This is a genomic window from Sphaerisporangium sp. NPDC051017 (assembly GCF_040683095.1).
Classification (GTDB): domain Bacteria; phylum Actinomycetota; class Actinomycetes; order Streptosporangiales; family Streptosporangiaceae; genus Sphaerisporangium.
This window is the reverse complement of the sequence record NZ_JBFBCI010000012.1, coordinates 55779-156356: the sequence shown is the minus strand read 5'-3', so window position 1 is coordinate 156356 and position 100578 is coordinate 55779. Positions and strand designations below refer to the sequence as shown.

At 68.9% G+C, this 100578-nt stretch carries 89 protein-coding genes, 1 tRNA gene and 1 pseudogene; 56 read left to right on the top strand and 35 right to left on the bottom strand.

Annotation, left to right across the window (positions count from 1 at the left end):
- Nucleotides 1–175 precede the first annotated feature (175 nt).
- From AB0M95_RS13715 to AB0M95_RS13695, 5 genes are all read right to left on the bottom strand, one after another.
- Nucleotides 176–796, bottom strand: a complete 621-nt coding sequence (locus AB0M95_RS13715; RefSeq protein ID WP_363763294.1) for a hypothetical protein — start codon at nt 794–796, stop codon at nt 176–178.
- Between the two features lie 314 nt (nt 797–1110).
- A complete protein-coding gene (locus AB0M95_RS13710; protein WP_363763315.1) occupies nt 1111–1986 on the bottom strand; it encodes a PD-(D/E)XK nuclease family protein in 876 nt (291 codons plus the stop codon).
- Nucleotides 1987–2125: 139 nt separating this feature from the next.
- Complete coding sequence (locus AB0M95_RS13705; RefSeq protein ID WP_363763291.1) at nt 2126–3988, bottom strand: ATP-dependent helicase; 1863 nt, start codon at nt 3986–3988, stop codon at nt 2126–2128.
- 66 nt (nt 3989–4054) lie between these two features.
- Entirely contained in the window at nt 4055–6724 is a 2670-nt protein-coding gene (locus AB0M95_RS13700) for a site-specific DNA-methyltransferase (protein WP_363763288.1), read from the bottom strand.
- Between the two features lie 2 nt (nt 6725–6726).
- Nucleotides 6727–9837, bottom strand: coding sequence for a BPTD_3080 family restriction endonuclease (locus tag AB0M95_RS13695; RefSeq protein ID WP_363763312.1), 3111 nt, complete (start codon nt 9835–9837; stop codon nt 6727–6729).
- A gap of 441 nt (nt 9838–10278) precedes the next feature.
- On the opposite strand from AB0M95_RS13695, the gene AB0M95_RS13690 reads away from it, so the two are divergent.
- The 4 genes from AB0M95_RS13690 (at nt 10279) to AB0M95_RS13675 (ending at nt 13447) form a co-directional block, all read left to right on the top strand.
- A complete protein-coding gene (locus AB0M95_RS13690; RefSeq protein ID WP_363763285.1) occupies nt 10279–11121 on the top strand; it encodes a helix-turn-helix transcriptional regulator in 843 nt (280 codons plus the stop codon).
- A gap of 108 nt (nt 11122–11229) precedes the next feature.
- Nucleotides 11230–11655, top strand: a complete 426-nt coding sequence (locus AB0M95_RS13685) for an ATP-binding protein (protein ID WP_363763282.1) — start codon at nt 11230–11232, stop codon at nt 11653–11655.
- A 216-nt stretch (nt 11656–11871) separates the two neighbouring features.
- Nucleotides 11872–12714, top strand: a complete 843-nt coding sequence (locus AB0M95_RS13680; RefSeq protein WP_363763279.1) for a sigma-70 family RNA polymerase sigma factor — start codon at nt 11872–11874, stop codon at nt 12712–12714.
- Nucleotides 12715–13000: 286 nt separating this feature from the next.
- Complete coding sequence (locus AB0M95_RS13675) at nt 13001–13447, top strand: hypothetical protein (protein ID WP_363763276.1); 447 nt, start codon at nt 13001–13003, stop codon at nt 13445–13447.
- A 181-nt stretch (nt 13448–13628) separates the two neighbouring features.
- Here AB0M95_RS13675 and ubiA read toward each other — a convergent pair whose 3' ends face one another.
- Nucleotides 13629–14501: a 4-hydroxybenzoate octaprenyltransferase gene (ubiA, locus tag AB0M95_RS13670; protein ID WP_363763309.1), complete on the bottom strand. Its 873-nt coding sequence runs from the start codon at nt 14499–14501 to the stop codon at nt 13629–13631.
- Nucleotides 14502–14562: 61 nt separating this feature from the next.
- Here ubiA and AB0M95_RS13665 point away from each other — a divergent pair, with 61 nt between their 5' ends.
- From AB0M95_RS13665 to AB0M95_RS13645, 5 genes and pseudogenes are all read left to right on the top strand, one after another.
- Nucleotides 14563–15411 carry an oxygenase MpaB family protein gene (locus tag AB0M95_RS13665; RefSeq protein WP_363763273.1) on the top strand — a complete coding sequence of 283 codons (849 nt, stop codon included), beginning with the start codon at nt 14563–14565 and terminating at the stop codon, nt 15409–15411.
- 278 nt (nt 15412–15689) lie between these two features.
- Complete coding sequence (locus AB0M95_RS13660; RefSeq protein ID WP_363763270.1) at nt 15690–16196, top strand: hypothetical protein; 507 nt, start codon at nt 15690–15692, stop codon at nt 16194–16196.
- Nucleotides 16196–17134: a DUF4097 family beta strand repeat-containing protein gene (locus AB0M95_RS13655; protein WP_363763267.1), complete on the top strand. Its 939-nt coding sequence runs from the start codon at nt 16196–16198 to the stop codon at nt 17132–17134. Before AB0M95_RS13660 ends, AB0M95_RS13655 begins: the two co-directional genes overlap by 1 nt.
- 18 nt (nt 17135–17152) lie before the next feature.
- Nucleotides 17153–17392: pseudogene (locus tag AB0M95_RS13650) on the top strand (ATP-binding cassette domain-containing protein); the annotation flags it as partial.
- Nucleotides 17393–17406: 14 nt separating this feature from the next.
- On the top strand, nt 17407–17943 hold the full coding sequence (locus AB0M95_RS13645) for a DUF1707 domain-containing protein (RefSeq protein ID WP_363763264.1): 537 nt from the start codon (nt 17407–17409) through the stop codon (nt 17941–17943).
- Nucleotides 17944–18309: 366 nt separating this feature from the next.
- On the opposite strand, the gene AB0M95_RS13640 is transcribed toward AB0M95_RS13645, so the two are convergent.
- Entirely contained in the window at nt 18310–18729 is a 420-nt protein-coding gene (locus AB0M95_RS13640) for a hypothetical protein (protein ID WP_363763261.1), read from the bottom strand.
- 314 nt (nt 18730–19043) lie between these two features.
- Nucleotides 19044–20591: a plasmid pRiA4b ORF-3 family protein gene (locus tag AB0M95_RS13635; protein ID WP_363763258.1), complete on the bottom strand. Its 1548-nt coding sequence runs from the start codon at nt 20589–20591 to the stop codon at nt 19044–19046.
- Nucleotides 20592–20848: 257 nt separating this feature from the next.
- Between AB0M95_RS13635 and AB0M95_RS13630 the strand changes: the two genes are divergently transcribed.
- The 3 genes from AB0M95_RS13630 to AB0M95_RS13620 all read left to right on the top strand — a co-directional run bounded on the left by AB0M95_RS13630 (nt 20849) and on the right by AB0M95_RS13620 (nt 24513).
- A complete protein-coding gene (locus AB0M95_RS13630) occupies nt 20849–22048 on the top strand; it encodes an RNA ligase RtcB family protein (RefSeq protein WP_363763255.1) in 1200 nt (399 codons plus the stop codon).
- A complete protein-coding gene (gene prfH, locus AB0M95_RS13625; RefSeq protein ID WP_363763252.1) occupies nt 22045–22782 on the top strand; it encodes a peptide chain release factor H in 738 nt (245 codons plus the stop codon). Before AB0M95_RS13630 ends, prfH begins: the two co-directional genes overlap by 4 nt.
- 309 nt (nt 22783–23091) lie before the next feature.
- Entirely contained in the window at nt 23092–24513 is a 1422-nt protein-coding gene (locus AB0M95_RS13620) for an ATP-binding protein (RefSeq protein WP_363763249.1), read from the top strand.
- Between the two features lie 599 nt (nt 24514–25112).
- On the opposite strand, the gene AB0M95_RS13615 is transcribed toward AB0M95_RS13620, so the two are convergent.
- The 3 genes from AB0M95_RS13615 to AB0M95_RS13605 all read right to left on the bottom strand — a co-directional run bounded on the left by AB0M95_RS13615 (nt 25113) and on the right by AB0M95_RS13605 (nt 27655).
- Nucleotides 25113–25186: transfer RNA gene (locus AB0M95_RS13615), tRNA-Arg, on the bottom strand.
- A 587-nt stretch (nt 25187–25773) separates the two neighbouring features.
- Entirely contained in the window at nt 25774–26379 is a 606-nt protein-coding gene (locus AB0M95_RS13610; protein WP_363763246.1) for a thermonuclease family protein, read from the bottom strand.
- 298 nt (nt 26380–26677) lie between these two features.
- The gene (locus tag AB0M95_RS13605) at nt 26678–27655 is read right to left on the bottom strand and encodes a Gfo/Idh/MocA family oxidoreductase (protein WP_363763243.1); all 978 of its coding nucleotides are present in this window, start codon (nt 27653–27655) and stop codon (nt 26678–26680) included.
- Between the two features lie 221 nt (nt 27656–27876).
- Here AB0M95_RS13605 and AB0M95_RS13600 point away from each other — a divergent pair, with 221 nt between their 5' ends.
- Both AB0M95_RS13600 and AB0M95_RS13595 read left to right on the top strand, forming a co-directional pair.
- Nucleotides 27877–28629 (top strand): aminoglycoside phosphotransferase family protein, encoded by a 753-nt coding sequence (locus AB0M95_RS13600; protein WP_363763240.1) that lies wholly within the window; start codon nt 27877–27879, stop codon nt 28627–28629.
- A gap of 246 nt (nt 28630–28875) precedes the next feature.
- Nucleotides 28876–29841, top strand: coding sequence for a cobalamin biosynthesis protein (locus tag AB0M95_RS13595; protein ID WP_363763237.1), 966 nt, complete (start codon nt 28876–28878; stop codon nt 29839–29841).
- Between the two features lie 328 nt (nt 29842–30169).
- On the opposite strand, the gene AB0M95_RS13590 is transcribed toward AB0M95_RS13595, so the two are convergent.
- A complete protein-coding gene (locus AB0M95_RS13590; protein WP_363763234.1) occupies nt 30170–30841 on the bottom strand; it encodes an AAA family ATPase in 672 nt (223 codons plus the stop codon).
- A gap of 68 nt (nt 30842–30909) precedes the next feature.
- Nucleotides 30910–31764: an aminoglycoside phosphotransferase gene (locus tag AB0M95_RS13585; protein ID WP_363763231.1), complete on the bottom strand. Its 855-nt coding sequence runs from the start codon at nt 31762–31764 to the stop codon at nt 30910–30912.
- A gap of 447 nt (nt 31765–32211) precedes the next feature.
- On the opposite strand from AB0M95_RS13585, the gene AB0M95_RS13580 reads away from it, so the two are divergent.
- From AB0M95_RS13580 to AB0M95_RS13550, 7 genes are all read left to right on the top strand, one after another.
- Nucleotides 32212–33705: a cobyric acid synthase gene (locus AB0M95_RS13580; RefSeq protein WP_363763306.1), complete on the top strand. Its 1494-nt coding sequence runs from the start codon at nt 32212–32214 to the stop codon at nt 33703–33705.
- A 123-nt stretch (nt 33706–33828) separates the two neighbouring features.
- Entirely contained in the window at nt 33829–34068 is a 240-nt protein-coding gene (locus AB0M95_RS13575; protein WP_363763228.1) for a hypothetical protein, read from the top strand.
- A gap of 218 nt (nt 34069–34286) precedes the next feature.
- Nucleotides 34287–34649: a DCC1-like thiol-disulfide oxidoreductase family protein gene (locus AB0M95_RS13570; protein WP_363763225.1), complete on the top strand. Its 363-nt coding sequence runs from the start codon at nt 34287–34289 to the stop codon at nt 34647–34649.
- 325 nt (nt 34650–34974) lie between these two features.
- Nucleotides 34975–35880: an ABC transporter ATP-binding protein gene (locus AB0M95_RS13565; RefSeq protein ID WP_363763222.1), complete on the top strand. Its 906-nt coding sequence runs from the start codon at nt 34975–34977 to the stop codon at nt 35878–35880.
- A complete protein-coding gene (locus AB0M95_RS13560) occupies nt 35861–36661 on the top strand; it encodes an ABC transporter permease subunit (RefSeq protein ID WP_363763219.1) in 801 nt (266 codons plus the stop codon). Before AB0M95_RS13565 ends, AB0M95_RS13560 begins: the two co-directional genes overlap by 20 nt.
- Nucleotides 36661–37725, top strand: a complete 1065-nt coding sequence (locus AB0M95_RS13555; protein ID WP_363763216.1) for a helix-turn-helix domain-containing protein — start codon at nt 36661–36663, stop codon at nt 37723–37725. The genes AB0M95_RS13560 and AB0M95_RS13555 overlap by 1 nt, the downstream gene beginning before the upstream one ends.
- A 113-nt stretch (nt 37726–37838) precedes the next feature.
- Nucleotides 37839–38597: a hypothetical protein gene (locus AB0M95_RS13550; RefSeq protein ID WP_363763213.1), complete on the top strand. Its 759-nt coding sequence runs from the start codon at nt 37839–37841 to the stop codon at nt 38595–38597.
- 254 nt (nt 38598–38851) lie between these two features.
- On the opposite strand, the gene AB0M95_RS13545 is transcribed toward AB0M95_RS13550, so the two are convergent.
- A complete protein-coding gene (locus tag AB0M95_RS13545; protein WP_363763210.1) occupies nt 38852–39814 on the bottom strand; it encodes a quinone oxidoreductase in 963 nt (320 codons plus the stop codon).
- Nucleotides 39815–40062: 248 nt separating this feature from the next.
- Here AB0M95_RS13545 and AB0M95_RS13540 point away from each other — a divergent pair, with 248 nt between their 5' ends.
- Nucleotides 40063–42525, top strand: coding sequence for a GH1 family beta-glucosidase (locus AB0M95_RS13540; protein ID WP_363763207.1), 2463 nt, complete (start codon nt 40063–40065; stop codon nt 42523–42525).
- A 110-nt stretch (nt 42526–42635) separates the two neighbouring features.
- The gene (locus AB0M95_RS13535; protein WP_363763204.1) at nt 42636–43370 is read left to right on the top strand and encodes a Mut7-C RNAse domain-containing protein; all 735 of its coding nucleotides are present in this window, start codon (nt 42636–42638) and stop codon (nt 43368–43370) included.
- Here the strand turns inward: AB0M95_RS13535 and AB0M95_RS13530 are convergent.
- On the bottom strand, nt 43348–43857 hold the full coding sequence (locus tag AB0M95_RS13530; protein WP_363763303.1) for an ATP-binding protein: 510 nt from the start codon (nt 43855–43857) through the stop codon (nt 43348–43350). The genes AB0M95_RS13535 and AB0M95_RS13530 overlap by 23 nt on opposite strands.
- A gap of 396 nt (nt 43858–44253) precedes the next feature.
- Between AB0M95_RS13530 and AB0M95_RS13525 the strand changes: the two genes are divergently transcribed.
- The 3 genes from AB0M95_RS13525 (at nt 44254) to AB0M95_RS13515 (ending at nt 46372) form a co-directional block, all read left to right on the top strand.
- The gene (locus tag AB0M95_RS13525; protein WP_363763201.1) at nt 44254–45138 is read left to right on the top strand and encodes a helix-turn-helix transcriptional regulator; all 885 of its coding nucleotides are present in this window, start codon (nt 44254–44256) and stop codon (nt 45136–45138) included.
- Nucleotides 45135–45377: a DUF397 domain-containing protein gene (locus AB0M95_RS13520; protein WP_363763198.1), complete on the top strand. Its 243-nt coding sequence runs from the start codon at nt 45135–45137 to the stop codon at nt 45375–45377. The genes AB0M95_RS13525 and AB0M95_RS13520 overlap by 4 nt, the downstream gene beginning before the upstream one ends.
- 377 nt (nt 45378–45754) lie before the next feature.
- Nucleotides 45755–46372 carry a phosphotransferase gene (locus AB0M95_RS13515; protein WP_363763195.1) on the top strand — a complete coding sequence of 206 codons (618 nt, stop codon included), beginning with the start codon at nt 45755–45757 and terminating at the stop codon, nt 46370–46372.
- 328 nt (nt 46373–46700) lie between these two features.
- On the opposite strand, the gene AB0M95_RS13510 is transcribed toward AB0M95_RS13515, so the two are convergent.
- The 5 genes from AB0M95_RS13510 to AB0M95_RS13490 form a co-directional block, all read right to left on the bottom strand.
- Nucleotides 46701–47120: a hypothetical protein gene (locus tag AB0M95_RS13510; protein ID WP_363763192.1), complete on the bottom strand. Its 420-nt coding sequence runs from the start codon at nt 47118–47120 to the stop codon at nt 46701–46703.
- 98 nt (nt 47121–47218) lie between these two features.
- Nucleotides 47219–48292, bottom strand: a complete 1074-nt coding sequence (locus AB0M95_RS13505; protein ID WP_363763189.1) for an ABC transporter ATP-binding protein — start codon at nt 48290–48292, stop codon at nt 47219–47221.
- Entirely contained in the window at nt 48289–49161 is an 873-nt protein-coding gene (locus AB0M95_RS13500; protein WP_363763186.1) for an ABC transporter permease subunit, read from the bottom strand. Before AB0M95_RS13500 ends, AB0M95_RS13505 begins: the two co-directional genes overlap by 4 nt.
- Entirely contained in the window at nt 49149–50045 is an 897-nt protein-coding gene (locus AB0M95_RS13495) for an ABC transporter permease (protein WP_358523932.1), read from the bottom strand. The genes AB0M95_RS13500 and AB0M95_RS13495 overlap by 13 nt, the downstream gene beginning before the upstream one ends.
- A 21-nt stretch (nt 50046–50066) precedes the next feature.
- Nucleotides 50067–51236 carry an ABC transporter substrate-binding protein gene (locus AB0M95_RS13490; protein ID WP_363763183.1) on the bottom strand — a complete coding sequence of 390 codons (1170 nt, stop codon included), beginning with the start codon at nt 51234–51236 and terminating at the stop codon, nt 50067–50069.
- A gap of 279 nt (nt 51237–51515) precedes the next feature.
- On the opposite strand from AB0M95_RS13490, the gene AB0M95_RS13485 reads away from it, so the two are divergent.
- Nucleotides 51516–51782, top strand: a complete 267-nt coding sequence (locus AB0M95_RS13485) for a DUF6504 family protein (protein WP_358523928.1) — start codon at nt 51516–51518, stop codon at nt 51780–51782.
- The gene (gene dnaE / locus AB0M95_RS13480) at nt 51782–55423 is read left to right on the top strand and encodes a DNA polymerase III subunit alpha (RefSeq protein ID WP_363763300.1); all 3642 of its coding nucleotides are present in this window, start codon (nt 51782–51784) and stop codon (nt 55421–55423) included. Before AB0M95_RS13485 ends, dnaE begins: the two co-directional genes overlap by 1 nt.
- A 4-nt stretch (nt 55424–55427) precedes the next feature.
- On the opposite strand, the gene AB0M95_RS13475 is transcribed toward dnaE, so the two are convergent.
- From AB0M95_RS13475 to AB0M95_RS13465, 3 genes are all read right to left on the bottom strand, one after another.
- On the bottom strand, nt 55428–56105 hold the full coding sequence (locus AB0M95_RS13475; RefSeq protein WP_363763180.1) for a hypothetical protein: 678 nt from the start codon (nt 56103–56105) through the stop codon (nt 55428–55430).
- Nucleotides 56106–56574: 469 nt separating this feature from the next.
- On the bottom strand, nt 56575–57507 hold the full coding sequence (locus AB0M95_RS13470) for a methyltransferase domain-containing protein (RefSeq protein WP_363763177.1): 933 nt from the start codon (nt 57505–57507) through the stop codon (nt 56575–56577).
- A 185-nt stretch (nt 57508–57692) separates the two neighbouring features.
- A complete protein-coding gene (locus AB0M95_RS13465) occupies nt 57693–57824 on the bottom strand; it encodes a hypothetical protein (protein ID WP_363763174.1) in 132 nt (43 codons plus the stop codon).
- 295 nt (nt 57825–58119) lie between these two features.
- Here AB0M95_RS13465 and AB0M95_RS13460 point away from each other — a divergent pair, with 295 nt between their 5' ends.
- The 3 genes from AB0M95_RS13460 to AB0M95_RS13450 are packed head-to-tail and all read left to right on the top strand — an operon-like array spanning nt 58120 to nt 59672.
- Entirely contained in the window at nt 58120–58341 is a 222-nt protein-coding gene (locus AB0M95_RS13460) for a hypothetical protein (RefSeq protein WP_363763171.1), read from the top strand.
- Complete coding sequence (locus AB0M95_RS13455; RefSeq protein WP_363763168.1) at nt 58322–58840, top strand: DUF6879 family protein; 519 nt, start codon at nt 58322–58324, stop codon at nt 58838–58840. The genes AB0M95_RS13460 and AB0M95_RS13455 overlap by 20 nt, the downstream gene beginning before the upstream one ends.
- The gene (locus AB0M95_RS13450) at nt 58821–59672 is read left to right on the top strand and encodes a helix-turn-helix transcriptional regulator (protein WP_363763165.1); all 852 of its coding nucleotides are present in this window, start codon (nt 58821–58823) and stop codon (nt 59670–59672) included. Before AB0M95_RS13455 ends, AB0M95_RS13450 begins: the two co-directional genes overlap by 20 nt.
- Before the next feature lie 588 nt (nt 59673–60260).
- Here the strand turns inward: AB0M95_RS13450 and AB0M95_RS13445 are convergent.
- A complete protein-coding gene (locus AB0M95_RS13445; protein WP_363763162.1) occupies nt 60261–61160 on the bottom strand; it encodes a TIGR04141 family sporadically distributed protein in 900 nt (299 codons plus the stop codon).
- Between AB0M95_RS13445 and AB0M95_RS13440 the strand changes: the two genes are divergently transcribed.
- Nucleotides 61148–62596, top strand: coding sequence for an HsdR family type I site-specific deoxyribonuclease (locus AB0M95_RS13440; RefSeq protein ID WP_363763159.1), 1449 nt, complete (start codon nt 61148–61150; stop codon nt 62594–62596). The two genes, AB0M95_RS13445 and AB0M95_RS13440, sit on opposite strands and share 13 nt — an antisense overlap.
- 64 nt (nt 62597–62660) lie before the next feature.
- Nucleotides 62661–64130, top strand: a complete 1470-nt coding sequence (locus AB0M95_RS13435) for a hypothetical protein (protein ID WP_363763157.1) — start codon at nt 62661–62663, stop codon at nt 64128–64130.
- Here the strand turns inward: AB0M95_RS13435 and AB0M95_RS13430 are convergent.
- Together AB0M95_RS13430 and AB0M95_RS13425 are read right to left on the bottom strand one after the other, a co-directional pair.
- A complete protein-coding gene (locus AB0M95_RS13430) occupies nt 64127–64831 on the bottom strand; it encodes a response regulator transcription factor (protein ID WP_363763154.1) in 705 nt (234 codons plus the stop codon). The genes AB0M95_RS13435 and AB0M95_RS13430 overlap by 4 nt on opposite strands.
- Before the next feature lie 17 nt (nt 64832–64848).
- A complete protein-coding gene (locus AB0M95_RS13425) occupies nt 64849–65778 on the bottom strand; it encodes an MvdC/MvdD family ATP grasp protein (protein WP_363763151.1) in 930 nt (309 codons plus the stop codon).
- A 211-nt stretch (nt 65779–65989) separates the two neighbouring features.
- Here AB0M95_RS13425 and AB0M95_RS13420 point away from each other — a divergent pair, with 211 nt between their 5' ends.
- From AB0M95_RS13420 to AB0M95_RS13410, 3 genes are all read left to right on the top strand, one after another.
- Nucleotides 65990–66163, top strand: coding sequence for a putative leader peptide (locus AB0M95_RS13420; RefSeq protein WP_363763148.1), 174 nt, complete (start codon nt 65990–65992; stop codon nt 66161–66163).
- Entirely contained in the window at nt 66105–67118 is a 1014-nt protein-coding gene (locus AB0M95_RS13415) for an ABC transporter substrate-binding protein (RefSeq protein ID WP_363763145.1), read from the top strand. The genes AB0M95_RS13420 and AB0M95_RS13415 overlap by 59 nt, the downstream gene beginning before the upstream one ends.
- A 214-nt stretch (nt 67119–67332) precedes the next feature.
- Entirely contained in the window at nt 67333–68331 is a 999-nt protein-coding gene (locus AB0M95_RS13410; RefSeq protein WP_363763142.1) for an ABC transporter substrate-binding protein, read from the top strand.
- On the opposite strand, the gene AB0M95_RS13405 is transcribed toward AB0M95_RS13410, so the two are convergent.
- On the bottom strand, nt 68319–69140 hold the full coding sequence (locus AB0M95_RS13405; RefSeq protein WP_363763139.1) for an SRPBCC domain-containing protein: 822 nt from the start codon (nt 69138–69140) through the stop codon (nt 68319–68321). The genes AB0M95_RS13410 and AB0M95_RS13405 overlap by 13 nt on opposite strands.
- 201 nt (nt 69141–69341) lie before the next feature.
- Nucleotides 69342–69512 (bottom strand): hypothetical protein, encoded by a 171-nt coding sequence (locus tag AB0M95_RS13400; protein WP_363763136.1) that lies wholly within the window; start codon nt 69510–69512, stop codon nt 69342–69344.
- Nucleotides 69513–69763: 251 nt separating this feature from the next.
- On the opposite strand from AB0M95_RS13400, the gene AB0M95_RS13395 reads away from it, so the two are divergent.
- The 14 genes from AB0M95_RS13395 to ettA all read left to right on the top strand — a co-directional run bounded on the left by AB0M95_RS13395 (nt 69764) and on the right by ettA (nt 87740).
- Nucleotides 69764–70585, top strand: coding sequence for a (Fe-S)-binding protein (locus AB0M95_RS13395; protein ID WP_363763133.1), 822 nt, complete (start codon nt 69764–69766; stop codon nt 70583–70585).
- Complete coding sequence (locus AB0M95_RS13390) at nt 70582–72000, top strand: lactate utilization protein B (RefSeq protein WP_363763130.1); 1419 nt, start codon at nt 70582–70584, stop codon at nt 71998–72000. Before AB0M95_RS13395 ends, AB0M95_RS13390 begins: the two co-directional genes overlap by 4 nt.
- Nucleotides 71997–72611 carry a lactate utilization protein C gene (locus tag AB0M95_RS13385; RefSeq protein WP_363763127.1) on the top strand — a complete coding sequence of 205 codons (615 nt, stop codon included), beginning with the start codon at nt 71997–71999 and terminating at the stop codon, nt 72609–72611. Before AB0M95_RS13390 ends, AB0M95_RS13385 begins: the two co-directional genes overlap by 4 nt.
- Before the next feature lie 184 nt (nt 72612–72795).
- Nucleotides 72796–73698: an ATP-binding cassette domain-containing protein gene (locus AB0M95_RS13380; protein ID WP_363763124.1), complete on the top strand. Its 903-nt coding sequence runs from the start codon at nt 72796–72798 to the stop codon at nt 73696–73698.
- The gene (locus AB0M95_RS13375; RefSeq protein ID WP_363763122.1) at nt 73695–74867 is read left to right on the top strand and encodes an ABC transporter permease; all 1173 of its coding nucleotides are present in this window, start codon (nt 73695–73697) and stop codon (nt 74865–74867) included. Before AB0M95_RS13380 ends, AB0M95_RS13375 begins: the two co-directional genes overlap by 4 nt.
- A gap of 57 nt (nt 74868–74924) precedes the next feature.
- Nucleotides 74925–76034: a GNAT family N-acetyltransferase gene (locus tag AB0M95_RS13370; protein WP_363763119.1), complete on the top strand. Its 1110-nt coding sequence runs from the start codon at nt 74925–74927 to the stop codon at nt 76032–76034.
- Between the two features lie 219 nt (nt 76035–76253).
- Nucleotides 76254–77183 (top strand): sirohydrochlorin chelatase, encoded by a 930-nt coding sequence (locus AB0M95_RS13365; protein ID WP_363763117.1) that lies wholly within the window; start codon nt 76254–76256, stop codon nt 77181–77183.
- Between the two features lie 33 nt (nt 77184–77216).
- A complete protein-coding gene (speB, locus tag AB0M95_RS13360) occupies nt 77217–78296 on the top strand; it encodes an agmatinase (protein WP_363763115.1) in 1080 nt (359 codons plus the stop codon).
- Nucleotides 78297–78351: 55 nt separating this feature from the next.
- Nucleotides 78352–79587 carry a uroporphyrinogen-III C-methyltransferase gene (cobA, locus tag AB0M95_RS13355; RefSeq protein WP_363763112.1) on the top strand — a complete coding sequence of 412 codons (1236 nt, stop codon included), beginning with the start codon at nt 78352–78354 and terminating at the stop codon, nt 79585–79587.
- Nucleotides 79584–81938, top strand: coding sequence for a dynamin family protein (locus AB0M95_RS13350; protein ID WP_363763109.1), 2355 nt, complete (start codon nt 79584–79586; stop codon nt 81936–81938). Before cobA ends, AB0M95_RS13350 begins: the two co-directional genes overlap by 4 nt.
- Nucleotides 81935–83584, top strand: a complete 1650-nt coding sequence (locus AB0M95_RS13345) for a GTPase (RefSeq protein ID WP_363763106.1) — start codon at nt 81935–81937, stop codon at nt 83582–83584. The genes AB0M95_RS13350 and AB0M95_RS13345 overlap by 4 nt, the downstream gene beginning before the upstream one ends.
- 147 nt (nt 83585–83731) lie before the next feature.
- Nucleotides 83732–84346, top strand: a complete 615-nt coding sequence (locus AB0M95_RS13340; RefSeq protein ID WP_363763103.1) for a single-stranded DNA-binding protein — start codon at nt 83732–83734, stop codon at nt 84344–84346.
- Nucleotides 84347–84802: 456 nt separating this feature from the next.
- On the top strand, nt 84803–86065 hold the full coding sequence (locus AB0M95_RS13335; protein WP_363763100.1) for a GGDEF domain-containing protein: 1263 nt from the start codon (nt 84803–84805) through the stop codon (nt 86063–86065).
- Between the two features lie 10 nt (nt 86066–86075).
- Complete coding sequence (gene ettA / locus AB0M95_RS13330; protein WP_363763098.1) at nt 86076–87740, top strand: energy-dependent translational throttle protein EttA; 1665 nt, start codon at nt 86076–86078, stop codon at nt 87738–87740.
- 313 nt (nt 87741–88053) lie between these two features.
- Here ettA and AB0M95_RS13325 read toward each other — a convergent pair whose 3' ends face one another.
- The 3 genes from AB0M95_RS13325 to AB0M95_RS13315 all read right to left on the bottom strand — a co-directional run bounded on the left by AB0M95_RS13325 (nt 88054) and on the right by AB0M95_RS13315 (nt 90222).
- A complete protein-coding gene (locus tag AB0M95_RS13325) occupies nt 88054–88446 on the bottom strand; it encodes a globin (RefSeq protein ID WP_358523854.1) in 393 nt (130 codons plus the stop codon).
- A 10-nt stretch (nt 88447–88456) separates the two neighbouring features.
- Nucleotides 88457–89464: a mechanosensitive ion channel family protein gene (locus AB0M95_RS13320; protein WP_363763095.1), complete on the bottom strand. Its 1008-nt coding sequence runs from the start codon at nt 89462–89464 to the stop codon at nt 88457–88459.
- 488 nt (nt 89465–89952) lie between these two features.
- The gene (locus AB0M95_RS13315) at nt 89953–90222 is read right to left on the bottom strand and encodes a hypothetical protein (RefSeq protein WP_363763093.1); all 270 of its coding nucleotides are present in this window, start codon (nt 90220–90222) and stop codon (nt 89953–89955) included.
- A 600-nt stretch (nt 90223–90822) separates the two neighbouring features.
- Between AB0M95_RS13315 and AB0M95_RS13310 the strand changes: the two genes are divergently transcribed.
- The 3 genes from AB0M95_RS13310 (at nt 90823) to AB0M95_RS13300 (ending at nt 94827) form a co-directional block, all read left to right on the top strand.
- Complete coding sequence (locus tag AB0M95_RS13310) at nt 90823–92121, top strand: XRE family transcriptional regulator (RefSeq protein ID WP_363763091.1); 1299 nt, start codon at nt 90823–90825, stop codon at nt 92119–92121.
- The gene (locus AB0M95_RS13305) at nt 92118–92615 is read left to right on the top strand and encodes a GNAT family N-acetyltransferase (RefSeq protein WP_363763089.1); all 498 of its coding nucleotides are present in this window, start codon (nt 92118–92120) and stop codon (nt 92613–92615) included. The genes AB0M95_RS13310 and AB0M95_RS13305 overlap by 4 nt, the downstream gene beginning before the upstream one ends.
- A gap of 178 nt (nt 92616–92793) precedes the next feature.
- Nucleotides 92794–94827 carry a tetratricopeptide repeat protein gene (locus AB0M95_RS13300; RefSeq protein ID WP_363763087.1) on the top strand — a complete coding sequence of 678 codons (2034 nt, stop codon included), beginning with the start codon at nt 92794–92796 and terminating at the stop codon, nt 94825–94827.
- 22 nt (nt 94828–94849) lie between these two features.
- Here AB0M95_RS13300 and AB0M95_RS13295 read toward each other — a convergent pair whose 3' ends face one another.
- From AB0M95_RS13295 to AB0M95_RS13285, 3 genes are all read right to left on the bottom strand, one after another.
- On the bottom strand, nt 94850–95395 hold the full coding sequence (locus AB0M95_RS13295; protein ID WP_363763085.1) for an NUDIX domain-containing protein: 546 nt from the start codon (nt 95393–95395) through the stop codon (nt 94850–94852).
- 42 nt (nt 95396–95437) lie between these two features.
- The gene (locus tag AB0M95_RS13290) at nt 95438–95893 is read right to left on the bottom strand and encodes a hypothetical protein (RefSeq protein WP_363763083.1); all 456 of its coding nucleotides are present in this window, start codon (nt 95891–95893) and stop codon (nt 95438–95440) included.
- A gap of 101 nt (nt 95894–95994) precedes the next feature.
- Nucleotides 95995–96156, bottom strand: coding sequence for a hypothetical protein (locus AB0M95_RS13285; RefSeq protein ID WP_363763081.1), 162 nt, complete (start codon nt 96154–96156; stop codon nt 95995–95997).
- A gap of 216 nt (nt 96157–96372) precedes the next feature.
- Here AB0M95_RS13285 and purU point away from each other — a divergent pair, with 216 nt between their 5' ends.
- Nucleotides 96373–97221 carry a formyltetrahydrofolate deformylase gene (gene purU / locus AB0M95_RS13280; protein WP_363763079.1) on the top strand — a complete coding sequence of 283 codons (849 nt, stop codon included), beginning with the start codon at nt 96373–96375 and terminating at the stop codon, nt 97219–97221.
- A 19-nt stretch (nt 97222–97240) separates the two neighbouring features.
- Here purU and AB0M95_RS13275 read toward each other — a convergent pair whose 3' ends face one another.
- On the bottom strand, nt 97241–99313 hold the full coding sequence (locus AB0M95_RS13275) for a prolyl oligopeptidase family serine peptidase (protein ID WP_363763077.1): 2073 nt from the start codon (nt 99311–99313) through the stop codon (nt 97241–97243).
- 367 nt (nt 99314–99680) lie between these two features.
- On the opposite strand from AB0M95_RS13275, the gene AB0M95_RS13270 reads away from it, so the two are divergent.
- Together AB0M95_RS13270 and AB0M95_RS13265 are read left to right on the top strand one after the other, a co-directional pair.
- Complete coding sequence (locus tag AB0M95_RS13270) at nt 99681–100190, top strand: HNH endonuclease (RefSeq protein WP_358523825.1); 510 nt, start codon at nt 99681–99683, stop codon at nt 100188–100190.
- 111 nt (nt 100191–100301) lie between these two features.
- A complete protein-coding gene (locus tag AB0M95_RS13265; RefSeq protein WP_358523822.1) occupies nt 100302–100508 on the top strand; it encodes a zinc ribbon domain-containing protein in 207 nt (68 codons plus the stop codon).
- Nucleotides 100509–100578 lie beyond the last annotated feature (70 nt).

Below are 100578 nucleotides of genomic sequence, written 5' to 3'. Positions count from 1 at the left end.
TCGCTTTGGGGGAGTCCGCGACCATCGGTCTCTCGCACGAAGTGATCATTCCACAAGATTCACAGATCGTCTAGATCAAAGATTTCTGCTTAATAACGTGGAGGTAAAGGCTACGCGGGTTGTGAGACCAATATCGTCGACTAGCCATCGTATTTTAGGGACCTGACGAGCTATCTCATCGGCGGCGACGATGATCGCATCTGCAGTCGCGTTGGCCACAGTCGGCTCTATAGGCGGGTTCATATGATTTGTCCGCCAGAGGGTTCTTTGCGATTCTGACGAGGTTATGTGTTTCGGAGAAATGTGCTCCTTGGTTTGCTACGAAAACCGTCATTCCTCCAAAACTAGGGTGAACCGCATCGCATAGCCACTCGTAGATTTCTTTAATGTTTTCGTTAGGGCGTTGCTTCGCAAGCTTGTTCACGTAAGTCATAACGTTGGTGCTCTGGAGCGGCGGCTTGACATCTACTGACTCCGCAAGGCGAGTTCCGAACTGACCACGTGAAATTCGTTTTTCCAAGGGAGCTGCGAATCGGCTGATTGAGTCAGAGGTCGGCACACCCATTTGCTTGAGCTCATCCCATTCAGCCATCATTGCGTCGGTCTCGGCAGAGAAGGCTGCAGCGCCTTCGAGCAGGGATCGGGAGCAGGCAGCAGCCGTAATGATCTGCCATATATGGAGAGCGCTGCTTGAGGACTCTGCAAGCTGTTGGGCACGCCAAACATGCGTGAGCCACCAAGCGCCTAGCCGACAGTGAAGATCAAGAAAGATGATCTGACCGACGATGGCGTCCATGGATAGGGGCTCTGGAAGGCGAAGGTATGGTGTCGCGATTCCGCTGCGACGTCCCTGGCTGTCATACCGAACGGTGTAGAACCAGGAACCTGCATTAGGAAGCCTTTGAGTCATCTCAAGATCCGCTTGCAAGGTACCAGTTGCCCGGAGCGGGACAGGTCTGTGGAGGACCCAGCCTGCGTGATCGGGAATGTCGGCCGTCATTGCCTTGAGCGTTGTGATGGTCTCTCTGAGGCGGCTGACACGCTTAACGCCTAATGCTCTTGTGACGGATGCGTCGGTCATTTAAATCTCCGCGATGTGCCGCAGTTGCATCATAGGGAATGTTGCCTATCCCGGCATACGCCGACGAGGTCGCAACGGTCGCAGGCCGTGCACCAGGCAGAGTGGCGCGGCATGTTATTTTCTCGGAGCGCGTTTCCCGCGTCGCGGATCTTATTGCGGATGTCGCCGAGGAGCTGGGCGTTCACGACCTCCCGCTTGCTATCGGCGCGATCGTCGAGGTTTAGTACCTCGATCAGATCGGCGCGCTTCCCGGTCAGCTCCTCATAGCCGGCGGCGTATACATGAAGTTGGTCTCGGGTGATGTCCTCGGTCTGTGCGCGCTGTGTCGACTTGAAGTCGACGATGGAGGTTTCGTCGGTGTCGAGACGCCTGATGAGGTCGATCCGCCCGTCGACCGTCACGCCTGAGGCGACGTGAACCCGGATCGGCTGCTCCGAGTAGAGCGTCTTCGAGAGCTGGTCGCCATTCTCCCGCAGGTAACGCCGGACGGCGCCAAGCGCGGCGTTGCGGAGCTGCCCCTTGAGCACGTCGCCAGCGAACGGGGCGTGGAGGTGACGGTCAACGAGGTCCTCGACTTCGACGTCGTCAACGAGATCCCCGTCGATGGCCCGCTTGTGGATCTCGGCCATCACGTCGTGCAGGGACTTGCCGTAGCCGAGCTCCTCACGGATCGGGACGTCGAAGCCGTAGAGGAACCGCAGCTTGAACTGGTAAGGGCACTCGAAGAGGTACTTCAGCTCGCTGAAGCTCAGCGTGACCTCGGGGACCTCGTGACGAGCACGAGGCTCCAGACGCTCGTCTGGCAGGGGCGTCTCCGCGGTGAGGACGTAGGCGTTGCGGGTAGTGAAGGTGTAGAAGTCCGATTGGTTTCGGTACATCTGGCTGTTGCCCGGCGAGTACGTCACCGCCAAATACTTCTGGGCACGGGTCACCGCGACGTAGAACAGTCGCACCTCATCGTCTTCGGTCCCCCGGTAGCGGTCGGCGTCAGGAACGGCCTCGGCGGGGATGACGTGAAAGGCGTTGAGCCCGCCCTGACGCTTACTAATGAGAAACTATGCTACTGGACAATTTCGAAGCCCTGACCTGCGGCGATGCCATTTCCGTGGTCCAGTAACCACGTTTCCCTTTAGTACCGGGGAACCGGTTCTTCCGCATGGCGGGGACGAAGACGGCCGGCCACTGCATGCCCTTGGCTTGGTGCACGGTCGCGATGGTGACCGCGTCAGGCGTGGCGTAGCCAACGTCGGCATCACTCTCGGCGTAGTAGCCCGGGGCCTGGTGGGTGAGCCAGTTCACGAAGTTGCCGTACAGCGACTCGAACGAGCTGCGGTAGTTGATCTGCTCGAAGGTCGAGATGACCTTGCTGAACTTGCCCAGGTTGTAGAAGACCAGCTCGCCCCGGGTCACGTCACCGGGGATCTGCTCCTCCCGGATCTGAATCTCGCTAAGGAAGTCGACGTAGATCTGCTGCAGCGTAAAGGTGCGCTTGGGGTGACGCTTCAGGTTGAGTGCTTTCGCCCGGTCGAGCACGTCCAGCCCTCTGTCGAGTCGGGGGTAGTCAAGACCGAGCCGCGCATCCAGCCAGGCGTCACACAGATCCTCCTCGGTCACCGGTGTCCCATTGGCTGTCTGGCCGGTCAGGTACTCGAAGAGCTTGACGCACGCCTGGACCTCGGGGGCCTCGAATAGCCGGGCAAGGCCCTTGATGACGTAGGGGATGTCACGACGCTTCAGCTCCTCGACCAGCGACCCGGCATCCTTGCTCACGCTGCGGAACAGGACGGCGAAGTCCGAGTAGGACAGCCCGCGAGGCTCGGCATCGGGGGCGTCTTGGAAGGGCAGGCCACGCATATGCTGGATGCGGTCGCAGATCCACTGCGCTTCGGCTTCGGCGTCGTCGAAGGCTAAGGCGAGGAGGTCGCCTCGCTCGAACCGCTGGTGGCCGGAGGCGACCATCTTCTTTGGTAGCCTGCGGCCGGCGTTGCGCTCGGCGATGCTCCGGCCGAGCGAGACGACGCCGACGCTGGAACGGAAGTTGTCGTCCAAGGTGACCTTGCGCACTCCCGGCATCCGGTTGGCGAACGTCAGGATTCCGGAAACCGCGCTACCCCGCCACTGGTAGATCGTCTGGTCGTCGTCGCCGACCACGCAGAGGTTCGCGCCCCAGCGGGTGAGCCGCTGGATGAGCTGCTCCTGGATGGGGTTGGTGTCCTGGTACTCGTCCACAACGAGGTAACGGAGGTTGTCCCGGACATGGCGGACCAGCGCGCCAGCCATCGGGTCGGCCGGGTCCTCGCCAAGCAGGTCGACGATCGTGCGGAGCTGTTCGGTGTAGTCGAAGTAGCGGTGCGCGTGCAGCAGCTGCCGGTAACCCTCCAGATTCTCGACCAGATCCGGCGGGAGCACAGACTGGTCGACGTCGTCTTCGCGAAGGATGCCGAGCACCTGCATGTAGAGGCCGGAGTTCACGTAGCGCTTCAGCAGCCTGGGGTTGCCCTGGACCAGTGCGGTGGTGCGAGTGAGCTCGCTCTTGGAGCTGTTGCGGTCGATGAACAGCCGGGTCTGGATGTCATCCAGCACGCCATACTTAAACGTCTCAGGCACGTGCTGTTGCATGGCGTCGAGCGCGTAGGCGTGCATGGTGCCGATGAACATCTCCGCTAAGCCGGGCAGGAAGCCCAGCTCGTCATTGACGAGATCGGTGACCCGCTCCTGCAGCTCGGCAGCCGCCTTCTTGGTGAAAGTGAAGGCGACGATGTTACGCGGCTGAACCTGGGGCCGGCGCAGGATCTCGACGATCCGCTGCGAGATCACCTGGGTCTTGCCCGAGCCGGCGCATGCCACGATCAGCAGCGGATCGTCGAGGGTGGCGAGGGCTTCCCGTTGAGCATCCGTGTACTTCATGCGCCTACCTTGACCCCCACCACCGACAATTTTGGATTCGTACGGCTACCGCGCCGGGACACTCGGTCATACGTCGTAGACTTGGAGCACCTCGTCGCCGTAGTGGTTGATGACCTTCACCGCGATCTTGCCGGTGTCCGGTGGGCGGAACGGTAGAGACCGCGTGGTGTACAGCGATGCCCAGGCCGCCTCGTTGATCTCGGCCTTGAGCGCCTTTTTCAGCCTCGTGTACGGATCGCTGCCGCCGGTGAAGTAACAGTGCCGGACGAAGAACGACTCGCCGTCGTAGTTGGTGTCGATCATCCAGAGCGCGATCTCTCCCGTGTCGCTAGAGCGGATCGCGCCTCGGGTCGGGTCATAGACGTCGATGCCGCGGATCTCCACGAGCACGCCCTCATCCATCGATTGGATGTCGATGTCAGGCTCGCCGAACACCATGAAGAGGTTGCCGGTGCCGGTCCTCTTCAGCACATCAGCCATGACCAGGTCGGAGTTCATCCGGACCAGCAGGATCGGCAGCCTTCCAAGCTTGCGCTCCTCCTGCACCGAAGCGAAGTCCTCGGCGCTTGGCTTGAACTCCTCGGTGGTTTTTACCGCCTGCGGGTCGAACGCGAAGGCGCAGATAATGAGCAGGTCGAAGCCCATGCCCCGGATCGACTCGCGGGCGGCCCGGCGGATCCAGCCTGGGTCGACGGTGCCATACTGCGGGCCGATGCTGACCGCGATCCGCTGCGGGGTGCCGTCCTGGCCATTCTTGCGAATGCCCTCGGCCTGGATCAGCGTCCCGGCGAAAGGGGTCAGTGATTCGAACTCCAGCCGCTCGTTTTTCCGCCCATTCTGCACCCCGGCTTTGGCCAGGTTGTCGAGGATGGACTGCTCGAAGTTCGAGGATTCCTCCTGCTCGGCCGCATGCTCCGTCCCAGTCTGCGCGGCGGTCGGGACCGTCTTGTGCGGTGACAGGCTCTCAACGGTGAACGGGCCGGCTACCCGGATCTTCTTCTTGTCCTCATATGGCTGGTCATAAAGCAGCTCCTGTTCTGAATGCCGCTTGATCGCCGCGTCGATCTCCTCGCGAGTCATCCCTTCCTTGATGTCAGGGTTATTCGCGATGGACTTGAGTGTGACGTGAGGCACTCTCTTATAAACAAAGCCTCTACGTATATCGCCCTTGGGTAATTCATTCGTCGGAGATTGCCCGGTTAGCTTGGCCTCCTGAAGTCTTCCTTCGTTAGAATCTGCCAAGAGATAAAGCGGATACTTCGCCGCCATTATTCGTTGGCGCGCAAGCGCTAAGGCTACACGCGATGTATCCAATGTGATCCAGCGCCGCCCCCACTCTTCCGCTACGTAAGCGGTAGTACCCGAGCCGCACGTGGGGTCGAGAACGAGGTCCCCTGGGTCCGTTGTCATGAGCATGCATCGCTCAACAACCTTAGTGTTTGTCTGAACGACGTAAACTTTGGGATCACCAAACCCTGCCGTGGTGGTATCGTCCCAAAAGTTGTTATACGGAAAGGCGGGAAAGTCGTCGAAGTACCGGACATAATATAAAGTACGGGCGGCTCCGGTTAGCCGATTAGATAACTGAAGTTTGTCCATTCCACTCCGATTTGTCTTCCATCCGCCTTTGGTTGGTGTGAAAACACCTTCCGGAATTTCTACGGGAAATACGGTTGTCTGTCCAATCCGTGTAGTCTGAGATGTGGTCTGATCCTTGCGGAAGACGCGACCTATCACATCTCCGGTCTTTGATTCTGCGGCGGTCATCCGGCGGCGCGTTCCGTCGGGTTCCTCCACGAACGTGTACGCCGTTCCTTCAACTCCAGCGAACTGTTTCTGGCGATAAAGAGTTCGGTACTTGATAAGGTTCACATCTCGCGCGTACCAGAGAACGTAACTGCTGACAGCGGACAGCACATTAGTGCCGCCCGCGAAGCTTCCAGCGCCGGATGTCGTCTTGAAAGTGATCAAAGAGCAAAAATTGTCGCTACCGAACACTTCATCCATAAGTGCCCGGACTAGATGAACGTTTTCGTCCCCTATCTGCACAAATGTCGAGCCGGATGGAGTGAGGAGGTCGCGCGCTAGTATCAGACGATGTCGCAGGTAGCCCAGATAAGAGTGAATTCCCAGTTGCCATGTGTCACGAAAGGCTTTGATCTGTTCTGCTTCACGAGTTACATCTTCAAGTTTGCCGTCTCTCACGTCTCGCTTGCCGGTGGAAGCTTGAAAGTTGGACCCGAACTTGATGCCGTATGGCGGGTCGATGTAGATCATCTGGACCTTGCCGCGGAGGTTCTCCTTCTCCGCGAGTGAGCCCATGACCTGCAGTGAGTCGCCGAGGATCATGCGGTTCGACCAGTTGGCCTCGTGCTGGTAGAACTCGATCAGGTCCATGCCGTCGAGCCCGTCGAAGGTGTCGAAGAGCGTGAGCTCCGGCTTCTCGTCGGGCCGCTCGGCGGTGCGGCGGAGGTTCTCGATGAGCACCCGTGGGTCGATCTTTTCCTGGATGTAGATCGGCGGCGCGTCGACCACGAAATCGTCCGCATCCTGCTCGTCCTTGCCCTTCCAGACCAGCTGAGGGTCGAGTTCCGGGTTGCGCGGATACAACAGCATGGCTGGCTGCGCCGCCTCCTCGTCGAGCAGGTCGTGGGAGTCCGCGGTGGGGATGTTGACCCGCTTGTCCTCGTGCTTGATCGCCTCGACCGGAGTGGGTCCGGAGTTCTTCACTGCCACGCTTATGCTCCTTCTCCCGTGTTGACCAGCAACGTGTCGTCCTCGGTGTCCCAGGCAGCCCCGTCCCAGTCGGGTCCGGCCTCGGCGCTTGCTCCGGTCCTCCCATACAGACCCCGGACCGCGGATTCGAGATCTGACCGGAACCGGTCGGGGTCCTTCAGCACGCAGTAGCTCCACCGGCCGAAGCCGCCGTGGTTATTGACCGCTGGCACCCAACGGTTGCGGGCGGTCGCGGCCTTCTCCTTGGTGGGCTCGGCCGGCTTGTGGCTCCCCGACACCTCGACGATCAGGGTGTGCACCAAGTCGTCACCATTGCGGGGCGCGAGTCGAACCAGAAAGTCCGGGAAGTACTGGTGGCTTCGTCCCTTGATTGCGTACGGGACTGCGAAGCCGAGGTGGTCGTTCTTCACGTAGGCCGCGACCTCCGGCATCGCCTCCAGGGTCCTTGCGACCTTCTCCTCCCAGGTGTTGCCCTGCGGCCCGTCCAACACGACGAAGTTGACGTGGCTCTTCTCCTCAGCCGTCGCGTACACGTACTTGGAGGTGAAGAAGTCGACGTCCTCTGTGGAGCCCACATGGTCGAACGGCCGGAAGATCGGCAGCACCTTCGGCCGACGGCTGCCCTTCTGGGTGAGGATCGACTCCTTGATGCGCCGCGCGGCCTGGTCCGTGAGCTCCGACAGGCAAAGCATGCCGAGGAAGGCATCCCCTTCGAGGTCGACGCACTCATCCAACCACTGCTTGGTGATGTCGAGCACCGGAGGGAAAAGCCAGGGCTTCCGGTCGCCAGGGTCCGCGAGGTAGTTCTCGGTGGTGCGCTTGGCGACCTCGAAGGCAACCTCCTGCTTCCGTTTCGCGCGCAACTTGTCCAGAAGGTCGGTTCGTTTCTCACCGACGATGCCAGCCACCTCGGTGAGAGTCGGGATCACGTCGGTGTTGAGCGCCATCCGGCTCTCGGCGTCAAAGCTAGGGATCATCTCCTCGTCGGGCAACTCGATGCGGTACCCAACCAGTCGTGGAAAGATGATCTCCGCACGCCCCCGGTCGGGTAGGGCGTGCACCCGGCGGGTCTGCTTAATCTTTAGGTCTCTGGTCTTGCCGACCGTGGGGATGAACTGGAACGGAACGCCGTACACGTCGGCGTACTCGGGCGTGAAGAATCCGTTCTCGTCGACTGCGTAGGAGCGGCGGCGCAGCCCTCGCCCGACCACCTGCTCGCAGAGAAGCTGGGTGCCGAAAGCCCGGACGCCCAAGATGTGGGTAACGGTGTTGGCATCCCAGCCCTCGGTCAGCATTGAGACGCTGACCACGCAACGGACGTGCTCGCCCAGCTTGCCCTTCTTGCCGACGGTGTTCATCACCTCACGCAGAATCTCAGCGTCGTCCACCTTGTCGGCGCTGCGCCCGGTGAAACGGCGGGCGTACTCCTGCTTAAACTCATCGATCTCGTGCGCGAGCGCCTGGTGAAACTCCTTGGTCAGTTCGCCTCTTTCGAACTGCTCGGAGTCGACAAGGATGGTGGGCGGGCGATGCCGCCAATCATGGTCGTCGTCGACGTTGGAGAACAGCGGGAGGTTGCCGCGCACCGCGACGGTGGTCTCATCGTCCACCTGCCTGTCCCAGCCGGCGATCCAGTCGAACACCATCTTGGAGACCGTGGTGTTGTTGCACACCACGATGAACACCGGGGGCGGGTCGCCGTTCTTCGACGCCTCGGACTCCCTCCACGACCGGTACGCCTTTTCGTACGAGCCGTAGAGGCTGTGCAGGGCGCCTTCGAGGGCCGGCGGCAGATGCTCGGCGGAGACGGTCGCGTCCTTGCGGCCTTTCTTCGGGAGTTCGTTGCTGATGTTCTGCCACAAATGGAGGTAGGTCACGTCGTCGGACGAGCGGTTGTCGTCCACCGGAACACGGGGGATCTTTACGATGCCCGACTCGATGGCGTCGACCAGAGAGAAGTCGCTGACCACCCAGGGGAAGAGCGTGCCCTCCTTGTAGCCGGAGCCGGACAAGAAGAACGGGGTGGCGGAGAGGTCGTAAACGGTTTTCACGCCGAGCTTCGCCTTGACGGCCCGCAGGCCGTGGAACCAGACCCGGGCCTTCTCGTTGCGAGAATCGGCCTCCTTCTTATCCTCCCCCTTCAGCGCTTCCTTGGCATCTTCGTCCGGGTTGTCGATGCGGTCGCGGTAGCAGTGGTGGGCCTCGTCGTTGAGGACGACGATTTCCGAGCTGCCTCCCAGCTCCCGGCAGACCCGGGTGACCATCTGGCCCACGCTCTCCCGGAACGGGCTCGGTGCACCGGAGTAGCCGGCCAGAAGCTCCTTGGTGGTCTTGGCGACCCCTTGGCCGAGCTTGGTCTCCCTACGCTGGAAGGCGTGAAAGTTTGTGATCGCGATCTTCGCCTGAGCGAGCCTGCCGTACAGGTCAGGGGGAACCAGGTCGCGCATCCGGAAGTAGTTGTCGTCGTCCTCGGGGAGCAGCACGCGGAGCCGATCGCGAATGGTGATGCCGGGAGCGACGACGAGGAATCGCTTGGCGAACCGCTTGTCGTTCGGGGACTCGACTTTGTTGAGTGTCTGCCAGGCGATGAGCATCGCCATCACGACGGTCTTGCCCGCGCCAGTAGCCATCTTCAGTGCGACCCGGCTGAGATCGTCGTTGTACTCCTTGTTGAGCTCGGCCAGCTTGTTTGGGATCGAGGCGTCCCCGTCCTTGTGCACGGCCTCGGCGAGATAGATCGCCGTCTCGGCGGCCTCGCGCTGGCAGAACAGGATCGGATTGTTGCGCTCTGGATCGCTCCAGTACTCCAGCAGACGGCGCGATGTCGCGGTGACGTGCGGGTATCCGATGGCCCGCCAGCGGTCGACCCGGCCCCGGACGGAGTTGACGAAGTGGTTCTGCTCGATCTGGTCTCCGGTCAGCCCGAGCTCAGGGAGGTCAAGCTCGACCTGCACGCTGCTTTTGCGTGCCCTCGGCACCGGGACGAAGTAGGAGCTTGGCCGGCGGCCCTTGAGGATTTCCTCGGTGATGCCGTTGTTGTCGAACTTGAAGTGTCTTGTCGGTGGAAGGTATGGCGAGTTGATGATGGGATTGTCGATGACACGATCGGCCACTCGCCGCCTCCAAGGAAAGTTTCCACAAGTCGAACAAAATCTTATAGACAGGGTCTGCAAATGACTAGAAAGAAGCAAAGCTGTGATCTTGTCTGCCACGTATGAGCGATAAGAGCCTTAGGGCGACGAACGGCGATACATCAACGTTTTCGGGTGATTCATCCTGTCTATCCGGATTGCTGTGTGTTGCTATGGTGTGGACGGTGAGCGCATAGAGTCGTCCTCGCAGGTCATCCTTATTGTCCAAGTTGGCGAAAAGCTGATGCGGCGGTCCGTGAGTCGACCGGGTTTTGGCTGTGGAACTCGTTGGCTATTTCGGTCCGGCCAAAATCCAAATATCGAGCCTGTTCGCGCCCTACGTGGGTCCCCCTTGGCAGGTGCAACCTTGGGAAAGACCGGTCGTCAGTAAGCGAGCTGGGTGAGCGTGGTAGAACGCTGGGTGTGGAGGAGCGGCGGGATCGGTTGCGGGGGTTGGGGGAGCTGTTTCGGCGGCTGCGTCGGGATGCTGGGCTGACCGGGAAGGAGTTGGCTCAGCGGGCGCAGGTGGGGCAGCCGACGATCTCGCGGATGGAGACGGGGCAGCTTCTTCCTACGCCGGAGACTGTTGAGCGGGTTTCGGCTGCTCTGGGGCTCGGAGATAGGGATCGTGCCGAGCTGGACGCGCTGCTGACGCGGTTGCGGGATGAGGTGTCGCGGTTACGGGGTGGGCTGGCCGGCCGGGAGGCGGCGAATGCTGCCCGGGTTCGTTCTGCTCAGTGGATGGCGGTGTTCTCGTCGGCGATGATCCCGGCGCTTTTGCAGACGGCCGAGTACGCGCGACTGGCGTTGGCGGTCGGCAGGGATGTGGATGAGGACGACGCGGTCAGGGCGGCGGCGGTGCGTGTTGAGGCGCAGGCGGTGCTGTTTGAGGAGGGCCGGAAGTTCGCGTACGTGCTGACGGAGGGGGCGGTGCGGACATGGCCGGGGTCGCCGTCGTTGATGCTGGCGCAGCTTGATCGGTTGGTTCAGGTGTCGACGTTGCCGCATGTTCGGCTGGGCGTGGTGCCCTGGAGGACGGAGGCGCCGGCGTTTCCGCTGCATGGGTTCACGATCTTTGATGGGGCGGTGAGCGTGGTGGAGAGCCTGACGGGTGATCTCACGTTGACCGAACCGGGTGAGATTGGAATGCATGAGGACGCTTTCGAGGCGTTTGCGGCTTCGGCGGTGTACGGCGATGACCTGCGGGATTTTCTGGGCGAAATCGGGGCGGACTTTCGGAAGTTGGCAGCCCAGCTAGAGAAGTGACGCATTTATGCGTCGAATTCCTTGAGGAGGATCAAGTTCAGGTCATACGCTCGCGTCGTGGGTGTATAGCCCTCTAGACGTTGGAGCGTATCTATGGGCGCATGGCGCATGTCTCGGTCATTCCTCGGCACTTCCCTCTCGGTCAGGGAAGCCCGCCGGTTCGTCACTACCTACCTCGCAGGCTGGCCGATCGTGGAGTCGGCCGAGCTCATCGTCAGCGAACTCGCCGCGAACGCCGTCCGGCACACCGCCAGCGGCAGGTACGGTGGCCAGTTCCAAGTACTCATCCACGCTCAGCACGATCGGGTCTGGCTGGGTGTCGTGGACGCCGGTGCGGCACATGGCCCGAGCGTCTTCTCGCCGGAGGACGATGAGGAGGGCGGCCGGGGTCTGATGATCGTCGGCGCTCTGGCCGACAGCTACGGGGTCCGCGGGGACGAGCGGGGGCGCATCGTATGGGCGCTGCTGCTGGTCAACGCCGGCAAGAACGCCCCGGCCGCGCCTGTGCCCGGTTCCGAGGCGTCGCGTGCTTGATCTGCTGCCCTCGTGCTGCGAGCGTGGCCCTTGTTCGCTGTGGAGCGGTCGGCGGGGTCTGTAGTGAGCCCGCGGGGCGTGCCTAATCGCAGGTGGAACATAAGGGCGGTAAGCCTTCAAGCCGGTGAACAGCTCAAACGCGTACTGTCTAGGGGAATGGACGACAAAGCGTCTAGGGGCCTAGACTCGGTGGAGTATCACCGAGAGGAACCGGCCGTGCCATCCAGCGAGCTTGAGCGTATCGCCGCGATCGAGGACCCGTTCGTCCTGTTGCGCGCGGCCACCGAGCGGCTCAACGCCGCCCAGCAGGAGGTGACCGAGCTGGCCCGGCTGCGCCGGAGGGTGATCCAGGACCTGCATGCCCAAGGCATGTCCTATGCCCAGATCGCCGAGGCCGCCGGCCTCACCCGGGGCCGTATTCACCAGATCCGGCATACCGGACCTGCGCCGGAAGGGGCGTTCTTCGGTACGAGTGCGGTCACCGTGGTCACTCCGCTGCGGTTTGATCCTGCGACCGGGCGCTCGGTGGTGGCGTTGGATGACATGCGGGCCGGAAGTCGCCTGGAGAACCTCGTTCGCGGCTATGGGCTCAGTGTCGGCTCCGACAATGTGTCGGTGGACGGGGACATCGACCTCAACCGTCCCGGGCTGCTGGTCATCTGCGGTCCCCGCATGTCCGCGGCCGTGCGTGAGTGCTACGACAAGGATCCGGTGATCCGGTGGGACCGCGATGACAAGGGATGGTTGCTGCGCGATACCCGCACGCGGACCGTGTATCGGTCTGGCACGCAGACCGACCCACCTCGCCCGACCGATTCGGCTTACCTGGGGCGGCTGCCTCGGCCGGACGGTGCGGGCACGCTTTTGATCATCGCGGGGATCCATCCGAATGGGTCGCTGGGGGTGATTCACTTGCTCGCGAACGAGACGGCGACGCTGTGGGGGCAGGTGGGGGACCAGCGGTTCTCCACGGTGGTGGGGGTGGAGTACGACCCCGACAACGGGGAGCCGGTGAAGGCTGAGCTGATCAGTCCGCTGTACCGCCACGACGAGGACTAGGGGTTACGCGACGTGCGTCTGACCTTCGCGACCGAGCCAGCGTATCCCGGCCGCCTGAACGAGGACTTCATCGCGACCTCACCGAATGCGGTGGCGTTGCTGGATGGCGCTGGAACGCCGCCGGGAGTGGAGTGCGGTTGCCGTCACGGCGTGGCCTGGTACTCCCACACGCTCGGCTCCACTCTCATTGCGTCGATGACCCAAAGCGCCGGCACGCTGGGGGAGATTCTGGCTGATGGGATCAAGACGGTGGCCGGTCTGCATGCGTTGAGCTGTGATCTGACCCATGCCGGGTTCGCCTTCGGCGACCGTGGTCATGCTGCGCCGGACGGGCGAGATGCTGGAGTGGCTGGTGTTGGCGGACTCCGTCCTGGTCCTGGACGTTGCCGGGTCGCCCGAGCCGGTGGTCGTCTGTGACGATCGGGAAGCCCAGGTGGGTGCGCGCTATCGAACCCGCATGGACGCGCTGCCCGGCGGCAGTCCCGAACATCAGCAGGCGCATGCCCAGTACGTCGAGGCCATGCGCCGACATCGTAACCGCGACGACGGTTTCTGGGTCGCCTCGGTCGACCCGCTGGCCGCAGAGCAGGCCCAGACCGGCGCCATGCCTGCCGGCGAGGTTCGCGCGGCGGCGTACTCAGCGATGGAGCTTCTCGCTTGGTCGACCGGTTCGGGTTGGCCACGTGGCGGCAGTTGCTGGATCTGCCCGACGTCTCCGGTCCTAGTGAGTTGATCGGCCGGGTGCGGCAGGCCGAGCGTTCTGACCTGGAGGGGCGCCGCTGGCCTCGTGGCAAGACCTTTGATGACGCTACCGCCGCATATGTCTCGGCTCTCGACGATGGCGAGTAAGCGACACGCCGCATCCTCCGTGAGCAGATCGACGGCGCCACCGGCCGATGACGACGCTCCCGCCGTCAGCTCCGGAAGAGGTACTCGAGCGCGATACCGGCGAAGATCACCATGCCGACGTAGTTGTTGTTCGCAAACGCTTTCATACATTCCGTACGACCGCGCCGGCGAATGAGGAACTGCTGGTGCAACGCGAACAGGGCTGCGGCTGTCACGCCACCCGCATGCCACGCTCCGAGGTGCAGTTCCCGTCCGGCCAGCCAGATGGTGATCAGCATCGCCGCCTGCATGATGCCGACGACGAGGCGATCAGCGTCGCCGAACAGGATCGCGGTCGAACGGATGCCGAGGGCGCGGTCGTCGTCGCGGTCGACCATCGCGTACATGGTGTCGTACGCCACCGTCCACAGCAGCCCGGCGGCGAACAGGAGCCAGGCCGCCCGTGGCATTCCGCCGTTGTGCGCCGCGAAGGCCATGGGAACCGACCAGGTGAAGGCAGCGCCGAGGTACAGTTGCGGCGCCGGGAAGAAGCGTTTCATGAGCGGATAGGTCAGCAGCAGCACGCCGCCGGCCAGCGCCAGCACCTGCGTCTGCCGATTCAGCGTGGATACGAGTCCGAGCGCTGCGACGCCCAGGACGCAACACAGCCCGACCGCCTCGGCCGGCCTCACCTCGCCGGTGACCAGGGGACGGCCCTTGGTGCGCGCCACGTGCCCGTCGTACTGACGATCCGCGAAGTCGTTGATCGCACAGCCCGCCGAACGTGTCAGCACCGTCCCGGCAACGAACACGAGGAACACGCGCTCGTCCGGGTCGCCGTTGGACGACAGCCATAGCGCCCACATTGCCGGCCACATCAACAGCCAGATACCGATGGGCCTGTCCAGCCGGACCAAGCGCGCGTAGGCGCCGAGCCGGACGATCGCTCGATGTATCATCGCCACCAATGAATGATCCCGTTGCCCACCATGGCGCCTCGGCAAGGATTGCCTATTTGTCATGAACCGTGACATAGGTGTGTTCGGGCCCGACTCGGTGAGCTGGAAGGTCTTCGGCGAGCCGATCGTCGCGCTGGGCGGCTTGCGCAGCCTGTACCTGCAGGCGCTGCATCCGCGTGCGGTCGCGGGGGTCGCGCAGAACTCCTCGTATCAGACCGACCCGTGGCGCCGGCTCATTCGCACCTGGGTCTACCTGCGAACCATCCTGTACGGCACGACCGCCGAGGCGGAGGCCGCCGCGAGCCGGGTCCGGCGCCTGCACGCCGAGATGCGGGCAACGGACCCGCGTACCGGCGAGGTGTTCCATATCGACGAGCCCGACCTGCTGCGCTGGGTCCACGTGACCGAGGTCGAGTCGTTCGTGACCACGGTTCGCCGCGCCGGCCTCCGGCTGACCGACGCCGAGGTCGACCGTTACTACACCGAACAGCGCCGGAGCGCCGCGCTGATCGGCCTCGACCCCGCCTCGGTCCCCGGCACCGCGGCGGATGTGGCGGCCTACTATGAGGCCGTTCGTTCGCAACTGAGCCTGACGACGGAAGCAGCCGACATCGCGGCCTTCCTGGCCACCTGCCCGTCCGTGCCCGCGGAATGGAACAGACCGGCTCTTCGGCGCGCGCTCGCCAGCGGTCCATCGCGCGGGCTCTACCGGGTCCTGGCCGCGACCGCCGCCGGCCTCCTACCGCCGTGGGCCCGCCGACTCTACGGCGGTCGGGGCGGTCCGGCGACCGACGTCATCGCCGGACTGTCGGCCCGGGGAACCCGGCTTCTGGTCCGGGCGGCTCTACCGCCGAAATATCGCGTCCCACCCATGCGTCGAGCGGCGCTGGAACGAGCCGGCCGCAGCTGACGGCCGCGGACACAGCACCGGCTCCACGACCTCCGCCACGGCGCCGCCTCACTGAGCATCCGGCCCCGCCCTCGCCGCCTTCGCGTGCTCCGTCCGCCAGGCTCCGCCTCCACCGGCACGTCCTCGAAGAGGCGTCCAGCGGGATCCCGAACGTGTGGACGACTCCTGCGGATCGACGAGCACCGCCACCAGGCAGAACGTGCGTGGCACCTAAGTGACGTCAAGGATACGACCGATTTCCGCTTGTTGTGACGCCACGATGATGCCATATTGGCGTCATGGACCTTGCGTCGTATGTCGATCACCTTCGCCGCGAGCTCGCGATCGCCGCGGGCGCGGGCGGCGAAGAAGCTCGCGCGCTGGCGGAGCGACTTGCCGCGACGCTTGAGTCGGCCACCCGGCTCGTGCTGCTCGAAGCCCTGTCGGCCGCCGCCGACGAGATCACCCAGGACCTCGCACCGGGCTCGGTCGAGGTGCGCCTGCGCGGCCGCGACCCCGCCTTCGTCGTGACCCCGCCACCGACCGCCCAGACGTACGAGGAGCAAAGGCCGTCCGCGCCGCCGCCCCCGGACGTCGACGACGGAGGCACGTCCCGCATCTCCCTGCGAGTTCCCGAGCACCTCAAGCCGCGCATCGACGAGGCGGCCGCCCGCGATGGGCTGTCGGTCAACGCCTGGCTGGTGCGCGCCGTCTCGGCCGCGCTAGACCCCGGCGACGCCGCCCGCCGCTCCGGCAGGCGTCCACCTCAGCAGACCGGCAACCGTTACAGCGGCTGGGTGCGCTGATGTCCACGCCAACCCACGACAAGGGAAGCGGAATGCCGACCTTCGACACTCCCGAACCGATCTCCGCCATTTTCGCCATGGCGCACGCCACCATCCAGGTCGAGGCGAGCGCCCGCGCCGACACCGTCGTCGAGATCCGTCCGACCGACGAGCACAATGACGCCGACGTGCGGACCGCCGAGCGCACCGAGGTCGAGTACGCCGACGGCAGGCTCGTGGTGCGGGGCGAGAACGAGCAGCCCGGTTCGACCGCCGGCTGGGGGCTGTCGCTTGGCAGGCTCGTGGAGTCGCCCGCGAGCTGGGCGCGTTCGCTGCTGCTCGGCCCGGGCTCGGTCGAGGTGACGGTCGGCCTGCCGGCGGGTTCCCGCGTCGACGTCACGTCGGCGGGGAGCCTGCGCTGCCGGGGTCCGCTCGGCGAGGTGGCGTGTACCACGTCCTACGGCGCCATTCGCGTCGAGCAGGCCGGCATGCTGCGGCTGAAGAGCACCCACGGCGACATCTCGGTCACCCGCGCGTCCGGTCACGCCGAGGTGACCACGACGCACGGCGGCATCCTCATCGGCCGGATCGACGGCACCGCCGCCGTCAAGACCGCCCACGGGAGCGTCCGCATCCGCGAGGTGACCGGCGAGCTGCGGCTGAACAGCGCGCACGGCGACCTCACCGTGGACCGCGCCCTGGCCGGCGTCACCGCCAAGACCGCGTACGCAAGCCTGCAGATCGGCGAGGTGACCTGCGGCTCGGTCGTCCTGGAGACCAACGGCGGCGGGCTGGACGTCGGCATCCGCGAAGGCACCGCCGCCTGGCTGGACGTGAGCTCCACGTACGGCACCGTGGATGTCTCCCTCGACCCCAGCGACGTCCCCGGTGGAAGAGATCGGACCGTCGAGGTGCGGGCCCACACCACCCACGGCGACATCCTCGTCCACCGTTCCTGACCACCAAGGAGATTTCTCATGCCAGATGCGATCGTGGCCGAGGGCCTGGTCAAGAAGTACGGCGCCGTCACCGCCCTCGACGGCATGGAGTTACGCGTCCCCGAGGGGACGGTGCTGGGGCTGCTCGGCCCGAACGGCGCCGGAAAGACAACCACCGTGCGCATCCTCACCACGCTGCTCGTACCGGACGCCGGGCACGCCAGCGTCGCCGGGTTCGACGTCGTCCGGGACCCGAGCCGGCTACGCGCCCACATCGGCGAGGCGGTGAGCCGATGAACCAGGCACCGGTCTGCGACCGCGATCGGGACAGGGCGGTGGAGCTGGTCCAGCAGGCATACGCGGACGGTCGGCTCAGCTCCACCGAGCTGGAACTTCGGCTCGAACGGGCGCTCACCGCCACCTCCGCGCACGAACTGCAGCCGGTCGTCGCCGACCTGCCGGACGAGACGGTCCGGCTGTGGTCCATCGGCGGGCGCCTCACCCGGACGGGCGACTGGCAGGTCCCGCGCCGGCTGCGGGTCGACTCCGAGTACGGCAGGGTGCGGCTCGACCTGTCCCGCGCCCACATCCCGCACGCGCGGGTCGACATCGAGCTCTGGCTCACCTACGGTCACGCCACGATCATCCTGCCCGCCGGCGCGAGTGCGAACACCAACGGAGTACACGCCGACTGGGGCCGCGTGACCTGCAAGGCCGCGGCCCGGCCACGTCCGGGCGGGCTGCACATCCACATCACCGGCGAACTGCCCTACGGCCATCTGACCATCCGCAACACCCGCAAGTGCCACTCGGTGATGATCACCTTCTAGCCCGGATCAGGCCGGCGGTCCTGCACGGGGATCCGGCCCTTCGTCCGCCCGGAAACCGTTCTACGCCGGCAACGCGACATGGCCGGTGCCCACGGTTGCGGCACTTGAGCGGTGGTCGACCGCGGCACGTCGCACCTCGTTGAGAGGCTGGCCGCGATACGCTCTGAGCCGTGCCCGAGCAGACCCCCGCGCTCTTCCGCCGCGTTGATCGGTCGTCCTGACAAGAGGACGGCGACCAAGGCCCGCAACAAGCTGATCAAGTCGACGAGTCTGCAGCGGTACGCGGTGACCCAGCCGATGCGCGACCTGCCGTCCTCACGGCTGACCCGCCGGGCCATGTCGGGCTGGTGGGAGAGGTTCCCCGTCTCACCGGACCCGGTCTACCGGCTTCTTGACGCCGCTGTCGATGTAGCCGCCTGGCGGTATGCCGAGGACGGTTGGCTTGCGGGCGATCTGGCCGACGACATCGTCACCCTCGCCGCAAAGCAGGAGCGCGACGACCTGGCGGTGACGATCGCGGCACGACGGGCCGCGCTCACGCTCCTTCACGAGGCGCAGGCCAACTGCGACGACTCCTACGGCCGCGTCAGCATGATCGTGGAAGGTGCGCTGGACAAGTATGCGGGTACGCCGTGGCCCCAGACAGGCCTGGATCCGGAGACGTTCTGGCGCGACTTCGCCGAGATCACGTGCCTGATGTCCAATTACGGAGTACCCGACGCCGAGCTCATGATCGAGCTGCTGCGCCGCGCCGACGTCGCTCTGGACGCGGGCCTGGTCGACCATGTGCTGCGTGAGGTGCAGTCCGACTACCGCGCCGCCCGGATGTCCTGGTACGCCGATACCGCAGGCGTGGCGGGCGTGTGCCGCCCTGGCCGCCGGAAGGCTCACCCATTTCCCCGAGCTCGGCGCGCAGGCGCCCTGGCATGTCGTCCAGATACTGCTCACGTCCGCCACAAGCGGGAAGCGTCCCGACATCGCCCGAGACCTCCTGAATTCGGTGATCGAGCAGACGGGCGACGAACTCGTGCGGACCCGAGCGCAAGAGGCGTTGCAGGGCCTACCGGAAGCCTGAGCCGAGCGTCTGGGTCAGTGCCTCGTCACTCGTCATCGCCCTCACCCGCCAGAGTCCGTCTTGCCAGCGCCCGATTGATGGCATCCCGGTCGAAGGGCACCGGCTCTTCGGGGTACTCCGGGTTGTAGTCCTCGATCGGGTTGTCGCCGCGGCCGCCCACACAGACCGGGGCAGCGAGTTCCTCGGCGACCACCCTCTCCAGGAGAATCTCGTGCTCCCAGCAATCACCGAGATCGTAGGTGTACCGCAGCACCGATCGAGGTGCGGGCAGCACCCGGTTCAACCGGCATAGGTCTTCATCCCCGCACTCCTCCAACGGCCGGAAGGGGTCGCTGAAGCGGCGCTTGCCGACCCTGAACACATGTAGGTGGTCATCCGACCAGCCGAACAGCCTCCGGATGATCTGGTGCAGATCACCCAGCGAGTAGTTCTCCGGAACCAGGACCCGTCGCCACACCCCGGCGACGGAGATCTTCAGCTGGTAGCCAGGAATCGCCGGTGCCGTCCGTGGCAGGACGGCCAGGAGCCGACCCGCTTCTGGGTGCCTGCTGCCCCCGACTCCTTCATGGAGGTCGCCGCCCATCATGTCCAGCAGGACATACCGAGCGTCAATCACCCCATAGCGATCAAGCGCCGCAAGCGCGTAGTCGACCGCCCGCCACGCCCGATCCCCTTCAATCTCCGCATCCAGCCACCAGCGGGCATGCGGCCCCAGCAGAGGCAGGTCATGCACCGCCTGCCACAACACCTCGGCATCACCGCGCTCAGCCATGGCCTCGACAACACTAAGCCGTCCGGCAGGGGCCGCCTCAGCCGCGGCCCGCAACAGTTCGGGGAGCCGATCAGACACCCTGCGTGAGCCCGGTTCGGGATCCTCGATCCGCCACCGCCACAGCAGGTCCGGCACCTCCTCCGGCGGGGCGGTAGCGATCCGGTGCAGTACCTCCGCCGCGCTCAGGTCCGCGGTGATCGGCAGCGGCAACCGTTCCGCCAGCTCTTTGCGAGCGTGTTCGCCCAACTCCGTGACCATCAACCGGTCGTCGACCGCACCAAGTGCGACCAGGATCGTCAGCAGGTGGTCGACGGGATGCCGGTCGGCCAGCCTGATGAAGCGCCAGTCCCAATCACCACGCTGCCGCATCTCATGCTCCACCGCCTCGCGCAGCGCCTGGCCCAGCGGCCGTGCCTCCTCCGCCAACAGGTCCAGCGTGACCAGGCAGCAGATCCGCGGGTCCACCTCGCAGGGGTCAGTGACCTGCGCTGCGACCACCTGCTCCAAGGCCGCATACCAGGCGTCAGCGCCAGGCGCCGACGCGGGTTCGGCCCGTACGGCACGCGAGCCCTCGATCGTGACCAACCCTGCCGCCACCGCGGTCAGCCAAGCCCGCTGCACCTCCGGCACATCGCTGAGGCGTCGGACCTTGGCCGGACACGCCACCCCGAGCGCCAGTGCGGCGTCGGGCACCAGCGCCGGTTTGATCGCCATCGATGGCGTGACCGCCCGTCCGGCCCCTACCCAGGAGGCCAGGGCGTGGGCGGCTGTGAACGCAGGGCTCTTGGCGACGGAGGGCATGGCGGCGAGCTTATCGCCTCGCCGATCTCAAGGTGCGGACCGCGGAACACCCCGCAGCGCGTCGCACGTCGTTGAGTGAGGGCGCGTACAGACATACAGGCCCGCACGGCCGAAAACCGATTGCCTCGCATGGCGGGCTCAGGGAAATGTGGCATCCATGATGCGCTGACGGACAGCACCCGCTACTCCAAGATGCCACGGCGCCGACTCGCGCCGTAATGCCACCCACCCAGACCTGTTCAGCAAAGAGAGCATCTTTGTCCCAGCAACACTCCCGGCAGGAGCTCCTGCCACCGTCCACCCCGGCCACTGGGTCGGCCGGCGTCACCGTGTTCGCCTCCCCCACAAGCTGGATCGAGTCCGATGCCGTCGCGCAGTGCCACCAGGTGGCCGCCCTCGACGGCATGGTGCACGTCGCCGCCATGCCGGACCTGCACCCCGGCAAGGGCGCCCCCATCGGCGCGGCCATGGCGTCGACCATCTTGTACCCGTTCCTGGTGGGTTCCGACATTGGCTGCGGCATCGCGGTGTTCCCCGTCAAGCTCAAGCGCGCCATACCCGAGAAGCTCGCCGCCCGGTTCCCCGATCTCGATCGCGCACTCGACCCCGAGCAGGATGCCGACGATCCCGCCTGGGCCGCTGTGAAGGGCGACATTCCTGCGGGCCACGTCGAGGGTCTCGGGACGGTCGGCCGGGGCAACCACTTCGTCGAGTTGGCGCGAATCGGGACCGTCTTCGAGCCGGACCACGCGAGCCGTCTCGAACTCGCCGCCGGCGACCTCGTTCTCATCGTCCACAGCGGTTCCCGAGGACTGGGCGAGCGAATCCTGAGGGCACACACCGAGGTCCACGGCGCGGGCCCCGCCCCTGATCCCGGCGCCTACCTGGCCATGCATGACGACGCCGTACGCTGGGGATCACTCAACCGGCGGCTGCTGGCCGCCCGGGTCGCCCACGCGCTGGGGACCGAACCCACCGAGCCGATCGTCGACCAGTGCCACAACCTGGTCGAGATCCGCGACGGGATCTACCTGCACCGCAAGGGGGCGGCGCCGGGTGACGGCCGCGACGTGCTCATCGCCGGTACGCGAGGCACCCCTTCCTACCTCGTGGCCGCCCACGCCGGGCCGCACGCCAACCACTCCGTGGCGCACGGCGCGGGCCGCAAGATGTCGCGCGCGGACGCCCTGCGCCGGGGCCGGGCCAAGCACACGGTCGAAGAGCTGCGCCGCACACCGATGGGATCACTGGTGGTGTGCGGCGACCGCCAGCTCCTCTTCGAGGAGGCGCCAACGGCCTACAAGCGCATCGAGCAAGTCATCGCCGACCTCGTCGACCATGACCTGGCCACGCCCGTGGCCACCACCATCCCGCTGGTCACCTACAAGACGCCCGACCTCGGGTCCACGCCCCAAGGGGACCACCGGGACCACCGCCGCAAGCGAGGCCGGCCGTGAGCGTCCACCTGCTCCTGTCGGCCGGGCGCGGCCCGCAGGAGTGTGCCTGGGCCTTGGCCCAGCTGCTGCGCCGCCTGGAAGCCGACGCCACCCGGCAGAACCTGGACACCCACCGGATCCACAACGTTCCCGGTGACCGGCCTGGCACCTACCGATCGGTCCTGATCCGAATCACCGGAGCCGGCGCCGAGACGTTCGCCGCCTCGTGGACCGGAACCCTGTGCTGGCAAGCCTCCAGCCCATACCGGACCAGCGCCGGCCGAAAGAACTGGTACGTCATCGCCCAACCGTGCCAGGTCGACACCCCGCGCACGACGTTCGCGGAAGCAGACGTCGACATCGTCGCCTGCCGCACCGGCGGCCCCGGCGGTCAACATCGAAACAAGGCCAGCACGGCGGTACGGGCGACCCACCGGCCCACGGGGATCGTCGTCGTGGTCGACACCGAGCGGCAGTTCAGCCTCAACCGCCGCATCGCCATGCGGCTGCTGCGACAGCGCATCGAGCACGGCGACGAGGCGGCAGAGCGCGCCGTCACCACCGCCCGCTGGCGCATTCACGACGAGCTCGTACGCGGCAACCCCACCCGCATCGAACGTCCGGCAACGTCGAATCAGGACCTGGCCCCGCAGAAGCAGACGCGCCGACGATGGCGGCAGTCGACGCGACCCCACCCACCGCAGGAGGAGACTCTCGTCCGGCAACGGCCGCCGGGGAGAGAACGACCTGCCTGAGGTACGCCGATCATGCGGGTTCGCCCGAAAGACTGATCGCGCGTCGGAAGATGTTCGGTGCATTGGTCGACGAGCATTCCTGGGCCACGTGGCTCATCCGGCGAACGACCAGGTCATGCCTTACGTGACGAGTTTGAAGCGGTATGGGCCCCCACTCGACCCGCCCTACCTCGAAGCCTGGCGCCACCTACGGGACGCCGAACGCGTTTCACCCTCTCCCGCATCCACAGCGTCACGCCCGGGCAGGGGTAAGACAGTATCGATAGCGATAGTATCTCTATTGATACTGTCGGCTACGGGGGTGTGCCCATGCGTCGTTTCATCGGGCGGGAGCGGGAGCTGAACGTGCTCCGCAACGCCTTCCAAGCAGTTCACGATGCCGCCGGGTCGGCCAGACCAGGTCAATGCATCCTCATGCGGGGAAGGCGGCGGGTCGGCAAGTCGAGCCTCGTTGAGGAGTTCCTCCGGCGCACAGAGACGCCGAACCTCTTCTTCACCGCGGCGGGCGGCACGGCGGAGGACGAACTGACGGAGCTGCTCGATGCCGTCGCCAGATCCACGCTGCCGGAGCGAGGACTGTTCTCGGAGGAGACCCCGGAGCAGTGGAATGCGGCATTCAGGCTGCTTGCGGACATCCTGCCCGATGGCAGCCCGAGCGTGGTCGTCATCGATGAGGTTCCGTATCTCATGGACCGCATCGACGCCTTCGAGGGCATGCTCCAGCGGGCATGGGACCGCCTACTCAGCCGCAAGCCGGTACTTCTCCTCCTGGTCGGATCCGACCTGTCGATGATGGAGGCGCTGAACAGCTACGACCGCCCCTTCCATCAGCGGGGCCGGGAAATGGTCGTGGGGCCGCTGAACCCGGCCGACATCGGCGAGATGCTCGGCCTTCCGCCGGCGGCCGCCTTCGACGCAGCCCTGATCACGGGCGGTCTCCCGCTGATCTGCGCGGAGTGGCAGGCCGGAGCGGACGTCTGGGAGTTCCTCCGCGACTCGCTGGACAACCCCATCTCGGCGCTGCTGGTCTCCGCCGAGCGCTCACTGGCCGCGGAGTTTCCACCGCAGGCGATGAGCAGGGAAGTCCTCCGGGCCATTGGATCCGGGGAGCGCACCTTTACCAACATCGCGCGCGCCGCCGGCGGCATCGCCCACACCACTCTCACTCGAGCTACGGATGTCCTGACCGAGAAACGGGTGGTGGCAGCCGAGTTGCCATTCTCACTGCGGCCGTCGAAGGAACGCCGCTACCGTGTGGCCGATCCTTACCTGCGGTTCTGGCTCGCGTTTCTGGATCCGCACATGGCGGAGATCGAGCGGATGCGGGGAGATCTCACTCTGAGCCGGATCAAGGAGCAGTGGACGAGCTGGCGGGGCCGCGCGATCGAGCCCCTCGTCCGGGAATCCCTCGCCCGCCTCCTGCCGGACGGGCTCCTGCCCGCCACCCCGGCGATCGGCGGGTACTGGACCCGTAGCAATGACGTCGAAATCGACTTGGTGGGTGCCGACCGGCAACCGGTGGCCAAGCAGTTGCTCTTCCTCGGCTCGATCAAGTGGCTGGAGAATTCCGCGTTCGACGGCCACGACCTGGCCGCGCTGCAGAAGCACCGGGCGGCGATCACCGACGAGCCGGTACCGCTCGTGGCGGTCTGCCGCAACGGGACCAGCTGTTCCGGGCTCCAGGCGGCGTACGGCCCCGAGGAACTGCTCAGCGCCTGGCGCAGGGTGTGAGCATGGGCAGGGCTCCTGTGGTTGCAGTTCTGGTTGCATTCACCTCCGTCCGGCGCGATCCGAGCGGAGAGAGCCCGAATGCTCAGCTGCAGGTCAGGTCGCCCACGGCCGGTAGCGCTTCAAAACTGGTCGCATAGGGTCTGACCTGGCGCGTCACGGTCGCGGATGCGGATGAAGAAGCGGAACGAGGGGACCCGGTCACCGAGGTCCATGATCTCGCCCTCACCGCCTGATCACGAATAAGCCACCAGGGTCACTCTGGGGTACCGGCGCCGGACATCGCTGAGCGGGCCGGACACAGTATGGACGTGCTGCTCCGGGTGTACGCGAAGTGCATCGACGGGCAGCGCGACATGGCGAACAAGCGGACAGCCGAGGCGCTGTCGGCGTGAAGACGATCTACCACCGGAGGGTCGCGGTCATCCCGTGGCCCTCCGATTTTGTGCCTCTGAGCTGGGAAAACGGCCTCGGATCCATCCCGCGTACATCCCGTGGTCACCGACTAGGGGCTGCTTCTGGTGGCATTCGGCTGCTGCTGGTGTCACTCGCCGATCAACGTAAAAGACCAGGTCAGGCGGTGGGTGGCCTGGTCTGGCGGGCGCGCCCTGCAGGATTCGAACCTGCGACCGTCGGATTAGAAGTCCGGTGCTCTGTCCAGCTGAGCTAAGGGCGCTCTCGGACAATTGTGCCTGATGCTGGGGTGTCTGCGTACCGCTCGGGGGTGAGTCGACTGGGGCATGTGATCTCGTGACACCAGATGGGAGGTGAGAGGGTGGTTGGGGCATGCGCGAAAGGGGGATAGCGGAGGGCAAGCAGCAGACCCCTCCGCCGGATGCGACGAGTTTGCCGCGATGGCCTGCCCTACGCTGCGGTCGAGATGTACACGCGCCATCGTCTCTTTTGAGCGTGACCCCGGGGTTGAGCGTGACCCGGGCGGGGCCCGCCCTAGTCTCCAGGGGCGCACTGAGCGCGTCGCCCCACTGCGCGACGATCTGCACGTGCCGGGAGAGGTTCTGTGGGACCGGGGTCGCCCTGCCACCAGGTGCCAGGGCAGCGGTGGCAGGCAGGGGGAGCCGGGCGCGTAGTCCGGGTGACGGCGCGGCGGTGAACCGATTCAGGCGGGGAGAATTAGAAGTCCGGTGCTCTATCCGGCTGAGCTGAGGGTGCTCTTGGACGGTGCGCAGGTGGTTGGAAGGGTCAGGCGGTCGGGACACGGTGTAGCGGCCACCTCGTCGGAGGAGGCCGCTTTGTGCCCGAGAGCTACCTTTCGCAGACGATGCCGTCGCCGTCGCGGTCCCGGTACCAGTAGTACTCGGGGTCGCGGTCGCGGTAGTACGGTCCGTAGCCGTTCCTGTTGGCTTCCGCGCAGGTGCTGAACCGGGGGTCGTTCCCGGACGGTGGGTCGGACTGCGAAGGCGTCGGCTTGGGAGTGGGTTTCGGCGTCGGGGTCGGCTTGGGGGTCGGCTTGGGGGTGGGCTTGAGAGTCGGGCGGGAACCGCTGTCGCAGCGGCCTGACCAGATGCGCAGCCGTGCGGCCTTGGCTGCGGCCTGGTCGTCAAGCAACTCCTTGATGTACGCGGCGTTCGCCCCCACCTGGACCGCCCTGGCGTACCCGTATCGGACCAGATTGCGGTTCACGAACACCCCGGCGCTGTTCCAGGCGTAGAAGAGGTAGCGGCCGGCGGAGTCCCGCGCGGTCTTGTCGCGAAGCAGCTTGACGGTCTTCCCGGCGGCGAGCAGCGTCGCTGTGCGCGTGGTCGCGGCAGCCGCCCAGCACTGGCCCTTGTCCGGGGCGTTCACATCCAGCAGGCGGACACGGAGCGTCTTTCCCTTGTAGGCGACGTCTACGGTGTCCCCATCGACCACCTTACTCACCTTCGCGGCGATGGCCCCTTGGGGAACGGGGGCGGCGTCGGCGGGTAAGGAGGGAACGACAAGGCCGCCGGCCAACAGGGTTCCGGCGGCTAAGAGGCGGGTGCGCAAGGAGGCTCCTCTTGTGAGTGAAGTGACGCAAGGGGAGACGGGAAGTGGAGTCCACGGGTTGTCGTCGTGTCCGGATCCGGACACCCCACGCTGACGAACGCACAGGGCGACCAGGAACATGCAGGGCGATCAGCCGGGGATGGGACGCCTGCCGTTGAGAGGAATCGGGCGGGCATTCGGGTCAGAGGATGCCGCGGAGGGGGAGGCCGGCCTTTTCGTAGATTGCGTCGATTACGGACATGTTGGCGATGGCGTCTTCGGGTGGGGTGAGGGGTGTGGTGCCGTTGTGGATGGCCGTGCGGAAGGCGCGGAGCTGGTAGGCGTACGTCGGCTCGCCCGGCACGCGTTCGCGGCGGCGGACGCCGTCGACCGTCACGGTGAGGCGGTGGAAGTAGTGCGGGGCGACGAAGTTGGTGATGTGCAGCGTGCCGTACTCGCCCTCCACCCGCGCGGCGATCTTGAGCAGGTGCCCGCCGGACCACATCGAGGCGTTGATACGGCCCGTGGCGCCCGTCGGGAAGCGCAGGTCGGCGGCCATGGCGCGGTCGACGCCGGGGGATCGCAGCAGGGCGGCGGCGGAGACCACAGACGGTTCGCCGGGCCCGAGGGCGCGCAGGCAGTGGACGGCGTAGCAGCCCGCGTCCATGAGCGCCCCGCCGCCGAGCTCCAGGGAGTACCGGATGTCGGAGAAGCGGGGGAGCGGGAAGCACATCCAGGTCTCGACGTGCCGGACCTCGCCCAGCTCGGTGTGCACGATCTCCAGAGCGCGTTCCATCAGCGGGTGGTAGCGGTAGTGGAACGCCTCCATGACGACGAGACGGGAACGCCGTGCGGCCTCCGCCACGCTGGTCGCCTCGTCGGCGTTGGAGGTGAAGGGCTTCTCGCACAGGACGTGCTTGCCCGCCTCGATCGCGCGCAGCGTCCACGCCGCGTGCAGGGCGTTCGGCAGCGGGTTGTAGATCGCGTCGATCGAGGGGTCGGAGATGAGGGCCTCGTACGACCGGTGGACAACGGGGATGCGGTGCTTCGCGGCGAACCGTTCCGCACGGGAGCGGTCACGCGCGGCGACGGCCACGACGTCCACTCCGGGGATGGACCGGGCGGGCCTGACGAGCGCGGTGGGGGTGATGCGTGCCGCGCCGAGAGTGCCGATACGCATGATCAAATCATGCCAGAGGGTGTCGGGTGGTTGGCGCGGGGGAGTGCGGCCAACCGCCGGCTTCGGCGTTGTTCCGGGTTCGGGTGCTCGGGGGCGCTTGGGCTTCTGGGAAAGTGCTGGGGTTTTGGGGAAGCCTCCCGTGGATCGTGGGGGCGCGACTAAACTGTTACGTCATGTTCGTCAGCGCGGCCTTTCCTGAAATATCGCTGGATGGCGGTGATGTGACGGAGGGAGTCGTCCGCGTCGGCGACACGGTGCGCCGGCCGATGCGTCCGTACAGCCTCTCCGTTCACGCGTTGCTCCGCCACTTGGAAGCGGTGGGTTTCGACGGCGCGCCGCGGGCGCTCGGGGTCGACGAGCGTGGCAGGGAGATCCTGTCGTACGTCCCCGGCCGGGCGGCGATGTTCCCGCTGGCCCCGCACGTCATGACCGACGAGACGCTGGCCGCGCTGGCCCGGCTCGTGAGGCGCTTTCATGACGCGGTCGCCGGGTTCGTCCCGCCCGCTGGCGCCGTCTGGGAGGGTGGCTCGTGGGACGACGCCGAGCCCGAGCTGGTGGGTCATTGCGACATCACCCCTCAAAACGTGATTTTTCGCGACAACGTGCCCTGTGCGCTCATCGACTTCGACACGGCCCGCCCGACGACCCGGCTGTTCGACATCGTCACGACCCTGCGCCACTGGGTGCCGATCGCCGACCCCGTCGACCGGGAGCCCGCGCAGCGGATGTGCGACGTCGGCGCGCGGATCCGCCTCTTCTGCGACGCTTACGGCCTGTCCGCGCGCGAGCGTCGCCGGCTGCTCGACCTGACCAGGCTGCGCTTCGACCGTTCGTACGTCGCCATGCGCACGCGGGCGCTGGAGGACGGTGGCGGCTGGGCACGCATGTGGGAGGACGGCGCGGGCGAGCGCATCCGCAGAGCCGCCGCGTGGCTCGACGACAACTGGGACGAGTTGGACGCCCACCTGCATTAGCCGATTCACCGGCACTCCTGGACAATCTCGAATTCGGTGGGTCGTGGAGCCGGAGTCGTGGTCCATCATGCGTCTGGGATGTCCGGAAACCGGGAGTGGGGTCGAGTGAAGCGGGCGGGTACGAGGCCGGCGTACGAGAGCGGGCAGGCGTCGCGTGCGGGGCGGGAGATGGCGGCACGCGGGACGCGGGCCCCGGGAACGGCGGCTCAGAGAACGGCGGCGGGGGGAACGCTAGGGCAGGGGACAGTGGGGCGGGCGCGGGCTCTTGGGCTGGCCGCCGGGGTCGTCCTGGATTCGGTCTTCGCCGATCCGCGCAACTCGGCGCATCCCGTGGCGCTGTTCGGCCGTGCGGCCGGTCTGCTGGAGCGCCGCTTGTACGGACGATCGCGTGCGCGAGGTGCCGTGTACGTCGCCGCGTGCGTCGGTTCGGCGGCGGCCTTGGGGGTGGTGGCCGAGCGGCTCACCCGGCGCAGTCCTGCGGCTCGTACGGCCGTCACCGCCGTCGCCACCTGGGCGGTGCTGGGCGGGACGAGCCTGGGCCGTGAGGGGGCGTACATGTCGGCCGCGCTCGAACGAGGGGACGTGACGGCGGCGCGGGCGCGGCTGCCGCACCTGTGCGGGCGGGATCCGTCGGCTTTGTCCTCGGGGGAGCTGGCGCGGGCGACGGTGGAGTCCATCGCGGAGAACACCTCGGACGCCGTGGTCGCGCCGCTGGTCTGGGGCGCGGTGGCGGGCGTGCCGGGGCTGCTGGCGTACCGGGCGGTCAACACCCTGGACGCGATGGTCGGCCACCGGTCGGCGCGGTACGAGACGTTCGGCTGGGCCGCGGCGCGACTGGACGACGTGGCGAACTTCGTGCCCGCGCGGATCACCGGCGTTCTGGCGTCGCTGCTCGCCCCTCTCGTCGGCGGGTCGTCCCGGCAGGCGGCGGCCGTACTGCGCAGGGACGGTCACCGGCATCCGAGCCCCAACTCCGGCCGGTGCGAGGCGGCGTTCGCGGGGGCGCTCGGCGTGCGGCTGGGAGGTCGTAACGACTATGGCGGCAGGATCGAGCACCGGCCCGAGATGGGCGACGGCGACCCGCCCGCGGTGACGGATATTTCGCGATCTGTACGCCTGGCGCGCGCCGTGAACCTCGCGGCCGCCGCGCTCGCCTCCGCCGGGGCCTGGGCCGTACACAGGCGGCGGCGCTCGAATACCTCGCAGTGGTAAACATCCAAGAGAACAGTTAAGACGTCCAACAGATGCCGCAGAGGATCAGCTCGCGGATCATGCGGATCATTGCCGACGGCAGGGGTCTGGAAGGCAAGAACCCGAAAACTACCGTGTCGCCGCTCGCGAGGCGACGACCGAGCCTCCGGCCTGGCTGAGCGACATCATCCTCAAGGTCATGTCGCTCTGTCCTGAAGCCCTGAAGGTGCGTTGACAGCACAGGCCCGGGGCTGTCCTGCCGTCGCTGGCCGGAACGAGAGGGGTGGGCAACTCTCCGTGGGCGCATCCGCCCCTCTCTGGCTGATCGGCAGGAACGGAGCAGGGAGCCTCACTCAATCGAGCCCGGCGATGTCTCATCCAGGACGTGATGCAGATAGAAGTTCGGTTTAACGAGGAAGCGTCGCCAGTGGTCGACCAGTTCGAGCCGGTCCCAATCGGTGGGGCGGACGCCGTGGTCGCCGAGTTCCAGGATCTGCGCCCCGGGGAGACCGGCGAGAATCGGCGAATGGGTCGCGCAGATGATCTGCCCGCCTTGAGCCGCAACCTGGTCCATAAGCCCGACCAAGCGCAGGCACGAGTGGAATGACAGGGCGGCTTCGGGCTCGTCCATCAAATACAGGCCGGGGCCGGACACCATTCGGTCCAGCACGGTGAAGAATCCTTCCCCGTGGGACTGCTCGGTGAGGTCCTCCTCCCAGAAGCCGTATCGGCCGGAAACATTCCGTCCGAGGTTGAAGAGTGTCTCGGCGCGGAAGAAGAACGCCCGCCGTTTGAGGCGGGGACCGCGGATGAGCCGCAGCCCCTTGACCGTCAACTCGGCGTCGAGGATCTCTCCGAGAGGGGTGGCGGCGCCGGTGCTGGCGTACCGGGTGCCGGCCTTGCCGCCTTCCGCGTTGATGCCGCACACGTCCGCGATCGCCTCGACGATCGTCGACTTCCCCGAGCCGTTCTCCCCGACAAGGAAGGTCACCGGGGCGGTCAGGTCCACACCACGGGTCAAGCCTCTGACGGCCGGAAGGGAGAACGGCCACCGTGACGTCGGCTGGGCAGGTGCGGACAGCCGGCTGATCAGCACGATCCGAGTCTCTCGACGGCGGCAAGGAGCCGCATGGCGTGCTCGCGAACCGGCGTCTGCAGTTCGGGGTAGTCACCGAGGCGCTCAGCGCGATCGAGAATGTGGGCGGCGGCGGACAACTGGGCCAGACGACCGGTTGGGGTGTTCAAGAGATCGGCGAAGACCTCGTGTACCCGCGCGGCCGTGTCGGGAACGAGAAGGCTGTGGCAGTACAGGAGCGCCGCGCCGTAGCCGGCGGGAGCGACTCCCCAGTACTCCCAATCCAGCAGCCACAGCCTGGGCTGGGTGAGGTTGGCCCAGTGCAGGTCGGTGTGCTCGGTTCTCAAGGCCGGAACGAGCGGGCGGAGCGGCCGACCGTAATAGTCCTCCACCCCGCGGACGAACGAACCTGGGTCATGACAGCCTCGGTCGGTCCGCTGCACGGCGAGCGTGTCGAGCGCCTGGCGCAGCCCAGCCCACCAAACACCGGGAAGCGTCAGCGGCACGGTGAGTTCGGGGGTGGACGAGCATGGGGTGTCGGGCACGTGCGTCATCAACTCGCCGTACAGGCGGACCGGCGGTTCGTCCCATTCGACGCGGGACACGACCTCGGGCCTGGGAACACCGGTGATCCGGTTCGCATCCTGATTCCCGGTCCAGGCGTCACCACCGGCCCATTCGCGGTGTTCCGCCGTGGCGCGCAACCAGAATCGGCCACCTTGAGCGTCAAGGGCGGCCGACCCGATTGTGCGGTCGTGCCAGCCGAACACCGCTTCCCCGGTCAAGGACACCTGAAGCCGAGTGGCGCCTTCCGCCAGGATTCGGTGGAGAAAGGCCCTCTGCCTGTGATCATGGCGGCGGTCGGTCATGTCAGTCATCACTTGGTAGGACGGCACTTGTTCGGCTCACAGTTCCTTACCGGGTCGCAGGTCTGATCCTTCGGCGCGCACGGCCCACAGGAGTAGTTCGGCGCGCAGTTGTCGACCGGGCGGCAGTTGTTCTGCGGCTTGCAGGACGGGCTGCAGTCCGGACTGCACGGATCGGGCTTGCACGGCCTGGCCAGTCTTCGTGCGGCGAATCGCTCACGTAGATCCCGGGCGATCCCAATGAAGTTCTCCCCGGTGAGGATATCCGCCAGAGACGTCTCCAGGATGTTTCCCACCGGCAACCACCGAGATGAGGTGCGGCCGAGTGGCGCCCGCCGCCCCACCGAGTCGCACCCTCCGAGTCGGCGCGGCTGTTCGTCGTGGGTTGTGGCCGTATGCGGGATTGGGGGATTCCGGGGGGTCTGGCATCTTTGGGGGGTGCCTACAGGGATGTTGCTCGTGGCGGGGACCACCTCGGACGCGGGGAAGAGCGTCGTCACGGCGGGGATCTGCCGCTGGCTGGCGCGCCAGGGCGTGCGCGTGGCGCCGTTCAAGGCCCAGAACATGTCGCTCAACTCGTACGTGACCGCCGACGGCGCCGAGATCGGGCGTGCCCAGGTCGCCCAGGCGCAGGCGGCGAGGGTGGAGCCGGTCGCGGACATGAACCCGATCCTGCTCAAGCCGGGCAGCGACCGGCGCAGCCAGGTCGTCGTGCTCGGCAGGCCGCTCGCCGAGGTGGACGCCATGGAGTACGGCGCCTACAAGGACCGCCTCAGAGCGGTCGCGCTGGAGTCCCTGGAGCGGCTGCGCGCGTCGTACGACGTGGTGGTGTGCGAGGGCGCGGGCAGCCCGGCGGAGATCAACCTGCGCCGGGGGGACATCGCCAACATGGGCCTCGCCCGAGCGGCGGGAATGCCGGTGGTCGTCGTGGGGGACATCGACCGCGGCGGGGTGTTCGCCTCGCTGTACGGAACGCTGGCGTTGCTGGAGGCAGAAGATCAGGCACTCATCAGCGGCTTTCTGATCAACAAGTTCCGGGGCGCGCGCGAGCTGCTCGACCCCGGCCTGGACACGCTGTACAAGCTCACCGGGCGTCCGGTGTACGGCGTGCTGCCGTGGCTGGACGGGCTCTGGATGGACCTGGAGGACTCGCTCGCCCTCGACTCCCGGCGCGGCACGCTCCCGGAGAACGCGGGCGCCGGGCAGAGCCTTCGCGTCGCGGTGGTGCGGTATCCGAGGATCTCCAACTTCACCGACGTGGACGCGCTCGCCGCCGAGCCAGGGGTCGTGCTCCGCTTCGTCTCCTCGGCCGCCGGAGCCGGGGAGATCCGCGAGGCCGACCTGGTCGTCCTGCCCGGTTCGCGGGCCACCGTCTCCGACCTGGACTGGCTTCGCCGCACAGGCCTGGCCGCCGCGCTGCTGGAGCGGCGCGGCCCGATTCTCGGCATCTGCGGCGGCTACCAGATGCTCGCGCGGTCGATCCGCGACGAGGTCGAGTCCGGCGCCGGGACGGTGGACGGGCTCGGGCTGCTACCGGCTACCGTCGAGTTCGCCCGCGAGAAGACACTCGCGCGGCCGGTCGGCGAGGCGTACGGGCACCGGGTGGAGGCGTACGAGATCCACCATGGGGTGGTCACCATTGACCGCGAGGCGGAGCCTTTCCTGGACGGGTGCCAGGTGGGCGCCGTCTGGGGCACCACCTGGCACGGGGCGCTGGAAAACGACGGCTTCCGCCGTGCCTTCCTCGCCGACGTCGCCGCCGTCGCGGGCCGCGAATTCGTCCCCGCGCCCGGCGTCTCGTTCGCGGCGCTGCGGGAGGAGCACCTCGACGCGCTCGGCGACATGATCGAGCGGCACGTGGACACCGCCGCGCTGCTGTCCCTGATCGAGAACGGCGCGCCACCCAGCCTCCCCGCCCTCCCTCCCGGCGCCCGCACAATGTAGTCCGCCCCGGCTTGGGGGGAGGCGTCGAACGTGATAACGCAACAAAGCCACTGGCATGGGTCGATCAGCTATAACGTCTCGCCATGTTTCTTGGCGTGTGGAAGCCGTCGAGGAGTCAATCGAATGGAAGGTCGCTCCGAAGAAGAAAAGCCCACCAGCTCGAAGATTCCGGTTGAAGTTACTTTTCTGGTGCTCTTCGTGGACTATATTAGAAATAATCCATACAGTTGGATTAGATGGCTGATCGCAGCACCTCCGGCAGCTTACTATGTGGTAGAGATCGTCCGGCGTATGGTCCGTTATTTTGGCAGTAAATTGCGCCAAAATAAAGATAGAGGCAGTGAGTCCCCTGAGCGATCTTGATGGCGGTCGGCTCGAACAGCGTGCTGCCGAACCCCCTGCGTTGGACTGGATGAGCGACACGCGGCGCGCGAGCCGTTCCCGGGGGACGTGAAGTGGCCTGGCATGTGGGCGGCGGTCGAGACGCGGGCGTGGCCTTACCGCCGCCAGGGGCGTCCGGGCCGTGCTCCGTGGGTGCCGGTCGCCGGGGCGGGCGCCAGGGCCTATGGGAGAATCGTGCCGTGCTGGTCTACGACGGGGACTGTGGGTTCTGCCAGCGGTGCGTGGACTTCGGTCGCGCGCACCTGCCCGCGATGCCTCCCGTGAGCCGCTGGCAGGATCTCGACCTCGTCGAGCACGGTCTGACCCGTGAGCAGGTCACCGAGTCGGTTCAGCTCCTCGGCCCGGATGGGCTGCGCGCCTCGGGTGCCCGTGCTGTCGCCGTGGTGCTGGCCGTGCAACCCCGGATCGGCTGGCGTGCCCTCGGCCGCCTCATGCTCGTACCTCCGGTCGACTGGATCGCCGAGGCCGTTTACCGGGTGGTGGCGCGCAACCGGCACCGCCTCCCTGGGAGTACCGGCGCCTGCTCGGTCGCCCGCCGCTGAGAGCCGCCCGCGCACGACGGTCGCCTCGCGCACGACGGATCGTCCCCTGCATGACCGCCGTCCCCGCGCAAGGCGGCGGGCTCTTCGCATGAGGATCGTCCCGCACATGATGGGACCGCGCGCGTGAGGGCCGCCCTGCACAGACACGCCCTGCACAGATAGTGGTCACTACGCACATGAGGCGACCCCGCGTGTGAGCGCAGCCCCGCGCGGTGAGCGCGCATGTGCGTACGAGGGCGTTGCCGGATTCGGGAAAGGAAGCGTCCCCGAACTGTCCAGGTGTGGTCCTGTCGGGGACGTGCCCGCGCACGCCACCATTCCTCCCATGACAGCAGTGGTGGAGACCGAAGGACTGACCAAGTTCTACGGTAAGCGCCGGGGCCTGGAGGATCTCAGCCTCCAGATTCGTCCCGGCGAGGTTTTCGGGTACCTCGGCCCGAACGGGGCGGGAAAGACGACCACGATCAGGATGCTCCTGGACGTGATCCGTCCCACCCGGGGTGTGGTCCGCGTGTTCGGCGCGTCACCGCGCGACGCGTCCGTCCGCCGCAGGATCGGTTATCTCCCCGGCGAGCTGGCCCTGGAGGGACGCGAGAAGGCGGGCGAGTACCTGCGGTTCCTGGCGAGCGTGCGGGGCGGCGTCGCGGCGGGTCGCATCGAGGGGCTGGCCGAGCGGCTGGAGGCCGACCTGTCGGTCACGATGGGCCGGCTCTCGAAGGGCAACAAGCAGAAGATCGGCCTGATCCAGGCGTTCATGCACGAGCCCGAGCTGCTCGTCCTCGACGAGCCGACCAGTGGCCTGGACCCGCTCGTCCAGCAGGAGTTCCTGGCGATGGTCCGCGAGGCGCGCGCGGCGGGCGGGACGGTGCTCATGTCGTCGCACGTCCTCGCGGAGGTCGAGCACGTGTCCGACCGCGTGGGCATCGTCAGGGCCGGGCGGCTGGTCGCGGTGGAGGACGTCGTCGCGCTGCGCGAGAAGGCCGTGCGGCGGGTCGAGTTCCACTTCGACGCGCCCGTGCCGGAGGAGGCGTTCCGCGACCTGCCGGGCGTGCGCGACCTGAAGGTCGAGGGCGCGAGCGTGAGCTGCACGATCGACGGCCGTCCCGACGCGCTGATCAAGGCGGCGGCGCGGTTCACCGTCGTCCACATGGTGTCGGCCGAGCCCGACCTCGAAGAGATCTTCCTTACCTACTACAGCGAGGACGTGCACCATGCCCGTGTTGGTGCGTAAGGCGCTGCGCGAGTACCAGCGCGCGATCATCGGCTGGACGGTCGGCATCTGCGCGTTCGCCGGGTTGTACATCTCGTTCTTCCCGCAGATGGTCGCGAATCCGGACTTCTACAACCAGGCCGCGCTGGCGAAGTACCCCGACGGCGTCCGCAAGCTCATGGGCGGGCTGGAGAACATCTCCACCGGTGTCGGGTTCCTCCAGGCGGTCGTCTACCAGCTCTTCATCCCGCTGCTGTTCACCATGTGCGCAGTGATCCTCGGCACCAAGGCCATCGCCGGGCCGGAGGAGTCCAGGACGCTGGAACTCACCCTCACCCTCCCCGTGGACCGCAAGCGGCTCGTGCTGGAACGGTTCGCCGCGCTCGCCGCCGGCCTGCTCGCGGTCGCCGTGCTCTCGCTCGCCGTGATCGCCGTCCTCGGCTCCCTGGTGGACCTGAACGTGCCCTTCGGGCGGATACTGGCGGCGCACACCGGCCTGTACCTGCTTGTTCTCTTCTTCGGTACACTCTCGCTGGCCGTCGGGGCGGCGACCGGGCGCAGGGCGCTCGCGATGGCGGTCGCCGGCGCGTACGCGGTGGCGGGGTACGTCGTGCAGGCGCTCGCCCGGGACGTCGAGGCGATGAACTGGCTCAGCCACCTGTCGCCGTTCCACTACTACATGGAGGGAAACCCGCTGGTCAACGGCTTCCAGGTCGGCGACTGCCTCGTCCTGCTCGCCGCCACGGCCGTGCTCGCCATGACCGCTGTCCTTTCGTTCGACCGGCGTGATGTAGGGGTGTGATGGACGTTCTCGCTCACGTGAGCGAGGCCACCGGGGTGCCCGCCGACCTGCTCGGCGGGTATCTTCCGGTCCTCACGGCCGCCGCCGCGACCGGCCGCCTGCCCGATCGCGACACCGTCGATGGCCTGCGCGCGCTGGGCGCCGCGGCGGCCGAGCGGGGCGTCCCTGTGCGTGCGCTCGCCGACGCCTGCCTGCTGGCCCGCGAACTGGACGCGCCCCCCGCCGAGGCCCAGGTGCTCGCCGCCGTGCGCCGGGCGCTGGCCGCGTACCACGACGGGTACGAGGAGGCGCAGCACCAGGCCATCCGGCGCGAGGACGAGGCCCGGCGCGAGTTCATCGGCGACCTGTTACAGGGACGGGCCGACCGGCTGGCAGAGCGCGCCGAGCACTTCGGTCTGCGGTTGGCGGAGGGGTACGTCGTCGCGGTGGCCAAGGACGTCGCGCCCGTGAGCGACGGCGACCCGATCGTCCGGCGCGTCGAGGAGGCGCTGGTCACCCGGTTCGGCTCGCACAACATCCTCGTGGCCGCGCGGGACGGCCTGCTGGTGTGCGTCGCGCCGGCCACGCTCACCGCCGCGACCGGCGAGTTCACCCACCACGTGCGGGGCAGCCTCGGCCAGGGCTGGCGCGTGGGCGTCGGCCGCCCGCACCGCGGGCCCGGAGGCGTGGTGACGTCGTTTCGCGAGGCCGGCGACGCGATCAGCCTGGGGGAGCGGCTCGGCCTGCGTCCTCAGGTGCTCAAGGCCGCAGACCTGCTGGTCTTCCCGGTGCTGCTGCGCGACCGCGCCGCGATCGAGGATCTCGTCACGAGCGTGCTCGACCCGTTGCGCGAGGCGCGCGGCGGGCCCGAACCGCTGCTGGAGACCCTCGAAGCGGTGTTCGGCGCGCAGGGCAACCAGACGGCGGCCGCCCGCAGGCTGGGCATCAGCACCCGCGCGGTCACCTACCGCCTGGAGCGCATCCGCCGCCTCACCGGCTTCTCCCCGGACGACCAGACCCAGCGCTTCACCCTGGAGACGGCCGTTCTCGGCGCCCGCCTCCTGGACTGGCCGGCACGGGATTGAATCGCTGAATCCCGTCTTTGTGGTCCTGTCGAAAAAACGGCGTTTGTCCTACTATACGGAGCGTGATCACCACCCGTGGGCTGGTTTACAGGTCGATCGGGACCTTTATCGGGATGGGCGGACTCGCTTGCTGCCTGACCCTGCTCTTCCTCGAATTCCGCGCCCTGATGACCATGGGCGGGGCGTGCTTCGACCGGATCGCGGGGTGTCCCCAAGACGCCGTGTGGATCATGCCGGTGTCCATTCTGGGGGGCGCGGCGGCGCTCGGCGTGTACGCCCTCGGCCGGCTTCCCGTCGGTCCGAGCCTGAGCCTGCTCGTCTGGCCCGCCCTGTTTCTGAGCCTCGGGTGGGGGTTCCTGGAGGCCGCGCTGGCCGGGCCCGGCTTCATGTGGGGCTTTTTGATCTGCGCTGTCCTGTTCGCGCTCATAGGGGGAGGGCCGCTGCTCATCCTCGACAGGGAGGCGTTGCGCAAGGTCTTCCTCGGACCGGAGCCCGCGCCCGTTCCGGGGGCTTCGGGGCCGAGCGGGGGGAATGTGCGCTGGACGATGTCGGTGGTGCTCCCGGGGCAGAACGACCTGCCGCGTGACGCCGTGGACCTGGACGACCCCCCGCAGGACCGTCCGACGTACCCGCCCCAGAACCGCCCGACATATCCCCCGCAGGGCCGTCGTCCGAAGTACCCGCCGCAGGATCGGCCCGCGTACCCGCCGCAGGGCCGCTCCTCGTACCCCCAGGACGCGCCGTCGTCCGACGCGGTTCCCGACGACCTCGTCGGCCGGCTCGAACGGCTGGCGAGCCTGCACCAGTCCGGCAGGCTGGACGACGACGAGTACGCCGCCGCCAAGGCCCGCCTGCTGAACGGCTCCCGATGACCCCGCCGCGCAGGCGTCCCGGTCCCGACGACGAGAAGGCACGATGAAGAACTGGAAGGCGTTGCGCGCCTGGTCGATCGCGCTGCACGTGATCGCGATCGTGGTGGGCGTCTACCTGGGCGTCCTGTTCTTCGGCCTCGCCACGACACCGGGCTGAGCCCGACGTCGAGGTGAGCCCGACACCGGGCTGAGCCTACGCCGGGCTGAGCTCGACACGGGGGAGAGGCCCACCGCGGCCCGCGATGAGAACGCCCCTACGGGATCAGCAGCAGCTTGCCCGTCGTACGGCGGCCTTCCAGGTCGTCGTGCGCCTGCTTGGCCTCGGCGAGCGGGTACCGGCGGGAGATGTGCACGTCGACCGCCCCCGACTCGACCCAGCCGAGAACGTCCCCGGCCCGCGCGAGCAGTTCCTCCCGCGTGGTGGTGTAGTGCGCCAGCGTGGGCCGGGTCAGGAACAGCGACCCGCCCTGGTTCAACCGCTGCGGGTCGAACGGCGGCACCGGCCCGCTCGCAGCCCCGTACAGCGCCATCATGCCGCGCAGCCCGAGCGAGGCCAGGCTGCCGTCGAAGGTCGCCGCGCCGACGCCGTCGTAGACCACGCGCACGCCGCGTCCGCCGGTCAGTTCGCGCACCGCGTCGGGGAAGCCCTCGTAGCCGATGACGTCGTCGGCCCCCGCCTCCTTGGCGAGCTTCCGCTTCTCGTCGCTGGAGGTCGTGCCGATGACGCGGCCGCCGCGCAGCTTCGCCATCTGCGTGAGCAGCAGCCCCATACCGCCCGCCGCCGCGTGGACCAGCACGTCGTCCCCGGGCTGCACGGCGTGTACCGAGTGCGTGAGGTAGTGCGCGGTCAGTCCCTGGAGCAGGGAGGCGGCGGCGGACTCGAACGACAGGCCGCCGGGGAGCGGGATCGTCTTGGCGGCCGGGATGACCGCCTTCTCCGCGTACGACCCGATGACGTTCACCCAGCCCACGCGGTCGCCCACCGCGACGTCGGTGACGTCCGGGCCGACGGCCGAGACGGTGCCCGCGCCTTCCGAGCCGGGCACGAACGGCGCCGGGAGCGGGTAGCGACCCTCGCGGTGGTAGACGTCGATGTAGTTGACGCCGATCGCCGTCTCGTCGACGAGCACTTCACCGGGCCCCGGGACCGGGTCCGGCGTCTCGGTGTAGACGAGGGTGTCGGACCCCCCGGGGGTCGTGACCACGATGGCGTGCATGGCGGCGGCTCCTTCGGCGCGGACGGTCTGTTGATCGTCCCCAACCTAACGCGGGCTACTCCTTGTTCCCCGTTCCTCGCCTTGTTTGCCCAAACATTGATTGGTTCCTAGGGTCATGTCCACTGCGCGGGCATAGTCCGAGCCGTGATTAAGTGTTCGAATCGGTGCTGGTACGGGCCGCCGCACCGTTGCTACATCACCGCTTCACCATGGCTTCACCATGAGGGGAACAGACGGGAGGTCATGCGATGACCGCGACGACCATCGCGAACCGGGGACAGACGCTGGCCTTCCCCGCCGGGTTCGTCTGGGGGTCCGCCACCGCCGCCTACCAGGTGGAGGGCGCCGCCCGAGAGGACGGGCGCGGCGACTCGATCTGGGACACCTTCTGCCGCAGACCCGGCGCGATCGCCGGCGGCCACACCGGCGAGACGGCGTGCGACCACTACCACCGGTACGCCGAGGACGTCCGCCTGATGAAGGCGCTCGGCCTCGCCGCCTACCGGTTCTCTGTCGCCTGGCCCCGCGTCCAGCCCGACGGCTCCGGCCCGATCAACCCCGCCGGGCTCGACTTCTACGAGCGGCTCGTCGATGAACTGCTCGCGGCGGGCATCGCGCCGTACGCGACGCTCTACCACTGGGACCTGCCCCAGGCCCTGGAGGACCGCGGCGGCTGGACCGCCCGCGACACCGCCTACCGGTTCGCCGAGTACACCGCGGCCGTCCACGACCGGCTCGGCGACCGCGTGAGCACGTGGATGACCGTCAACGAGCCCTGGGTGTCGGCGTTCCTCGGGTACGGGATGGGCGTGCACGCCCCGGGACTGACCTCGTCGGTGGACGCCTTCCGCGCCTCCCACCACCTGCTCCTCGCGCACGGCCTCGGCGTCCAGGCGCTGCGCGCCGGGGGAGCCCGCGAGATCGCGCTCACACTCAACCTCGCCCCCGTGATGACGCCCGCCCAGGTGAACGACCCCGGTCTCGTGCTGTCCCCGGCGGACGCCGAGGCGGTGGGCCGCGTCGACTGCCTGATCAACCGGCAGTTCCTCGACCCGGCCCTGCGCGGGGCGTACCCGGAGCAGCTGCTGAAGATCGTCGACCGGATCGCCGGGCTGGGCCACATCCACGACGGCGACCTCGCCGCGATCCACCAGCCGATCGACCTGCTCGGCATCAACTACTACACCCCGTGCGTGGTGAGGTCCGGGCCCGGCCTGCCCGCCAACCCGGCGTACCCGGGCACCGAGGACATCGAGTTCACCGGCGCCTACGCCCCCACCACCGCGATGGGCTGGCCCATCGTCCCCACCGGCCTGTCCGAGCTGCTCGTCCGCCTGTCGCACGACTACCCCGAGGTCGGGCTCCTCGTCACCGAGAACGGCGCCGCCTTCGACGACACCGTGTCGGGAGACCGCGTCCATGACGCCGACCGCACCGCGTTCATCGAGGGCCACCTGCGGGCCGCGCACTCCGCCATCGAGGCCGGCGCCGACCTGCGCGGGTACCTCGTCTGGTCGTTGCTGGACAACTTCGAGTGGGCCGAGGGGTACAACAAGCGCTTCGGCATCGTCCACGTCGACTTCGGCAGCCAGCGCCGCCTGCTCAAGGACAGCGCGCTGTGGTACCGCGAGGTCGTCCAGCGCAACGGCCTGCGCAAGGAGCGTCCACGCCGGCCCACCCTGGAGGAGGTCGCCGCCCGCGCCGGGGTGTCCCGGTCGACGGTCTCGCGCGTCATCAACGGGCAGGGGACGGTCAGCGGAGAGGTCCGCGAGACGGTCATGCACGCCGTGAACGAGCTCGGCTACGTGCCGAACTCGGCGGCCCGCAGCCTGGTCACCCGGCGCACCGACACGATCGCCCTGGTCGTCCCCGGCACCCAGGCGACCGGCGAGGACCCGCTGTTCTCCTCCGTCGTCCGCGCGGCCGCCCACGCGCTGGAGGAGGCCGGCAAGCAGGTCACCCTCATGCTGGCCGGGTCGCCGATGAGCCGCCGGCGCGTCGAGCAGTACGTCTCCGCGGGCCACGTGGACGGCGTCGTGCTCGTCTCCAACCGCGCCACCGACCACCTGCCGGGCGTGCTGTCCCGCACCGACACCCCGGTCGTGTCGCTCGGACGGCCCGCCGGGGCGGCCGCGCTGCCCTACGCCGCGGGCTCCGCCGCCCTGCCGTACTCCAGGCCCGTGGGCGGCGCGCTCTCGTACGTCGACGCCGACAACGCCGGCGGCGCGGTGGCGGCCGTCGAGCACCTGCTCGCGCGGGGACGGCGCCGGGTCGCGATGATCTGCGGCCCCGTTGACAGCGTCGCCGCGCAGGACCGCCTGCAGGGGTACCGCGACGCGCTGCGCCGTGACGACCGCCGCTCGATCGTCGCCGTGGGCGACTACAGCCGGATGTCCGGCATCGAGGCGATGCGCCAGCTCCTGGAGGACGACCCCGCCCTGGACGCCGTGTTCGCCGCCGGAGACCTGATGGCGTTGGGCGCCCTGACCGTCCTGTACGAGTCCGGCCGCCGGGTCCCGGAAGACGTCGCCGTGGTCGGCTTCGGCGACATCGAGGCCGCCCGCTACGCCATCCCCCCGCTCACGACGGTCCACGCCCCCACCTCCGACCAGGCCCTGGCCGCCGTCCGCCTCCTACTCCGCCAAATAGACGGTGGCCCGGTCTCATCGGTCATCCTCCCCACCGAAGTAGTGATCCGCCGCTCGTCCTAGCAGCCAACGGAAGGCCGACGTTCACCGTGAGCCCACCCACAAGGCTCGCCGCCGTCCCAGTCTCGGGGGCTTTGTGCTCGGTGAGCTCGGTTGCGGAGCATGCTGGATGGATGGGTGCCATCAGTGCGGAACTGTGCTTGCGGGTCGAGGCCGGGTTGTGGTTGTTACTGGCTCCTCGGGATCGCCGTGACGAGCTGCGGGTTCCCTATGACGGCGTCTCGTCGCTGGGGCACGTCGTGGAGTCGGTCGGTGTGCCGTTGCCGGAGGTCGGCTCGCTTCTGGCCGACGGCAGGGGCGTCACGCCCGCGTACCACCCCCGGGACGGCGAGGTGGTGGATGTGCGCGAGATGCCGCGCCCGCAGCCGGTCCCGACCTTACGCTTTCTGCTGGACGTGCATCTGGGGACGCTGGCCCGGCGGCTCCGGCTCGTCGGGGTGGACACCGCCTACGAGAACGATCTGGATGACGACACGCTGATCGAGCGCGCCAACGCCGAGCGGCGCGTGCTCCTCACGCAGGATCGTGGCCTGCTGCGTCGCAGGATGCTGTGGCTGGGGGCGTACGTCCGGGGAGCCAGACCCGAGGAGCAGTTCGACGACGTGCTCGGCCGCTTCGCGCCCCCGCTCGCGCCCTGGACCAGGTGCACGGCCTGCAACGGTCTCCTGGTTCCCGCGGGTAAGGACGAGGTCGAGACCGGGCTACGCCCAGGAACGCGCCGCAGCTACGACACCTTCGCCCGCTGCCGCACCTGCGACCAGGTGTACTGGCGAGGCGCCCACGCGAGCCGCCTGCAGTCGATCGTGGAGCGCGCAGAGCACGTGGTCATGACGGCCATCGCCGAATGAACTCGGAGCGGACTCCGATCACTCTGCTCCATGGTGCTGTTACGTGATGGTTGGTTCGAGTCGGTGATGTCGTCCTTTGGGGCTCCGCCGCCACGTACCAAGGGGGTGGGTACGGACGGCGGAGGATCATGGGCGTTACTGAATGACGGGCTCGGCGAGGTCGCATTCGAGCCAGACGATCTTGCCGGTAGGACGTGGTTGTACGCCCCACCGGGTGGCTAGCGCATCGATGAGGAAGAGGCCGCGTCCGTGGTCTTCGAGTAGCCGGTCCGGGAGGTTGCGGCCGGACAGTGCGATTTCGGCGGGTAGAGCGAGCAACTGGCGGATGTCTGTCACCGTCTTCGATCTCGATGCGGATGCACGTGTCGGCACGGGATACGCGCACCGGCAGCGTCGAGCCATGGGCGGCGTGAGTGATCGCGTTGCTCACCGCCTCGCTGAGGCAGAGGATCAAATCGTCGATGAGATGCTCCAGGCCCCAGCTCATGATCAGCTTGCGTACGGCGTCGCGTGCCTGGTGAACGCCTTCCGGCCGGGCGGGGATCGTGAGGTGGACGGTTTCCGGCTCAGTCATGGCAGATGTGCCGGCGAGTCGGTCCAGTGAGTCCCGGACGGAGGCGGTTCGCAGTCATCCGGCCTTGCTGTGCGTAGTGAGATTTCGGCGTTCGTCTCGGCTTCATCGGCGCTCCTCGTGGTGATGCCGACGTCTGCGCGGTGACAGTCGGTTCCTGTTGCTTGCTGTCTGTGACGACGATGCCATTCTGCAATCTCAAAATGGAATTGCGAGGCCCTATTGGCAGGCTGGAACTCCAGGCGGTGTTGCCCGTTCGCTGATGAAGGTTCGGGGCCGGTTGCAAGATGTTCCCCGTTGAGAGGAGGCGCGATGAGTGACAATCCCACCATCTTGCGGATGAGGTTGGGTGCCGAGCTGCGAGAGCTGCGGGAGAGGATCGGCTTGAGCCTCGATGCGGTGAGCAAGGCTCTTGCGGCCGATGATCTGGACATCTCCGTCTCGAAGCTGAGCAGGTTGGAGAATGGCAAGGGCGCTGTCCGGCTTCAGGACGTCCGTGCGCTCCTGGACTTGTATCGGGTCACGGACGGTGCTCAGCGTGACGCGCTGCTGCGGATGGCGCGCGACGCGAAGGCCGCAGCTCCGACTGCGTGGTGGACGGATTACGAGTCCGCTCTTCCGTCGGGACTCTCGACGTACGTTGGCATGGAGGCGGGTGCTGGGCGGCTGCTGACGTTCACGTTGACGCTGATCGAGGGACTGCTACAGACGGAGGACTACGCCCGTGCCGTGATCCAGGCGTGGGCTCCGATGGATCCGCCGGAGACGATCGAACGGCGGGTCGAGTTGCGTATGCAGCGCCAGAGGTTGCTGACGAACGATCCTCGGCTCGAACTGGTCACGATCATGGACGAGGTCGCGTTGCGGCGACCCATTGGTGATCCTTCGGCGATGCGATCACAACTGTGTCATGTGGTGGAGGTGTGTGAACACTGGCCGAATGTGTCCGTGCAGGTCATTCCCCTCAGCAAGGGCGCCTATGGGCCCCAGCATGGCATGTTCACCGTGATCGAGCCTAGGAATGCTGCTGACAAGCCAGTGGCATATGTGGACTCTTTGGGTGGAAACTTGTACATGCAGCGGCCGGAGCAGATCTCACGATTCAGGGCGATGTTCGGCCGCCTGCAAGCCATAGCCCTCGACCCCGATGAGTCGTTGCGTGTCATTCGGACTGCCGCCGAGGAGATGCGATCATGAGTGCTGCGGAATCGGCTGATCTCCAGTGGTTCAAGGCCAGAGCCAGTACTTCCGGCAATGGCTGTGTGGAGGTCGCGCACCTGCCTGACGGAGGCGTCGCCATACGTCACAGTCGCATGCCGAACGCCGAGGTCATTCGCTATACGGGCCACGAGTGGGACTGCTTCCTCGACGGGGTCAGGAATGGTGAGTTCGATCGTCCTGGGGTCGCCGATCACTCACGTGAGATACGTGGATAGGCCCGATCATTCTCCGCCTTAGGCCGACAAACAGCCTAGTAGGAGTGCCGGCAAGAAACGTGTCATGAGCCCCAGTGCGCCACGAAGCGCTGATCTGTCCGTACGGAGGTGAAAGACCGCCCTTGCTCTGTCGCCGTGGTGCAGAGCAAAGCTGGAGGCAGCCCAACCCCGGAATCGCTGAGGAGGGCGGGAGCAGCCCCGACAAAATCGGGTCCGCCCACGATCTTGACGGCTCGATCACGCAGCTCTTGGGGGTACTTCCGCTGCGCGGGCATGGCTCCCAGCCTTCCAGTCTTGGAAGCTTCCAACCCGGGGCACCTCATGCTTGTACTTTACGGTGATCCAGCTCTTGGCATTGGACCTTCACGTAGCGTGGGTTGGGATGCCCCGCGTGGAGGGAGATCAGATGGTGGCGAACTCATTCGCGGAGCGCGGAACTTGGGCGGCTGCTTCGAAGGCTTCACCTGCTGAAGCCACCGGAGTCGCTTTCGTTGCCTAACCTGCACGTCCTTGATCAGGCTCAGGGACGGATCGAACGAGCTCGGGGACTTTCCGAAGCGGAGCGTGGGGCGCTCTCCGGGGAGGCTGATCGGCTGAGCGACGCGCTGCCGAAGGTGGAGTTCAGGCTCCCGCGGTCGGTGATCCACGGGGACGCGAACATCGGGAACGTGCTGAAGCAGCCGGACGGGCGGGTCGTGATGTTCGATCTCGGTGGGGTGTGCTGGGGGCCGCCGGAGTGGGATCTGACGGCGACGGCCGTGTACCGGGATCTCGGCTGGCACTCAGAGGACGAGTATCGGGAGTTCTGCGAGGTCTATGGGTTCGACGTCGCCCAGTTGTCCGGGTGGCCGGTGTTGAAGGCGCTTCAGGAGCTGCGGATGGTGTGCTGGTTGGCGATGAAGTTCGAGGAGGACGAGGAGATCGCTGACGAGGTGCGGCGGCGGGTGGATGACCTGGCGCATCCGGGGCGGGCTCGAGACTGGCGGCCCTACTGAGGTCGGATGGGATGGAGGATCGGGCCGATCTGGGCTGTCAGGTCGCGAACGTCGTGGTGGGTGGCGTGGTTGTTGAGGGTGGTGGTCAGGTCGCGGAGGTAGGTACGGCAGCGGGTTGAGCCGGTCTCACGGAGGCGGGGTATGGCAGCGGCGACGACGGTGCAGGCTCCGAGGAACTCAAGGGATATTTCTTAGCAGGGGCGTGACATGCCGTCGCAGACGGCCGTTGGCTTTGTGGGTGGGTACACGGTGAGCTACCACGACGGAGCGGTGGGGTGGGTCTCACAGTGCTCAGCCACCAATGACAGAACAGTGAGCGTTCGGTGGGTCAGCGGGTGGTGGCGGCCGAGGCTGGGCCCTGGACGCTGAAGTCGTCATAGGACGTGTTCAGGGTTGAATTGGTTTTTTCAGGGACACGGGTGAGGAGGCCGATGCCGCCGCTGGGGAGGCCGTGCGGGTCCAGGTAGGACTGGACCTGTTCCCCGTCGACCCACATGGTGAGCCGGACGCCGTCGGAGGTCTTCGAGCATTCGGCCTGGAGCTTGACCGGGGTGCCCTTCTTGAGGCCGGCGACCGCCGCGGGATGGGTGAGGTTGCCCCCGACGCCCTTGGTCACGCGGCGGATGCGCGCCTCGCCCGCCGTGGTGAGCAGGAACTCGTACCTGCTGGCACGGCTCTCGTCGTCAGCGCGGCACCGGAGACCGTACTCGCCGGTGCCCGAGGACTCCCGCATGGTCGCCGTGACCATGATCAACAGCCGTTACGGCATGGTAGGGGTCGGCGTGGCCGAGGGGGCGGCCCCGCTGATACGGCCTCAGCCGTCCACCCCCATACAGCCTCACTCGTTCATGCCGTTACGGCCTCCGGAGCCGCCGAGGCGGGGGTGCGCGTGGCCACCAGGACCGGCCGTTCGACGAGGCGCACGCTGGCCCGCCCGCCCACCGCGAAACGCGCGGCGTCGTGCCCGGGCAGGTCCGCGACGATCTCCGTGCCGTCGCCGAGGCGCAGGAGCAGCCGTACGGACGCCCCGCGGAAGGAGGAGGTGACGATCAGCACGTCCCCGTCCTCGGCGGGGGTGACCAGCACGGTCTCCGGGCGCACCAGCACGTCCACCTCGGACGTGGCGGGACGGTCGCCGTGCACGGGGAGCCGCTGCCCGGCCACCTCGACGAGGTCGCCGGAGAGCCGTCCGGGCAGGTGGTTCATGGTGCCCACGAACTCGGCCACGAACGGCGTCGCCGGGCGGTCGTAGATCTCCGCAGGGGGCCCGGACTGCTCCAGCCGTCCCGCGCGCAGCACCGCGACGTGGTCGGCGACCGAGAGGGCCTCCTCCTGGTCGTGGGTGACGAAGATCGCGGTGATGCCGAGCGAGAGCTGCAGCCGCCGGATCTCCTCGCGCAGCGTGACCCGCACCTTGGCGTCCAGCGCGGACAGCGGCTCGTCCAGCAGCAGTACCCGGGGCTCCAGCGCCAGCGCCCGGGCGAGCGCGACGCGCTGCTGCTGGCCGCCGGAGAGCTGGTGCGGGTAGCGGTCGCCCTGCGAGGGCAGGCCGACCAGCTCCAGCAGCTCGGCCGCGCGGGCGTGCCGCTTGGCCGCGGGCACCTTGCGCACCCGCATCCCGAACGCCACGTTGTCGCGGGCGTTCAGGTTGGGGAACAGGCTGTAGGACTGGAAGACCATGCCCGCGTCGCGGCGGTTGGCCGGGACGCGCGTGATGTCCTCGCCGTCGACGAGCACGGCTCCCTGGTCGGGGGTCTCGAAGCCCGCGACGCAGCGCAGCGCGGTCGTCTTGCCGCACCCGGACGGCCCGAGCAGGGCGATCAGCTCGCCCGGCGCGACCGTCAGGTCCAGGCCGTCGAGGGCGACGGTGGTGCCGAAGGTACGGCGCAGCCCCCGGAACTCCACCTGAGCCCCGTTCACGATCGACTCCTTCTGGTTCCCGCGGTTGAGAGGACGAGCAGCAGCAGCCACGTGAGCAGCAGGCTGAAGATGGACACCGCGACCGACAGCTGGGGGTTCGCGCCGGAGACCGTGACGATCCACACCGAGAACGGCTGGAAGCCCAGCAGTCGCGCGATCGTGTACTCGCCGAGCACGAGGGCGAGGGTGAGGAAGGACGCGCTGGCGAGGCCGGACTTGAGGTTGGGGACGATGACCCGCAGCAGCACGACCGGCCAGGACGCGCCGCAGTTGCGCGCGGCCTCTACCAGCGTGCGGACGTCCATCGCGCCGAGCCCCGCGTCCAGCGCCCGGTAGACGAACGGCAGCGCCAGCACGGCGTAGGCGATGACCAGCACGACCGGGAACGTGGGGTTCTGGATCGCGAAGATCGTCTGGTAGAACGGCGTGGCCGCCAGGTAGTCGGGTCCCCAGCTCAGCACCGTGCTGATCCCGGCGACGAACGTGATCGGCGGGACGACCAGCGGCAGCGTGCACAGCACTTCGAGCACCGGCCGCAGCCGGGGCACGCTGAGCCGCACGGCCAGCATGGCGGGCAGCGTGAGCACCAGCACGAGGACGATCGTCGCCACCGCCAGCCCGAGCGAGAGCAGCAGGCTCTGCGCGAAGCCCTCGGCGGTGAAGATCTCCCCGTAGGCGTCGAGGGTGAAGCCCGCCACGGGGTCGTTCACGGTGAACACGAAGGACGCGATCAGCGGCGTCACGAAGTACAGCGCGGCGACGACGAGGACGACGCCCCGCCAGATGCCCGCGCGCCGGGAACCGCCGCCGCGCGGGCGCCGGGCGGGCGCCTCGACGTCGGGGAGGGCGGCCGGGGTCAGCGCAGCCATCGCGCGCTCCTGCGCTGAAGCGGAAGGTAGATCGCCATGACGATGCCGGCGATCACGACCATGTCCAGACTGAGGGCCAGGGCGACGTTCTCGTGGCCGATCAGCACGTTGCCGCCCAGCGCGTCGGCGATCTGCAGCGTCACCAGCGGGACGACCGTGCCGACCATGGCGGCGGCGGTCGCGTAGGCGGCGAAGGCGCCGCCGAACAGCAGGACCACCCCGCCGAGCAGGGTCGGGGTGAGCACCGGGATCCCGATGTAGCGCCAGAACTGCCAAGCGGTGGCGCCGTTGTTCTGCGCCGCCTCGCGCCACTGCGGCCGCAGTCCGTCCAGGGCGGGGACGATCACCAGCACCATCAGCGGCACCGAGAAGTACAGGTACACCAGGGCCAGGCCCCAGAAGCTGTACAGGTTCCAGCCCAGGTCGCCGAGGCCGAGGCGCGTGGTGAGCACGCCGGAGTTGCCGAGCGTGGCGATCCAGGCGAAGGCCAGCGGGACGCCGCCGAAGTTGGCGAGCACGCCCGAGGCCGTCAGCACGGCCTCGCGCAGGGCGCGGAACCGCGAGGTGACCACGGCCTGGGCGAGGAAGGTGCCGAGCACGGCTCCGGCGACCGCGACGAGCACGGACAGCTTCACGCTGCTGAGCATCGCCGTGAGGTACGCGCCCTGGAGCGACTCGGTGAGGTTGGCCACGCTGAGCGAGCCGCCCGCGGTGAGCGCCCCGCCGAGCAGGGCGGCCGCGGGGATGCCGAAGGCCAGGCCGACGAACACCAGCAGGGGCAGCGCCCCGGTCCAGCCGGCGGAGCGGGCCGTGGCCCTGCCGCCGCCCCCGCCCCGCTTCTTCAGGGGGAGGGGGGCGGGGGCCGTCGAGGTCGTCTCAACCATGTGGGAGGGAGTGCCGGGCCGTCAGCCGGAGACCGCGGCGCCCCAGCCGGAGGCCAGGACTTCCTTGGCCTTGGTGACCTGATCGGGGGTCGGGAAGGTGGGCGTTCCGTCGACCTTGGGGAGCTTCTCGACCAGCGCCGCGTCGGCGGTGCCGTCGGTCTGCATCGCGGGCAGCAGGACGGCGCGCGCGTACCCCTTCAGGTAGAGGTTCTGGCCCTCGGGGCTGTAGATGAACTCCTCCCACAGCCGCGCGGCGGCCGGGTGCGGGGCCCACTTGTTGATCGCCTGGGCGTAGAAGTTGGCGTACTTGCCGTCGGAGGGGACGGTGACCTTCCAGTCGACGCCCTTGGCGGCGAACTGGTCGGTGTAGCCGGCGTTGAGGTAGTCCCAGTCGATGCTGATCGAGGTCTCGCCGTTCTGCACGGTCGCCGGGGTCGACTCGACGGGGTTGTAGTTGCCGGCCGCCTTGAGCTTCTTGAAGAAGTCGAGGCCGGGCTGGATGTCGTCGAAGGAGCCGCCGTTGGCGAGCGCGGCGGCGTACACGCCGGCGAACGCCGAGCCCGACTTGGTCGGGTTGCCGTTCATCGCGACCTTGCCCTTGTACTCGGGCTTGAGCAGGTCGGCGAAGGTCTCCGGGCAGGTCTTGATGCGCTTGGCGTCGCAGCCGATGGAGACGTAGCCTCCGTAGTCGTTGTACCAGGTCCCCGCGGCGTCCTTCTGGCCCTCGGGGATCTTGTCCCAGGTCTGCACCTTGTACGGCGCGTAGAGGCCTTCCTGGCTGCCGCTGAGCGCGAACGCCGTGCCGACGTCGAGCACGTCGGGGGCGCGGTCCTGGCCCTTGCGGGTCTTGACGGCGTTGATCTCGTCGGAGCTGGAACCGTCGGGGTTCTCGCTGTTGATCTTGATGCCGTACTTGTCGCCGAACGCCTTGATGATCTCCCCGTAGTTCGCCCAGTCCGGCGGCAGGGCGATGACGTTGAGCTGGCCTTCCTTCTTGGCCGCCTCGACGAGCTTGTCGAAGCCGCCGAGGTCGGCCGCGGAGGTCGCGGTCGCGGCGGAGTTGCCGCCGGCCGAGGCGGAGGCTCCGGTCTCGGCGCCTGTGGTGGGCGCGGAGCCGCAGGCCGCGGCGAAAGAAGTGGCGACGGTAAGGACGGCGGCGAGGCCGGCGATACGCGCTCGTGATGAGTGCACTCTTGCTCCCACTTTCGGAGGTTGTGGGAAGAAGATAGGGGGGCCGGGACAACGGCTCGCGTCTACTTTCCTGCGCGTGGGTGTCTTTGTGTGAACAGCCGGTGACGTATCCGATCGCACCTTTTCACGATCAAGGCGCCAGGACAGTGGCCTGGTGGTGAGGTCTTTCCGGGGTGTGCTGATTTGCCCTCGGGGCTCTGGGAACGTATGTTCGAAGTAGCACCACCCGTCTTCCCCCGGGTGCTCCAGGTTCCAGAGGCCCAGGGAGAAGAAGCGCCATTGAGCAGAATCTACGGCGATCCCATCGAGGTGTGGACGCGCGACGGCGAGCCCGCCCGTTTCGTCTGGCGTGACCGTCTCTACGTCGTCCGCCGCACCCTCGACCACTGGGTGACCTCCCGCGAGTGGTGGAAGATCTCCGAGGCCGACCCCGGTGAGCGCCGGTTCTGGCGGGTGGAGGCGAGCCCCGGCAAGGACGTCGGCACCTATGAGCTGCGCTTCGACACCGCCAGCGGCGGCTGGCTGATGCTCAGGGCGTGGGACTGATGTTCCCCCACCTCCACGTCGCGTCCGCCTACTCCCTGCGGTACGGGTCGGCGTTCCCGGCCGCTCTGGCCGTGCGCGCCGCCGAGCACGAGATGGACGTCCTCGCGCTGACCGACCGCGACGGCATGTACGGCGCGGTCAAGCACGTCCAGGCGTGCGCCGGGGCCGGGATCGCGCCCGTCGTCGGCGTCGACCTCGCCCTCGGCGAGCCCGGCGGCGGACTGCACGGCGACAGGCACAGCGCCAGGCACAGCGACCGGCACGGCGACGACGGTGACCGGATCACCATCCTGGCCAGGTCCGGCGGGTGGGCGCACCTGTGCCGGCTCACCACCGCCGCCCACCACGCGGGGGAGCGGGGCGAGCCCCGGGTGACCCGCGAGCTGGTCGGCCGGCACGCCGGGGAGCTGCTGGTCATGCTCGGCCCCCGCTCCGACGTCGGCCGGGCGGTGGCCGCGCGCCGGGACGAGCACGCCCGCGCGCTGCTCGCCGCCTGGCGGGCCGTCGTCCCCGACGTCGTGGTCGAGGTCGTCGACCAGTTCGGCCACCGGGACGCGAGCACGGCCGCGCGCATGCTCGCTCTGGCCGAGTCGGCGGGCGTGCCGTCCGTGCTGACCAACGCCGTCCGCCACCTGGAGCCGGGGGACTACCGGGTCGGCGACGTGCTGGACGCCGCGCGCAAGCTCGTCCCCCTGCACCCGCGCCACCTGGAGCATTCCGCCTCGCACGCCTACCTCAAGAGCGGCAAGGAGATGTGGCACGTGGCCCTGCGCGTCTGCGGCGGCGACCGGGGACGGGCGGCGCGGCTGCTCGCCCGCACACGGGAGGCCGCCGGGCGGTGCGTGCTGGACCCGCTGGAGGTGCTCGCGCTGCGCGGCGGGCGCGAGCGTCTTCACCTGCCGGAGGTCGACGGCGATCCGGTCCCGCTGCTGCGCCGCCGGTGCGAGGACGGCCTGGCGGCCCGGGGGATGGAACGGTCCAGCGAGGCGCGTGAGCGGCTGGAGGACGAGCTGCGCGTCATCGAGCACAAGCAGTTGTCCGGATATTTCATTGTTGTTTCTGACATAACGGACATGATCCGCGCGATGGGCGTGCGCTGCGCGATCCGCGGCTCGGGCGCCGGCAGCCTGGTCAACCACCTCATCCGCATCGGCGAGGTGAACCCCCTCGACCACGGCCTGCTGATGGAGCGCTTCCTGTCCGAGGGCCGCGAGGGCCTGCCCGACATCGACGTGGACGTCGAGTCCGCGCGCCGCCTCGACTGCTACCGCGCGATCCTCCAGCGGTACGGCGAAAGCCGCGTGGCCTGCGTCTCCATGATGGAGACCTACCGCGCCCGCAGCGCGATCCGCGACGTCGGAGCCGCCATGGGCCTGCCGCCCCACGAGATCGACGTCATCGCCAAGGCGTTCCCGCACATCCGGGCCAAGCAGATCCGCGCGGCCCTGTCCGACCTGCCCGAACTGCGCGACAGCGGCCTCGGCGCCCACGCCCTGGGCACGATGTTCGAGCTCGCCGAGAAGCTGGACGGGCTCCCCCGGCACATCGCCCTGCATCCGTGCGGCGTGCTCGTCGGCAACTCCGGGCTGCGCGACCGCACCCCCGTCGAGCGCAGCCTGCTGGAGTTCCCGATGAGCCAGTTCGACAAGGACGACGTCGAGGAGGCCGGGCTGCTGAAGCTCGACGTGCTCGGCGTGCGCATGCAGTCCGCCATGGCCTACGCCCTCGGCGAGATCAAGCGGGTGGACGGCGAGGACGTCGACCTCGACCGGGGCGTCCCCCACGACGACCGCGCGACCTACGACATGATCCGCACCGGGCACACGCTCGGCTGCTTCCAGATCGAGTCGCCCGGCCAGCGCGAGCTGGTGGCCAAGCTGGAGCCGCGCACGATCCACGACCTCATCGTCGACATCTCCCTGTTCCGCCCGGGACCGGTCAACTCCGACATGGTCACCCCCTACCTGGAGGCCCGGCACGGCTGGCGCGCGCCGCGCTACCCGCACCCGAAGCTCCGGCCCGCCCTGCGCGAGACCCACGGCGTGGTGATCTTTCACGAGCAGGTCCTGAAGATCGTCGACGCCATGACCGGCTGCGGCCTGTCGGAGGCCGAGAAGATCCGTCGCAAGCTCTCCACGCCCGAGGGCCGCGACGAGGCCCGCGCGTGGTGGGAGGACCGCGTGCTCCCCGAGTTCGACCGCGCGACCACCGACCGCGCCTGGCAGGTGCTCGACGCGTTCGGCTCGTTCGGGTTCTGCAAGGCGCACGCGGCGGCGTTCGCCCTGCCCACCTACCAGTCGGCGTGGCTGAAGCGCCACCATGCGGCCGCGTTCTTCGCCGGGGTGCTCACCCACGAGCCGGGCATGTACCCCAACCGGGTCATCCTGGACGAGGCCCGCCAGTGCGGGGTCGCCGTCCTGCCGCTGGACGTCAACGCCTCCGGCCGGCAGTGGCTCGTCGAACGCTGCCCCCCACCCCCGCCGCCGACCGGCGTCCCGCCCGAGCAAGACCCTCCGCGGCGCGTCGGCGAGGGGTACGGCCTGCGGGTGCCGTTCTCGTCGGTCAAAGGCATCAGCGAGGCCGAGGTCGAACGCATGGTCGCCGGACAGCCCTACACCTCGCTGGCCGACTTCTGGGAACGCGCCCGCCCGTCCCGGCCCGTCGCCGAGCGCGTCGTCCAGGTCGGCGGCGTCGACGCGCTGCACGGCCTGCACCCGGGCGGCCCGCGCTGGCGTCCGGGCGAGCTGACCCGGCGCGACCTGCTCGCCCAGGTCGGCGTCCTGGAACGGACCTCCGCCACGGGCGTGCGGACCAGGTCCGGCGCCCGGCGGAGCGCGGCGCGGCGCGGCGAGACCGAACGCGGCTGGACGCGCCCGGGGACATCACCGGACGCTCCGGCCACTCCGGACCCTGTGAACGCGGCCGCCTCCGCCGTGCAGATCCCGATGGGCTTCACCGAGCACATCACGCCCGGAGAGCTGCCGGAGATGACCGCGGCCGAGGCCGTGCAGGCCGAGCTGGAGATCCTCGGCATGGACGTCAGCCACCACATCATCGCCTTCCACGAGGACCTGCTCGCCGCGATCGGCGTCGTCAGGGCCGGTGAGCTGCTCACGATGCGCAACGGCGCCGAGATCCTCGTCGCCGGGGTGAAGGTCGCCACCCAGACCCCGGCGGTGCGCTCCGGCCAGCGCGTGATCTTCACCACCCTGGACGACGCGACCGGCCCGATCGACCTCACGTTCTTCGAGTCGGTGCAGGGCCACTGCGCCGCCACGCTCTTCGGGTCGTGGCTGCTGGTCGCCCGGGGCGTCGTCCGGCGGGTCGGCGCGCGCGCCGTGTCCCTGCGCGCCCTGGACTGCTGGAACCTCGTCGAGCTCGACGAGATCTGGCGCACCGAGGGCATCGGCGCCGTACGGGCGGTGCTGGACGCCGTCCCGCGTGACCGGGGCGGCGTCGGAGGGCGCCGCGTGGAGTACGGCAACGGCTACCGGATCTCGCCGTACGCCGACATCGGCCCCGCGGGCGGCGTGCTGACGGCGCCGCGCAAGCTGTGGCACGCCAGCCCCGGCAGCTCGGGCCCTCCGCCGTCTGTGCCTATTGCCACGCCTTCGGCGCGGCGTGTCCGGGGCGCCCCTTAGGTGCTCAGTCCTGGGCGGGGTAGGTGTGGCGGGGGAGCGAGCGCAGGGCGGGCAGCAGCTTCAGGCGGGGCGCGATGCCCGAGGGGCGCGCGCTCATGCGCGCCCCGGTGATCTCCCGCACCGTCGCCGCGCACAGCAGGGCGGCCAGCACCGCGACCGCGAGCTCCGGCACACCGAGCCCGGTGAGGTCCTTGCCCTGGGGGGAGTGCGTCACGGGCAGCCGGGCGAGGATGAGGAACACGAAGCCCAGCCAGCACGCCCACCAGCCCGCGACCAGCACGAGCCACGTCTTGCGCCGCCCCTCGCGCAGCCCCGCGTCCTCGCGCAGGGCGTGCAGCAGCAGCGCCGGGGCCGCAAGGTTCAGCACGGGCACGAACCAGGCGATGCCGATCATCCCCGGCGTGGCGCCGGCCTGCCGCAGCCAGGCGAAGTACGAGCAGCCCGCCGCGACCGTCGTCGCGGCCACCAGCAGGATCAGCACGGCGAACCACGTAACCGCGCCGGTGACGGCGGCGGCGCCCGGGGCGTGCGGATCGTTGCCCAGCGCCGCCATCTGCCGTGCGAGCGTCTTGCCGCGGGCCTCCTCGAAGACGACCAGGCATGTCAGGGTGGCGATCTGGGCCGCGAGCGCCAGGTAGACGCCGACCGCCGCCCTGCTCACTGAGGATCTGGCATAGCGCATGTTGTCTCCCCCCGGCATGCGCCATTAGTCGTGTTCGCTCTGCGACGTAGCGCGACGCCTGACTCACTCCTATCCACGAGATCCCCGCGCTAATCGGCGAGCCGAGGGGAAGATCCGGGACACGCGCGAGATGATCTGAGGTTCGCTCGGGTACGACGGCTGAGACCTGGAGGGCCGGCCACGGGCGCCGCGATCACGCCGCGACGCCGGCGATCGGCCACGATGGTCCCGCGGCCAGGGGCCGGTGGTCGCTCCGGCCGTGAAGGAGGATATAAGGGCACCCCGTGGGCCCCCGTCCTGATCTACCGTGACATCCAGCTCAGGACACCCGCCCCGCTTACCGGTTACCCGGCTTGGCAGGCGTGCGCGAAGGGGGTAACCGCTCCTTCTCTTTCTTGTCCGGCTTCTGTGGCGTCCCTTGCTTGTCTCCTTTGCCCATGTCCCTCGCCTCTCTGCTCATGGTGACGGGCTAAGCTCGGCTCTTGATCGCGGTGACAGGGGTGTCCGGAGTGTCGAGCCAGACGTATTGCCCACCAGGAGTAACCGTCAGCCCGAACCGATCCCGATCAGGGCTGCCCCACTCGATCCAGGCGAAGAAGACGTCTTCCAGCTCGTCCCAGAGATTCCGATCGCCGTACTGAGTGACTTCATCACCGGCGACATGCGCCGCTGACTCGCCGAACCACAACGAGACCTGGAAGGGCTCGTCCGGTTTGGTGGTCGCCGAAACCCCTGGCATCAGACCGGCCATCGCAACATCCAGCCCGACGCCGCCCCTGAAGATCCGGCGAGGATCCACCGCCGCCGTGCTTTCCCGGTAATCGCCGAGATATTCACCTCCGGGCACACGCTGATCCCGGAGCATCATGTAACTGGCCCCGCGCTTGGAGAACCTGCCGCTCGCGACGCCGTTTCTCCCAACGGTCAGCACCGCCTTGTGACCGGGCTCGATTCCCGGCATCCACGGAAAGACGATGATCCCGCCGGGCCGTGTCTGCTCCACCCAGGCGTAGGGCACCGAGGCCACACCGCAGGTGACATGCACCCTGTCGAAAGGTGCTTGATCAGGGCAGCCCAGTGTCCCGTCCCCGAGGAGAAGCAAGGGGCCGTAACCGACTTTCTTGAGGTTTTCCGCCGCCACGTCGAGAACCGCTTCGTCTATCTCGATGCTGGTGAGGTTGGCTTCACCGACCCGATGAGACAGAAGAGCCGCCGTCCACCCGGTTCCCGTTCCGATTTCCAGGACCCTGTCTCCCTCGTAGGGCCGGAGAAGTTCCAGGAAATCGACCACGACGCCGGGAGCGGAAAGCGAGGAGGTGTAGTAACCTTCACCGGTCGCGATGTCCGTCGCGCCATCGTCCAGTTGTGTAATGATCGGGTGATCGGCGTACGCCGCGTCCATCCAGGCTTCGGTATCCTGCCGGCGGTCTATCAGATACCCGACCCTGTCATAAGGGGCGGCCCACGCCCTGCGCGGAACGAACAAGTGCCGAGGAACCTCGTTGAGCGTGGCTCTCCACTCCGGCTCTGTCAGATCCCCGCTCGCGTCGAGTTCGCGGCACAGAGCGCCGATGCGCTGACTGATACTCACTTGCCGTGCCGCCCGCCCTTGGCCGCGCCGTCCCCGGTCTCCTTTCCAGGCCGCTCGACCTTGAGCGGCTTGTCCTGTTTCTGCGATCCGGCATGCTTGGGCGTTTTGTCGTCCTTGTTCTTGGCCATGCTCTTCCCTCCATCGAATGGTCTGTTTGAGACTGGTGCAACGTACGGACTCGCGTAGGGGCCAGTGGCACAAGACGGCCGCCAGGGCGCCGGTTGTGACATCGGCACAGCCCGCGAAAGTCGTGGCTACGACGGTAAGAACCGTCATCCAGCGCCGTCCATGAAGTTGATGAATGTTGCCAACATGCGGACCTGGAGGGCAACATGTAGCCGGGGCATCGACGTAGCACTTGCACCACAGGGGCGCCAACGGAGAAACGCAATATCTCGCAACAAATAGGACAGGAGACTCGCCATGCGCCTGACGTTCATCGGCAAGGACCCGGAGTCCAACCCGACAGGATCACCTACCGTGTACCGCACGGATCGTGACACTTGGGTGGTGCAGGGCTGGATCGTCACGGACGCCGAAGCGCTCGCACAGATGGACATCCCTGAAGGAGAGACGTCCGTCGAGATCCCAGACAGGATCATTCAGTTCTTCAGAGAGCAGGGTCGTGACTCCCATAACGGATGAAGAGTTCGAGGGATTGCTCGCCGGCTTCGAGCGTGAAGCAATCCATCTGGAAACACGGGATTCATACGGGACGACGATAGAACTACCCCACATGGCCAAGTGGGCGGCAGGGGAACCGGATGATCTGGAATGGCTCCAGGGCTGGTGCGCCACCCTCCGCGATGGCGTCAAGGTCGGGAAGTCGGTCCGTCGGGCGCGGATCGTCTCCGAGCCGCTCAGCGACTACCAGCGTTGGTCATTCAGCATTGCGCATCCCATGGTCGAGGCAGGCGAAGACATCCGATGGGTTCCTCGTAGGCTGGTGTCGTCGATCGGCATCCCCGGAAACGACTTCTATCTCTTCGACGATCGTCTGATCGTGTTCCTGATCTATGCGGGAAACGGTCTGGGGGTCGGCAAGTTCGTTTCGACGGACCCTGCCGATATTCACCTTTGTCGCTCCTCCTTCGAAGCCGTATGGAAACTCTCGATACCTCACAGTGAGTACAAGCCCATCTAGTCCCGCCAAACAGGCGCAAGAAGCGCTTGGCGCCCGTCTTCGGGAACTTCGCAAAGACGCGGGTCTTTCGGGGCGGCAATTGGCAGCGGCGACCGGTCAGCACTTCACCCGCGTAAGCAAGATCGAGCACGGGGTGAAAACTCCAACAGACGAGGACATCCGCGAATGGTGCCGAGCCTGTGGGGTCGAGGACCAGATTCTGGACCTGATCGCCACCGTGCGTGCCATTGAATCCGCTTATCTCGAATTTCGGCGGCAGGCCCGCGCGGGGATTAAGCGGGTTGTTGGCGCTCATACTGTTCTATTGTATGAGCGGACCCGACTCTTTCGGATCTATGAGCACAACGTCATACCAGGACTGTTTCAGACCGCTGAGTACTCCGCGGCCATGCTGTCGTTCTGGATCAACTTTCTCGCGATACCAAACGATCTCGATGAAGCGGTCGCAGCCCGTGTCGAACGCCAACGGGTCATCTACCAAGGCGGCAAGCGGTTCGTAGTCTTACTCGAAGAACAGGCGTTAAGGACATGGTTCGGCACTGCTGAAACACAGGCAGGGCAGTTGGATCGACTGCTAGCGGTTATGTCACTTCCTACCGTCTCACTTGGGATCATTCCAATGATGACCGAGAGGATCGCTGTCGGCTCCACGGGATTCTGGATCTTTGATGATTCCTTGGTCGCGTTAGAGACGCCCACGGCAAGCATCGAAGTAACCAGGCCGCAAGAGATCGACCTGTACGCCAGGATGTTCGAACATCTCAAGGCATCCGCCGTTCACGGCAAAGCGGCCCGCACACTAATCGTCAAGACGCTAGACGAGTTGGGCTAACGCGGACGCGGCAGTTGTGCCGTCCAGACACAGGCACGCGGGGGCTCCGGCGCTGGACGGCATTTGCGATATGCGCAGGGCTACTCCAAAGAAATGTATTAATTCGGCGTGGGAAAATCGACGCTCCTGCACTGCTTCGCCGGGATCGCCAAGCCCGACTCCTGAGGCGACCGCGTCGCCCGATGTCCACGACGGCGTGATTCTCTCCCCCTCCGCCGGCGCGGGGGAGGTGCCCGCGTGATGAGCAGCACGACGAGAACGCGCGCACGGGGCGGTGGCGGTTCGGACTGCTGATGTCTTACGGCTGGCCATATGAGGCTAGCGACCCTTACGCACTCACGTAGTAGGCGTGGCCACCAACCATTCCGCGCGTGCGAGAAGTTCGTCGAAGGTCAAGATCTCCGGTTCGAGCGTGTTCCGCCGATACAGCTCGAAGGAACGGATCTTGTCCGGATGGTCACCACCTGCCTGGCCGATCAGCTCTTGGCGTCGGCCGCGATACGGCCGACGCGCGCCCGGGGCTTGCGCCGTGGAGTGCTGTTCGCGATGCGGGCGCACCGTAGCCGCTGGCTACGTCGTTGAGCGGCGTCAGGCCGCGAGAGCATTGGTGGCCGCCGAGATTCCCACCACTTCGACCTCGATGCCGTGACTGTTCAGCAGGCGGGCCGCGTTGGCGAGCGCGACGCGTGCCAACGGGAAGAGCGACTCGGGAGTCAGAAGGACGCCCTTCTTCAGCAGGATCGCGAACACGACCTTCCTTGGCCGGAAGCCGACGGCGATGGCGAGACTCCCCTTGCTGACCCGGGCGACCAGTTCGGCAAAGCGGCCGAGGGCTTCGTCCGAGCGGAGGAGGGTCTGGGCGGAGACGCCCCCCTGCGTGAACAGGTGGCTGAGAGAGTCGGCACCCTGGGCGAACTTGACGTGGATCAGGACGTCCTGAGGTCCGAGGAGATCGCAGACCTCGAAGCCACCTCGGTTGAAGAACACCGTGCGCACCATCTCCCGATCCATGCAGAGGTAGCCCGGGTCCAGGTCCTGAACACTGCGGTTGTAGGTGCGCTCGTGGTCACCCGGGCGCCAGGCGGGCAGATCCACCGATGGTCGATCCACGAACAGCCGCCGGATCTCATCCAGCTTGCTCTCCAGGTACGCCACGTCGATCTCGTACCACTCGCCGTCCAGCAGGAAGTACCGGCGGTCGTCGATCGCCACCACGGCCTCCAGCCACTTGATCGCGGCTGCTCCGCCGGTGGCGTCGGTGCACTCCTCGTCCCGGAACATGTGTACCTTGCCGGTTCTGAGCGCCTCCACCCGCTTGCCGGGTCGCTGGAGCCGGGCTCGTTGGAGGAAGTGCTCAGCGTGGAGCGAGTCCACCTTGACGCACGCGCTACCCACCTTGATGGTGAAGCGGCGTGCCTGGGCGTAGCCGTCGAGGCAGTCGGTGGGCACCACGGCGAGAACGTTCCCATCGGCGGATGAGCCCAGCATCTCGTCAAGGGCCTCATCGAGCCCGGCCTTCGTCGGTTCTCAGAAATCCGAGCCTCGGCAACCCGACGATCGTCGTGCTCACCGACCGGACCGAGTTGGACGACCAGCTTTTCGACGGCTTCGTAGTCAGCGAGTTGCTGCCGGAGAAGCCGCGGCAGCTCACCAGCCGCGAGGAACTGCGTACGGAGCTGGCCAACCGGCGCACTGGCGGAATCTACTTCACCACCCTGCAGAAGTTCGGCCGCACCAAGGAGGAGAAGGAGAAGGGCGCCAAGCATCCCACGCTGTCGGAGCGGCGCAACATCATCGTGATCGTCGATGAGGCGCATCGCAGCCACTACGACGACCTCAACGGGTACGCGCGACACCTCCGGGACGCTCTGCCGTACGCGACAATGATTGCCTTCACCGGTACCCCGATCTCCCAGCATGACCGGGACACCCGCAAGGTGTTCGGTGACTACATCCACCCCATCTACGATCTCACCCGCGCCGTGGACGATGGCGCGACCGTTGCCGTCTATTACCAGAGCCGTCACATCCCACTCAGCCTGGCCGAAGGCGTCGATGCCGAGCAGCTCGACGAGGAGGCCGACAAGGTCACGACCGGGCTTGACGAGGCGGAGCGCGAGCGGATCCAGCAGGCCATCGCGGTGATGAACGCGATGTACGGCGCACCTGACCGGCTGCAGAAGCTTGCCCGTGACATCGTCGATCATTGGGAGGCGCGTTCGGCGGAGATGCGCCCGTTCATCGACGGCCCCGGCAAGGCGATGATCGTGTGCGCCACGCGGGAGATCTGCGCGAAGCTGTACGAGCAAATTATCGCCATAAAGTCGGACTGGCACTCCGACGCGGTCGACCAGGGCAAGATCAAGGTCGTCTACAGCGGTGACCCCAGCGACACAGGGATCATCAAGACGCACGTCCGGAAGCCCTCCCAGCAGAAGGCCGTCAAGAACCGGATGAAGGACGAGGACGATGAGCTCGAACTGATCATCGTCAAGGACATGCTGCTCACCGGCTTCGACGCCCCGCCGTTGCACACGCTTTACCTGGACCGCCCGATGCGCGGCGCCCTGCTCATGCAGACGCTCGCCCGGGTCAACCGCACCTTCCGCACCAAGCAGGACGGCCTGCTCGTCGGATACGCCCCCATCGCTGACAACCTCTACGCGGGGCTCCAGGAGTACACCGGGAAGGACAAGGAGACCAAGCCGCTCGGCAGGGACCTGGAGGACGCGATCACCAAGGTCCGCGACTTGGTCGACACCATCGGCAACACCATTCTCGGGGGCTATGCCTGGCGTGAAGGGCTCACCGCGAGGACTCCGCGAGCCTTCCTGGACACGGCGCTGGCCGTGGTCAACCACCTCCGCGACCCGCTGACGCCAGGCAATCAGGTGACCGACCCTGACGAGCCGACGGCGCAGTGAGGCGCTGCGCGCCAAGGGCTACAGCTTCGAGCAGATCGCAGACCTGTTCGCCGTATACCACGATATGAGCCCGCTTCGCCTGTATCGCTACGCCTACGGGCGTACCGCCGCCGAGGCCGTGGCGCTTTACAACGATCTCGACCCGGCCGGAACCGCCGCGCTTCGCGAGTCACGGCTGTACGACTTCGAGCACTGGCCCCGGCGCGGTAAGCGGCCCACCGCGCGCACGGTGGCGCTGTTCGCGCAGGTCTACCAGACCAGCGCCCGGCGCCTGATCACCGATGAGGTGTACGTGTCCTACAGCCTGCGCGATCGGCAGCTTATCGACCGGAAGGATCACCGGCACCTCCTTGCACAGCGGCCTTCTCGGGTCCCCAGCCCGTCTGCCGGTCATGTCACCATGAGTCAGGAAGCGGCACGTGACGTGGTTCCTGTTCCCACGCCGCAGGACTGCGCCTCGTTGCTGCGTGCTCTCGGAGCCGAGGAGGCCGATGTGAAGCGCCGCGATCTGCTATTTGAACTGGCCCTGGCGCTCGGCGGGGCTCCCGCTCTGGTCCTGCTCCGGCACCTGTCCCCGCCTGAGAAGGACCGGCTGGCGTCAGCGGTCCGAGCCTCTACCCGGGTGGACGTCTCGACCGTAGAAGTGATCGAAAAGCTCACCACACGATGCCGTCGCCTGGACGACGACTTCGGCCCGGAAACCGTGCTCCCCATCGTCGACGGGCAGCGTCGGCTCGTCGCCGACCTGCTGAGCCGCACAGCCTTGCTCCCTGGCCTGCGTGACCGGCTCACCTACGCCTACGCCGAACTCAGCCAATTCGCGGGCTGGCTCCACCACGACCTGATGGATCACGCGGGAGCACGTCTGCGCTATCAGGAAGGACTCACTGCCGCTCACGAGATCGGCGATCCGACCATGATCGCTTACCTTCACACCTGTCTCAGCTACGTGGCTGTTTTCCGAGGGCAGGTGGGGGAAGCACTTGATCATGTCTTCGCCGCCCAAGGTTGGGCGCGGCGCAGCCCGAGCAATCTGATGCGCTCAGTCCATGCGATGGAACTCGCCCGAGTGCTGGCTCGCCGAGGTGAGACGGGCGATAGCGAACGAGCGCTTGCCCATGCGGCCGGTCTGGTCGAGCGGCCGAGAACCGAGGGCGACCCTGCGTACCTGTACTGGTGGACGATCGGTCAAGTGCAGGCCAGTACTGCGGATTGCCGGCTCTACTGGGGTCGGCCTGATGACGCGATCAGTTCCGTCGTCCGCACATTGAGCGCGCCGACGACCTTCAACCTCGCGCGAGGGCATGCCCTGATCCACTACGCCGAGGCGCTCACCCGGAAACGTGAGGTTCCCGGCGCCGTCGACAAGATCCGTGGCGCGGCGCAGGTCACCGCTAGGCATAGTTCTGGTCGGCTCGCCGACTCTGTACGGCAGGCTCGTGCCCGCCTCCAGCCGTGGGCGGGCAACAAGCACGTCCGCGCCCTCGATGAGGAACTCCGTTCTCTGGGCATCACTACGCCGGGGTGTTCCTAGCGGACGACGCCGGACTCCCAGGCCCAGGCGGCGGTCTCGACGCGGTTGCGGGCGCCCAGTTTCGCCTGAATGCTGCTGAGGTGCGTCTTCACCGTGGACAGGGAGACGAACAGCTCGGCCGCGATCTCCTGGTTCGTCCGCCCGCGCGCGACCAGCCGGACGACGTCGAACTCCCGCTCGGTCAGCGGCTCGCGGGGCGGCCTGCCCCGGACGGCCGCCGGGCGGGCGAGGTGCTGGAGCAGCCGGACGGTCACCGAGGGCGAGACGAGTGCGTCCCCGTTGGCGGCGGCGCGGACGGCCTCGATCAGCAGCGTCGGTCCGATGTCCTTGAGCAGGAAGCCGCAGGCGCCGGCGCGCAGCGCGCCGTACACGTACTCGTCCAGGTCGAAGGTCGTGACGATCACCACGCGCATCGGGTCGGGCACGCCCGGGCCGGCGAGGATCTTCGTGACCTCCAGGCCGTCGAGCCGGGGCATCCGGATGTCCAGCAGGCACACGTCCGGCCGCAGCCGCCGAGCCTGCTCCACCGCCGCGACCCCGTCGGCGACCGCCGCGACGACCTCGATGTCCGGCTGCGCGTCGAGGATCATCTGGAAACCGGTACGCACCAGCTCCTGGTCGTCCGCGACGAGTACCCTCACGCGCCCGATTCTGCCAGCCCGCGGAGGGGGCCATAGCCGGAAATATCGGACCCGGGCCATCCGGAAGCTCCGGATAACTAGCCGCGCCCCGAATAGCCCGGCCAGGGAAGCCGCCCTTCCGGGGTGTCGGCCAGCAGCAGGTCGCACAGGGCGTCGGTGATGGGCATGCCGGTGATCTCCTCGATCAGCAGGAAGCCGCCGCCGGGGTTGACCTCCAGGAACACGTACCGGTCCTCGGGCGTCAGCGTCAGGTCGATCGTCCCGAACGACAGGCCGAGGTGCGCCATGACGCCGAGGCAGCGTCTCCGCACGTCGTCGGGCAGGTCGTGCGGGCGCAGCCGCCGCGAGCTCCTGGGGGAGTGGATCTCGGCGGCGAACACCCGCGCGCCGCTGACGATGACCCGCAGCGCGAGCCTGCGCAGCACCCGCTCCTGTGCGACCAGCGGGAACGGGCCCGTGCCCGCGGGGTCGGTGAGCGTCCCGGGCTCCTCCGCGGGGGCCGGGTCGCCGATGGCCCACGGGTGGTCGAGCACCCGCGTGACGATCTGCCCGTGGTGGGCGAGGTAGAAGTCCAGCAGTTCCTCGTGGTCGGTGCTGATCAGCGTGGACGGCAGCGCGAACCCCGCCCGTCCCGCGACCGACAACTGGTACAGCTTGCGCCGGGCGCGGTGGATCACCGGGCGCGAGGCGGGGACGGTGGCGCAGACCAGCGTGTCCCACACGTCGGAGGCGAACCCGTCCTGCTGCTGGACGGGGCCCTCCACGGGTGGCTCGGAGCGGCGGAACCAGACCGAGGCGAGCCGGTCCAGGTCCAGGCGCCGCTCGGCGGTGAGCAGCACGCGCCGCGCGGCCCCCGAGGGGTCGAGCGTGATGGAGAGCCGGGCGGCCTCGGGAAACCGGCCGGGCTCCAGGACGAGCGCGTCGGCTCCGCGCTCGGTGAGAGCGCGGGCCACGTGCCGGGCCTGGGTGTCGCCATCCTCGGTGAGGATGAGCACGGTGCCGCTCATGCGCCGATCTCCCCTCGTGTACGCCGTGTGGGCCGCCTCGCCGGTAGGCCGCCGGGCGTCGTTCGCTGGACGTCGCTCACCCTGACGCGGCGGACTTGACCGCGGCTTGTCGAGACGTGGGCCGGACTTGCGGTTGGCTTGGATGAGGTATTTCAGGCAAAACCAGTAGGGATAGTTGCAAAGTCGAGAGCACGGGATTACCGTTGGAGACGTGAACCGCGCCGCCCACCTGACCAGCCGTCGGCACGTCGATCTCTGCCGGATCACCGGTTCTCTCTGTCACGCCGAGACGCCCACCGGCCGACCGACGACGACAGGAGAAGAAGATGCAGGAGCTGTGGTACACCCGCTGCCCCGAGCCCACGGCGACCCGGATCGCCGCTGACCTCGGCTGGCTCGACGACGAGTTCACCCCCGAAGGCATCGCCGTGCGCGCCTTCAGGGAGACCCCCGGCCTGGACGGCCACCTGGGCCGGCCCCTGAGGACGCTGTTCCACGAGAGCGGCAACGTCCCCGCCCTGTGGGCCCGCTCGCGCGGCGCCTCCACCCGGCTCATCGGCCTCACCTGGGCCGAGACCCGCCAGGTGATCGTCACCCGCCCGCACGTCACCATCCGCGAACCGGAGGACCTGCGTGGACGGCGCCTCGGACTGCCGCTGCGGCGGGACGTCCCCGTCGACGTCCGGCGCGCCACCGCCCTGCGCGGCCTGCGCAACGCGCTGTGGGCCGGAGGCCTCACGCTCAACGACGCCCACCTCATCGACCTGCCCACGACGCCCGCCGACGCCGCGTGGGCCCCCGAGCTGGAGGCCCTGGCGCGCGGCGAGGTCGACGCGGTCTACGTCCGGGGCCCGGCCGGCGTGCGCGCCGCCGAAACCCGCGGCCTGCCCGTCGCCGTCGACCTCGGTGCCCACCCCGACAGGCGGGTCCGCGTCAATGACGGGACGCTCAAGCTCATCACCGTTGACCAGCTGCTCCTGGACGTGCGGCCCGACATCGTCGCGCGGTTCCTGCGCGTGGTGCTGGACGCCGCCGACTGGGCCACCGCCTACCCGGAACAGGCGATGCTCCTCCAGGGCGAGAACCACCCGCCCGCGAGCCCGGTGGACGTGACCGATCTGACGGACCTGTTCGCAGGCCCGTCCGGCTTCAGGTCCGCCCTGCCGGGGCTCAAGATCGCCCTGTCGGCCGAGCGGCTCGGCATGCTCGCCGAGCAGGAACGCTTCCTGCGCGCCCACGGCTTCCTCGAATCCGCCGTGGACGTGCACGCCTGGGCCGACGGCACGGCGCTCGCGAACGCCCGCGCCGGCCGCCGTACATACCAGGAACAGACCGTATGAACCGCACCACGCACGCGGGACCGGCCGTCCCGCGTCCACGAGCCGGTACGGCGACGAGCGGGGCGCGCTCAGAGGATGGCTCGCCGTACCTCGGGGCACCGGAGGGGGAGGACGTTTCGGGGTTGGCCGCCCTCCCTCCCGGTGCCCCGCCCGCCCGGCTTACCGTGGAGCGGGCCCCCGCCCACCCGTCCCTCGCCTCCCCATGGAGGCGGCCGTGACCATCCGCATCGGCGTGCACAACGGCAACCCGTCGCTGTTCTTCCTGGCACGCCTGGAACACGTGCTCGACACCTTCGACGAGCCGCTGGAGCTGTACTTCTACGGCGACGGCACCCGCACGGCGCGCCTGCTGGCCGAAGGGACGATCGACATCGGCGGAACCGGCTCCACCCCGCCGCTGACCGCCCAGGCCGACGGCCTGCCCCTCGTGTACGTCGCCGCCTCCGCCCCGCGCCCCGGCCACGGCGCCCTCGTCACGGCCGCCCCCGGCCCGGACGGCGGGATCGGCGCCGTCGCGGACCTGCGGGGGAAGGCCGTGGCGTTCGCCGAGGGGTCGTGGCACACCCACTTCCTCGCCGAGCTGCTCGACGGCGCGGGCCTGGCGTACCAGGACATCGAACCGCGCGCCCCGGGCCCGAAGACCGCCGAGCTGGTGCGGAAGGGGGAGATCGCCGCGTGGGTGGCGCAGGGGGCCGACCTGGTCAAGGCCGAGGCATCACCGGACCTGGCGGTCCTCGTCGGCACGACCGGAGTGGTGCCGGACCGCTCGGTGTTCTTCACCCGGCCCGACTTCGCCGCGACCCGCCCTCGCGCGGTCGCCGCCCTGGTCGGCGCGCTGCGGCGGGCCGACGAATGGGCGAGGGACAACCCGCGCGAGGCGGCCCACCTGGCCGAGGAGGCCGTGGGCGGCTCCGTGGACGCCTGGGAGGTCGCCCTGGGCCGGCTTCCCTGGCGGCTGGAACCGGTCACGTCCCGGTTCCTCGACGAGCAGCAGGAGGCCGCCGACCTGCTGTACGCCCAGAAGCTGCTGCGGCGTCCCATCGACGTCTGCGAGGCGGCGGACCCGGACCTCGCGCCCGTGGTCACCGAGGCCCTCGCTGTGCCCGCGCCGCGCGGGGAGGCGCCCACCACCAGGCGCCGCGCCCGGGCCGGATCCACCCGGAACCGGCCCGCCAGGGGCGTGGCGGTAGCGCACCGCTCTCAGCCGGCCTGAGCCCCGTCCGCCTTGCCGGTCTCGCCCCCGGGAAGGGGGCTGCCGGTCTCCAGCAGGGTCTTGAGGCTGGCGAAGATGGGCGGCCAGCCGCCGCTGACGCCTTCCAGGATGGCGCTGCCGGGCTCGAAGCCGTCGTGGACGACGACCAGCTTCACCACCTCGCCCTGCGGTTCGATGTCGAAGGTCACCTTCGAGCGGGGCTCCGCGGCCCACTTCTCGTAGAGCTCCTGCTCGACATCGTGGGCCTTGGCGAACTCGGGCGTGAAGGTGTGCCAGGTGTAGGAGAGGCGCCGGTAGGGGTCCGCCTCCAGCACGACCTGCTCGGGGTCGGCCATCGTCACCCCGGACACGGTCCAGGTCATCGGCGAGCCCGTCTTCCAGTCACTCTCGAAGACGACGCCCCAGTACTGGCTGGTGAACGCGGGGTCGGTCAGCGCACGCCAGAGGCGTTCCGGCGTGGTGTTGATGTAGGTCGTGTAGACGAACTCGGGCTTGCTCATCGGCTCCTGCTCCAATGCTCTCTTCAGGTCGGCGAGCGCGTGCACGCGGCGACGGTCGTACTGGCCGATCCACCGCTCGGCCACGGCGTTGATCGGCGCGGCGTTGAGGTAGTGCAGCTTCTCCCGGCCCCGCCACACGGTGGTCACCAGCGTGGCCGCCTCCAGCACCGCCAGGTGCTTGCTGACCGACTGCCTGCTCATCTCCAGCCCCGCGCACAACTCGCGCAGGGTCTGCCCGTTCCGCGCGTTCAAACTGTCCAGTAACCGCCGCCGACTACCGTCGGCCAACGCCTTGAACACCTCGTCCATCGCCCGCCACCTCGGTCATGCAACTATTTGGTTGCCTGTCCACCATAGGCAGCCGCGCGGTTGCATGTCAAAGCACACGAGGGAACGCCCCGGCCGGCGAGGCGGCGGGGGAGAAGGGCGCTCAGATGGTGAGAGGGGCCTTCAGCTTGTCCTGCGGGGCGGTGAGCAGGGTGATCAGGCCGCCCTCCGGGTCGGTGGGATCTAGTCCAGTCGCGGCCCCCAGCCGGCCGTGAGCCGCGTGATGCGGTCCATGTCCACGGCCTTTCGGCTGGGACGGGTGGCGGTTTCCGTGGCGGGGTCACGTCGGGCGCGCACGGCCGGCATGCCGAGCGCGGCGGCCCGGGACCTGAGCCGGTCGCGGGGGGATTCCATATCACTTTCCCTTCGTGATGTCAGGGGCCGGCGCGGGCATAGGCTCGGTGCCCTGATCCCATGTGGGGGCGTCGCATGGATCCTATGTGTGATCGAGTGAACACGGACCGGAGTTGTGCGATCCGATGGGGAGGACGTGTGGGGTGGGGTACACGGTCGCATATGGATCGACATGACCGTGACAAGGTCGCGCCGGGCGGTGTGAACCGGCCCGGGTCGTGGGAATCGCGGGAATCGAGGAAGGGGTGCCGATGCGGGTCGCCCTGTTCATCACGTGCGTGAACGACACGCTGTTCCCCGGCACGGGGAAGGCGGTGGTGACGCTGCTGCGGCGTCTCGGCTGCGCGGTGGAGTTCCCCGAGGGGCAGACGTGCTGCGGGCAGATGCACGTGAACACCGGCTACCGCGACGAGGGCGTGCGGCTCGCGCGCAACTTCCTGGACGTCTTCGCGGGGTACGACGCCGTGGTGACGCCGTCGGGGTCGTGCGCGGCCATGGTCCGGGAGCAGTACCCGAAGCTCGCGGACGGCATGGGCGCGACGCGGCCGGGGGCCTTCGCGAGCGTCCACGGCGGGCGCTCGGGGTTCGCGCGGGCCGTGGCGGAGGTGACGCCGCGGGTGTACGACCTGTCGGAGTTCCTGGTGGACGTTCTCGGCGTCACCGACGTAGGCGCATATTTCCCGCACCGGGTGACATATCACCCCACCTGCCACTCCCTGCGCGGCCTACGCGTCGGCGACCGCCCCACCCGCCTCCTCCAGAACGTGCGCGGCCTGGAGCTCGTCCCCCTCCCCGGCGCCGACGAGTGCTGCGGCTTCGGCGGCACGTTCGCCGTCAAGAACGCGGCCGTCTCCGCCGCGATGTGCGCCGACAAGGTCGCCAACATCGAGTCCACCGGCGCCGAGGTGCTGTGCGCCGCCGACAACTCCTGCCTGATGCACATCGGCGGCACGCTGAGCCGCCAGCGCACGGGCGTCCGGGTGATGCACCTGGCCGAGATCCTCGCCGCGACGGAACGCGAGGTGGGCGGCGTCGGCCGCGAGGTTCCTGTCGTGGACGGAGGGCCGCGATGAGCGCCGGGCCGGGCACCTTCCTCGGAATGCCCGCGTTCCCGAAGAACGCCGAGGAGGCCCTGGAGGATTCCCAGCTCCGCTTCAACCTCCGCAAGGCCACGCACACCATCCGCGGCCGGCGCCAGGCCGTCGTGGACGAGCTGCCCGACTGGGCGGCGCTGCGCGCGGCGGGCAAGGCGATCAAGGACGAGACGCTGCGCAACCTCGACCGCTACCTGGTCCAGGCGGAGGAGGCCGTCACCCGGGCGGGCGGCCACGTCCACTGGGCCGCGGACGCCGCCGAGGCCAACAGGATCGTCGCCGGCCTGATCAGGGCCACCGGCGAGACCGAGGTCGTGAAGGTCAAGTCGATGGCCACCCAGGAGATCGGCCTCAACGAGGCGCTCGAACGCGAGGGCGTCACCGCCAACGAGACCGACCTCGCCGAGCTGATCGTGCAGCTCGGCGACGACTGGCCGTCGCACATCCTGGTGCCCGCGATCCACAGGAACCGCTCCGAGATCCGCGAGATCTTCCTGGAGCACATGGGCGAGTGGGGCCGCCCCGCCCCCGGCGACCTCACCGACGACCCGAAGGCTCTGGCCGAGGCCGCCCGCCTGCACCTGCGCGAGCGCTTCCTGTCCGCCAAGGTCGGCGTCTCGGGCGCGAACTTCCTGATCGCCGAGACCGGCACGCTGGTCGTGCTGGAGTCCGAGGGCAACGGCCGCATGTGCCTGACCATGCCCCGGACGCTGATCAGCGTGGTCGGCATCGAGAAGGTCCTGCCGACGTGGCGCGACCTGGAGGTGTTCCTGCAGCTCCTGCCGAGGAGCTCCACGGGCGAGCGGATGAACCCCTACACCTCGATGTGGACGGGCGCGACCGAGGGCCAGGAGTTCCACCTCGTGCTGCTGGACAACGGCCGCACCCAGGTGCTGGCCGACGAGATCGGCCGCCAGGCGCTGCGCTGCATCCGCTGCTCGGCGTGCCTCAACGTCTGCCCGGTGTACGAGCGGGTCGGCGGGCACGCGTACGGATCGGTCTATCCGGGGCCGATCGGGGCGATCCTCACCCCGCAACTGCGGGGGACGGCCTCGGAGCCGGACGCCTCGCTGCCGTACGCCTCCAGCCTCTGCGGCGCGTGCTACGACGTGTGCCCGGTGGCGATCGACATCCCGGAGGTGCTCGTCCACCTGCGCGCCAGGACCCCGCACGCCCCGGCCGAGCGGGCGGGGCTGAAGGCGGCGGGCTGGGTGCTGGAGCGGCCGTCCCGCCTGCGGCGTGCGCAGCGCCTGGCCTCGCGGCTGCGCGGCCTCGTGCCCCGGCGCCGGCTGCCCGGTCCGGGCGCCGCCTGGACCGACACCCGTGACGTCCCCGCCGTCCCGGAGGAATCCTTCCGCGACTGGTGGGACCGCACCGAAGGAGGGGCGAAGTGAGCTCCCGCGAGCGCGTCCTGGCGCGCGTCCGCGCGGCCGTGGCCGGGGCGCCGCGGGTCGAGATCCCGCGCGACTACCGGACGACGGGCCCCGAGTCCGGGCGCGTCGAGCGGTTCGCCGACCGGGTGCGCGACTACAAGGCGGTCGTGCACGTCGTCCCCGCCGCCGAGGTGGCCACGACGGTTGCGGACGCGCTGTCCCGGCGCGGCGCGCGCCGGATCGTCGTCCCGGACGGGCTGCCCGAGGGGTGGCTGAGCGCCGCGGCGCCGCTGGAGCGCCTCGCGGACGACCCTCCGCTGACCGCCGCCCTCCTGGACGCGGCGGACGGCGTGGTCACCGGCTGCGCGGTCGCCGTCGCCGAGACCGGGACGATCGTCCTGGACGCCGGCCCGGGTCAGGGCCGCAGGGCGCTCACCCTGGTCCCGGACTACCACCTGTGCGTGGTCCCGGACGAGCGGATCGTCCCCTCCGTCCCCGAGGCGGTGGCCCGCCTGGACCCGGGCCGTCCCCTCACCTGGATCAGCGGACCCTCGGCGACCAGCGACATCGAGCTGAACCGCGTCGAGGGCGTCCATGGCCCCCGCACGCTGGAAGTGATCATCGCCGTCTAGCGTCCCCTCGTCCGGGACCCCGGTACGGGCATCGTTCGCCGTGCCGGGGTTGCGTTGTGTTCACCGCCGTTCGTTTTGTCCGCTCGCTCTGTCTGGAAGGTCAGTAACGTACAGGGCAACCCCGGCGAAACGGCGCCCCGAGCCGCGTCACGCTGCCGGAGAAGACCACGAAAGGGAGCCCCCCATGCTCGAGGTGGACGGCCTCAGAAAACGGTACGGCGACACGGTGGCCCTCGACGGCGTCAGCCTGACGGTGCGCCCCGGCGAGATGTTCGGCTTCGTCGGCGCGAACGGCGCGGGGAAGACGACGACGATGCGCATCGTCATGGGCGTGCTGAGCAGCGACGGCGGCCAGGTGCGCTGGAACGGCGCCCAGGCCGGCCACGAGATCCGGCGCAGGTTCGGCTACATGCCCGAGGAGCGTGGGCTGTACGCGAAGATGCGCGTCGGCGAGCAGATCGAGTACTTCGGCAAGCTCGGCGGCATGCCCCCGCAGGCCGCCAAGCGGTCGGCGGACGAGCTGATCGAGCGGCTGAGCCTGACCGAGCGGCGCGGCGACGACGTCGACAGCCTGTCGCTGGGCAACCAGCAGCGCGTGCAGCTCGCCGTGGCGCTCATCCACGACCCCGAGCTGCTGGTCCTGGACGAGCCGTTCTCCGGCCTGGACCCGATCGCGGTGGACGCGCTGGCGGGCGTCCTCACCGAGCGCAAGGCCGCGGGGGTGCCGGTCGTCTTCTCCAGCCATCAACTCGACCTGGTCGAGCGCCTGTGCGACTCGGTCGGCATCATCAAGGCCGGGCGCATGATCGCCGGAGGCACGGTCGAGGAATTGCGGGCACGGGAGTCCCGCAAGCGCCTGCGCATCGTCGTCACCGGCGCGGCGCCCGGCTGGGCCGGCGGGTTGCCCGGCGAGATCGTGTCCAGGACCGAACGCACGCCGGAGGACGGCGCGCGGTACGACGAGGTGATCCTCATGCCCGCCGACGACCAGGAGGCGCTGCGCGTCGCCGCCCAGGCCGGCCACGTCCAGCACTTCGCCTGGCAGGAGCCCTCACTGGCCGAGATCTTCCGCGAGGTGGTCGCGTGAACGCCGTGACGCTCGTCGCCCGCCGCGAGATCGCCGTGCGGGGCCGGACGAAGGGCTTCCGCATCGGGCTGCTCGTGACGGCGGTCCTCGTGGTCGTCCTCGCCGCCCTCCCCAAGCTGATCGGCGGCGGCTCCGACTACGACGTGGGCCTGGCGGGACGGCAGGCCGACCGGCTCCAGGCCGCGCTCGCCGGGCAGGCCGCGCAGGCCACCGACGTCACCGTCAAGGTCACGCGGTACGCCGACGAGGCCGCGGCGCGCAAGGGCGTCGAGGACGGGGACGTCGAGGCGGCCGTCGTGGACAACACCACGGTCATCTCCAAGACCGTGGTCGGCGACAGCCTGGCCGTGCTGCTCGACACCGCCCACCGCGTGGTCGCCACCGAGGCGAACCTCACGGCGGCGGGCCTGGACCCGGCCAAGGTCGGGCAGGCCCAGCAGGTGGCGCCGATGAAGACCGTGTCGCTCAACGGCACCGGCGAGGACGCGACGATCCGGCGCGTGCTCGCCATGGTCATCGTCGTCATCCTGTTCATGCTGCTGATCCAGGTCTGCACCTGGGTGGCCATGGGCGTGGTGGAGGAGAAGGGCAGCAGGATCGTCGAGATCCTCCTCACCGCCGTGCGCCCATGGCAGCTTCTGGCGGGCAAGGTCATCGGCCTGGGCGTGCTCGGGCTGTCCCAGGTCATCGTGATCGCGGCGGTCGGCCTGGTGGCGGCGCAGGTCACCGGCGCGGTGCCGGAGCTGCCCGAGGGCACGTACGGCGTGGTCGCGGGCGCCGTCGTCTGGTTCCTGCTGGGCTACGTCTTCTACGCGGCGATGTTCGCGGCCATCGCCTCGCTGGTGTCCCGGCAGGAGGAGCTCAGCGGCGTGCTGACCCCCGCGACGATGCTGCTGATGGCGAGCTACCTGGTCGGGTTCGTCGCGGCGGGCGCTCCCGACAGCACGCTGACGCAGGTGCTGTCGATCGTCCCGCCGTTCTCCGCGATGGTCATGCCGGTACGCTCGGCCGTCTTGGACGTGCCTCTCTGGGAGACGGGCCTGGCCGCGGGGCTGATGATCGTCGCGGCGGTCGCCGTGCTGCTGCTCGGCGGGCGCATCTACCAGCGGGCGGTGCTGCGTACGGGAGCCCGGGTGAAGTGGCGCGAGGCGCTGTCCTCGGCGTCCTGAGTTGCGCACCATCCCCCTTGTGCGGTGAGCTGATATGTCCGCACAGGGGGGATGGAATTGACCGGCATTGACCAGCACCTGACGATCGCCACCAAACGGCTGCTCCTCCGGCCCTTCGGCCCGCACGACGCCGACAGGGTGCGGAAGATCGTCGAGTCGGGCGCGCGGTTCCTCCCGCCGGGCGTCCCCGGCCACGCCTCGGGCGTGTCCCAGTGGCTCTCGTACGGCGTGCACGAGCTGTGGCGCTCCGGCCAGGGCGTCCACCTCGCGATGGTCGCCGACGGCGTCGTCGTCGGTGCCATCAGCCTCTTCAAGACCGTGTGGGCCGCGGGGTCCACCGAGGTCGGGTACGGCGTCCACCCCGCCCACCGCGGCAGGGGGTACGCCCCCGAAGCCCTCGCCGGGCTCACCGAGTGGGCGCTCACCAAGGGCGGCCTGCGCCGGGTCGAACTGCGCGCCAACCTGGACAACACCTCTTCGCTGCGCGTCGCCGAGAAGGCCGGGTACACCCGCGAGGGGCTGCTGCGCGGCGGCGGCCACGAGGACGATGGGCCGCACGACCTGGTCGTCTTCGGCATGCTGTCGCGCGATCTCGCCCTCGGGCCCCCGACGATGAACGGCCGCGGCTTCGGCACCGGCGTGCGCCTGGAGAGCGAGCGCCTCCTGCTGCGCCCCTTCACCGGCTCCGACGCCCGCGACGTCTTCTCCGCCGTGGACGGCGACCCCGAGATCAACCGCTGGATGCCCTGGGCCGAGGGGTACGACCTCCAGCGCGCGTATGACTGGTGCACCAGGTACGCCCACACGGACTCGGTGGGGGGCGTCCACTTCGCCATCGAGCCGAGGGCCGGGGGACGGCTGGCGGGCTCGGCCGGAGTGCAGCGGGCCGACTGGGAACGCGGGGACGTCGAGATCGGCTACTGGATCTCGCCCTGGGCGCGCCGTCAGGGCGTCGCCCTGGAGGCGACCCGCGCGCTGACCACCTTCGTCATGATGCGCGGGTTCCACCGGGTCACGCTGCTCATCGCCGTGGGCAACCACGCGAGCCAGGGGGTGGCCAGGAAGGCGGGCTTCAGCGAGGAGGGAGTCCTGCGGAGCGCCCTGCACGTCTCCAGCGGCCTCTCCGACGCCGTCCTGTTCAGCCTGCTCAAGGGCGAACCGGTCTAGCGGGGAGCGCCCGGCCAAAGCGGCGCTCTAACGCGGCGTGGCCGGAGGGGGCGCGATAGGCACAGATCTCGTCGTGCCACGCGCCCTCCGCAAGATCACGATGAACCATCGGTCTTGACTTGGCCAAATAGGGTGCAAAGTCATGTCCATGGATTGGCAGATTCGTATATCCTCGCGACCCGGCCAACATAACCGCAGGTCAACGTATCGGAGATCCATATGAAGCCGTCGCTCTTGCTCATCGGGCACGGCGCCCACGACGACACGGGCGCGGCCGAGTTCGGCCGTTTCGTCCACCGCCTGCGGTGTCGCCTCGATGGGGTCGCCGCCGACGTGTCCGGCGGGTTCGCCGCCAGGGGACGCCCTTCGCTAGGCGACTCGGTCGCCTCCCTCGTGGCCCGCGGCCACCACCGCATGGTAGCCCTCCCGCTCACGCTGGGCGACGACGCCGACATCACCGCCGCGCTCGCGCGGGCGCGGGTCGCCCACCCGACCCTCGTCTACGACTACGGCCAGTCGCTCGCCGCGTCCCCGGGGGTGCTGGCGCTGATGGCCGAGCGGCTCGCCGACGCGCTCGCCGAGATGCCCCGCCTCGCCGCCGTCTCCCCGGCCGACGACCACGAGGCCCACCGCGAGCCGGTGTCCCCGGCCGAGACCGCCGTGGTGCTGGTGGGGCACGGTTCCGGCGACGCCGCCGCCAACGCCGACGTCCACCGCGTGTCGCGGCTGTTCTGGGAGACCCACGCGCCCGACCTGCTGACCGTCGAGACCGCCTACGTGTCCGACGCGCCGCCGAGCGTCGCCCAGGGCATCGAGCGCTGCCGCCGCCTCGGCGCCAAGCGCGTCGTCGTGCTCCCGTACCTGCTGTTCGCGGGCGCCGTCCTCGAGCGGATCTGGGCCGAGGCCCTGGCGTACGCCGCCGGGCACATCGACCTGGACGTGCGCTGCGCCGAGGTCATCGGCGATTGCGAGGGGCTCGCCGACCTGATCATCGAGAGGTACGAGCGGACGCTGACCGCGGGCGAGCCCGACGGCCTGGATGTGGACTTCGGCGGCGCGGGGCTGGAGAGGCCGGCCGCCGTCGAGCCTCCGCAGGACCTCGAGACGCTGGAGGGCGTGCTTCGCGTTGGGGCGGGCACATTCCATTAATACGGTTAAATAGTGACATTCTGCTGCCGGAGCATGATTGGACCCCCGATGCGCTACGGCCCGATGTTCGGACCCGACATCACGTTCCTCGGCGTGGAGCGCTGCGACCTAGGTGACCCGGCGAGCTACGCGGGCGCGGACGTCGTCATCCTCGGGGCGCCGTTCGACGGCGGCACGAGCAACCGGCCCGGAGCGCGGTTCGGCCCGATGGCCCTGCGGCAGGCCTGCTACCTTCCCCACGACGGATCCAGGCCGAGCCTCGCCCTGCGCGTGGACCCGCTGCGCGACCTGAAGGTCCTCGACGCCGGCGACGTCGAATGCTACTCCGGCGACATCGAGACCTCGATCGCGAACATCGAGGAGGCCGTCCACACGATCGCCGCGTCCGGCGCCATGCCCCTCGTCCTCGGCGGCGACCACACCATCGCCCTTCCCGACGCCCGCGGCGTGGCCCGCCACCACGGCTTCGGGCGCGTCTCGATGATCCACTTCGACGCGCACACCGACACCGGGAACATCGAGTTCGGCCACCTGTACGGGCACGGCCAGCCCATGCGCCGCCTCATCGAGTCGGAGGCGATCCGCGGCGACAGGTTCCTGCAGATCGGACTGCGCGGCTACTGGCCCGGCCCCGAGACCCTGACGTGGATGGCCGAGCGGGACATGCGGTCATACGAGATGACCGAGATCGTGGAACGCGGCCTCACCGAATGCCTCACCGAGGCGTTCGCCATCGCCACCGACGACTGCGATGGCGTGTTCCTCTCCGTCGACATCGACGTCTGCGACCCCGGCCACGCGCCCGGCACCGGCACCCCCGAACCCGGCGGCCTGTCCGCCCGGCAGCTCCTCGACGCGGTCCGGCGCATCTGCTACGAACTGCCCGTCGTCGGCATGGAGGTCGTCGAGGTCGCCCCGCCGTACGACCACGCCGAGATCACCGCCTATCTGGGCAACCGCGTCATCCTGGAGGCGCTGTCCGCCCTCGCCCGCAGGCGCGAGGTGGAGGCGGGAGGCGAGCCCTGGGATCCCCGCAGGCCGCTCCTGGAAGGCAGGCGCGCGGCGGGGGACGAACGCGGCCGGGCTGTGCCTCCGGTGGCGGACGGACTGTAGGTTTACTCCACGCACAACGGTTTTGCCACTTCCCGGGAAAGGGAACACGGTCCCAATGTCGTCGCCCTACCTGCTCGGACTCCGCCTCGACGGCAGGCGCGTGCTCGTCGTCGGGGGCGGGCGCGTGGCCCAGCGCAGGGTGCCCGCCCTGCTCGACGCGGGCGCCTCGATCACCCTGGTGTCCCCGAGCGTGACCCCGGCCCTGGACGATCTGATCGCCGACGGTGCGATCACCTGGGAGCGCCGCCGCTACCAGGTCGGCGACTGCGACGGCGCGTGGCTCGTCCAGGCCTGCACGTCCGACCGCGCCGCCAACGCCGCCATCGCCGCCGAGGCCGAGGCCAAGCGCATCTGGTGCGTGCGCGCCGACGACCGCGACGCCTCCGCCGCCTGGACCCCGGCGAGCGGCCGCGTCGACGAGATCAGCGTCGCCGTCACCGCCGGGGGAGACCCGCGCCGCGCGGCCGGCATCCGGGACGCCGTGGTGGACGCCCTGCGTGACGGCACGGTCGACGCCCGGCGCAACCGCACCAAGCCCGTCGGCGTCGCGCTGGTCGGCGGCGGCCCCGGCGACCCGGCGCTGATCACCGTCCGCGGGCGTCAGCTGCTCGCCCAGGCCGACGTCGTCGTCGCCGACCGCCTCGCGCCCCGCGCCCTGCTGGACGAGCTCGCGCCGGACGTCGAGCTGATCGACGCCGCCAAGATCCCCTACGGCCGCTACCTCGCGCAGGAGAAGATCAACGAGCTGCTCGTCGAGCACGCCAAGCTCGGCAAGTTCGTCGTCCGGCTCAAGGGGGGCGACCCGTTCGTCTTCGGCCGCGGCGGCGAAGAGATGCTGGCCTGCGCGCGGGCCGGAATCCCCGTCGTGGTGGTCCCCGGCGTGACGAGCGCGGTCGCGGTGCCCGCCGCCGAGGGCGTGCCCGTCACCCACCGCGGAGTCAGCCAGGAGTTCCACGTCATCTCCGTTCACGTGGCACCCGATGATCCGAAATCAACTGTTGACTGGCCGGGACTGGCGAGATCACCGGGAACCCTGGTACTTCTGATGGCTGTCGAGAGAATTGCCGCGATCGCTCACACACTGATACGAGAAGGACGTTCGCCGGAAACACCCGTGATGGTGGTACAGGACGGTACTCTTCCGACCCAGCGAGCTCTTTATGCCGATCTCTCCACGGTGGCGGAGCGCGTGATCGCCGCTGGGACGCGGCCTCCGGCGATCGTGGTCGTCGGTGACGTCGTCAGGGTCGGCCAGGAGATCAAGATGGTGCGAGCGGAGCGGGTTCCGTGAAGTCGGCGGCGAAGAAGACGGAGTACGCCGATGAGCACACCGAGTGGTCGGGTGGCATGGTGACCGAGGGGAAGGACGTCCCCGAGGCCCTGGAGGAACAGACCATCACGTTCCAGGCCATCGGCGTGGACGACGACCTTGCCCCCGAGGGCGCGCCGGCCGGGAACGGGAAGGTCCCCGCGGCCGAGGGTGCCGCGGACGAAGCCGCCCCGACCGCGGACCCGACCGCGGACGGAGCCGGCGAAACCGCCCAGGCCGCCGAGGACACGGACCGCGCGGAGGAGCCCCCGCACGCCGTGGAGAGCGCGGACGATTCCGAGCCGAGCGCCGCGGCGGTGGAGCAGGCCGGCGCGGACGGCACCGACGGTGCGGACGTAGCGAATAGTGCGGACAAATCGGATATAGCGGAGGAATCGGATATCGCGGAGGTGTCCGCCGCCTCGGAAGTGCTGAATGCGTCAGAAGTCCTGGACGCCCCCGAGGTGCCGGAGGACCCGGAGCGAACGGCGTCGGCCGAGGACGCCCCGGAGGCCGCGGCGGAAACCGCGCACGAGCCGACTGCGCACGAGCCGACCGGGCAATCTGAGCTGACCGAGTGGTCCGAGCCGACCGAGTGGTCCGAGCCGATCGGCCTGGCCGAGGTGTCCGGGCCCGTCCGCGAGGTCCCGCTGCCCAAGCCCGTCTCCCGCGCCCTGACCGCCGCGCTCTCCAACCTGAAGAACAGCGTCACCGGCCTCCGGCTCGGTCTCGACGTGCCCGGGGTCGAGGACGCGCGCAAGGCGCAGGCCGAGATCCTCGCCCAGCTCGAGAACTACGTGATCCCGCGCGTCCACATGAGCACGGCGCCCGCCCTGGTCGTCGTCGTGGGCTCCACGGGCGCCGGCAAGTCCACGCTGGTCAACACGCTGGCCGCCGCCAAGCTGAGCGTCACGGGAGTGCGCCGCCCCACCACCGGCACCCCCGTGCTGGCCTGCCACCCCGACGACCGTGAGTGGTTCGCCAAGGGCGAGGTGCTCGGCGGCATGATCCGCGTCGACCGGCCGGGTACGGACGGCACGCTCGAGAGCCTCGTCCTCTCCACCAGCGAGCGGCTGCCCCCGGGCGTGGCCCTGCTGGACACCCCGGACATCGACTCGGTGGTCGAGGCCCACCACGAGGTCGCCCACCGCATGCTCGACGCCGCCGACCTGTGGATCTTCGTCACCACGGCCGCGCGGTACGCCGACGCCCCGTCCTGGGGCGTCTTACGGCGGGCCAAGGAACGCGGCGCCCGCCTCGCCATCGTCCTGTCGCGCGTGCCCGTGAAGTCCCGGGACGTGATCGACAAGCACTTCGCCCGCATGCTGCAGGAATACGGCCTCGGCGACGTCGAGCGGTTCGTGGTCAACGAGTCGGTGGTCACCGCCGGCCGCCTGCCGGAGGAGGAGGTCGCCGAGCTGCGCATGTGGCTGACCGAGCTCTCGGTGGACGATCAGCGCCGCGAGCAGGCCATCCAGGCCACCCTCGACGGCGTGATGTCCAGCTTCCGGGCCCGTGTCCCGGCCCTCGCGCGGCACCTGGAGGCCCAGGTCGCGTTCCGCGCGGAGCTGCGCACGGACGTCGACGCCGCGTACATGGCCGCGCTCGCCGAGATCGACGAGGTCACCACCAACGGGTCGCTGCTGCGCGGTGAGGTCCTCGCCCGCTGGCAGGACTTCGCGGGCTCCGGAGACCTGATGCGCACCCTGCACCTGCGCCGCCCCGGCCGCCTGACCACCAAGGCGTCCCAGCAGGCCCCCGCGCGGTCGCGCGCCTTCAAGCAGGCGCTGCGCGCGGCGCTGGAGTCCGTCATCGTCTCGGCCGGGCAGCGCGCGGCCGAGGAGGTCGTCAACCGGTGGCGGCAGCGTGACGGCGCCGGCGGCCGCCTTGCCGCCTCCCCCGGGCTCGGCGGCCCGTCGGAGGAGTTCGTCCGCCGGGTCGGCCGCACGGTCGGCGCCTGGCAGGAGCACGTGGTGGGGCTCGTCCGGTCGGGCGGTGTGGCCAAGCGGTCGGTGGCCAAGCTCGTCTCCTTCGACGTGGAGTCCCTGGCGCTCGTCTTCATGATCGGCCTGCTCGGCTACGGAAGCTCGGAGGTCGCGGAGACCTCGGGCACCGGCACGCTTCCCGATCGGCTGCTGCGCGGCGTGCTCGGGGCCGACTCGCTGCGCACCATCGGCACCAAGGCGCGCAGCGACCTGCGGGCCCGCATCAGCCTCCTGTTCGACGAGGAGACCCTGCGATACGTGCAGGTGCTCGACGAGGCGGGAATCCCGGACGAAGCCGCCGCCAAGCGGCTCTACCAGGCAACGTACAACCTCGAGGTCGCCCGATGACGGTCAGCGGCGGACGTGCCGGGACGATGGAGACGAGAAGTGATCTGGGGCAGCGCATGGCGGCCCTGGCGAAGGTCGTGGAGCTCGGCCCCGGCCGGGTCGACCCCGCGCTGATCGCCGAGGCCGGACGGCTGCTGCTGCGCGCCGGCGACCGTCTCAAGCTGTCCGGCGAGCACACGGTGGTCGCGCTCGCGGGCGGCACCGGCAGCGGCAAGTCGTCCCTGTTCAACCGCGTCTCGGGGCTGGAGCTGTCCCCGACCGGGGTCCGCAGGCCGACCACCGCCCGGCCGCACGCCTGCGTGTGGGGCATCGACGGCGCCGGGCCGCTGCTCGACTGGCTGCAGATCCAGTGGCGCCACCGCTTCGCCCGCGCCAGCGCCCTGGACAGGGGCGAGAGCCAGCTCCACGGGCTGATCCTGCTCGACCTGCCCGACCACGACTCGATCCGCGCGATCACCGACCACGAGGCCGACCGGCTGATCCAGATCGCGGACGTCATCGTGTGGGTGCTCGACCCGCAGAAGTACGCCGACGCGGCCACCCACGGCAAGTACGTCGCCGAGCTCGCCGGGCACGAGGCGGTCACGGTGTTCGCGCTGAACCAGGCCGACCGGCTGGCCCCCGAGGAACTGGCCGAGTGCGTCGTGGACCTGTCCGACCTGCTCAAACGGGAAGGCGTGCAGCATCCGCGCATCGTCCCGACCTCGGCGGCGACCGGCCGGGGGGTCAACAGCCTGAAGAGCGTGCTGGCCGAGTCCGTCGCCGGTCGCCGGGCCGCCGTGCAGCGCCTGGAGGCCGACCTCGACCGCCTCATGGGCCGGCTGACCAAGGTCATGCCCAAGGCCCAGACCATGGCGGTGCAGCCCACCGTCGACCTCGCCCGCCAGGAGGGCCTGACCGACGCGCTCAGCGACGCGGTCGGCGTCCCGGCGGTCGGAGAGGCCATGGAGAACGTCTACGGGGTGCGGTCGCTCGACTGGGTCGGCTGGCCGTTCGCCCGCTGGGCGTCCCGCCTGCGTCCCGACCCCCTCGCCAGCCTGCGCATCGGCAACCTCCGCGACGAGATCAAGGCCGTGACGGCGGCCAAGGTCAGCGCCCAGCCCGCCGAGGTCGAGAACGCCGTGCAGGCGCTGGCCGACGGGCTGACGTCCGGAATGCCCGAGGCGTGGCGCAACGGCGTGCGCGACGCCGCGCGCTCGCAGGTGAAGAGGCTTCCCGAGGTTCTGTCCGGCGAACTGTCCGAGACCGCCCCGCGCCTCGACCGCGTGCCTGGGTGGTGGCGGCTGCTGAAGGTCTGGCAGTACCTGCTGGTGGCGCTGTTCGCCGCCGGGCTGGCCTGGGCCGGCGCCATCGTCGTGTACGGCGTGCTCAAGCTGGGGAAGGCCCCCGCCGAGCTCCTCGGGGACGTCTCGGTGCTGCCCTGGCTCGGGGTGATGGTGGTCAGTGTGCTCGGACTCGGCCTGCTGTCGGCCATCGCGAGCCGCAACTTCGTCGTGCTCGGCGCGGGCAAGGAGCGGGACCGTCTCGAACGCGACATGCGGCGGCGGATCTCGGTCGTCTCCAAGGACATGGTGGTCAAGCCGGTGGAGCAGGAACTCCAGCGGTATAACGAGTTCTTCGCCGCGCTCGCCGCGGCCCGGCGCTGACGGTCACTTCCCCGCGTGATCTGCCGCCGCGCGGCCGGTTGTGCCGCGCGGCCGGTTATCCACAGGCGGCCGCGCGGCGTGGCGAATCATCCACAGAACGTGGTTCGGCGACCATGGAGGGTGACGGGCCGCGTCAAGCTGACTCCCATGTCGGTGGAGACGGTCCGCCGGCCCGCCATGGGAGGCACGATGAACGACATCTACATCACGCTGAGCGGGAACGTCGTCGCCGAGCCCCGGCAGTTCGCCGGTGAGAACGGCCTCCGCGTGACGTCACTGCGGCTCGCCTGCGCGCCGCGCCTCTACGACAAGTCCAGCCAGTCCTGGTACGACGGCGAGACCAGCTACTACACCGTCCGCTGCTACCGGGTGCTGGCCGAGAACGTCGCCCGGTGCGTCAGGCCCGGGCAGCCCATCGTCGTGCACGGCAAGCTGCGCGTCCGCTCCTACGAGCGCGACGGCCGGCGAGGGTCGGCGGCCGAGGTCGAGGCCGTCTCCGTCGGCCATGACCTGCGCCGGGGCGTGACCACCTTCGAGAAACCCCAGCGGACGGCCGCCGGGGCCGGCACACCGGTCATGGCGATGGCCGGGGCGGTCACGGCTGCCGCCAACGAGGGCGGGGACGTTCAGGTGGCGCCTCCCGCCGGTTTCGCTCGCCAGGCGTTGGCCGCGGAAGCGGTCGAGAAGACCGAGACGATGGAGACAACAGAGACCACCGAGACCATTGAGACCGCCGAGATCGCCGAGCGTCTGGCCGCCTGAGTTCCGGCGGCTCCGTTTCTGGACGGTTCCTTGCCGGGGCGGCGCCGCTCCTCCTCGCCAGGGCTGGTCGGTCGCGTCTCGGGTGGCGCGTCTGGGCGCGCCTGACGCGTCCGACGGGGCGGATTCGAGGATCGCGCGCCGGGCGAGGGGCTGCCGTGGGTCATGGGTGGGTGTGTCTGGTCAGGTCCAGATGACGCCTCGCACCATGGCTGCTCCTTTCCCGCAGGGGAGCCGCTCGTCGCGGAGCGGTCGGATCGTGGCCTGGGCCTCCAACCGGGGGAGGCGTGGCCGCAGTGCTCCAACGTAGCGGTTCTCATCGCGCCCCGCACACTCTGCGACTATTGTGTTACACATCGTGAGACGTACAGTCGAGACATCGAACCCGTCCGGACGGATGTGAGCTTGGGGGATGTGATGACGGCGCTCGGTCATTCCTCGGACGAGCCACGGGTCGGCGTGCAATCACTGGCCGATCGCTGGCCGTTGCTGGCTCAGCCCACCATGCTGGTCCTCTACGTCTGCGCCACCGTGGGCCTCGCCGTGGGCGCGGCGGGCTACCTCGCCCTGTCGACCGAGTTCCGCTGGGCGGAGTTCCTGACCTTCCTGGCCCTGGTGGCCTGCGGGGCGGTCTGCATCGAGGCGACCCGCAGGCTCGGCATGCCGGCCGGCGTGTCCCGTGACCTGCTCTCCGCGTGGTGGCTCCCCGTCGCGCTGCTGCTGCCCCCGGTGTACGCGCTGCTGGCGCCCCTGCCGCTGCAGTTCCTGCTGCAGATCCGGGTACGGGCCACGGTGCTCTACCGGCGGGTGTTCAGCGCGGCGGCGATCGGCCTCGCCGCCGGCGTCGCGTCCATGGTCTTTCACGCCTTCGTGCGCGCCCCGGCGGGGCCCTCGCTCGGCACGGGCGGGCCGATCGCCCTGGCCGTGGCCTGCGCGGCGCTGTTCACCGTCCTCAACACCGCCCTGATCGCCGTCGCCCTGCAGATCTCCGATCCCGACTCCCGATGGCGCGACGTCCTGTGGGATCGCGAGCGCGTGATCCTCGACGTCGTCGAGCTCTGCCTCGGCGTCCTGGTCGCCATCGCCTGCGGGGTCAGCCCGCTGCTGCTGCTTCTCACGCTCCCGCCGGTGGTGCTCCTGCAACGCAGCCTGCTGCACGCCCAGCTCAAGGCCGCCGCCCGCACCGACGCCAAGACCGGCCTGCTCAACGCGACGGCCTGGCAGCGGGAGGCCGACACCGAGATCGTCCGCGCCCGGCGCACCGGCGAGACGCTCGCGCTCCTGATCGTCGACATCGACCACTTCAAACGGGTCAACGACACCTACGGCCACCTGGTCGGCGACCAGGTGCTCGCGGGTGTCGCCACGGCCCTGCGCAGCCAGCTCCGCGAATACGACGTCGTCGGCCGGTTCGGCGGCGAGGAGTTCGTGGTCCTGCTGCCGGGGGCGGACGTCGCCGAGGCCCGCCGGGTGGCCGAGCGCCTGCGCTCCCGCGTCGGCAGGATGGCCATTCCGGTCGACGACGCGATGATCACCGTCACGGTGTCGGCGGGCGTGGCCATCATGAGCGTCCACGGCGACGACCTGATCGAGCTGCTGGCCGCGGCCGATCTCGCTCTCTACCGGGCCAAGGAGCTCGGCCGCGACCGCATCTGCCTGCCGGTCGCCCCGGTCCCGCCCCCTCGTGCGCGAGCGGACAACTCCGACGGCGGAATCCCCTAGTCTTAGAGGCATGCCCGAGTACATCTACACGATGCAGCGCGTGCGCAAGGCGCACGGCGACAAGGTTGTCCTTGACGACGTCACGCTGCATTTCCTGCCCGGAGCCAAGATTGGTGTACTGGGCCCCAACGGCACCGGTAAGTCCACGCTTCTGAAGATGATGGCCGGCCTCGAGCAGCCGTCGAACGGTGATGCCCGGCTGATGCCCGGGTTCACGGTCGGCATGCTCCAGCAGGAGCCTCCGCTCAACGAGTCCAAGACCGTCCTTGGCAACGTCCAGGAGGGCGTGGCCGAGACGCTGGCCATGCGGGCCCGCTTCGAAGAGATCGCCGAGCTCATGGCGACCGACTACAGCGACGAGCTGCTGGACGAGATGGGCAAACTGCAGGAGGCCCTCGACCACCGCAACGGGTGGGACGTCGACAGCCAGCTCGAACAGGCGATGGACGCGTTGCGCTGCCCGCCGCCCGACGCCGAGGTGACCAAGCTGTCGGGTGGTGAGCGCCGCCGCGTCGCGTTGTGCAAGCTGCTGCTGGAGCAGCCCGACCTGCTGCTGCTCGACGAGCCCACCAACCACCTCGACGCCGAGAGCGTCCAGTGGCTGGAGCAGCACCTGGAGAAGTACCCCGGCACCGTCCTGGCCGTCACCCACGACCGCTACTTCCTCGACAACGTGGCGACGTGGATCCTCGAGCTCGACCGCGGTCGCTGCTACCCCTACGAGGGCAACTACTCCACCTACCTGGAGCAGAAGGCGGCCCGCCTGAAGGTCGAGGGCCAGAAGGACGCCAAGCGCAGGAGGCGCCTGGAGGAAGAGCTCGAGTGGGTGCGCTCCAACGCGCGGGCCCGCCAGACCAAGAGCCGGGCGCGTCTCCAGCGCTACGAAGAGATGGCGGCCGAGGCCGACAAGCACCGCAAGCTCGATTTCGAAGAGATCCAGATTCCGCCGGGCCCGCGCCTCGGCACCACCGTCATCAGGGCGGCCGGCCTCACGAAGGGCTTCGACGACCGCCTGCTGATGGAGGGTCTGACCTTCGACCTGCCCCGCAACGGCATCGTCGGCGTCATCGGTCCCAACGGCGTGGGCAAGACCACACTGTTCCGCATGATCATGAGCGCCGAGATGCCCGACACCGGCGACATCACGATCGGCGAGACCGTCAAGATCTCCTACGTCGACCAGGGCCGCGGCAACATCGACCCGAAGAAGAACGTCTGGCAGGTCGTCTCCGACGAGCTCGACCACATCAAGGTCGGCCACGTCGAGATGCCCTCGCGCGCCTACATCGCGGCGTTCGGCTTCAAGGGCCCCGACCAGCAGAAGCCGGCGGGCATCCTGTCCGGCGGCGAGCGCAACCGCCTCAACCTCGCGCTCACGCTCAAGCAGGGCGGCAACGTCCTGCTGCTGGACGAGCCCACCAACGACCTCGACACCGAGACGCTGGGTAGCCTGGAGAACGCCCTGCTGGACTTCCCGGGCTGTGCGGTGATCACCTCGCACGACCGGTGGTTCCTCGACCGCATCGCGACGCACATCCTCGCGTGGGAGGGCGGCTCGAACTGGTTCTGGTTCGAGGGCAACTTCGCCGACTACGAGAAGAACAAGATCGACCGCCTGGGCGCCGAGGCGGCGCGCCCCCACCGGGTGACGTACCGCAAGCTCACCCGCGACTGAGTTCGCCGCCTAAAGTGCGCCCCGAACCCTTCGTGTCGGAGGCGCGGCCATAGGCACAGCTGGCAGGCGGGGTCCGGACGACCAGGACCCCGCCATCGTCGTATCAAGAGCGCCATCCGCCCGTCCCCGAACGTCCACGTGGATGGGCGCGGCTGCGAACGTAGATCTCGTGGACGACGGCGTCGCGCCACCACGGGGAGCTTCTCACCCTGCCTGCCGCTGCCCCTGCGCCCCGGGCCGTGCGTGGAGCGGTCCGGCGTCTGGCCCGAGGGCGGGGGACGGTGCTTCGGCCGGGGAGGGCCGGCCGACGGGGTCAGTGGGCGTTGACGAGGCTCTGCGCGGCGTACTCCAGGTAGTTCCAGAGCTTGGCCTCCAGCTCGCCGGGGAGCTCCAGGGACTCGACGGCCTCGCGCATGTGGCGCAGCCAGGCGTCGCGTTCCGCCTCGCCGATCACGAACGGCGCGTGCCGCATGCGCAGCCGGGGATGCCCGCGGCGCTCGCCGTACGTGCTCGGGCCGCCCCAGTACTGGATGAGGAACAGGCGCAGGCGCTCCTCGGCCCCGTCGAGGTCCTCTTCGGGGTACAGCGGGCGCAGGAGCGGGTCGTCGGCGACGCCTTGGTAGAAGCGGTGCACGAGGCGCTCGAAGGCCTCTGAGCCGCCCACGGCGTCGTAGAAGGACATGGATTCCGGAGGAGTAGCGGACACGCGAACCAGCCTACTCAGACGCGGCGAGGGGAATGCCGGCCCGGTCCAGCGCCATCTTGACCCGCATGCGGACCTCGCGGGCGACCTCGGCCTGTTGCGACGGCACCGTCTTCACGCTGATCCTGAAGATCATCGCCTTGTCGGAGATCTGCTCCAGCCCGAACACCTGGGGCTCCTCGACGATCGCGATGTCGCGAAGGTCCGGGTCGTTCCAGATCTCCTCGGTGAGGCCCTTGAGGACATCCCGGATGCCGGCGATGTCCGCCTCGTAGGCCACCGGCACGTCGACCACGGCCCGCGACCACCCCTGTGACTCGTTGCCGACGCGGGTGATCGTGCCGTTGCGGACGTACCAGACCCGGCCGTCGACGTCGCGCAGGCGGGTGATGCGCAGCGTCACGGCCTCGACGGTGCCGATCGCCATCCCGGTGTCGATCAGGTCGCCCACACCGTACTGGTCCTCCACCAGCATGAACATGCCGGCGATGAAGTCCTTCACCAGTTCCTGGGCGCCGAAGCCCACCGCGACGCCGAGGATGCCGACGCTGGTCAGGATGGGCGCCAGGTCGAGCCCGAACCGGCTGAGCACCATGAGCCCGGCGGTGCCGAAGACGACGGCGGTGATCAGACTGTTGAGGACGGACCCGAGCGTCTCGGCGCGCTGGCGGCGGCGCTCGGTGATCACGGCCGTTGCGCCGTCCACGGGCGTGGCGCGGAATCGCAGGCGTTCTGGCATGACGCCGTCGGCGGCCCGGCGGATCACGCGGTCGACCACTCGGTGGAGCAGCCCTCGGATGACCAGGGCGACCACCAGGATGAGGACGATGCTGATGATCCAGGCCACAGGGGACGCCCAGTCGGCGGGTAGCACGTTGAGCAGGATGCCACACAGGACGTTGTCCTTGCTGGTGCCGCCGCACATGTTCATGGCCAGTTGTGCGGCGTCGTCGAGGCCGGGGAGTCCCGGATCGGGCGAGGTCGAGGGAGACGGCGCCGGACTGGGGCCAAGCAGGAACACGCGGTTGCTCCCCTTCGGATCGGGCCGGTCGGCGAAGACGATGTCGGTCCTTGACCTAGAGAAAACGGTACTTGACCGAAGCGACTCCGCCGACCGGCCCGGCCGTCGTCACACCGCGCCGGGGAAGACGGGAGTGCCCGGCCCGGGGCCGCGGAGGGCGGGCCCGGACACCCCGGTGACGTGCGGCCCGGGCGGGACACGCACCCGGAAGCGTGTCCCGCGCCGTTCCCGATCGGGGGATTCCCGATCACCGCCGGCCGCGGAGAATGTCCGCGCCCGGCGGCAGCCATGTGATCAAGAACACGGACTGCTCGTTGATCACGAAGAGTTCGATCGTTGATACACGGAGCCGGCGGGGCGCCCAGCGCTCCGGCTGCTGTGTCGCCACAGGCCGGAGCGCTCCGCACCGGACGCCCCGCCGACCCCGAAGAGCCGCGGTGGGACACGGGCGGACGAGGTGACTGCGCTGCACCCCGTCCGCCTCGTGCCTATTCGCTCACCGCGGCCAGCACTCGGGCGACCTTGGTCGCCGCGCCCGCCGGGTCGTCGGCCGTGTGCATGCGCTCGCCCCACGACCACCAGAAGTATGCGGGGGCCGCCTGCGCGCGGCAGGTGACGTTCTCGGCCAGACTCGTGGCGTTCGGATTGATCACGCGGACGAACGCCCGTCCCGACTGTGTGTGCACCACCCTGGCGAGCAGCCCGCGAGCGTCGAGCTCATCGGCCAGTCGTTCCAGGTGCTGGAAGCTGTCGTCCACTCGGAGCCTTCCCTCGTCTCCGGCGATTTCCGGGGGGTTAATCCCCTGGTGAATCGCGGCTGGTTGGCCAAATCTGACTCACCCGGGCCGATGGGTCAACGAAGCTTCACGGGCAGTCGGGTGCTCGGTTATTTCAAGTGGGTTGAAAGAACACGCCCGGCGGGGGACGATCCTATGCCAGCAGCTTCTATCGTCCTTTCACGGCTGGTCATAACTGGTCCATCATTCTCAATAGACGCAGCGTAACCCGGGCGTGATGCTGCGTCATCGTAGGTGATGAACCGGTCGGCGACGTGGCCAGCATGAGCGGCTGGCCGCAAGGGAGGGGCCGGGATGTCCGGCAGACAGCACAAGGAAACGGAGTTGGCCCGGCGAACCCGGGCGCGAGGCCTGGCGGCCGGGCGTAGTTCCGCCCGAATCGCCGAGGAGATTTATGAAGAGTGTTCCCCTCATTTCGGGACAACTCGAATCAAATCACACCGCCTCGCTCATGGGGTCGCCCTTGCCGACGTGATCGAACAGGTGCGTGCTCTGTTCGAACGCGACGGCAAACCGGTACCCGGCATAGGGGAAACGCTTCTCAGTGCATACGAAAGCGGGTTGAAACGCCCTGGCCCCGAGTACCTCCACTATCTGTGTTCCGTCTACCGGGTCGAGCCGGCCGCCCTCGGCTACGACGGCCCGTGCATCTGTGGCCATGGCCATCGCATGCCCGGCATCGTGCGGGGCGGCCTCAAGGAGGTCAAACCCGAGAGTTCCCCCGAATCGCGCGAGCTGTGGGTCAAGCCGCTCAGCGACTCCACCGCGGACGGGGGTGAGGAGGACGAGAACGTGTTACGTAGGACGCTGCTGGCGATGATCGCGGGCACCGCGGTGCCGCTGAACGACTCCGTGCTCGGCGCGGCCGACAACATCCGCAGGCGCATGGACGAGACCCTGGTGTCGACCACCGTGTCCCCCGCCATGCTCGATCACTGGGAAGAGGCGGCGACCTCTTTCGGCCGGCAGTACATGAACACCCCACCGTTGCAGCAGCTCTGCGACGTGCTCCTTGAGTTCAGCACGGTCCGGCAGGCGATGGAGCGCCACCAGCCGATCGATCTCCAGGAGCGCCTCTGCGCGCTGGCCGCCCGCCTCTCCGGCCTGGCCGGCATCATCATGATCGACCTCGGTGACCAGCGCCTCGCCCGGTCGTTCTTCCGCACCTCGCGCGCCGCCGCGGACGAGACCGGGGACCGCGCGCTGCGGGCCTGGGTCACCGCGCGCGAGGCCCTGGTGCCCCTCTTCTACGGAGATCCACGCGAGGCCCTCAACCTCGCCAAGAAGAGCCGCGACCTCGCCGGGCAGACCCCGTGCGCGGCCAAGGCCATGGCCCCCGTCGTGGAGGCCAGGGCGCTGTCGATGCTCGCCAACGCGGGAGGCAAGAAGGAAGTCGTCGACCAGGCCAAGCGTGCGCTGGCCCGCGCCAGGGCCGCGTTCGCCCAGATGAACCCCGCCCAGCAGGAGGACACCGTCTTCGGCTACACCGAGCGCCAGCTCTACTTCCACCAGGGCGACGCCCTGACCCGGCTCGGGCAGACGGTCGAGGCCGACCTGATCCTGGAGCAGGCGCTGGAGAAGTACGACGGCGACCTGCTCGACCAGACGCTCATCAGATTCGACCAGGCGCAGTGCAGGCTGCTCGAAGGCGACGGCCACGAGGCGCTGCGGCTCGGCAGGGACGCGGTGGACCGGGTCGGCGACGGCTTCCGGACGGACATCATCGTGCGCCGGGCCGCGGACCTCGCCAAGGCGATCCAGGTCAAATGTGGCGACAACATCGAAGGGCTCCAGGACTTCATCGAGCACCTCGCGACGATGGGCCCGGCGCCCGAGACACCGGCGGAGCCCGCTGTATGACGCTTGTGCTCAGGCGGTATCGCTGGTCGGATCGGGAAGCCGTCTGGGACCTGCACCGCACCTGTCTCTCCCAGGTCGGCATCACCATGGGAGACGGGGTCTACTACGACGATGACATCCCGCGCATCAACGAGGTCTACCTGGCCGACCGGGGCGAGTTCCTGGTCGGCGAGGTGGAGGGCGCCGGCATCGTGGCCATGGGCGGCCTGCGGCGCGTCGACGACGACTGCGCCGAGCTGTGCCGCCTGCGGGTCCGTCCGGACTTCCAGCGGCGCGGGTTCGGCACGCTCGTCATCGACGCGCTGGAGGAGGCCGCGCGGCGGCTCGGCTACAGCAGGCTGCGCGGGGACACGACGCTGCGGCAGGGCGCGGCGCTGGAGCTCTACCGGAAGTACGGCTGGCGGGAAGTCCGCCGGGAGGACAGGGGAGGACTTGTCGTTGTTTACGGTGAGAAGCCGCTGACGCCGCAGCCTTCATCGCAACTTACCCACTAGGCGCATATATATCGAATTTCGGTCCAAGACACTGCCTATACTTGCGGATTTATCGATTTGTCCGATAATTAGGTCTTTGTAGTGAAGACCCGAGGAGAGGGCATCCGATGAAGAAGATCGTCGTCCGCAAGCCTGGCATGGTCCATCTCACCGGCAGCGCGAGTGCGATCCACAAGGGGTGACCGGCCGACCTGGCCACCTCTGGATCCACGGGGGGCGCTCGCGCGACCGCCTGACCGTGCTCGACCGGCTCGGCCTTCCATGGTGGCCGATCCCGGTGGTCGACGCCCACCGGCGCCTCCGAGGGCCGTACACCTTCGGGGGAGCGCTGCTCCATGCCTTGGTGCCGGCCGCGCTTGAGCGCGCCCCTGGTGTCGTGGCGGACCACGACATCGAGATCCGAGCGGCGGCACCCGATCTGCGGGACCGGGTGCCCGCCCGCCGTTCCCCTCTCTATACCCGCCTGCCCGATGAGGAGCGCATCCTCGTGCCGGCCCCGCGCCGCACGCTGCGGATCGCGAATGGAATCGCGGAATTCGTCCGCGACTGCGGGGTGAAGGTGCCGGCCATCGTGGCCGAGAACGCCGACGAGGCGGACGAGACCGACCGCGAACTTCTGCGCACCCTGATGCGCCGATTCGACCCCACTCAGTTGACAATTGTGGCGTGCTCGAGTAAAGCGCCACAGGATTGGTTTACCGGGCACGCGATAAAAGCCGATTTATCGGCTATGGAAGATCCCCAGGATCTTGCCGCCCGTTATGTCGCCGCCGACGGCACGCTGGACGACCCCCGGGCGCCCGCCGCCTACCACGCCCTGCCCCCCGCCGAGCGCGCCCGCCTGCACGACCGGCGCGCGGGCGCGCTCGCTGCCACCGGCGAGCGCCGCCACGCCCTCGGCGCCATCCCCTACCACCGCGAGCACGGGAGCGACCCGTCCGGTGCGGGCGTGGAGGCGCTGTGGGCCGCCCTGGACCACTGCCTGGGCGAGGGCTTCCTGGACGCCGCCGCAGACTTCGGGCTGCGAGGCATGGCCCTGGCCGAGCCCGCGGCGGGCCGGTGGTGGAACCTGCTCCAGGGCACGGCGACCGCGCTCGCCGGCACCGGCCGCAGGGACGAGGCGCGCGCCCTGTACGAGCGGGCCCGCCGCGCCAGCCTGGACCCCGAGGTGCACTCGGCGGCGGCCTACGGCGCCGCCATGCTGGACGCCCGCCACCCCGACCCCGCCCGCCGCGACCTCGGCCGCGCCCAGGGCTGGATCAACGAGGCCATCGCGATCTCCACCCTGCTGCCCGACCGCGCCGTCCGCGCCTTCAAGCTGGGCTTCGACCTCAACGGCAAGGCCCTCATCGAGATGCGCGCGGGCCGCGTGGACGCGGCGCTCACGCTGGTCGAGTCCGCCATCAAGCTCGCCGAGACCGATCTACCTCACGGGCGCCATCGTGTCCACCGCATGATCCTGCACGCCAACCGGGCGCAGCTCCTCGGCGTGATGGGGCACCCCGAGGAGGCCCTGGCCGACCTGGACGCCGCAGTGGAGATGGACCCCGACTACCCCGACTACCACCTGGACCGCGGCAACCTGCTCTTCCAGATGGGCCGCGTCGAGGCCGCGCTCGCCGACTACGACGACGCCGTCCGGCTGAGCCCGCCCCTGCCCGAGGCGCACTACAACCGCGCCCAGCTCCTGCTCGCCGAGGGCGACCTCGCCGCGGCCAGGGCCGACCTCGACCGCGTGATCGAACTCGACCCCGGGTACCTCGACGCCTACATCAACCGCGCGGGGCTGCTGGCCCAGCTGGGCCTCGACGGGCCCGCCCAGGCCGACGTGGACGCGGGGCTCGCGCTCGCGCCGCGCAACCCGCACCTGCTGTGCGTCCTCGGCCAGCTCGAAACCGCGGCCGGGAGGTACGCGCGGGCGCGGGAGGCGTTCGACGGCGCCCTCGCGGGGGCGCCCGGCCTCGTCGCGGCCTGGGCCGGGCGGGCGGGCCTGCGGTACGAGACGGGGGACCCGGAGGGCGCGGCGGCGGACCTGACGCGCGCCCTGGAGCCGGGGGAGGACGCGGCGCTCTACTTCAACCGGGCCGTCGCGCTCGCGGACCTCGGCCGGCGGGACGCCGCCCTGGCCGACCTGCGCCGGGCGCACGAGCTCGACCCGGACGACCAGGACGTCCTCACCGCCCTTCGCGAGGCCGCGCCCGGCGGCGGATGACGTCCCCCGCCAGGTGGCGTCCTCAGCGCCCTTCGTGAGGGCTCGTGCGGCGGCCGAGGTCGTCCAGCAGGGCGACGACCTCGGTGAGGGCCGGGGGCTCGACCGGATCGGGGAGGGCGGCGATCTCGGCCGGGGTGAACCAGCCGTGCCCGAGGAAGGTGTCCTGCTCCTCGCTGGTCAGCGTGGCGGGCGCCACCTGCGGGGACCCGCCGAAGCGGGCGAGGTAGAACGGCTCCACCTTGACGTAGTGGACGCCGAGCCAGTGGTAGTCGCGCTCGACCGGCACCGACACGTCGATCACCGCGTCGCCGGGCAGGCCGGTCTCCTCGGCGAGCTCCCGGCGCGCCGCCTCCAGCGGCGTCTCTCCCGGATCGATGCCACCTCCGGGCGGCTCCCAGAACACCCTGCCGGCGACGGTGTCCCGCCAGCGCAGCAGCAACACGCGCCCGTCCCCGTCCACGCACACCACCCGCGCGGCCGGCCGGTCACTGGGCTCGTCGGGCTCACTGGACTCAGCGGACTCAGCGGACTCAGCGGACTCAGCGGACTCAGCGGACTCAGCGGACATGGTGAAGATTCAAGCAGATCGAGAAGATCATCGGCGGCCGGTCTACGCGCCCGGCCGTTCGGGCCTGCCCGGTGTCTCGGGCGGCTCGGAGGGCCCGCCGGGCTCCGCGACGATGTCCGGCCAGGTATTGGCGTTGACGATCTCCCAGAACTCGTCCGGGGTCGTCTCCTTGGCACGCTGGGAGTGGGCTTCCAGCTCGGCGGCGATGGCGCGCTGTTCCTCGTAGGCATCCTTCATCGCGTCGAGCCACTCCACCGGGTCGATTCCGGCGGCCTGGGCGGATCTGAGCGCCATGTCGGCGTACTGCTCCGGCGTCGCGTTGAACGTCCAGCCGGTGCGGGCGAGCAGTTGCTCGTCGGTCAGCTCGCCGCGCCGCCACGCGATCGTCTCGGCGAGATGTTCGGCGACGAAGACGGCGTTGACGTAGCCAGGTAGCATCGCCGCCAGCGCGACGGCCGCCCTCTTCTCACCCGGTGACAAGGTGTCCCACTTCAGCACCCGCCGGCTCCTCTCCGCTCCCTCGGGCGCCACTGTAACTCTCGTCCGGGCGCGCCGCGACGACCGCTCCGGCCCGTCGTTCAAGGGCTTCCTCGCGAGGCTCAGTCGGTCACGACCAGATCGGCCAGGTCGAGGTGCTGGGACAGCTCGGCCACGTCCGTGTAGTAGGCGACGTAGTCCTGGCCTCTGCGCACGCGCAGCCAGGGCTGGTTGCCGAGGACCAGGGCCTCGACCTCGAATCCTCTGCTGTCGACCCATTTCACGCATTAGAGGCTACGAAGCCCCAGGTCAACAGGGGGCAACAGATGCTGTGGATTTGTGCCTCAGTACCGTTGAGCGAGTGCAATGCGCCTTTTGCCGACCTCTGCCGGGCTCGTCCGCCCGGCGTGGCCCCCGCGTTCCGCAGTGGACGGCACCCGGGTCCCCGCTGGGCGGTAATCTGCCTCAGGCGCAGAGGAAGAGGAAAGGGTGAGACGCCGGTGGGCTCCGAATATGTACTGACCTTGTCCTGTCCGGACAAGCCGGGCGTGGTGGCGGCGGTCTCCGGGCTGCTGGCCGCGCGCCAGTGCAACATCACCGAGAGCCAGCAGTTCGGCGACCCGGTGGCCGGGCGCTTCTTCATGCGCGTGCAGTTCACCTCCTCGCTGCCCGAGGACGAGCTGCGCACGGCCTTCGCCGCGCTCGTCCCCGAGATCGCCATGGAGTTCCGCCTGCACGACCTCGGGGTCAAGCCCCGCGTGCTGGTGATGGTCAGCAAGCTCGGCCACTGCCTGAACGACCTGCTGTACCGCACGCGGTCGGGCCTGCTGGACATCGAGATCGTCGCCGTCGTCTCCAACCACCCCGACATGCGGCCGCTCACCCAGTCGTACGGCATCGACTTCCACCACCTGCCGGTGACGCCGGAGACCAAGCCGCGCCAGGAGGCCGAGGTCCTCACGCTGGTCGACCACTACCGCGCCGACCTGGTCGTGCTGGCCCGCTACATGCAGGTGCTCTCGGCTGACCTGTGCGCCAAGCTCAGCGGCAGGGTGATCAACATCCACCACTCGTTCCTGCCGTCGTTCAAGGGCGCCAAGCCCTACCACCAGGCGTACTCGCGCGGGGTGAAGCTGATCGGCGCGACCGCGCACTACGTGACCGCCGACCTCGACGAGGGGCCGATCATCGAGCAGGAGGTCGCGCGGGTGGACCACACCCACTCACCCGACGACCTCGCCGCGATGGGCCGGGATGTCGAGCGGCTCGCGCTCGCCCGGGCCGTCCGCTGGCACGCGGAACAGCGCGTCCTGCTGGACGGCCACAAGACGATCGTCTTCCCCCGCTGAGAGCGCTTGAGGGCGCCGCTCAGGCGGTGAGGCCGGTGTGCTGGGCCAGGAACGCGAGCTGGTCGGCCAGCAGCTCCACCGAGCGGCTCACCGCCCGCGCCCCGTGCCCGACCTCGGCCTCGTTGCGCAGCAGGATGGGCGGCCCGTCCGGCGCCTGGGCGTGCTGGAGCGCGGCGCACATCTTCCAGGCGTGCAGTGGGTGCACCCGGGTGTCGGAGGCGAAGACCATGAACAGCGTCGCCGGATACCGCACGCCCTCGCGGACGTGGTGGTAGGGCGAGTAGCTCCACAGCCAGGAGAACTCCTCGGGGATGTCCGCCGAGCCGTACTCGACGTTCCAGGTGGCGCCGAGGCCGAACTTCTCGTACCTGACCATGTCGAGCAGCGGCGCCGAGCAGGCCACCGCCGCGTACAGCTCGGGACGCTGGGTGAGGGCCGCGCCGACCAGCAGGCCGCCGTTGGAGCCGCCGGAGATCGCGAGCTGCCCCGGGGTGGTCACGCCTGTGGCGATCAGGTGCTCGGCCGCGGCGTGCAGGTCGTCGAAGACGTTCTGCTTGTGGGCGAGCATGCCGGCGCGGTGCCATTCCTCGCCCTGCTCGCCGCCGCCGCGCAGCTGCGCCACCGCGTAGACGCCCCCGGCCTCGACCCAGGCCAGGGTCGTGGCGGAGAAGCCCGGCGTCATCGGCAGGCCGAACCCGCCGTAGCCGTACAGGATGGTCGGGCGGGGGCCGGAGCCGGGCCGGGACACCACGATCATGTGGACCTCGGTGCCGTCGGCGGAGCGGTAGACGACCTGCTCGGTGGTGACCTCGGGAACCTTCACGGCGCCCGGGGAGGCCGCCCACAGCGTGGTCTCGCCGGTGCGGGCGTCGTAGCGCTGGATGCTCGGCGGGCTGGTGTGGTCGGTGTAGCCGAACCACGCCTCGTACCCGCCTTCGGGGCGCTCGGTGATGCCGCCGATCGAGCCCAGCCCGGGGGTCGGCACGTCGCCGATCTTCTCGCCGGTGGCCAGATCGTGCACGGAGATCTCGCTGATCGCGTGACGCGTCCAGCCGACCAGCATGACCGGGCGCTCCAGGTCGTCGAGGATCGCGAAGTCGCTCAGCACCGCCTCGGGGTCCTCGGGGACGAGGTCGCGCCAGTTCTCGTGCTGCGGCCGGTCGGGCGAGGTCACGCACAGGCGGCCGCGGGGCGCGTCGCGGTCGCTGAAGACGTACAGCCGGCCGTCGCGGCCGAACAGAAGGCTGGTCTGCGCGTCCACGTCCTCCTGAACCGTCACGAACGCGGGCGCCTCCAGGGAGGACGCCGAGAGGTCGGCCACCCACAGGTCGTTGCGCGGAGCCGTGCCACGTGAGGCGGAGACGGTCAGCCAGCGGCCGTCCCTCGACACCGAGACGCCGTAGTAGTTGGTCTTCTCCAGGCCGTCGCCGAAGATCAGGACGTCCTGCTCGGTGGGCGTGCCGAGGCGGTGGAGATAGACGCGGCGGTGAAACTGGCGCTCCGCCTCGGGGAGATCCTCCGGGGGCAGCCGCCGGACGTAGTAGAACGCCTCGCCGCCGGGGATCCAGGCGATCGGGGAGTAGCGGCAGCGGTCGATCGGCCCGTCCAGCCGCTCGCCGGTCGCGACGTCGATGACGTGCAGACGGGACTCCTCGTCGCCGCCCACCGAGATCTGGTACGCGAGCCGCCGCCCCTCCTTGTCCGGCTGCCAGGAGTCGATCGTGGTCAGGCCGGAGGGGTCCATCGCCATCGGGTCGAGCAGGACGTGCTCGACCTCGTCGGGGCCGACGGTGTAGAGCACGGCGTGCTCCTGGCCGGGCGTGCGGCGCATGAAGAAGCGCCGGTCGCCGCGCCACGCGGGGGCGCCGACCGTGCCCGAGCGCACGAGCTCGGTGATGCGGTCGCGGAAGGTGTCACGCCGGGGAGACGTGGCCGTCGTCTTGGCGAACAGATCACCCTGCGCGTCGAGCCACTCTTTGGCGGCGGGACTCCCGGCGTCCTCCAGCCAGCGGTACGGGTCGGGCACCGGTGTGCCGTGGTAGTCGTCGACCACGGCGTCCCGGTGTGCGTTCGGGTACGGCACTCGCGTCATGTAGCGAGCTTATGGCACCCCCCTTACCGGTGGTGAGACATGGTTTTCCCAATCTCCGCACCGGTGGCCGATCCGGTGGATCGTCGCCGATCCAGAGTGATCTTTACCCAATAGGTTTGCTTACCAGGGCCAACCGGACATAAAACGGAAGGCGGGGTCTTGGAGACACGACCGTTAATTGGGGTGGCGGGAGAGTCGACCGAAAGGCCACACTTGCTGAAGGGCGGCGCCGTGGAACCCATCCGCTGGGCCGTCCGGCGGAGGTCCACGTGACGGAATCATCCGGGGCCCAAGACGACGGGCCGCAAGACGGGGTGCGCCGCGGCGCATCCCTTTCGACGACCTACATGGCACGAAGGGCCGGCTGATGCGCCAGGTCCTGCTGCTGAATGCCACCTTCGAGCCGCTGACCACCCTCAACCTGCACCGGGCCGTCATCCTGGTGATCAGGGAGAAGGCGGACGTCGTCCATCGTGACGGCCGAGGCGCCGTGCTGCGCTCCGCGTCGAAGACGGTCGACGTCCCCTCGGTCATCCGGTTGAGGAGATATGTCCGCATTCCCTACCGCTCGCGCATCCCGCTCACCCGGGCCGCGCTCATGCGCAGGGACGACTACCGGTGCGCCTACTGCGGCCTGCGCGCGGAGACCATCGACCACGTGCAGCCCCGCTCGCGGGGCGGTCTCCACACGTGGGAGAACTGCGTCGCCTCGTGCATGCAGTGCAACCACCGCAAGGCCGACCGCCTGCTGGAAGAGATCGGCTGGACGCTGCGCGTCGCGCCGGTCGTGCCGAGAGGCGTCCACTGGCGGCTCATCGGGGCCCAGCTCGACGGCGACCCGCAATGGGCGCCGTACCTCGAGGAGACGGCGGCCTGACGCGTGTCCCGCGGGGCCGGACCGCCATCCAGGCGCCGGCCCCGGGGGCCGATCGCGCAGTGTGTGTTCAGCGGGTGCCGCCGACCGGCCTGTTCGTCGTACTCTGAGGGCATGCCGCGTTACGACTACCGCTGCCGCGCCTGCGGATCGACCTTCGAGCTCTCGCGCCCCATGTCCGCCGCGAGCGACACCGCCGTCTGCCCCGAGGGGCACGACGACACGGTGAAGCTGCTGTCGACGGTCGCCGTCACGGGCGGCGCCCAGGCCCCCCGCTCCGCCGGAGGTGGCGGGTGCTGCGGCGGAGGCTGCTGCGGCTGACGCCCGTCGCCTCTGAAGTCCGCCCACCGCGGTCCACGGAACGCCCCCGTCCGGGCAAGGAAGGACCCGG

What these genes read in the sequence shown, in the direction of transcription:
- AB0M95_RS13425 (WP_363763151.1), bottom strand. Translation starts at nt 65,778, where the DNA reads ATGAGCGGCACCGTGCTCATCCTCACCGAGGATGGCGACACCCAGGCC.
- AB0M95_RS13665 (WP_363763273.1), top strand. Translation starts at nt 14,563, where the DNA reads ATGAACCGTGACATAGGTGTGTTCGGGCCCGACTCGGTGAGCTGGAAG.
- AB0M95_RS13525 (WP_363763201.1), top strand. Translation starts at nt 44,254, where the DNA reads ATGAGTGACAATCCCACCATCTTGCGGATGAGGTTGGGTGCCGAGCTG.
- AB0M95_RS13645 (WP_363763264.1), top strand. Translation starts at nt 17,407, where the DNA reads ATGAACCAGGCACCGGTCTGCGACCGCGATCGGGACAGGGCGGTGGAG.
- AB0M95_RS13440 (WP_363763159.1), top strand. Translation starts at nt 61,148, where the DNA reads ATGAGCCCAGCATCTCGTCAAGGGCCTCATCGAGCCCGGCCTTCGTCG.
- AB0M95_RS13560 (WP_363763219.1), top strand. Translation starts at nt 35,861, where the DNA reads ATGCCCGTGTTGGTGCGTAAGGCGCTGCGCGAGTACCAGCGCGCGATC.
- AB0M95_RS13535 (WP_363763204.1), top strand. Translation starts at nt 42,636, where the DNA reads ATGGGTGCCATCAGTGCGGAACTGTGCTTGCGGGTCGAGGCCGGGTTG.
- AB0M95_RS13475 (WP_363763180.1), bottom strand. Translation starts at nt 56,105, where the DNA reads ATGCGCTATGCCAGATCCTCAGTGAGCAGGGCGGCGGTCGGCGTCTAC.
- AB0M95_RS13575 (WP_363763228.1), top strand. Translation starts at nt 33,829, where the DNA reads ATGGAAGGTCGCTCCGAAGAAGAAAAGCCCACCAGCTCGAAGATTCCG.
- AB0M95_RS13460 (WP_363763171.1), top strand. Translation starts at nt 58,120, where the DNA reads ATGCGCCTGACGTTCATCGGCAAGGACCCGGAGTCCAACCCGACAGGA.
- AB0M95_RS13295 (WP_363763085.1), bottom strand. Translation starts at nt 95,395, where the DNA reads ATGTCCGCTGAGTCCGCTGAGTCCGCTGAGTCCGCTGAGTCCGCTGAG.
- AB0M95_RS13305 (WP_363763089.1), top strand. Translation starts at nt 92,118, where the DNA reads ATGACGCTTGTGCTCAGGCGGTATCGCTGGTCGGATCGGGAAGCCGTC.
- AB0M95_RS13510 (WP_363763192.1), bottom strand. Translation starts at nt 47,120, where the DNA reads ATGGTCACGGCGACCATGCGGGAGTCCTCGGGCACCGGCGAGTACGGT.
- AB0M95_RS13495 (WP_358523932.1), bottom strand. Translation starts at nt 50,045, where the DNA reads ATGGTTGAGACGACCTCGACGGCCCCCGCCCCCCTCCCCCTGAAGAAG.
- AB0M95_RS13400 (WP_363763136.1), bottom strand. Translation starts at nt 69,512, where the DNA reads ATGGAATCCCCCCGCGACCGGCTCAGGTCCCGGGCCGCCGCGCTCGGC.
- AB0M95_RS13500 (WP_363763186.1), bottom strand. Translation starts at nt 49,161, where the DNA reads ATGGCTGCGCTGACCCCGGCCGCCCTCCCCGACGTCGAGGCGCCCGCC.
- AB0M95_RS13675 (WP_363763276.1), top strand. Translation starts at nt 13,001, where the DNA reads ATGCCGGGTTCGCCTTCGGCGACCGTGGTCATGCTGCGCCGGACGGGC.
- AB0M95_RS13585 (WP_363763231.1), bottom strand. Translation starts at nt 31,764, where the DNA reads ATGACCGACCGCCGCCATGATCACAGGCAGAGGGCCTTTCTCCACCGA.
- AB0M95_RS13540 (WP_363763207.1), top strand. Translation starts at nt 40,063, where the DNA reads ATGACCGCGACGACCATCGCGAACCGGGGACAGACGCTGGCCTTCCCC.
- AB0M95_RS13705 (WP_363763291.1), bottom strand. Translation starts at nt 3,988, where the DNA reads ATGAAGTACACGGATGCTCAACGGGAAGCCCTCGCCACCCTCGACGAT.
- speB (WP_363763115.1), top strand. Translation starts at nt 77,217, where the DNA reads ATGATTGGACCCCCGATGCGCTACGGCCCGATGTTCGGACCCGACATC.
- ettA (WP_363763098.1), top strand. Translation starts at nt 86,076, where the DNA reads ATGCCCGAGTACATCTACACGATGCAGCGCGTGCGCAAGGCGCACGGC.
- AB0M95_RS13565 (WP_363763222.1), top strand. Translation starts at nt 34,975, where the DNA reads ATGACAGCAGTGGTGGAGACCGAAGGACTGACCAAGTTCTACGGTAAG.
- AB0M95_RS13270 (WP_358523825.1), top strand. Translation starts at nt 99,681, where the DNA reads ATGCGCCAGGTCCTGCTGCTGAATGCCACCTTCGAGCCGCTGACCACC.
- AB0M95_RS13655 (WP_363763267.1), top strand. Translation starts at nt 16,196, where the DNA reads ATGTCCACGCCAACCCACGACAAGGGAAGCGGAATGCCGACCTTCGAC.
- cobA (WP_363763112.1), top strand. Translation starts at nt 78,352, where the DNA reads ATGTCGTCGCCCTACCTGCTCGGACTCCGCCTCGACGGCAGGCGCGTG.
- AB0M95_RS13445 (WP_363763162.1), bottom strand. Translation starts at nt 61,160, where the DNA reads ATGCTGGGCTCATCCGCCGATGGGAACGTTCTCGCCGTGGTGCCCACC.
- AB0M95_RS13340 (WP_363763103.1), top strand. Translation starts at nt 83,732, where the DNA reads ATGTCGGTGGAGACGGTCCGCCGGCCCGCCATGGGAGGCACGATGAAC.
- AB0M95_RS13550 (WP_363763213.1), top strand. Translation starts at nt 37,839, where the DNA reads ATGGGCGGACTCGCTTGCTGCCTGACCCTGCTCTTCCTCGAATTCCGC.
- AB0M95_RS13415 (WP_363763145.1), top strand. Translation starts at nt 66,105, where the DNA reads ATGCAGGAGCTGTGGTACACCCGCTGCCCCGAGCCCACGGCGACCCGG.
- AB0M95_RS13545 (WP_363763210.1), bottom strand. Translation starts at nt 39,814, where the DNA reads ATGCACGCCATCGTGGTCACGACCCCCGGGGGGTCCGACACCCTCGTC.
- dnaE (WP_363763300.1), top strand. Translation starts at nt 51,782, where the DNA reads ATGTTCCCCCACCTCCACGTCGCGTCCGCCTACTCCCTGCGGTACGGG.
- AB0M95_RS13605 (WP_363763243.1), bottom strand. Translation starts at nt 27,655, where the DNA reads ATGCGTATCGGCACTCTCGGCGCGGCACGCATCACCCCCACCGCGCTC.
- AB0M95_RS13660 (WP_363763270.1), top strand. Translation starts at nt 15,690, where the DNA reads ATGGACCTTGCGTCGTATGTCGATCACCTTCGCCGCGAGCTCGCGATC.
- AB0M95_RS13435 (WP_363763157.1), top strand. Translation starts at nt 62,661, where the DNA reads ATGAGCCCGCTTCGCCTGTATCGCTACGCCTACGGGCGTACCGCCGCC.
- AB0M95_RS13345 (WP_363763106.1), top strand. Translation starts at nt 81,935, where the DNA reads ATGACGGTCAGCGGCGGACGTGCCGGGACGATGGAGACGAGAAGTGAT.
- AB0M95_RS13555 (WP_363763216.1), top strand. Translation starts at nt 36,661, where the DNA reads ATGGACGTTCTCGCTCACGTGAGCGAGGCCACCGGGGTGCCCGCCGAC.
- AB0M95_RS13715 (WP_363763294.1), bottom strand. Translation starts at nt 796, where the DNA reads ATGGACGCCATCGTCGGTCAGATCATCTTTCTTGATCTTCACTGTCGG.
- AB0M95_RS13620 (WP_363763249.1), top strand. Translation starts at nt 23,092, where the DNA reads ATGCGTCGTTTCATCGGGCGGGAGCGGGAGCTGAACGTGCTCCGCAAC.
- AB0M95_RS13380 (WP_363763124.1), top strand. Translation starts at nt 72,796, where the DNA reads ATGCTCGAGGTGGACGGCCTCAGAAAACGGTACGGCGACACGGTGGCC.
- AB0M95_RS13640 (WP_363763261.1), bottom strand. Translation starts at nt 18,729, where the DNA reads ATGGTCGACCAGGCCCGCGTCCAGAGCGACGTCGGCGCGGCGCAGCAG.
- AB0M95_RS13405 (WP_363763139.1), bottom strand. Translation starts at nt 69,140, where the DNA reads ATGGACGAGGTGTTCAAGGCGTTGGCCGACGGTAGTCGGCGGCGGTTA.
- AB0M95_RS13275 (WP_363763077.1), bottom strand. Translation starts at nt 99,313, where the DNA reads ATGACGCGAGTGCCGTACCCGAACGCACACCGGGACGCCGTGGTCGAC.
- AB0M95_RS13470 (WP_363763177.1), bottom strand. Translation starts at nt 57,507, where the DNA reads ATGGACGCGGCGTACGCCGATCACCCGATCATTACACAACTGGACGAT.
- AB0M95_RS13430 (WP_363763154.1), bottom strand. Translation starts at nt 64,831, where the DNA reads ATGGCCCGGGTCCGATATTTCCGGCTATGGCCCCCTCCGCGGGCTGGC.
- AB0M95_RS13390 (WP_363763130.1), top strand. Translation starts at nt 70,582, where the DNA reads ATGAGCGCCGGGCCGGGCACCTTCCTCGGAATGCCCGCGTTCCCGAAG.
- AB0M95_RS13365 (WP_363763117.1), top strand. Translation starts at nt 76,254, where the DNA reads ATGAAGCCGTCGCTCTTGCTCATCGGGCACGGCGCCCACGACGACACG.
- AB0M95_RS13520 (WP_363763198.1), top strand. Translation starts at nt 45,135, where the DNA reads ATGAGTGCTGCGGAATCGGCTGATCTCCAGTGGTTCAAGGCCAGAGCC.
- AB0M95_RS13685 (WP_363763282.1), top strand. Translation starts at nt 11,230, where the DNA reads ATGTCTCGGTCATTCCTCGGCACTTCCCTCTCGGTCAGGGAAGCCCGC.
- AB0M95_RS13635 (WP_363763258.1), bottom strand. Translation starts at nt 20,591, where the DNA reads ATGCCCTCCGTCGCCAAGAGCCCTGCGTTCACAGCCGCCCACGCCCTG.
- AB0M95_RS13580 (WP_363763306.1), top strand. Translation starts at nt 32,212, where the DNA reads ATGTTGCTCGTGGCGGGGACCACCTCGGACGCGGGGAAGAGCGTCGTC.
- AB0M95_RS13395 (WP_363763133.1), top strand. Translation starts at nt 69,764, where the DNA reads ATGCGGGTCGCCCTGTTCATCACGTGCGTGAACGACACGCTGTTCCCC.
- AB0M95_RS13265 (WP_358523822.1), top strand. Translation starts at nt 100,302, where the DNA reads ATGCCGCGTTACGACTACCGCTGCCGCGCCTGCGGATCGACCTTCGAG.
- AB0M95_RS13530 (WP_363763303.1), bottom strand. Translation starts at nt 43,857, where the DNA reads ATGAGCTGGGGCCTGGAGCATCTCATCGACGATTTGATCCTCTGCCTC.
- AB0M95_RS13465 (WP_363763174.1), bottom strand. Translation starts at nt 57,824, where the DNA reads ATGGCCAAGAACAAGGACGACAAAACGCCCAAGCATGCCGGATCGCAG.
- ubiA (WP_363763309.1), bottom strand. Translation starts at nt 14,501, where the DNA reads ATGATACATCGAGCGATCGTCCGGCTCGGCGCCTACGCGCGCTTGGTC.